This window comes from Nonomuraea sp. NPDC050328 (assembly GCF_044459405.1).
Lineage (GTDB): Bacteria > Actinomycetota > Actinomycetes > Streptosporangiales > Streptosporangiaceae > Nonomuraea.
The window spans coordinates 1-111830 of sequence record NZ_JBITIW010000017.1; the positions used below are offsets into that span (position 1 = coordinate 1).

Genomic DNA, 111830 nt, shown 5'->3' on the forward strand with positions numbered 1-111830 from the left:
TCGGGGTGCCACCCCCCCCCCCCCCCCCCCTCGCGGGGCCCCAAACACTACTCAAATCAAACCCCCCCCCCCCCGGCCCCGCCCGGGGGGGGGGGGGGGGGGGGGGGGCCCCCCCCCCCCCCCGACCCGCACAAAAACCTACCGACTGATTGGTAGTAGGGCGATGAGCGGGTTATCCTGCCGACTGACAGGGAGTTCTGACCGAAAGGGTCCCCATGCCAGACCGCGTCCTCGCCCGGCTCACCCTCGCCGAACGTGCCTCGCTCACCTCGGGCCAGTCGCTCTGGCTGACCCAGGCGATCGACCGCGCCGGTGTGCCCTCGATCACCCTGAGCGACGGCCCGCACGGCGTGCGCCGCCAGCCCGCCGGGGGCGACCACCTGGGCGTCGAGCACAGCCTGCCGGCCACCTGCTTCCCGCCCGCGGTCGCGCTCGGCTCCTCCTGGGACGCCGATCTCGTCCGCCGCGTGGGCGAGGCGCTCGGCCGCGAGGCCAGGGCCATGGACGTGCAGGTGTTACTCGGGCCGGGGGTGAACATCAAGCGTTCGCCGCTGTGCGGGCGCAACTTCGAGTACTTCTCGGAGGACCCGCACCTGTCCGGAGTGCTCGGCGCCGCGCTCGTCTCGGGCGTCCAGTCCCAGGGCGTCGGCGCCTGCGTCAAGCACTTCGCCGCCAACAACCAGGAGACCGACCGGCTGCGGATCAGCGCCGAGATCGACGAGCGGACCCTGCACGAGATCTACCTCCCCGCCTTCCACCACGTGGTGACCACGGCCCGGCCATGGCTGGTGATGAGCGCCTACAACCGGCTGAACGGCGTCTACGCCTCCGAGCACCCGTGGCTGCTGACCGAGCTGCTGCGCGAGCAGTGGGGCTTCCGCGGCGTGGTCGTCTCCGACTGGGGCGCGGTCGACGACCGGGTGGCGGCGTTGCGCGCCGGGCTCGACCTGGAGATGCCGAGCTCCGGCGGCGGCACCGACGCCTCGCTGGTGGCCGCGGTCGAGTCCGGCCGGCTGGACCCCGAGGTGCTCGACGTCGCCGCCGGCCGCGTGCTGGACCTGGTGGAACGCGCCACCCGCCACGCCGCCGAGCCGGCCCCCACCGGCTGGGACGCCGGCGGCCACCACCGGCTGGCCCGCGAGGCCGCCGCGCAGTGCGCGGTGCTGCTGAAGAACGACGGCGTCCTGCCGCTGCGGCCCGCCGATCGGGTCGCGATCGTGGGCGAGTTCGCCCGGACCCCGCGCTACCAGGGGGCGGGCAGCTCGCACATCGTGCCCACCCGGCTGGACGACCTGCTCACCGAGATGCGCGCGCTGGCCGGGCGGGAGCCGGCGTTCGCCCCCGGCTACCGGCCGGCCGAGACCGGGCGCTGCCCGGAACTGGAGGAGGAGGCCGTCCGGGTCGCGGGCGGGGCGGAGGTGACCGTGGTGTGCCTGGGCCTGCCGGCCGCCGACGAGTCGGAGGGCTACGACCGCACCCACCTGGAGCTGCCGGCCAACCAGCTCGCCCTCCTGGAGCGGGTGGCCGCGACCGGGACCCGCGTCGTGGTCGTGCTGTCCAACGGCGGCGTGGTACGGCTGGCGGGCTGGGACCACCTGGCCGCCGCCGTCCTGGAGGGGTGGCTGCTCGGCCAGGCCGGCGGCGGCGCGCTCGCCGACCTGCTCTACGGCGTGGCCAACCCCTGCGGCCGGCTGGCCGAGACGATCCCGCTCCGGCTGGAGGACACCCCCTCCTACCTGACCTTCCCCGGCGAGCTCGGCGCCGTGCGCTACGGCGAGGGCGTCTTCGTCGGCTACCGGCACCACGACGCCGTGGGCGGCCAGGTCGGCTACCCCTTCGGCCACGGCCTGTCCTACACCCGCTTCGGCTACGCCGACCTTGAGCTCGACCAGCAGGGCACCGAGGAGGACCTGGTGGTGCGGGTCTCGGCCCGGATCACCAACCTCGGCGAGCGGACCGGCCGCGAGGTCGTCCAGGTCTACGTCGGCGCGCCCAGCACCCAGGTGCGCCGCCCCGAGCGAGAGCTGCGGGCCTTCGGCAAGGTGGAGCTGGCACCGGGCGAGAGCGCCGTCGTGCGCTTCACCCTCACCGCCCGCGACTTCTCCTTCTACCACCCGCTGCGCCGGCGCTGGACGCTGGAGCCAGGCACCGCCGTGGTGCACGTCGGGGCCTCCTCCCGCGACCTGCGCCTCAGCGGCGAGGTGACGTTGACCGCCGAACCGCCCCGCGTGGTGCTGACGCCGGAGTCCCCGCTGGCCGACTGGGCCGCGGTGCCCGGCGGGCTGGAGGTGCTGCGCCGCGAGATGCGGCCGCCGGCCGAGACCGGCCAGCCGCACTCCCGCTTCCTCAGCGACTCCGGCCTGCGCATGGCCGGCTCGGTGCCGCTGCGCCGGCTGGCCCGCTTCCCCGGCGCCTACCTCGACCCCGACAAGCTGGAGCGGCTGGCCGCCGAGGTCAACGCGTTGCTCAGCCGGTGATGGAGTCGAGGTAGGACTCGAGCGCGGCCAGCAGGTCGAAGTCCGGCTCGATGAGCCACTGGATCTGCAGGCCGTCCAGCACCGCGACCAGCGCGGGGCCGGCGACCGGGCGGGTGACCTCGCCGGCCTCCCGCGCCTTGGTCACGGCCTCGTCGAACAGCTCCCGGCTGGTGCGGTAGCGCTTGACGAAGAAGTCGTGGGCCGGGTGCGCGGGGTCGGTGGCCTCGGCCGAGAGCGTGGTGAACAGCCGCATCACCCCCGGCTCGGCCATGTTGCGCACCATCAGCTCGCGCAACGCCAGGCGGAAGCTGCCCAACTCCTCCCAGGTGGCGTAGAACCACGGCACGTCGACGTCGGTGCGGTGCTGGAGGACCTCGGCCAGCAGGTCCTCCTTGGTCGGGAAGTAGTGCAGGACCCCGGCCAGCGTCAGCTCGACCTCGGCCGCCACGTCCCGCATCGACGCGCCGCGGTACCCGCGGACGCTGAACAGCTCCCGGGCCGCGCGCAGGATCTGCTCGCGGCGGGCGATGCCGATGGCGTACGGCTTTCGCGAAGGCATGCGATCACCCTAACAACCCACCGATCAGTCGGTGGCTTTGTCCACCCGAACCGAGACCGGAACCGAGACCGGAGCCGGAAGGCCGGCCGGGACCCGGAACCGTCCACCGGTGCCGCCCTGACCCCACCTCGAACGGCTCGGCACCCGGCAGGTGCACCAGCGCGCTGGTGTTCGGCGGCACCACGGCCGTCACCTCCAGCCCACCGTCCAGCTCACCGGCCTGCTCGCCGTCCAGCCGCCAGGCCGCCTCGGCCGGGCCGTACGGCGTGCGGAGCGCGGCCCGCGCCCGGGTGAGCCCGCCACCGGGCCGGGGCCGGATCAGGAGCCTGCGGTAGCCGGGCGCGGCGGGCGCCAGCCCGGCCACGCAGCGGTGCAGCCAGTCGGCGACCGCCCCGAGCGCGTAGTGGTTGAAGGAGGTCATCTCGCCCAGGTTGACCGTCCCGTCGGGCCGCAGGCTGTCCCAGCGTTCCCAGATCGTGGTGCCCCCCATGGTCACCGCGTACAGCCACGAGGGGCACTCGCGCTGCAGCAGCAGCCGGTAGGCGGTCGCCACCTGCCCGGCCTCGGTCAGCGCGTCGCACACCAGCGGGGTGCCGAGGAAGCCGGTGGCGATGCGGTGGCCGCCCTCGGCGATCACCTCGGCCAGCCGCCGGCCGGCGAACTCGCGCTGGCCGGGTTCCGGCAGGAGGCCGAAGGTGAGGGCGAGCGCGTACCCGGTGGCCGAGTCGCCGAGCACGGTGCCCTCCGGCCGGACGTAGGCGGCGGCGAACGCCTCGCCGACCGCGGCGGCCAGGGCCTGGTAGCGCTCGCGTTCGGCGTCGCGGCCCAGGACCTCGGCGGCCCGGGCGAGCACCCCGGCCGAGTGGGCGAGGTAGGCCGTGGCGACGACCTCCTTCGGGGTGCGCCCGGCGCCCGGCCGGTCGGGCGGGGCGGCCGGGTCCAGCCAGTCCCCGAACTGGTAACCCTCGGTCCACAGCCGCGACGGCCCGGCCAGCTCGGCGACGTGGTCGACGTAGCGGCACATCGCGGGGAAGCACCGCTCCAGCAGGCCGGCGTCGCCGTAGCGCCGGTAGAGCGTCCAGGGGACCAGCACGATGGCGTCGCCCCACCCGGCGGCGGCGAAGGCCGAGCGTTCGCCCAGCACGTTCGGCACCGCCACCGGGACCGCGCCGGAGGGCGCCTGCTCGGCGGCCACGTCGGCCAGCCACGACTCCAGCAGGCCCGCGCAGTCGTACAGGAAGGCCGCGGTCGGGGCGAAGACCTGGAGGTCGCCGGTCCAGCCGAGGCGCTCGTCGCGTTGCGGGCAGTCGGTCGGCAGGTCGAGGAAGTTGCCGCGCATGCTCCACACGGCGTTCTCGTGCAGCCGCTCGACCAGCGGGTCGGAGCACTCGAAGCGGCCGGTGCGCGGCATGTCGGTGTGGCAGACGACGGCTCTCACCAGGCCGGGGTCGGCGGGTCCTTCGACGCTGGCGTAGCGGAAGCCGTGGAAGGTGAAGCGCGGTTCCCAGACCTCGGGGCCGCCACCGCGCAGGACGTAGACGTCGGTGGCGGCGGCGGTGCGCAGCAGCCGGGTGGCCGGCTCGCCTTCCTCCAGCACCTCCGCGTGGCGCAGCACGACGCGCTCGCCCGCCGCGCCCTCGGCGGTGATGCGCAGCCGGCCGACGAGGTTCTGGCCGAAGTCGAGCACGGTCCGGCCGGAGGGCGAGGTCAGCACCTCGACCGGGGCCAGTTCCCCGGTGCGGCGCACCGGCGGGCCGGTGGGCGCGACGAGGGTGGCGAGGTCGTGCTCCACCACCTCGACCGGCCGCCAGGTCGCGGGGTCGGGCGGCGGCGCCGGGGACGACCAGCCGGGCACCTCCAGGCGGGCGTCGTGGGTCTCGCCGTCGTAGATGCTCGCGGCGATGAGCGGCCCGGCGGCGCATCTCCAGCCGGGGCCGGTGCCGAAGGTCCGGGTGCCGCCGTCGGCGAAGGTGAGCTCCAGTTGGGCCAGCAGGGCGAGCCGGTCGCCGTAGATGCCGGTGGCCCCGCCCTCGAACCCGAGCCGGCCGCGGTACCAGCCGTCGGCGAGGACCGCGCCCAGGGTGTTAGGGCCGGGCCGGATCAGGCCGGTGACGTCGAAGGTCTGGTAGCGCAGGCGGTGATGGTAGCTGGTCCAGCCGGGGGCCAGGACGTGGTCGCCGACCCGGACGCCGTTGAGCTCGGCCTCGTAGACGCCCAGGGCGGTGACGTGCAGCCGGGCGGCGGTGACGGCCTGCCGTACGGTGAAGTCGCCGCGCAGGAGGTGCTCGTCGGCGGGCGGGGAGACGAAGCGCGCCGACCAGTCGGCGGGGTGCAGGAGCCCGGCCTCGAAGGCGGCGGGCGGGCTCCAGCCCGACCAGTCGCCCTCGGCCGAGCGCACCCGCACCCGGACCTGGACGCGCTGGCGCGAGGTCAGCGGGGCGAAGGGCCACGGGACCAGCACGGATTCGGCCGATTCCGCGGTGAAGCGCTCGGTGCCGGCCTCGATCTCGTAGGCGCTCTGCCGCCAGCCCGGCCGGTCGGTGGCGGTGGTCCAGGACAGCCGCGGGCGGCTCTCGCCGAGCCCGAGCGGGTCGGTGCGGTGCTCGGCGCGGGGTGCAGTGACGTGCACGGCGGGCACCCGGCCTCAGCGGCGGACGGCCGCGGCGACCGCGTCCACCACGAGGGAGCGCCACTCCCGTGCCGACGGCAGCAGCCCGGTGAGCAGATGGGAGCCGTGCACGTGCCCCTCGAACTCGCGGAAGGTGACCGGCACGCCGGCCGCGGCCAGGCGGGCGGCGTAACGCCTGGCGTCACCGGCGACCGGGTCGCACTCGGCCGAGACGATCAGCGCGGGCGGCAGCCCGGTCAGGTCGGGGGCGTGCAGGGGCGAGGCGATCGGGTGCGTGGGGTCCTGGCCGTCGAGGTAGGTGTCGATCACCCACACCAGTTCCGCCTTGGTCAGCACGTGGCCGACGGCGTAGGTCTCCACGGTGGAGGAGGCGCGGGTGAGGTCGAGGGCGGGGATCTCCAGCACCTGGAGCACCGGCATCGGGCCGCCGCGTTCCTTGGCCAGCAGGCACACCGCGGCGCTGAGGTTGCCTCCGGCGCTCTCCCCGCCGACGGCGATGCGCTCGGGGTCGTAGCCGAAGCGGCCGGCCTGCTCGGCCACCCATTCCAGGGCGCGGTAGCAGTCCTCGGCCGGGATCGGGAAGGGGTGCTCGGGGGCGAGGCGGTAGTCCACGTTGACCACCACGACCCCGGCGCCCGCCGCCACCGCGCGGGACCTGCGGTCGGCGTCGTCGAGGGTGCCCATCACCCAGCCGCCGCCGTGCAACTGGACCATCGCGCCGGCGGGCGGGCCGTCCGGGCGGTACACCCGGACGGTGATCTCCCCGTCGGGGCCGCTCACCTTGATCTTCTCCTCGACGATCTCGGCGACCTCGGGCTCCTCCTGGACGTAGTCGGCGTAGGCGGTCTCGCCCGCGGCCTTGCGCGCGGCGTTCAGGCGGCGGCGCCGGACGGCGTCCTGCGGCGCGGGGGGCGCGGCGTGGATCATCGCGACCAGCGGGGCGATCTTCGGGTCGACAGGCATGTGAACTCCAGGGATCGGCGACGTCAACGAAAGCCTACCAATTGATAGGTAGTTTTTGTTAGCCTCGCCGCATCCCGAACCCGAGGAGGTTCCGATGCCGAGCTCTCGCGTGGCCGCCGCCACCCTCGCCCTCGTTCTCACCGCCACCGCCTGCTCCTCCGGCGCCTCCGGCCCGGCCGGCACGGCGGAGCCGACCCTCACCCTGGCCGTCGCGGCCGACGTGTCGACCTGGGACCCCGCCGTGGGCGCCGGCGGCAACTCGCTCGGCTACCTCCAGGCCGTCTACTCCTCGCTGACCACGCTCAACCCCGACTTCTCCGTCTCGCCCGGCCTCGCCACCAGGTGGGCCTACGACGCGGCCAAGACCACCCTGACCCTGACGCTGCGCGAGGGCGTCACCTTCTCCGACGGCACCCCGCTCGACGCCGAGGCGGTGCGCGCCAACCTGCGGCGCGGGCTGGACACGCCCGGCGCGACCCAGTCGGCGCTGGCCGGCATCGCCGGTGTCCAGGCCACCGGGCCCGCCGAGGTCACCATCACCCTGAAGAAGCCCGATCCGGGGCTGCTCTACCAGCTCTCCATGGTGCCGGGCATGATCGCCAGCCCGAAGGCGTTCGCCACGCTCAAGACCCACCCCGTGGGCAGCGGGCCGTACGTCCTGGACCTTACGGCCAGCACCCGCGGCACCTCCTACACCTTCGTGCGCAACCCCCGGTACTCGCTGCCCACGCCCTACGGCTTCGGCAAGGTGGTCATGAAGGCGCTCCCGGACACCAACGCGATGGCCAACGCCGCGCTCAGCGGCCAGGTCGACGCCGGCGGCGTGCCCATGGCCACGCTCCCCCAGGTCGAGGCGGGCGGCCTGGCCCACCGCACGATGCCCGGGCTGATCATGGGCATGTGGATCGTCGACCGCGCAGGCAAGCTCGCGCCCCCGCTGGCCAAGCAGAAGGTACGGCAGGCGATCAACCACGGCCTCGACGCCGAGGGCATCCTCAAGGCCGTCGACAAGGGCCATGGCAGCCGCCGCACCCAGATGTTCGCCGCCGGCACCCCCGCCTACGACGAGACGCTCAACACCCGCTACCCCTACGACCCGGACAAGGCCAAGCGGCTGCTGGCCGAGGCGGGCTACCCGGACGGCTTCGAGCTCACCCTGCCGAGCGAGAACACCTACGTCCCGGCGCTCTACCCGATCGTCGCCCAGCAGCTCGGCCGGATCGGCATCAAGGTGACCTACAAGCCGGTCACCAGCAACCTCATCACCCAGCAGTACCTCGCCGGCACCTACCCGGCGTTCATGTACACCTATACGGCCACCGAGAACTGGCTGGACGCCTCGCTGTTCCTGGCCAAGGGCGGCGTGTTCAACCCCTTCCACACCGAGGACGCCAAGGTCGAGGGGCTGCTGGACGAGATCTCGGTCGCCGACGACGCCGCGCGCGGGCCGCTGCTGCGCGAGCTCAACGCCTACGTGGTGGAGCAGGCGTGGTTCGCCCCGCTGTACGCCTCGCGAAACCTGCTGGTCTGGAAGAAGGACAAGGTCAAGGTGGAGGCCGCGGCCGACCAGCTCTTCGTCTTCCTGCGCGACTACCGGCCGGTGAGCTCGTCATGATCAAGCAGTTGTCCCGGCGGCTGCTCGGCGCGGCCGTGCTGCTGCTGGCGATCACCGCGATCACCTCGCTGCTCACCGCCCTGGTGCCCGATCCCACGCACAACCTGCTCGGCCCGACCGCGACCGCCGAGCAGATCCTCGCCAAGCAGCACGAGCTGGGACTCGACCGGCCGGCGGGCGAGCGCTACCTGGGCTGGCTGGCCGGCGCGGTCCGCGGCGACCTGGGCGTGTCGTGGTTCACCGGGCTGCCGGTGGCCGAGACGATCGCCGCGCGGCTGCCGGTGACCGCCTCGCTCGCGGTGGCCGCCACGCTGGTCTCGGCCGTGCTCGGCATCGCCTTCGGCCTGGCGGCGGCGGTCCGGCGCGGCGCGCTGGACCGCCTGCTGCAGGCCGTGGCGGTGCTCGGCTTCGCCGTGCCCGGCCTGTGGGTGGCCCTGCTGCTGATCATCGTCTTCGCGGTGCAACTGCGCTGGCTGCCCGCCACGGGGTACGTGGCCTTCGCCGAGAGCCCGGCGGGCTGGGCGCGCTCGCTGGTCCTGCCGGTCGCGGCGATCGCCGCCGGATCGGTGGCGGCGGTGGCGGCGCAGACCCGCAACGCGGTGGCGGCCGTGCTCGCCCGGGACTACGTCAGGACGCTGCGCGGGCGCGGGCTGCCCCGGTGGCGGCTGCTGCTGCGGCACGTGCTGCGCAACGCCGCCCCGACCGCGCTGACCGTGGTGAGCCTGCAGTTCATCGGCCTGCTCGGCGGGGCGGTCGTGGTGGAGCAGATCTTCGCCGTCAACGGCCTGGGCAGCCTGGCCGCCGCCTCCGCCAGCCGCGCCGACATCCCGGTCGTGCTCGGCGTGGTCGTCGTCGGGGTGCTGATCGTGCTGACCGTCAACCTGATCGTGGACCTGCTGGTGAGCTGGCTCGACCCCAAGGTGCGCACCCGATGAGGACAGCTCTGCTGCGGCCGGCTGCGCTCCTGCCCGCCGCCTTCCTGCTGCTCGTGGCCGTCGCCGCGGTCGCCGGCCCCTGGCTGGCGCCGTACGGGGCCGATCATGTGGACCTGACCGCCGCGCTCGCCGGGCCGGGCGGCGCCCACCCGCTCGGCGGCGACGGCTCCGGCCGCGACGTGCTCAGCCGGCTGCTGCACGGCACCGGCGCCACGGTCGCCGGGGCGCTGCTGGCCACCGCGGTCGCGCTGCTCCTGGGCGTGACGGCCGGCACGCTGGCCGGATACTTCGGCCGCTGGGCCGACGCCGTGGCGAGCTGGGTGTTCAACCTGCTCATGGCATTGCCGGCGTTCATCGTCGTGCTGGCCTTCGTCGCGGTCCGCGGGCCCGGGCTGGTCGGCACCATGGCCTTCGTCGGCTTCCTGTCCTCGCCGTCGATCTACCGGCTGGTCCGCACCGCGACCCAGCGCGTGCGCGGCGAGTTCTACATCGACGCCGCCCGCGTCTGCGGCCTGTCCGACCCGCGCATCGTCGGCCGGCACGTGCTCCCGGTGGTCCGCTCGGCGATCCTCGTGCAGGCGCCGCTGCTGTTCGGCGCCGCGCTGCTCATCCAGGCGGGCATCGACTTCCTCGGGCTGGGCGAGCCCGGCGCGGCGAGCTGGGGCTCCATGCTCAACGACGCGGCGGCCAACGTCTTCCGCGCGCCCTGGCTGTCGCTCTGGCCCGGGCTGGCCATCGCCGGCACGGTCCTGGCCGTCACCCTGCTCGGCAACGCGCTCGGCGACTCCCCCGCCGGCGCCTCGGCCGATGCCCCGGCCCGGCGGCCCGCCGTCCGAACCGCTGCTCCCCGGCCCGGGTCCGTCGCGCCGCCCGAGGACGCGCTGCTGGCCATCGGCCAGCTGACCGTCACCCACCGCGCCCCCGGCGGCGAGGTCACCGTCGTGGACGGCGTCGATCTCCACGTACGGCCCGGCGAGGTGGTCGGCCTGGTGGGCGAGTCCGGATCGGGCAAGACCCAGACCGTGCTGGCCGCCCTGGGCCTGCTGCCGCCCAGCGGCCGGATCGCCGCCGGCGAGGTGCGCTTCGGCGGCACGGACCTGGCGGCCCTGGACGAGCGGGGCCTCACCCGGGTCCGCGGCGCGCGCATCGGCTACGTCTCCCAGGAGCCGATGTCCAACCTCGACCCGAGCTTCCGCATCGGCAGCCAGCTCACCGAGCCGCTGCGGGTGCACCTCGGGCTGTCGCGGCGGGCGGCCCGGCGGCGGGCCCTGGAACTGCTGGCCCGGGTGGGCGTCGCCGACCCGGAACGCATCTGCCGCGCCTACCCGCACGAGATCTCCGGCGGCACCGCCCAGCGGGTGCTCATCGCCGGAGCCATCTCGTGCGACCCCGAGCTGCTGGTGGCCGACGAGCCGACGACCGCGCTCGACGTGACCGTGCAGGCCGAGGTGCTCGACCTGCTGCGCTCGCTGCAGCAGGAGCGGCGGATGGCCGTGCTGCTGGTCACGCACGACCTGGGGGTGGTGGCGGACATGTGCGACCGGGTGGCGGTGATGCGGGGCGGGCGCGTGATCGAGGAGGCCGGGACGCGCGAGCTGTTCGCCCGGCCTGCTCAGCCGTACACGCGGGCGTTGCTGGCGGCCAACCCGCACCACGCCGAGCCGCGCGAGCGGGAGGCCGTGCCGAGGCCGCCGCTGCTGGAGATCGACCGGCTGCGGGTGTCCTACCCCGGGCGGGGGCTGGGCCGGCCGCCGCTGCCGGTGCTCAGGGGCGTCAGCCTCACCGTCGCCGCGGGCGAGACGCTCGGCCTGGTCGGCGAGTCCGGCTCGGGCAAGACGACGCTCGGCCGCGCGGTGCTCGGCCTCGCGCCGGTCTCCGGCGGCGGCATCCGGTACGGCGGGCATCCCCTGCCCGGCCGCCGCGAGCGGGCCCGGCTCATCCAGGCGGTCTTCCAGGACCCCTACAGTTCCCTCAACCCGGCCATGAGCATCGCCGACATCCTCGCCGAACCGCTGCTCACCCAGGGCGGGCTCGGACCGGCCGAGGCGTCGGCCCGGGTCGCCGCGCTCCTGGACCGCGTCGGCCTGCCCGCCGGCACCGGCGCCCGGCACGCCCGCGAGCTGTCCGGCGGCCAGCGCCAGCGGGTGGCCATCGCGCGCGCCCTCGCGCCAGGACCGCGCCTGATCATCTGCGACGAGCCCGTGTCCGCGCTCGACGTCTCCACCCAGGCGCAGGTGCTCGCCCTGCTCGCGGAGATCCAGCGCGACAGCGGGGTGAGCTACCTGTTCATCTCGCACGACCTGGCCGTGGTGCGCTCCCTCTGCGACCGGGTGGCGGTGATGGCCGGCGGCGTCCTCGTCGAGACCGGTCCCGCCGCCGAGGTCACCTCGGCCCCGCGCGATCCGTACACCCGCCGGTTGCTGCTGTCGGCTCTGGTCCCCGACCCTGAGGAGCAGGCGCGCCGCCGGGCCGTCCGGCTGAGCATGGGTCCGGGCCGGGATTCAACACTTTCGCGGGCGGCCGCGTCTAGGGAGGGGCAGACCGAGGAAAGGTGACAGGTCATTGGACGACGACTCCCGTTTCGCGGACTTCGTCGCCGAGCGGGCGGACGCGCTGTTGCGGTACGGGTACGTGCTCAGCGGCAACGCCCACGACGCGGCCGATCTGACGCAGGAGGCCCTGGTCAGGCTGCACCGGGCGTGGTCGCGGGTACGGCACAAGGGCGACCCGGAGAGCTACACCCGGGTGATCATGGCCAGGCTGCACGTGAGCGTCTGGCGGCTCCGGCGGCGCGAGCGGCTGGAATGGGAGCTCCCTGAACAACCGCACGTGGACGTGCTGCCCTCCGACGTGGAGCGGCGGCTGTGGCACGCGCTCGAGGACCTGCCCAGGAAGCAGCGGCCGGTGCTGGTGCTCCGGTACTACGAGGAGTTGCCCGACGCGGAGATCGCCCGGGTGCTGGGCGTCTCGCGCGGGACGGTGCGCAGCCATGCCTCGCTGGGCCTGAGCAAGCTCCGGCTCACCGTGGCCGACCTCATGACGAGCAACGGGAGCGCAGGATGACCGGGAAGTGGGAAGACGACCTCCGCGACGCCCTCGTCCACGCCGCCGAGGCCGCCCCGCGGGCGCCGCGGGAGCTGCCGGCGCTCGTCGCGTCCCGGTCCAGGCGGCGCAGGGCGCGGAGGCAGGCCCTGCTCGCGGCGGCCATGGTGGCCGTGATCGCGGGCGGGGTGGCGGTCGCGGTCCGGGAGAGCGCCGGCCCGGCCGTGGAGCACGCGGTGCAACCGGCCCGGCCCGAGGAGAGCCGGTCGGCGACCGACGAGACGTCGCGGTCGGTCCCGCGCCGGCCCGTGATCACGGCCGCGGACCCGGTCGGCGAGGTCTGGCCGGGCGCGGTGTGGAAGATCCCGGCCAAGCTGCCCGGCGGGCAGAAGCTGCGGCCCCTGCTCTTCCTCGACGACCGCACCCTGCTGGCACAGACGTGGGAGAGCTTCGAGAAGGCCGACGCCATCCACGCCTACGACCTGGAGACCGGCGACAGCCGGAAGATCGCCGACATCCGCACCCCGAAGGGTGTCCACGCCTCGGAGTTCGCCGTGGGCTCGGGGCGGATCGTCTGGCAGACGATCAAGGTGGCCGGGCGGCGCGGCACCTCGGAGTTCTGGTCGGTGCCGGTCACCGGCGGCACACCGGAGGCGATCGCCACCGGCCGCCCCGTCAAGGGTCGCGGCGACGCCCTCGCCGTGGTGGGCGACCGGCTGGTCTTCTCGCTGCTGGAGGGCGGCGTCCACACCGTGCCGCTGGCGGGCGGCGAGGTGAGCGCGGTCGCCGGAGCCGAAGGCCACCACCTGCTGAGCTGGCCGTGGGTCGGGACGCCCGGCGAGTACACCCCGGACAACGAGCCGAGCTTCGCGAAGCTGCGCAACGCCGAGACCGGCGAGACGAGCGAGGCGGTCGTCCACCCGGGTGAGAAGTTCGTCCGGTGCGGCGTGCTGACCTGCACCGGCGTGCGGCCGGACCAGACGCCGTTCCAGCGGCGGCGTGACGGGTCCGGGGAGCGCGTGCTGCCCGAGGAGGCGCCGCACGGCCTCGCCGCCGACCGGTTCATGACCGTCCATCTGCCGAAGGGCGGTCAGGTCCTGCACGACCTGGTCACCGGGAGGTCGGGCGATCTGGGACTGCGGCCCGACAAGCTCGGCCGGTCGGTCAGCGTCCAGCCCGCGCTGGGTGACGGCAGGCTGGTGCAGTACCCGCTGGGGAAGGAACTCGTGGTCATCGACCTGGCCAGGATCGAGTGACCCTGCTGGAGCCGATTCCGCCGGACGGAACATCGCCGGTTCCGTGAGGCGGAACTCGGCATTGGGCTGCGGCCGCACCAGCCGCCACGCTAAGCCGCAGCCCAGCACCCCCAGCCAGAAAGGTCGCGATGCGCCACCTTCTCCGCAACGCCCTGGTCACCTCAGGCGCGCTCGGCCTCCTGCTCACCTCCGGCACCGCTGTCTCCGGCGCCGCCGTACGGACCGACGGGAGCGACGAGAACATCCCGTCGGTCTGCGGCGACCGCCGCCCGGACGACCCCGGTCCCGGCACGTACGGCATGCAGCTCGACGGCAGCTTCCGCCACCCCGACCTCACCCCCGCCGGCGAGGAGCGCTTCTCCTTCCCCGGCGGCGCCAAGGACCTGTTCCCCAAGACCAAGGGCTACGACCCGGGCTCCTACACGGAGGGCCCGATCAAGGTCGAGGCCGCCTACCGGGGCCCGCAGTTCACCCCCGACTACTTCCACACCTGGCAGAACATCGTCGACTTCGACGGCCGCCGCTACCTCTTCCAGTACGACCGCAGCGCGGGCCGCGTCTACGACGTCACCGACGTGCGCAAGGTCAAGATCGTCGAGAGCCTCAGCCGGGACGACGTCAAGGTCGAGTACGGCGAGAACGTCGAGCTGCACAAGAGCAAGGACTGGGACGCCTACGACTACTGGGGCGCCTCGACCATCCAGTGGAGCCCGTCGCTCAAGGCGTACGTGATGGTGCAGTCGTTCGAGCAGAAGCGCCAGGTCGGCGAGCTCGGCGACAGCGTGGAGCACTCCAAGTTCCACAATGCGGACGGCGTGAAGAAGCTGCGCGAGCAGACGAGCTTCAAGGGCTTCAAGGTCTACCGGCTCGACGGGCCGCGCAAGAAGGACTGGAAGCTGCTGTCCACCGTCACCACGGACGCCAGCTACGCCGACCCGCTGAACGCCGCGCCCGGCGCGCACCAGGGGTCCGGCTCGCTGGACGTGCCGTACTGGACCGGCGGCAAGTACATGTTCATCGCCGCCGCGCCGCTGGACACCTGGAGCAACACCGAGGCGCCGACCTACCTGTACTCGGCGGGCTACCAGGCCTACGACATGTCCGACCCGGCCAAGCCCCGCAAGGTCGGCGAGTGGCACCGGAAGGGGCAGCTCGCCTCGGAGTCGGCCGCCTACGCCAAGAACCCGCGGTGCGGCAACCAGACCTCGTGGATGGGCGCGCGGATGCCGCTGTTCATCCCGAAGCCGGTCGAGGAGGGCGGCAAGTACGCCTTCGCCGCGCTGGGCGGGTTCGGGCTGTCGGTCCTGGACATCTCCAACCCGGCGGACATGAAGGAGATCGCGCACCTCGAACTGCCGATGTCGGTCGGCGGCACCGAGGCCGACAACGTGGACGTCTCGCAGTACGAGAAGACCGGCATGGTCTACGTCTCCGGCTACCCGCTGGGCGAGGACTGCCACGAGCCGTACAAGGACGTCTTCCAGATCGACGCCCGCGACCCGCGCGCTCCGCGCATCGTCGGCGCCCTGCCCAGGCCGAAGCCGGTCGCCGGGGCGAAGTTCGCCGACTACTGCCAGCGGGGCGGCAGCTTCGGGCCCAAGCGGTCGGGCGCCTACACCTCGCCCGGCGACCCCGCGCAGGGGCTGCTGCCGTACGCCTTCTACAACGCGGGCGTGCAGTTCTTCGACACCACCGACCCGCGCAAGCCGAAGATCGCCGCGCAGTTCGTGCCGTCCGGGTTCAGCAAGGACGTGCCGGACTACGCGCTGGGCAACCAGACCCACGCCATCTACGTGGAGTGGGACCGGAAGCTGGTGTGGGTCTTCACCAACGACGGCATCTACGCCGTCTCCAGCAAGAAGCTGCTCGGCGCCCCGACCCTGACCGGGCCGGCCGCGCCGTTCCGCAACAGCGCCCGCTAGGCGGGCCTGCCGGAGGCCGGGCCCGACAGCGGCGCCCGGCCTCCGGATTGCGCGTCACTGCGCGTCCTTCACCTCTTTGACCAGGTTGTCGAGCGTCGCGACCGGGTCGCCGATGAAGCTGGCGGTGCGGTCCTCGCCCTCCTTGACGACGCCGGCCACGGCGACCTGGTCGCCGGACTTGATCGCGTCGAGGTTCTGGTCGCCCATGCCGACCTGTGTCTCGTCGTTCACCACCCAGGTCCAGGAGGTGCCGTCCGCGCTCTCCACGGTGAGCGAGGTGTCGGAGACGCTGTCCACCTTGCCCCACTGGGTGCCGACCTTGACGGTCTTGCCCTCGGTGCCGCGGATGGTGGTCTCGCTGTACAGCGCGCCGACTTCGTTGAGCGCGCCCGGCTGGCCGGTGGACGTGTCCGTGCCGGTGTCCGTGGGACTCGGCGACGGCGACATATCCGTGGCGCCCTCCGAGGGCGCCATATCCGTGGGGCTGGGCGACGGCGACATGATCGATGCGGTGCCGGCCATCGCGGGTGTGGCGAACAGAGTACCCGCGACAGCGCCCACGGTCAGGACGGTGACGAACTTGCTGCTCACGTGATCTCCCACTTTGAGGAAACGGACAAATGACATTCAATGCCACGAACCGTCAGGGCAGTGCGATGGCGGTGTCGGCGTTGGGCAAGGGAACGGCCTGGAAATCGGCTGGTAGGTAAGCCGGGGTTCGGGCGTCTTGCCCGCTCTGTCCGGGAGGGCTAGCCTGATCGCCGTTCCGAGCGGGGCGGGCGAGCTATTCCTGGGGGGCGCAGCATGGGCGCGGAAGAGGATTTCCAGCAGGTCGGGGCCGAACTGGCCGACCTGGGGGTGCGGGCCTCCAGGATGATGGGACGGCCCGCGTTGAAGGACCAGGCCGGCAAGGTCTTCGCCAGCCTGCAGCGCGACGGCGCGATGGTCTTCCGGCTGGTCCGCGACACCCCCGAGCACACCGCCGCGCTCGAACTGGCCGGGGCCCACCTCTTCGACCCGACCGGGCAGGGCAGGACGGTCAAGGACTGGGTGGTCGTCCCGCACACCTTCGCCGAGCAGTGGACCGACCTGGCCGAAGCCGCCCTCAGCCGCCCCCGCTGACCTCTTTCGTCGGCCCGGATCGGGACCCGGGCGGAGCGCCTGATCAGCGAGCGCGCGACCCGATCATCGACGGCAACCGCACTCTGTGCCCCTGACAGGCTCTTGGTTCGACGCCCATCTAAATATCGACGACCACCTTCCCCAGCCCCGGCCGGCTGCCGGGACGAGGGGGGGACGGTCAGGGGCGGGGGCCCGCGCCGTGGAGCAAGGTGTCGATGATGCGGGCCGCGAGGGTGTCCGGGTCGGCGTCACGGTCGGCGCCGCCGTGCAGGGACTCGCCGATCAGGGCGTAGTAGACCCGGCGCACCCAGTCGAGGTCGGCCGCCTCGTCGATGAGCTTGCCCTCCTGGGCTCGCCGCAGGACGGCGATGCAGCGGAGGGCGACCTCCTGCTGCAGCTCGGCGGCCTCGCTGCCGGGTTCGGCGGGCAGGGACAAAGCGAACGCCCAGGCGCTCTTGACCTGGAGCACGTTGGCCGTGATGCGGTGCATCGCCACCAGGGGCGGCGCGGTGTCCGGACGGCCGTCGTCCACCGCCTGGGCGAGCTGGCGGGCCGCCGAGGAGGCCAGCGCATCGGTCAGGGCCTGCCGGTTGGCGAAGCGCCGGTGGATGGTGGTGCGCGCGACGCCCGCGGCGGCGGCGATCTGTTCCATGGACGCGCCCGGGTCGGCGGCCAGGACCTGCTCGGCCGCCTCCAGGATCGCCCGCACACTCCGTTCCGCGTCCGCGCGTAGCGCTCGAGTGGTCGTGTCACCCATAGGGCCTCCTGTTATCTCACTTCTCGCGTCAGACGATACATGCTCGATGCGACCGAAGCTCTAACTGCATCATCACTGTTGCAGCTTTGTGGATTACTGGTACGGTCTCATCTCAGTTGCTCCACCGACTGAAGGAGAAGACCATGAACAGCACCGCTTTGATCACCGGCGCCTCGTCCGGGCTCGGCGCCGAGTTCGCCGCCCAGCTCGCCGCCCAGGGACACGACGTGATCCTGCTGGCCCGCTCCGGCGACAAGCTGGCGGCTCTCGGCGACCGGCTGGCCGCCGAGCACGGCGTGCGCGCCCACGTGCTGGTCCAGGACCTCGCCGAGCCGGACGCGGGCCGCCGCGTCGCCCGGGAGCTGGCGGCCCGGGGGCTGAGCGTCGACGTGCTGGTCAACAACGCCGGGTTCGGCACCTGCGGCCGGTTCGAGGAGATCTCCACCGCGCGCGACCACGACCAGCTCATGGTCAACGTGGTCGCGCTCGTCGATCTGACCCACGAGCTGCTGCCCGCCATGCTGGAGCGCGGCCGCGGCTCGGTGATCAACGTCGCGTCCAACGCGGGCTTCCAGCCCTCGCCGTACTTCGCGGTCTACGGCGCGTCCAAGTCCTTCGTGCTGAACTTCGGCCTCGCGCTGCGCCAGGAGTACCGCCGCCGGGGCATCCGCGTGCTCACCCTGTGCCCCGGGCCGGTCGAGACCAACTTCTTCGACACCATCGGCACCCGCCGGGCCGCCGTCACCGGCTCCATGACCACCGCAGAGCCGGTCGTCCGCGCCACCCTGAAGGCGCTGGAGCGCGACCGCGGCTACGTCGTGCCGGGCTTCGGCAACGCCCTGGGCGCGCATCTGACCCCGCGCCGGCCCCGCAAGCTGGTCGCCGCCATCGCCGAGCGCGTCACCCGCAAGGTCCTGTCCCCCGCCATCACCTCGTCCAAGACGCCGGAGCACGCCGCATGAGAACCTCGGCCGCCCCCCTCGCCGCCGCCTCGGCCATGCTGCTCGTCGGCACCTCGACCGCGGTCTCCGCGATCATCGCCGGCTACCCGGTCTTCACCGGGCAGGCCCTGCGCTACGCGATCCTGCTGGCCGTGGTCCGCTTCCAGCGGCTGCCGCGCGTCCGGCTGACCCTGCGGGACCTTCTGCTCCTGCTCGCGCTGGCCGCCACCGGCCTGGCCGGGTTCAACCTCTTCCTCGTCGAGGCCACCCGGCACGCCGGCCCGGCCATGATCGGCACCGTGATCGGCGCCGTCCCCCTCGTCCTGGCGCTCGTCGGGCCCCTGATCGAACGCCGTCGGCCCGCCGCCCGCACCGTCGGCGCCGCGCTCGTGGTGGCGCTCGGGACGGCGGTCGCCGCCGGGCTCGGCTCGGGCAGCCTGAAGGGCCTGTTGCTGTCGCTGGGTGCGCTGGCCGGCGAGGTGGCCTTCTCGCTGCTGGCCGTACCTCTGCTGCCCAAGCTCGGCCCGCTGCGCGTGGCCGCCTACCCGGCGGCACTCTCCGTGCCGATGTTGCTGGCCGCCGGTCTCGTCCTGGACGGTACGGCGGCGCTGCGCCTGCCCACGCCGGGCGAGGCGGCGGCGTTCGGCTACCTCGGCGCGATCGTCACCGCCGGGGCCTTCTTCCTCTGGTACGACGCGCTGCGGCGGCTCGGTGCCGACCGCGCGGGGCTGTTCGCCGGGCTCGTCCCGGTCGGCGCGCTGCTCACCACCTTCGTGCTCGGCCTCGGCCGGCCGGGTCCCGCCGACCTCATCGGCGCCCTGCTCGTCACCGCGGGCGTCGTTGCCGGGATGCGCCGGCCGGCACCCGAACAACCGGCGGCGGCCGGTGAGCGCCGAGGCGCTCGTGCGCTCGTGAGCGCGACGCGCCGCTAAGGGAGCGGCGTGCCCGGCGCCTGGGCGTGCCGCAACTGCACGCAGCAGTCGCCGGGGCGAGGGGCGAGCACCGCCTCCACCGCCGTGGCCCGCAGCCCCTCCACGTATCCGCTCAGGAAGGCGTGGTTCATGCCGCAGACCAGGTCGGGGGCCTGGGCGGCGAGCGGGTGGAAGGGGCAGTTGCGCAGCCGTACCCGATCGGGAGCTTCGCGGGCGGGCTCGAAGCCGTGCTCGTCCAGCATCTGCTCGCACAGGGTCAGCCCGCGCTCCGCGCCGAGCCGGCCGGGGCGCAGCCGCTCGCGGTCCCGGTCGCCGAGCTCGCGCCCGTGCTGCCCGGCGGTCCGTACGGCGGCGCCCGGCGCGCTCTCCCCCGCGCCCGCGCCCAGCACGGCCCGCAGGAGCAGCGCCGCCAGCAGTTCGTGGCGGCGCTCGGGGATGCTGATCTGGAGCGTGCCGTCCGCCGGCTCGTAGACCTTGGGCTGCCGGCCGACCTTCCGCAGCCCGTCCGGCGCCGGGTACCGCGTGCCGAGCAGGCCCGCGTCGACCAGCTTGTCCAGGTGGAAGGCGGCCAGCTTGCGGGAGATGCGGACCTCCTCCGCCACTTCCTCCCGGGTGACGGGCCGGTGGGCGCGGCGGACGAAGGCGAAGATCTGCCGCCTGGTGCCCTCGCCGAGCACGCTGAGGGATTCGAGCTTGGCGTCCGCCGGGCTCATGTCGGAGGTCACACCCCCACGATAGCGCCAGCCCCTGTTGCCGGACAGCTCGTCACGACCATTTCACCAGTTCTGCTTGACCATCCGCCTTAATAAGACCAAAATCCGTTGGTGAAAAGGAGGTGGCTGTGACGACTGTGTCCCCCATCCGGCAGGCGCCCGACCTGGCCGCCGCCGAGGAGGCCGCCCGGACGTTCCTCGCGGCCCTCGGCATCAGCACCGAGTCCGAGAGCCTGCGCGGCACCCCCGGCCGGATGGCCCGCGCCTACGCCGAGCTGTTCAGCCCGCGCCCCTTCAACCTGACCACCTTCCCCAACGACGAGCAGTACGACGAGCTGGTCCTGGCCCGCAGCATCCCGTTGCGGTCGGTCTGCGAGCACCACCTGCTGCCATTCGTCGGCACCGCGCACATCGGCTACCTGCCGGGGCAGCGGATCCTGGGGCTGTCGAAGCTCGCCCGCGTCCTGGAGCACTTCGCCTGCCGCCCCCAGGTGCAGGAACGGCTCACCAAGCAGGTCGCCGACTGGCTCCAGGACCAGCTCGACCCCAAGGGCGTCGGCGTCGTCATCCAGGCCGAGCACACCTGCATGACGCTGCGCGGGGTGCAGGCCACGGGGACGACCACCATGACCTCCACCCTGCTCGGCACGCTGCGCACCGACGCCCGTTCCCGCAGCGAGTTCCTCGCCCTGACCGGCCTGTGCTGAGGCTTGCCCTCAGCCCCGGTCGCCGGGGCGGTCGACGATCGTCGAGGCCACCAGGGCCGTGCTCCACACCGAGCCCTTGGGCAGGGCGGGCACGTCCTTCCGCCCGAGGAACTCGTCCCGCAGCCAGACGGTCCGGGTGCCCCAGTAGCGGTAGGTGACCGGGTCGAGGACGGTGTAGCGGCGGCTGGGCCGGTCCTCGTCCGTCTCCAGCCAGACGCCCAGGCCGGCGCGGCCCGCGGCGTCGCGCACGCCCTGCTCGATCCGGACGCCGGGGATCAGCGCCAGGGCACGGAACATCGCCGATTCCAGCCGGGGCGGCATCGAGCCGTACCGGCTGAGGTAGAGCATGATCACGTGGTAGCCGCGGATCGCGGCGGGGGGCACCCGGTGGGGCACGCCCTTCTCGCGGGCTCCCCTGATCCAGTGCGGGTCGGCGGTGATCTTGGCCAGCAGCTTCACCGGATCGGTCGGCAGCGCGCGCAGCTTGGCGTCGTACTGCTGCGGGGACAGGTCGTCGTCGCCCGGGTCGCGGGGGTCGCCTTCCGGGCCGACGGACAGGTCGCCGTTCTCGTCGTAACTGGCGGCCTGGCGGCCGTCGTAACGCAGCCACTGCTCGACGGTCTTCGTGGTGTCGGCGTTCGGCTGCTTGTCCAGCGTCCTGGTGTAGTGCCACTGCGTGGGCAGCGGCACCTGGGCGCTCTCCCGGCCGCCCGCCACCTCGGCGGCCCGCGCCAGCACCACGCCGGAGTCGAGGCGCACGATCGGCGCCGTGCTCACCACGCCCGGGACCTCCGCCTGCGGTTGCGGCCGCAGCACGACCACGGCGAGCGCGGCGGCGGTCCCCAGCGCCCCGACGACGAGCAGGCGGCGGCCCAGCGTCCGCCGGCGCTCCCGCATCCGGGTCAGCAGCCGCCGCCGCTCCGGGACGACCCATTCCGGGCCCGGTTCGGGGACCTCGGCGCGCCAGGCGCGCAAGGTGCGCAGGTCATCCATCGAGGGACTCCTCTCGGGTCGTCACGGGGTTGGAGCCGCCGAGGGCCAGGCGGGTCCTGGCCCTGGCCCGGTGCAGGCGGGAGCGGACCGTGCCGAGCGGGATGCCCAGCGCGCGGGCCACGTCCTCGTAGGTCATGTCGGCCCAGGCCACCATCAGCAGGACCTCCCGGTCGCCCGCCGACAGCCCGGCCAGGGCCGCCGCCAGCCCGGCCTGCTCCGCGGCAACCCGGTCGTCGACCCGCTCGGCGTACGGCTCGGCGATCTCGTCCACCCCGGTGCGGACCAGCGCCCGGTAGAAGCGGATCTCTACCCGCCGGTGCCGGCTGATCAGCCGGGCGGCGATGCCGTACAGCCAGGGCCGCGCGTCCGGGTGGCCGCTGTCGTAGCGGCCGCGCCGCCGGAAGGCGGTCAGGAAGGTGTCGGAGACGACGTCGTCGGCCAGGGAGGGCCCCAGCCGCCTGGCCACGTAGCGCCGCATCGCGGGTGCGTGCCGGTCGAAGAGGCCGGCGAAGGCCTCCGGGTCTCGCTGCGAGCGCCGGATCAGTTCGGCGTCGTCGATGCTGCCGAGATCTTCGGCGATCACATGGTGCTCCCGTCCCTGCGCGTCGGTTCGTTCGACGGCTTTCGCCCGCTGGGGCGGCCAGGGTTCGCGGACGGGGACGTGACGTGCGTCACAGCGAGGGTTCGGGGGCGTCGGCCGCCGCCAGCGCGGCCGGGGTCGCGGTCCTGAGGAACGGCACGACGGTGGCCAGGGCGGCGACGGCGAACAGGGCGAAGGCGGTGCGGATGCCGAGCCACTGGGCCAGCACGCCGACCAGGCCCGCGCCCAGCGGCATCGCGCCCCAGCTGAACAGGCGGGCGGCGGCGTTGTAGCGGCCGAGCAGGCCCGGGTCGACGAGGCGCTGGCTGATGGTGCGGGAGTTCACCGTCCACAGGATGCCGCCCATGCCGCCGAGGAAGGCGCCCGCGCCCACGATCCACAGGTTGGTGGTGAACACCGGCGCGGCCACCATGGCGGCGGTGCCGACCAGGTCGGCGAGCATCGACCAGCGGCGGCCCAGCAGGCGGTTGACGGTGGTGACGGTGAGCGCGCCGACCAGGCCGCCCGCGCCGAGCGCGCTGAGCAGGAGGCCGTACTCGCGCGGGTCGAGGTGCATGAGCTGGGTGGCGACGAGCGGGATGAGAGCGAGCCAGGCGCCCCAGCAGGCGCTCAGCACGGTGAGGGCGAGCGCCATCAGACGCAGCAGCGGCTGCTGCCACAGGGTGCGGAGCCCTTCGGCGATGCGCTGGTTGACCGTGCCGGACGAGGTGGACTTCTGCGGCTTGAAGCGGCCGGCGAGCAGGATCAGGATCAGCGTGCCGAGCAGGTAGCCGAGGCCGGTCCAGCCGAGGGCGACACCGGCGCCGGCGGCGATGAGCAGGCCGCCGACGAAGGGGCCGCAGAACTCGTTGCAGACCGTCTCGGCTCCGGCCAGCCAGGCGTTGGCCCGCTCGCGCCGCGCCGGGGCGACGGCGGTGGGGACGAGCGTGGCCGCCGAGGTCAGGGCGATCACCTCGGCGACGCCGAGCGTCAGGCCGGCGAGGTAGAGGGCGGGCAGGGTGACGCCGTCGCCCACGGTCAGGGCGATCAGGCCGGCGACGACCAGCAGGCGGGCGCCGTCGGCCAGCCACAGCAGCAGGCGCCGGTCGAACCGGTCCACCAGGACGCCCACGTGCAGGGCGATGAGGAGCCACGGCAGCGTGAGGGTGAGCCCGACCCCGGCCACCTGGGCCGGGGAGCCGGTCAGCCGGGTGGCCATCAGCGGCAGCACGACCTTGGTCACGCCGTCGGCCAGGTTGGTGATCGCGGTGAACCCGACCAGCACGACGGTGTTGCGCCCGCTGCGGTCCGCCGGCGCCGATCCGGCGTCCGGCTCCAGCACGCTCGTCATCACTAACCTCCTAAAGGCGTTTGGTGGTCAGTATGCGCACACTTCCGCCGTGAGCGCCACCAGGTGGGATAACTGGTAAAGTGCTTTCGCAGGTTGATCTGTTGCGGAAGGTGGCACGAGATGATCGAGCCTTCACCGGCCGCGCGCCTGATCGAGGCGTTCGTCAACACCGTCGACCTCGAGAACGGTGAGGACGACGTCGCGACCCCGGACGAGCTGGCCCGCTGGCTGGCCGGCCAGCAGGTGGCCGACGGCTCGCTCCGGCTCACCGCCGGGCAGCACCGCGCCTTCCTCGACCTCCGTGCCGGATTCCGCGAGGCCCTCGACCCGGAGCATCCCGTCTCGCCGGACCACCTGGCTCCGGCCGAGGCGATCCTGGCCGGGGTCCCGCTGCTGGCCGCGCTGGGCCGGGAACCGCTCGTCCCCTCCCCCGCGCTGCCCCCGGCCGAGACCGCGCTGGCCCGGCTGGCCGTCGCCTGGGCCACCCTCGTCCTCACCGGCCAGATCCACCGGCTCAAGCGCTGCGCCGAGCACACCTGCCGCGGCGCCTTCTGGGACTCCTCCAAGAACCACAGCCGCCGCTGGTGCTCGATGCGCCTGTGCGGCAACCGCACCAAGGCCCGCCGCTACGCCGCGCGCCAGCGCCGGTAGCGCCGGTCAGCGCTCGCCTTCGCCGAGGTGCGGAGCGCCCGCCCAGCGCCGGCAGATCGTCAGGATTTGCGGCTCGGTAGGCTGCTCGACCAGGGGCGCGTTCCCCGGCCAGGCCCGGAGCCCGTCGAGGGCGATCTGCAGGTAACGGCGGTAGAGACCGGGGTGGACCTGGACGGAGTGCTGCGCCAGGTCGGTGACCAGCCAGAAGATCATCATGATGTCCTGGCCGACGACCCCGTCCCGCAGGTCGCCCTCGGCGCGGGCGCGGTCGAGCAGGCGCCCCATGACCTCGGCGACCACCTCGACGGCGGTCCCGCCCAGGCGCCAGCCGCCACCACCGAGCGCCACGTCCCGCAGGCCGAGGTTGTCCACCAGGAGTTCGGTGATGCGCTCCAGGAGGAGGGTGAGGCCGTCCCAGGCGCGCTCGGCCTCGCCGGCGCGCTGCGCGACCTGCGTCAGCTCGCTCAGCGGCTGTTCGAGGGCCGCGTGGATGAGCTCTTCCTTGTCGGCGAAGCGCCGGTACACCGTGCCGACGCCGACGCCGGCGTGGTGGGCGACCTCGTTGAAGCCGACGGCCAGGCCGCGCACGGCGAAGAGCTCCTGGGCGGCGCGCACGATGCGGTCCCGGTTGCGTTCCGCGTCCCGGCGCAGGGAGCCGCGCTGGGCCGGCTCCTGGGTGGCAGGGGGTCGCGGCGTCACCGTCCCAGGGTACCGACTGGCGGCCGGATGGGATCAACATCACAGAGCAAACGGATGAGTGCTATCCACTTCTGATTAGACTGCAGATCCGGATATGTCATATCCGCTTGCGGCCCCCGAACCAGAAAGCGAGCCCTCACCATGGCCGAACTGCTCTACCGGCTGGGCCGGTTCTCCGCCCGGCGGGCCTGGTGGGTGATCACCGCCTGGGTCGTGGTTCTGGCCGTCGCCGTGGGGTCGTTCCTGGCGTTCGGCGGCGCGATGAGCACGACGATGACCATCCCCGGCACGCCCACGGCGCAGGTGACCGACCGCCTCAAGACCGAACTGCCGGTGGCCAGCGGCGGCACCGGGCAGATCGTGCTGCGCGCCGGGACGGAGTTCACCGCCGCCCAGCGCGAGGGCATCACCGCCGCGCTGCGCAGGGTCGCCGACCTGCCCGGGGTCGACCAGGTCGCCGATCCCTTCGTCTCCGACGCCACCCGCGCCGAGCAGGCGAAGAAGATCACCGACGGCCTGGCGAAGGTCGAGGGCGGCCGCGCCCGGCTCACCAAGGGCCAGGAGCAGCTCGACCAGGCCCGGGCCCAGACCGAGGCCGGCCTGCAGCAGGCCGCCGACGACCCCCGCCTCAAGGCGACCCTCGCCCAGCTCGACACCAAGCAGGCCGAGCTCGACCAGCAGAGCGAGGTCCTGGAGCGGTCCGAGCGGCAGTTGCAGGCCGGCCGCGACCTGCTGAGCATGGCCGAGGGCATCCGCACGGTCTCCGCCGACGGCTCGACCGCGGCCGCCACGGTCATCTTCGACCTGCCGCAGCAGGAGATCACCCCCGAGACCAAGGAAGCCGTCACTGAGACGGTCGCCGCGGCCCTGCCGGGCGGCGTCAGCGCCGACTACTCCGTGGAGATCGCCCAGGGCGAGGTGCAGATCGGCGGCGTCGGCGAGGCGGTCGGCCTGGTCGTCGCGGCGATCGTGCTCATCGTCATGACCGGCACCCTCGTGGCCGCCGGGCTGCCGATCCTCAACGCGCTGCTCGGCGTGGGCGTGGCCGTCGCCGGTGCCATGGCGCTGTCCGGCACGATCGAGATGACGTCGGTGACGCCCATCCTGGGCGCCATGCTCGGCCTGGCCGTCGGCATCGACTACTCGCTGTTCATCCTCCACCGCCACCGCCGCCAGTTGAAGGCGGGCATGACGGTCAGCGAGTCCGTCGGGCTGGCCAACGGCACCAGCGGCAACGCCGTCGTCTTCGCCGGCAGCACCGTCCTCATCGCGCTGCTGGCCCTCAACGTCACCGGGATCCCGTTCCTCGCGCTGATGGGCACCGTCGGCGCGGTCGCCATCGCGGTCGCGGTGATCCTCACCGTGACCCTGACCCCGGCGGTGCTCGGCCTGCTCGGGCACCGGCTGCTCCCGCGCCGCGAGCGCAGGGCCGTCGCGGCGAAGGCCGCTCCCGCGGCGGCGCCGAAGCACGTGCTGCCGACCACAAACGGCCGGGCCGTGCTGCGCATCCTGGTCGGCGTCAGCGCGCTGGCGCTCATCGCCATCCCCGCCGCGTCCATGCGGCTCGCCCTGCCGACCGGCGCGTCCGAGGCCGCCGACTCCACGCAGTACCGCGCCTACACCGCCATCACCGAGAAGTTCGGGGCCGGCGCCAACGGGCCGCTGGTCGTGGTCGCCGACCTCGTGCACGGGCAGACGGGCGACGACCTCGTGGCGGCGCAGGCCGCGCTCGGCAAGCAGCTCATGGACGTCGACGGGGTGAACGCGGTCGCGCCCGTCGGGGCCAACGCCAAGGGCACCGTGCTGGTCTTCCAGGTCGTCCCGACCGGCGGGCCGACCTCGGAGTCGACCGCCGATCTCGTGCACGATCTGCGGGGCCGTACGTTGGAGCTGGGGTCCGACGGCGTCACCCTGGCGGTCGCGGGCAGCTCCAGCGCCAACATCGACATCTCCGAGAAGCTCGCCGACGCGCTGCCGACCTACCTGGCGGTCGTCGTCGGCCTGTCGCTGCTGATCCTGATCATCGTGTTCCGCTCGCTGCTGGTGCCGCTGATCGCCACCGGCGGCTTCGTCCTGTCGCTGTTCGCGGCGCTCGGCGGCGTCACCGCGGTCTACCAGTGGGGCTGGCTCGGCGCCCTGTTCGGGGTCACCGACCCGGCGCCGATCCTCAACTTCCTGCCGACGCTGCTGGTGGGCATCCTGTTCGGGCTCGCCATGGACTACCAGCTCTTCCTGGCCTCAGGGATGCGGGAGGCCTACGCGCACGGCGTGCCCGCCCGGCAGGCGGTCACCGAGGGCCTGCGGGCCGGCCGGGCCGTCGTCACCGCCGCCGCGGTCATCATGATCTCGGTGTTCGGCGGGTTCATGTTCTCCCACATGACGATGATCCGGCCGATCGGCTTCGCGCTGGCCTTCGGCGTGCTGGTGGACGCCTTCGTCGTGCGCATGCTGATCGTCCCCGCGGTCATGCACCTGGCGGGCGACAAGGCGTGGTGGCTGCCGCGCTGGCTCGACCGGCTCCTGCCGGACGTGGACGTGGAGGGCGCCAAGCTGGAGCGGAACCACCAGCCGGCGCTCGCCCGAGAGCACGAGCCCGCAGGCCGCTGACCTGCGGGGGCCCGCCCGGTCAGGGGATGCCCAGGCGGGCTCGCGCCTGGTCGATCAGCGGGGCGTGGTGGAAGTCGATCGCCCGCGCGACGCGGTCCTCGATCGTGCCCTCGTCGGGGCCTCCGGCGAGGGCCGCGAGCCGGGCCAGGTCGTCGGGCGTGTGCCGCTCGGCGGCCTGCCGGGCCGCCTCCACCTCCAGCCCGCCGTACGGTCGCCATTTCGAGCACCCCGGCCCGCACGTAGGTCCCGTCGCCGTGCCTTACCTCCAGCCGGCCGCCCCGAGTACGGCTCCGCGGAACGCGTGCTCGGCAGGCGCTGGCCGGGATGCGGCGCGCGTCGGTCGGGATCTTCACCAGGGTGTGCCTGCCGACCGGCACCGGCCCCGACGACAAGGGCCTGTCGCGCAAGCCCATCACCGACAGCGCAATCTCCGCATGGACGACATCGACCTCTCCCAGGCGCACCGCTTCGATGAGGAGACGCCGCTGGAGGAGACGATGGCCGCGTTCGCGGATCTGGTACGGCAGAGCAAGGTGCTCCACCTCGGCGTCTCCGAAGGGCGGGCCGACCAGATCGAGGCCGCCACCGCCCTCCCGGGCAGGCCGACCCGCAAATACCGGCCCGAGCAGCAGCAGCCGCCCGCCGAGAGCCGCGCCACCAGTTCCCTCGGCGGCGCCTTCGTAGGCCGCCGCGACCTAGCCGAGCACGACAGCGGCAAGGTCGCGGCCCCGTTCGACGTGATCCCGGCCTGGACGGCCTGAGCGTTCTGCCCTCGCCTCCGAACCGGTCATGACCGGACAGACACACCACCGAGGTTGCGATCCGGTGACCGCTGCTGCACGTAGAGTCACCCTATGGATGAGGAGCGGATCATCGCGGTCGCGACCAGGCTGTTCGCGGAACTCGGGTACGACGAGTCGACCCTCAGCCTCATCGCCGGGGCGGCGAACGTGCAGCCGGCCGACATCGTCGCGCTCTTCGGCGGCAAGCAGGGGCTGTACCAGGCGGTGATGCGCCGGGTCGACGCGGTGGAGCGGGACGCGCTGCGCACGGCGCTGGCGGGCTTCTCGCCCAGCGCCGAGTCGAGCAAGCGGCTGGCCGACGCCTACCTCGACCTCATGGCGAGCAACCCGCACATCCCGCTGCTGTGGATGCACCGCTGGATGGGAGACGCGTCCGACTCGCCGGAGATGGAGGAGGGCTACACCCGCCCGCTCGTCGACGACATCGTCGCGGAGATCGAGCCGCTCATGCCGCCCGGCGTCGATGCCCGCTACTTCGTGTGGACGATCGTCTGGTGCGTCTTCGGGTTCCTGACCGGCGGCGTGCTCGACCGGCCCCGCGTGGACCGTGAGGTACGGCCGGCGGAGCTGGCCAGGTTCCGGGCCCACCTGCACCAGATGATGGACCGGATGCTGATGACCTAGCCCGCCTGCGCCGGGCGGTCCGGCTCGGAGAGGTCGCCCAGCGGGCCGAAGAAGCCGACGATCCGGGTCAGCCGGCCGTCCGCGCCGACCTCCGCGAAGTCCAGCCCGTCCGGCAGCGCCGTACCGTCCGGGAAGATCAGCCGCCAGGCGAACCGGGCCAGCCCGTGATGGTCGTCCACCCGGCTGACCCGCACGACCCGCGTCCCGGGACGGGCGCTCAGCACCCCGTCGATGTGGGCGAGCAACCCGTCCAGCCCGGCGGCGTGCACGGTCGGGTCGGTGTAGGTCGCCCCGTCCGCCCAGACCTCGGACAGCAGCGCGCGCCGCCGGTCGGGGTCAGGCTCGCTCCAGGCGGCGCAGTACGTGTCGATGAGAGCAGTGAGGTCGGCCATTTCGCCATTCTCCCGGCTCATCGGCCTCCGTGGGTGATGAACGGCTCGGTGAGGTGCGGCGTCGCCAGGTGCAGCGTGGTGCCGGCCGCGTGGTCGAGTAGGCGCTTCCTGGAGCGTCCGGCCGCCTCGGCGTCGACCTCGTGCGCGTAGACGAGGTCGGGGTTGAGCAGTTGCAGCGCGTGCACCAGGAGGTCGCCGGTGACGAGCACCTGCTCCCGTCCGCCGGTGACCAGCACGCTCTGGTGGCCGGGTGTGTGACCGGGGGTGGCGATCGCCCGGCCGGTGCGCAGGGGCGTGTCCCCGTCGAGGAGCCGGAGCCGGCCGGCCGCCGCGAGCGGGTCGGTGAGGGCCTCGCGCAGCACCGGGTTGAGCGCGTCGATGGCGTCGTACTCGGCCCGCTGGAGCAGGTACTCGGCGTTCGGGAAGTAGGGACGGCGGCCGTCCGCCTCGTCGGTCACGACCGCCCAGCCGACGTGGTCGGTGTGCAGGTGGGTGAGCACCACGGTGTCGACGTCGGCCGGGTCGATGCCCGCCGCGGCGAGCGACGCCGGGAGGACGCCTGGCACGGGCGCCCAGGCGCGGGCCGGGCTGTCCGCCGGTCCGATCCCGGCGTCCACGAGCGTGAGTCCCTGGTCGTTGCGGATCGCGTAGGCCCGGAACTGCAGCCACCAACGGCCCTCGGCGTCGACCGAGCCGGGGTCGAAGCGGTCCGCCTCGGCCCACTGGGCGTCCGTGGCCTCGGGAAAGGCCTCGGCGCGCGGGGCGAAGAAGGGGCCCTCGGCGTCGGGGAGGGCGATGATCTCGGTCGAGCCGATCCGGAGGCGGGCCACACTGTGGGACATGGCCGCGATCCTGCCATCCCCGCCACGCCCGTCGTCACCCGCCCCGGCCGGTCAGTCCCGGGACGGGAGGGGGCCGAGGTCGCGGGCGACCTGGGCCAGGGATCGGATCGTCTCGTTCTCGGTCTCGGTGCGCCAGACCATGGCGTACGGCAGTGGCCCCAGGTCGGTGACGGGGAGGTAGGTGATGTCCGGCCGTCGGTGTCCTGCACCAGCGGGCCGCGCTCGATCAGGCGGCCGCGGCCGGTCTCGCGCGGGATGACGGCTTCGTACCAGTAGCCGGGCCGGGTGTCGGACTGCGGGTGCTGGAAGCCGGCGGCCATCTCCAGCGACACCGACGACCGGCCGCCGACGTCGCCACCCAGGCCCTGGACGGCCTCGCCCAGGGACAGCCCGAGACCCTCGCCGACGACCTCACCCGCCAGATTCGCCGCAGCCTGTCCCAGGGCCCGCGGCCCGGCCCGCCTCGGCTGACCTGTCCATGATCGCAGGCCGACGGTACGGTGACCGGGAGGTACTCCCCTCGCGCGACACCCAGCCATGCACCGGAAACCGCCGGATTGGTCCTCCATCACCCCGCGATTTTGGACCTCAGGCCGGGTACCGATTCCTGTCAGGCTGAAAGCATGACAACCACAGCAACCCGCTTCGACGGGCAGGTCCTCACTCCCGCCGACCCCGGGTACGACGCCGCTCGCACTGTCTGGAACGCCATGGTCGACCGGCGGCCGCGCATGATCGTCCGTGCTGCGGGCGTGGATGACGTGGTCGCCGCCGTACGGCTGGCGCGCGAGCTCGGGCTGGAGATCGGGGTGCGGTGCGGCGGGCACAACGCGGCCGGCTTCGCCGTACCCGAGGACGGGCTCATGATCGACCTGACGCCGATGGGCGGGGTCCGGGTCGACCCGGTCCGGCGGCTGGCCCGGGTTCAGGGCGGCGCGCTGCTCGGGGCGCTGGATCGGGCGGCGCAGGCGTACGGGCTGGCCACCACGGCGGGCAACGTGTCGCACACCGGCGTCGGCGGGCTGACTCTGGGCGGCGGGATGGGGTGGCTGGCCCGGCAGTACGGGCTGGCCTGCGACAACGTCGTGTCGTACACGGTGGTCACCGCCGACGGGGAGGTGGTGACGGCGAGCCGCGGCGAGAACCCGGAGCTGTTCTGGGGGCTGCGCGGCGGGGGCGGGAACTTCGGGATCGTGACCGAGTTCGAGTTCCGGTTGCACCACACGGGCACCCGGACGCTGGTGGCCGAGTTCGACTTCCGCGCCGAGGACGCCGTGCCGGTTCTCGAGGGCTGGCGGGATCTGAACGCGGTCGCGCCCCGGCAGGCGACGTTCACCGCGGATGTCGGCAGTGGTCCCGGCGGGCCGATCGCGACCGTGGGGTTCGTGTGGGTGGGCGATCCGGAGGAGGGGCGCCGGTTGCTGCCCGCGATGCGGGCGCTCGGGCGGCCGATCGGGGCGCGGGTGACGACGCCGTCCTACCTGGAGCTGCAGACGCGGAACGACACCACGGGCGGGCACGCCTACCGCCGGTACTCCAAGGGGCTCTACCTGCGGCGGTTCCCGGTCGAGGCGATCGAGGCGTTCCTGTTGCGCGGCGGGTCCGATCTGAGCGACGACCCCTTCCTGCCCGCGTCCGGGTTGCAGGCGCACGGTGGGGCGATCGACGACGTGCCGGATGCGGACGCGGCGTTCAGTCATCGGGGCACGATGGTGGAGTTCGGTGCCGGGTCCCGGTGGAGTGACGCGGCCGAGGACGAGGCCCGGATGGGTGCCGCGCGTGCGGCCGGGGCGGTGCTGGAGCCGTACGCGAGCGGGGTCTACGTCAACTCGCTGACCGCCGACGAGCTGGCCGACGGGCGACGCGGTGTGCGGCGGGCGTACTCGGCCGAGAAGCTGGCCAGGCTGACCGCGCTGAAGACCGCCTACGACCCGGCGAACGTGTTCCATCTGAACCAGAACATCCGCCCGTCCCAGTGACGTGGAAGGGTGACGTGGAGGACAGGTGGCGCCGGCCGGGAAGGCGTGCCGTCTCCCGCCCGAAGTGGAAGGTGGAGCCGGGTGGGAAGGCCGTGGCGCGGGGTCAGGTGTCTCGGAGCTCTCGGATGGCCGCGGCCAGCAGGGTGACGCCCTCGGTGATGGCGGTCTCGCCGAGGATGGCGTAGCCGAAGATCAACCCCCCGGGCCCGGGGGCGAGGCGGAAGGCGCCGACACCCTGGAGGCCGAGCCCGCGCCGGGCGGCAGCCGCCACCACCGCCGCCTCGTCGAGGCCGGGCGGCAGCCAGGCCACCACGTGCTGCCCGGCGGCGATCCCGGCCGGCCGCAGCTCCGGCAGGTGGGCACGCAACGCCCCCAGCAGCACGTCACGACGACGCCGGTACACCGGCCGCATCCGGCGGAGGTGCCGGTCGAACTCGCCCCGGCCCAGGAAGTCGGCGAAGGTGAGCTGGTCGATGACCGACGAGCCGCGGTCGGCCAGCAGTTTGGCCTCGGCGACGTCGGCCACCAGGTGGCCGGGCAGCACCATCCAGCCGAGCCGCAGCCCCGGCGCGAGCGTCTTGCTGGCCGTACCGCAGTAGACGACGTGATCGGGCGCGAGACCCTGCATGGCGCCGACCGGCGCGCGGTCGTAGCGGTACTCGGCGTCGTAGTCGTCCTCGATGACGAGCGCGCCACGCGCCCGCGCCCAGCGGATCACCTCGGCCCTGGCCGCCGCCGACAGCACCCCGCCGGTCGGCCATTGGTGCGAGGGCGTGAGGATCAGGGCGTCGGCCTCGCCGAGGGCGTCGACCAGGATGCCGTCCGGGCCGACCGGGATGCCGATCACGTCCAGCCCGGCCGCCCCGGCCAGCACGCGGGCGTCGTCGACGGACGACGGGTCCTCCACGGCGATCCGCCGGGCCCCGCGCCGCGCGAGCACCTGGATCAGCAGCGAGACGCCCTGCCCGTAGCCGTTGCAGATGACCACGTCGTCGGGTACGGCCAGCGTGCCGCGCACCCGGTTGAGGTAGTCGCACAGGGCCTGCCGCAGCTCGGGCACGCCACGCCCGTCGAGGTAGGCGAACCGGTCGTTGGGCGTGGTGGTGAGCACGGCCCGCACCGAGCGCAGCCAGGCGGCCCGCGGGAACTGCGACACGTCGGTGCGCCCGTATCCGAAGTCGACCTTGAACCCGGCGGCGGGAACGGCCCGCCGCGCGACAGGGGGCTTGGCGGCGGGCGGCGGCGCGGCGACCTGGGTGTAGCCGCCCGACCGGCTGGCCAGGTAGCCCTCGGCCACGAGCTGCTGGTAGGCCTCCACGATCACGCCGCGCGAGACGCCGAGCCCGGCCGCGAGGGTGCGGGTGGGCGGCAGCGACGCACCGGCCCGCAACCGCCCGTCCCGGATGCCCGCGCGGATGGCCGCCTCGATCTGCCGGTGCAGCGGCACCCCGGCGTCGCGGTCCAGCTCGATGAGCAAGTCCTCGGCCGGGCCGGAATTGGTCCCCGAACGCCCCACGGGGCCGACCTTACCGGCGGGGACCAATTCCCGCCACGGATCAGCCGTCCGAGGCGTCCAGCGCGACCGCCTGGCCGACGTAGCCGAGCAGGGCCTGGTGGTGGGCGGCCAGGTCCTCGGCCTTCTTGAGCTTGACGTGCCTGGTCTTCTTGCCGACGCCGGTGAGCAGGCCGGCGGCGTCCTCGAACTCGGCGCCACGCTCGAAGGCGAAGGTCACGTGGGTCTTGCTCACGCTGATGACGGCCAGGATCTTGTTACCCCGCCAGGCCGGCGAGCCGTACGTGAGCACCTCGCGCGCCTCGGGCGCGCCTTCCGCCATCAGCGCGCGGATCCCGCGCACGAGGTCCTTGTGCTGGTCCGGCACCTTGTTCTCGATGAAGTCGTCCACGTCGGGGTTGCTCATCCCGGGCTCCTCATGATCGGTGGCAGGTGGCGACCATAACGCGCACGACGCCGCGAAGGGTACCGTTTCGGCGTCAGGCGGCCCTGCCCCGGGCGAGGTAGAGGCTCATCGCGGTGAAGTCGACGGTGACGGCGTACGGCTTCCAGAAGCAGTGCGAGAACCAGCCCATGGTGTCGAACCCGGTCCCGTACGGCCAGGGCACGTTGACCTGCTGGTTGGGGTTGGAGTAGCAGTAGACCCCGCGGGCGGCGGCGTGGCCGAGGCGGATCTCCTCCGGATAGCAGGGATGGACGACGGCCGGGTGGCTCTGCGCGAAGGTCCCGATCTGCCGGTCGCGGTCGGTGCGGATGCCGAGCTGCTCGGCGGTCTTGCCGCGCAGGCCCGCGGCGATCTCGCTGCCGCCGCCCAGGTTCACGCCGACCACGCCGGTGCGGGACCCGGCGGCGCCGGTGAAGCTGCCCGTGCTGTGCAGGTACTGCTCGCGGGCCAGCCACAGCGGGAGCCGTTCGGCGCCCGCCCGGGCCTTGGCCGCCGCTTCCGGGGTACGGCGGCGCAGGATCAGCTGCCGGCCGGCGTAGTCGAAGGTGGTCAGCAGGTGGTAGAAGACCCACGTGCCGATCAGCCCGTCGCTGTCGGCGTCGTCGAGGTCCTCCCCCGACTCGGTCGCCGACCAGCCCACCGGGATGTTACGCAGTTCGAGGCCGCCCAGCCTGAAGGAGTCCAGGATCCCGTAGTGCGCCCAGAAGGGGCCGTTCCCGAAGTCGACCTTCTGGCTGCTGACGGGCTTCACCCCGGCTTCCCTGGCCACCGAGGCGCGCAGCCCCAGGTTCGGTGCGCCGGTGTAGAAGGTGAAGCGCTTGGCCGGTCCGCCGTTGACCGAGGCCTCCACCAGCGGGATCGGGTCCACCTGCGTCCACGGCACCCGGGCGCTCTCGCCGTGGATCTGGTACGCCTCGCCGCGGACAGCCGCGAACCACGCGGCGTAGCCGTCCTCACCGGCGGCCTTCCAGTGCGGCGCGGACGGGCCCAACTTGTCCTGCCGGAGGTAGCAGTCGGCCAGCAGGTGGTTGGCGTGCCTGTCGCCGGGAGCCAGACTCAGGGCCAGCTTGAGGTACTTCTCGGCGTCGGCGAACCGGTTGCCCAGCAACGCCACGTAGCCGCGCTGGCGGGCGGCGTGCAGGTTCTTCGGGTCCTTCTTCAGGAGCTCCTCGTACGCGCGGCCGGCCTGCTCGAACCGGCCGGAGGTGAACAACGCGTCGGCATCGCCACCCGCCGACGCCGCGGTCGTCTCACCCAGCAGCGGCACCGTCGCGGCGCCCGCCAGTACGGCGGCGCCCCTGAGCACCGAACGCCGATCCCACCTGTGGCCCTCGGCCATGGCTTCTCCTTCGTCGCAACGTCTCGTCACGGCGGCTCCGGGACTCGCCCACCGTCCGACCCGTCCACTGTCGGGCGGCGGCGTCCTCGCCTCGTCCCGGTCGTGTCATGGTTGCGTCACGACAAGATCGGCCCGGCGCTCAGGGGCGGGACGGCAGGCGCAGGGTGAAGGTGGTGCGGACGCCCGGGACGCTGACGGCCGAGGCGGTGCCGCCGTGCGCCTCGGCCAGGTCGCGGACGATGGCCAGGCCGAGGCCGCTGCCGCCGGTGAGCCGGTTGCGGGACTTGTCCGCCCGCCAGAACCGGTCGAAGACGTGCGGCAGGTCGTCGGCGTCGATGCCGCTCCCCGTGTCGGTCACCTCGACGAGCACGTGGTCGCCGTCCTGGCGGGCGCTCAGCGTGATCCGCCCGCCGGCCGGCGTGTGCCGCAGGGAGTTGGCCACCAGGTTGCCGACCGCCTGGCGGAGCCGTACCGGGGCGGCGGTCAGGCCGGGCGCGCCGGTGACCTCGGTGGTCAGGGTGAGCCCGGCGGCCTCGGCCCGGCTGCGGTGGGCGGTGGCGACCTGGTCGAGCAGGTCGCCGAGGTGGACCGGTTCGAGGTGCAGGCGGAGCTTGCCCGCGTCGGCGAGGGCGAGGTCCTGGAGGTCGTCGACGATGTGCTGCAGGAGCAGGATCTCCTCGACCAGCGAGGCGATCAGCGCCGGGTCGAGCTCGGCGACGCCGTCCTGGGCCGCCTCCATCCAGCCCCTGAGGTTGCTCAGCGGGGTGCGCAGCTCGTGCGAGACGTCGCTGACCATGGCCTTGCGCTGCTGCTCCATGCGTTCCAGGTGGGCGGACATCTCGTTGAAGGCGGTGGCCAGCTCGCTGATCTCGCCGGTGGTCCTCACCTGGACGCGGGCGGAGGTGTCGCCGTCGCGCATCCGCCGGGTGGCGTGGGTGAGCGCGTTCACCGGCCCGACCAGACGCCTGGCCGCCATGACGCTCACGCCGACGGTCAGGATCAGCACGAGCAGGGCGGCTCCGGCGATCGAGGGCAGCGGGATGCGCTGGCCGGTGGCCTCGGCGGGCGAGCCTATGTACAGGTAGGCGGCCGGGGCGACGTACGGGTCGAGCTGCTGCTTGCGGGCGGAGACGACGCACGCGGAGATCGCCTGGTCGGGTTCGCCCGCGGGCCGGCTCCGCTCCGGGACCCAGGTGAAGTCGAGGCCGACCGAGCCGCCCTCGACGCCGGTGCCCTTCAGACACCGGCCGACCAGCGTGTTGAGCTGCTTCAGCGCGGCCTTCTCGGTGCGCGTCGGCGTGGTGAAGGTGGTGGCGTCGCAGGGACCGGTGACCTCCGGGGCCGGGGCCGGGCTCGCCTCGGCCGGTTTCGCCTCGGCCGGGACGCCGCCCTCGCCGGTGGTCGTCACGAAGGTCCGGCCCGTGGCGGAGACGGTCGTCTGGACGGTCTGCCCGGTGCGCCGCAGGCAGGTGGCGTAGGCGGCGGCGGCCTTCGTCAGCCGGGCGCGGTCGCGCTCGGGCAGCAGGAACGGCCCCACCGCGCGGGGATCGATGCGGTCCTTGGCCGCTCCGGGCACCAGGGTCACGTCCACGGTCAGCGGGTCGACCACGGCCGACACCCGGGACGGCAGCGGGGTGTCGGCGGCGGCCGAGTCCGCGATGACCGTGCCCTGCTCGGTGGTCAGCGCGACGCGGCGGCTGTGCCGGGCGGCCAGGTCGCGGACGGTGGCGGCGACGCCCGACCAGTCCGGATGGCGGGCGGCGTAGCCGAGCAGCGCGTTGTTGATCTGCGCGTCGCTGGCCAGCGTCTGGCCCTGCTCCCGCTCGATCGCGCCGGAGGTGCTGCTGGCGGCCAGCCAGGCCGTCGCCGAGATCGAGCAGACCGCCACGACCGCCGAGCTGGTGAGCAGCCGGACGAACAGCGACCTCATGCCTGGATCAGCTTGTAGCCGACGCCGTACACGGTCAGCAGCCGGACCGGGCGGCGCGGGTCGGGCTCGATCTTCCTGCGCAGGTTCATCACGTGCGCGTCGACGGTGCGTTCGGTGACGTACCCGTCGAAGCCGTGGATGCGCTCCAGCAGTTGCTTCCTGGTGAACACCCGCTCCGGCTCGGCGGCCAGCGTCTCGATGATCCTGAACTCGGCGAGCGTGCAGTCCACCGGCGTGCCCGCCGCGGTGACCGTGTGCCGGACCGGGTCCACGACCAGGTCGCCCGCCCGCAGCAGCCGCCCGCTCTCCCGTGCCTTCCCGGTACGGCGCAGCAGCGTCCGCACGCGGGCCATCAGCTCGCGCGGGCTGTACGGCTTGGTCACGTAGTCGTCGGCGCCCAGGTCGAGGCCGAGCAGCAGGTCGTCCTCGGTGGAGCGGGCGGTCAGCATCAGGATCGGCAGGTCCGACTCGGCGCGCAGCACCCGGCAGACGTCCAGCCCGTCCACCTTCGGCATCATCACGTCGAGCAGCACCAGGTCGGGCTCGCCCTGCCGGGCCCCGTCGATCGCCGAGCGGCCGTCGTGCACGACCAGGACCTCGTGGCCCTCCCGCTCCAGGTAGCGGCTGAGCAGCTCTGCCTGCTTGGGGTCGTCCTCGGCGACCAGCACGTACGCGCACATGGCCCCGAGACTATGCCCAGGCCAGGGGTGCAAACGGGATCCGCATGACAGGCGAACAGGATCCTCACATTCTGCTGCCAGGCTGCGCCGCGTGAGAACCAACCGGACCCCGCTCCGCACGGCCGCCGTGACGGCACTCGCCTTCCTGCTGACCGGCTGCGCGGGGAGCGCAGGCGGCGCGGACGGCGCGGGCGGCGCTCGGACGGCGGCCCACGCCGTACGGCAGGCCCCGCCGAGCGGCGTCACCGCTTCGAAGATCGCGAGCGTCAAGGGGGCACGGATCGCGATCCACCAGGCCAAGGACGGCCCGGTCCAGCGGACGATCAAGAGTCCCAACGGCTACGGCGCGACCCGCGTCTTCCTGGTGGAACGGGACGAGGGCGCCTGGCTCCAGGTGCTGCTGCCGATCCGGCCCAACGGCAGCAAGGGCTGGATCAAGGCGGCCGACGTCACCCTCACCGAGACCACCCACCGCGTCGAGATCGACCGCGGGGCGTTCAGCTTCACGGTCTTCGACGGCGACCGGGTCGTCAGGACGGGCAAGGTCGCGACCGGCGAGGCGGGCACTCCCACTCCCCCGGGCCGCTACTACTTCACCGAACTGGTCAAACCCGCCGGCGCGGGCGGGGCCTACGGGGCTTACGCCTTCGGGCTGAGCGGCTTCTCGCCGGTGCTCAAGACCTTCGCCGGCGGGCCCGGCCAGCTGGCCGTCCACGGGACCGACGACGCCTCGGCCATCGGCACGCGGGCCAGTCACGGCTGCGTCCGGGTCAGCAACGCCGACATCACCTGGATGGCGAAGAACCTGGCGATCGGCACCCCGGTCGTCGTCAAGGGCTGAGGCCCTAACTCCTGAAGAAACAGAGGAACCCGTTATGAAGATCAAGGCCACGCTCCTCGGCGCCTGCGCCGCCCTGGCCCTCGCGGCAGGCTTCACCGGCCTGTCCGGCCCGGCCGCGGCCAACCCCTCGAAGCCCGCCCCCGTCTCCGCCACCGACCCCGCCCCGGCCCCGGCCGAGAAGCCGGCGGTGGTCTCCACCGACGAGCCCGCCCCGGCTCCCGCCGAGAGCCGTCCCTCCGCCGCCCCGGGTGAGCCGGTCGTCGCCAACCCGTCCTACACCGGCTGACCCACCCCTCATCCGCCGCGGCGTCCTGCTCCGGCCCGCCGGTCGCCCACCGCGACCTGGCCATCGCGGGCCGGAGCAGGACCGCGGCCACGTTCGCCCTCCGCCCGTCCCCGTATCTACTTGCGAAGCCGGGTCGCCACGAGGAGCACCACCTCCCCGGCGAGCACCGCGAGGGCCGCCCACGCCCACCCCTTGGCCGCACCGAAGTCCGCCGGAGGCGTCCCCGACCTGGTGCTGAGCGCCTTCTCCAGCTCGCCCCACCACAGCAGCAGGGCGACAAGGAGGCAGAACACCGGCGCGACGGCCATGAGGCACCCCGAACCACAGCCAGATCTCATAGAGCGGGATTATTCGCGACGAAACCGCCCGCGTCAGGAGCTCGGTGAGCCGCACGCAGGGCCGGTACGATTGTGTGCGCTGCATACATCGGAAGGAGCGGCCCGTGTCCCACCCCGGCACCTCGTACCACCACGGCGACCTGCGGGCCGCCTGCCTGCGGGCCGCGCGGGAGCTCCTCGAGGAGGACGGCGGCGCCGGGCTGTCGCTGCGGGCGGTGGCGCGCCGGGCGGGGGTGTCGCCGACGGCGCCCTACCGGCACTTCGCCGACCGCGACGCGCTCATCTCGGCGGTCGCCGCGGAGGGGTACCGCGACCTCACCGAGCACCTGGCCGCGGCCCACCCCGCGCCGCCCCGCACGCCCGACGACCTGGCCGACATCGCGGTGGCCTACGTGCGGTTCGCCCTCGACCGGCCGGCGATGTTCAAGGTGATGTTCGCCGAGCCCTGCGACCCGTCCAGCGAGGAACGGGCCGCCGCGATCGCGGCCATCTCCGCCTACCTCCACGCCCTGGTGCGCGGCGCCTTCCCGGGCCGCGACCCCGAGCCGCTGGCGACCGCGGTCTGGGCGCTGGTGCACGGGCTGGCCTTCCTGCATCTGGACGGGAAGTTCGACACCTCCACGCCGGAGCAGGCCGCCGACCGGGTCCGCTCCGCCGTACACGCGCTGTTTCCGGCGGGAGCGACCGCCTAGGTCAGCCGGGCCGGCGGAGGGTCCGGCGGACGGCGAGGCCGCCGAGGGCGGCCGACAGGAGCACCAGGATCCCCGCGTCGGTCCACTGGAACCGCCAGAACCGGGACGGCGGGTGGTAGTACACCGCGAACCGGTACCCCTCGGCGAACAGGCACGCCTGCCAGGCCTCGGTGTTGCGTCCGCTCTGCCCGACGTCCACCCGGCGCGCGCAGCCGCTGCCGGCCGGCTCGGCGACCTCCCTGCCGGACGGCTCCACCCAGGCCGCCCGCACCAGCCGCGCGTCGGGATCGTCCAGCACCACGGTGCCGGTCAGCTCGGTCCGCGCCGGCTCGGCGTAGTGGTCGCTCACCTGGAACAACACGAACATCGTCACCGTCACCCCGGCCACGACCAGCGCCATCGCGGGCAGCGTGCGGCGGAACAGCGCGCCGGCCAGGGTGCCGAGCGCGAAGGCGTACAGCCACCACGCCGCCGGAGCCACCCCGACCATGTTGAACACCCCGAGGTTGCCGAAGGTGGAGTCGACGCCCTCGCGGAACACCGGCCGCCACAGGCTCACCATGATCGACAGCAGCAGCCCGCCGGCGACGACCGCGCCGCCCAGGACCGCCAGCTTGACCGCCAGCCACCGCCACACCGGCACGGCCTGGGTCCAGGCCAGGCGGTGGGTGCCGCGCTCGTACTCCCGGCCGAGCAGGGGCGCGCCCCAGAACGCCCCGATCAGCGCCGGTGCCACCAGCGGCATCCAGCCGAACACCGAGTAGACCGCGTCGTAGCGCCGCGCGAGCGCCACGGCCACCTCGTCGCAGGTCGCGGCCGGTCCGGTGCAGCCGGACGGGGCCCGCTCGGCCACGTACGAGCTCGCCTCCAGGGCCGACCCGAGCAGCAGCGCCCCGAGCAATGCCAGGAGGCCCGCCGTGACGAGGATCTGCGCCCGGTGCTGTCGCCACGTCACCCAGATCACGCGCCCACCCCCGTCAGGTACGGCAGCGCCGCCGACTCGGGGCTGCGCAGGTAGCCCATGACGAGCTCGTCCAGCCCGGGGTGCCGCACCCGCCAGCGCGGATCGGGCGGCGGCCCGCCCCTGACCAGCAGGGTGACCTGCCGGCCGGTACGGCTCGCGGCCACCACCTGGAGTCCCGCCGCCGACGCCTCCTCCGGCCCGGTGAGCACCAGGTGCCCGGTCAGCAGGTCCTCGATGTCGCCGCTGACCTGCAGCCGGCCCCCGTTCAGCACGATCAGCCAGTCGCAGGTGTCCTCGAGGTCGGACACGACGTGCGAGGAGAGCAGCACGGTCAGCTCGCGCCCGGCGACCTCCGCCATGATCGAGCGCATCACGTCGTGCCGGGCGAGCGGGTCGAGGTTGGCCAGCGGCTCGTCCAGCACGAGCAGGTCGGGGCGGGTGGCGAGCGCCAGCGTGACCGCGACCTGCGCCTGCTGGCCGCCGGACAGCCGGCCCACCTTGCGCCGGAGCGGGATGCCGAGCCCGGCCAGGCGATCGGCGGCGGCTTCGCCGTCCCAGCGGGTGTTCATGCGGCGGCCGAAGGCGAGCATCTCGGCGACGGTGAAGGTGTCGTACAGCGGCTTGTCCTGCGCCACGAAGGCCGCCTCGCCGGTCACGCGGACGCTGCCCAGCGCGGGCCGGAGCAGGCCGACGGCCGCGTGCATGAGCGTGGTCTTGCCCGCGCCGTTGGGCCCGACGAGCGCCGCCACGCGCCCGGCGGGCACGGCCAGCGAGCAGTCGCGCAGCACCCAGGTACGGCGGTAGCGGACCCCCAGGCCGGTCACCTCCAGGGCGGGGCTCATGCGACCTCCTCCTTCGCGGCCTCGGCCAGCACCACGGCGAACAGCGCCCGCAGGTCCTCGTGGTCGAGCCCCGCCGAACGGGCCTCGCGCACCCACCCCTCCAGGCCGCGCCGCAGCCGGGTGTGCTCGGCGAGCGTCGCCCCCGCGATGCCCTGCCGGACGAAGGTGCCCATCCCCGGCCGGCCCTCGACCAGCCCGTCGCGCTCCAGCTCCCGGTAGGCCTTGAGCACGGTGTTGGGGTTGATGGCCAGGCTCTCGACCACCTCGCGGGCGGTCGGCAACTGGTCGCCGGGCCGGAGCGTGCCCAGCCGGAGCGCCTGTTTGACCTGGTGGACGAGCTGCAGGTACGTGGAGACGCCCGAGCCCCGGTCCAGGTTGAACTCGATCAACCGAAACACCCTTTCACTATTCGAATAGTGAAAGGGTGTTGGATCAAGCCGCCGCTTGTCAACCGGCGACCGGCCTCGGGTCAGACGAAGCGCCGCACGAAGGCCAGGGCGGTGTCGCAGACCTCGCGCCAGCCGCTGTCCACCGTCAGGGAGTGGCCGCGGCCGGGCATCTCGACGATCTCGGTGACGTGGTGCTCGTTGCGGGCCTGCTTCTTGTAGGAGGCGTTGGCGATGGCCCAGGGCACGGTGTGGTCCTTCTCCCCCGAGATGATCAGCAGCGGGCCGCGGTCGCCGGCGGTGCTGTCGACCTTGGTCTCGCTCCACGGGTTGAAGTTGGCCACCGCCGCCTGGAACAGCGGCGCGCCCGGAGCCGGGACCGCGAACGTCTCGTACAGCTCCCGGGCCTCCTGCTCGCTGACCGCGTTGGCGAAGGAGTAGCGGAACTGCTCGTAGGTCAGCGGCACCGCCCGGTGGATGTTGGCCGGGTTGCCCAGCACCGCCGAGGCCGCCCGCAGCGAGGAGAACGGCAGCGGCAGCACACCCTGGAAGGGGGCCGGGTCGATGGCCACGCTCGCGCAGGCCAGGCCGCGACCGGCGAGGATCTGGGCCAGCAGGCCGCCGAAGGAGTGCCCGACGACGACGGGCTTGCGCTCCAGCTTGCCGATGAGGTCGGCGAAGTGGTCGGCGACCTGGCCGACGGTCTTGTGCGCGAAGACCTCGGGGTGGGCGTTGGCCTCGGCGACCGTCTCGGGGTCGTCCGGCCAGCCGGGCAGGACCGGGGCGAACCCGGCCTCGGCGAAGACCCGGGCCCAGCGGTCCCAGCTCGTGGGCAGCAGCCACAGGCCGTGCACGAAGACGGCCGGGATGCGCCCGTCGGCGTTGGCGCGCTCGATCTGCGCGAGGTCGCGGGCGTAGGAGGCGTCGGATGCGGGAGATGACATGGTCACAGTCCTCAGGGGTTCAGGGCGCGGCGGAGGGTGTCCACGGCCAGGCTGATCGCCGATTCGGCCGCGCTCGTCTCGCGCAGCGCGTTGAGCATGACGAAGTCGTGGATGATGCCGAGGTAGCGCACGGCGGTGACCGGGACGCCGGCGGCGCGCAGCTTGCCGGCGTAGGCCTCGCCCTCGTCGCGCAGGACGTCGGCCTCGGCGGTGATGACCAGCGCGGGCGGCAGCCCGGTCAGGTCCTCGGTGGTGGCGCGGAGCGGGGAGGCGGTGAGCTCGGCCCGCTGGGCCGGGTCGGTGGTGTACTGGTCCCAGAACCACTGCATGGCGTCGCGGCGCAGGAAGTAGCCTTCGGCGAACTGGTGGTAGGAGCCGGTGTCGAAGGCGGCGTCGGTGACCGGGTAGAACAGCACCTGCTGGCGCAGGCTCACCCCGCCGCGCCGCTTGGCCATCAGGGTGAGGGCGGCGCTCATGTTGCCGCCGACCGAGTCGCCGGCCACCGCGACCCTGGCCGGGTCGAGTCCCCTGGCCGGGCCTTCGGCGACGATCCACTGGGCGACCGTCCAGTTCTGCTCGATCGCCACCGGGTAGCGGTGCTCGGGCGACAGGTCGTAGTCGGGGAAGACCACCGCGGCGCCCGCGCCGACCGCGAGTTCGCGCACCAGCCGGTCGTGGGTGTGGGCGTTGCCGAACACCCACCCGGCCCCGTGGATGTAGTGGATGACCGGCAGCACGCCCCCGAGCCCTGCCGGGCGGACGATCCGGACGCGCACCTCGCCGGTGGGCCCGCCGGGCACGGTCACCCACTCCTCGTCCACGTCCGGTCTGGCCACCGGCCCGGACTGCACCTCGTCAACGATCTTCCGGCCCTCCTCCGGCGGGAGCTGGAAGAGGTAGGGCGGCTGCGCGGTCGCCTCGGCGAATGCTCGCGCCGCGGGCTCCAGAACTGGTTCGACAGTGTTCACACCAGAAACGGTGCCAGCGCGCCGGGCCGGGCTCCAGGCAGGAAACCGGCAGGAAACCGCTCAGCCGCCGAGCTTGGCGCGCAGCTTGGCGGCGTCGGCGTGGTCGAGCGGGACGAGCAGGCCGAGCGCCTGCCGCCACGCCGCGGCGGCGGCCTCCGCCTCGCCCAGGGCGTGGTGGGCGTCGCCGAGGTGATCGAGCACCTCGGCCTCCAGCTTGGGGCGGCCCGTGTGCCGGTACAGCTCCAGGGAACGCCCGAAGCTCGTGACGGCCCGCCCGTGCTCGCCCTGGTGGTGCTGGATGTAGCCCAGGGTGTCCCACGCGGAGGCCTCGGCCGCGGTCATGTTCTGTACGGCCAGCAGCTCGATGGCCTGCTCGCAGGAGGCCAGCGCCTCGTCGTAGCGGCCGAGCAGCGCGGCGTACCAGGCGACCGAGGCGAGTTCCCGGGCCTCCCCCGGCAGGTTGCCCGCCTCCCGGTAGCGGTCGAGCGCCTGGCAGGCGTGGCCCAGGGCCGCGTCGTGCTCGCCGAGCTGGCCGTGCAGCCAGCCCAGGTCGTGGTGGACGCGGGCCTGGTCCAGGGCGGGGCCGGCGGGGTCGAGCAGGTCCAGGAGCCGGGCCTTGGCCTGGTCGGAGCGGCCCATCTGCTGTTCCTGGACCGCCACCCAGTTCACCACCGCCGCCGCGTGCCGTACCCCGGCCGGGTCGCGGCGCACCGCCTCGGCGGCGCGGGTGAGGAAGGCCAGCGACTCCCGGCCGAGCGACCACACGTGGCCGGAGAAGGCGTCCACGGTGGTCCAGGCCAGTTGCCACAGGTGGGTGTCGAACCCGCCCAGCACGGCGGCCTGCCGTTGCGCGGCCCAGACGACCGGCAGCTCGCGGGCCGCCCAGGCCGCGGCCTCCTCGCGGTCGGCGAAGGTGTCGGCCACCGTGCCCGGCTGGGCCGCCACCGGCTCGATGGGGGTGCTGACGACGGGGTTGATCACCTGGTCGGCGGCGTGCGCGCTGTGCAGCAGGTGGTCCAGGAGGCGGTGGAAGGCCTGGCGGCACCCGGCGGGGCCGTCGTGCTCGTCGGCCAGCTCGGCGGCGTACGCGCGGAGCAGGTCGTGCAGCCGCCAGCGGCCCGGCGCGTGCTCGACGACCAGGTGGGCGGCGGTGCACTCCAGCAGCAGCGACCGGACCTGCCTGGCGGGCAGCCCGGCGAGGGAGGCGGCGGCCGCCAGCGTGACGTCGGGCCCCGGATGCACGCCCAGCAGGCGGAACAGCCGGGCGGCCTCCGGGGTCAGCGCCCGGTAGGACCAGGAGAACGCCGTGCGCGGGTCGGCGGCGTCGGCGGCCTGGAAGGCGTCCAGCGTGCCGTCGGCCGCGCCCAGCTCGGCGGCGATGTCGGCGAGCGCGAAGGCCGGCCGGGCCGCGGCCCGCGCGCCGACGACCGCCACCGCGAGCGGCAGGTAGCCGCACAGCTCCAGGATGCGCGCGACCGCCTTCGGTTCGGCCGCCACGCGTGGCGCGCCGAGCCGCAGGGCCAGGGCCTGCTCGGCCTCGGCGGGCGTCCAGACGTCCAGGGGCAGGCTGCGGGCGCCGTGGGCGGCCAGGCCGTGGAGCTGGTTGCGGCTGGTCACGATGGTCAGGCAGCCGGCCGCGGCGGGCAGCAGGGGGCGGACCTGCTCGCTGTCGCGGGCGTTGTCCAGGACCAGCAGGATCTGGCGGCCGGCCAGCTTGCTGCGGAACAGCGCGGCCCGCTCGTCCGTCCCGGCCGGGACCCGGCTCTCGGTCACGCCGAGCGCGCGCAGGAACCCGCCGAGCACCTGCCCGGGGTCGGCGACCTGCCCGCCGCGGTCGAACCCGCGCAGATCCACCCAGAGCTGCCCGTCGGGGTAGCGGTCGGCGACCCGGTGCGCCCAGTGCAGGGCGAGCGTGCTCTTGCCCACGCCGGCCATCCCGACGATCGTCCAGACCTCGGCGGTCCGCGGCCGCCGCTCGCCGAGCGCCTGGCCCAGTTCGGCCTCGCGGCCGGTGAAGGCCGCCAGGTCGGCCGGGAGCTGGGCCAGCGCACCGGCCCGTGGCCGGGACTTGACCGCGGCCAGGAAGGCGGTCCGCTCGGGCTCGGCGAGCCGTAATCCGTCGGCCAGCGCCTCGGCGGTGCGGCGCTGCGGCGAGGCGACCTTGCCGCGCTCCATGTCGCCGATCGCCCGGACGCTGACGCCGGAGGCCTCCGACAGTTCCTCCACCGTCAGCCGCGCGTCCGTGCGCGCCTGGCGCAGCAGGGAACCGAACTCCCGTCCAGTCACTGGCCACCCTCACCTGTGCCGATCCGTCAAGCCCCGATCATCACATGCCGGCGTCCCGGCCGCCCAGCCGGTCTCAGCTCCTGGGATCCGTGCTCAGTCGAGGCGGGCTCGCCGCGCCCGGCGGGAGCCGTCGTAGGCCGCGCGGCGAAGGCGCTGGAGCACTCCGGCGGGTGGCATCGCGGGGGCGCTGTTGACGACCGGGTCGAACGCGACGTCCGGGCCGGCGAGCACGTCGCGCAGCTCCAGCGTGGCCAGCGGGCGGGCGAACTCGTGGCCCGGCACGCCGTACAGGCGGAAGACCAGCGGCCCCCGCTTCAGCGCCGGCTCCAGGAGCGCCGGGTCGGCGGGCACGCTCAGGCCGTGATCCGGTACGGCCAGCAGCCGGAACAGCCCCGACCGGTGCCGGTAGGAGGCGAGGCTGGAGTAGGGCCCGGCGGTGAAGCCGGCCCGCGGCCAGGGCAGCCACGCCACGGCCCCGCACGTGGACAGCAGCAGGTCCACGTGCCGCCCGCCGGTGTCGGGCAGGCGTACGGCCAGCCCGAGCACGTCGGGCAGCCGCCCCGGCAGCCCGGTCCCCTTGGACAGCCGGACGACCACCTCGGTGCGGCCCGGCCGGTCGAACACCTCCAGCCCCAGGGGACGGCCGGGCGCCGCCGCGACCACGAGCGTCGCCGACAGCAGCACGCCGCGGTTGTGCAGCGCCCGCCCGGAACGGACCCGTCCGGCCAGGTGTCCGAGCATGCGCACAAGCGCTTCAGGTGACGACATGCCGGAATCCTGCCCAGCTTCCGGAGAAGTATTTCTAGCAGCGCTAGACATCGTGTCACTGACACCGCTAGAGTCGCTAGCGCACCTAGCGCTGCTAGCGACATTGAAGGAGACCGCCATGACGCTCAACCACTTGCCCGACGTCCTCAAGGGACGTGTGATCCTGCCCGGTGACGACGGCTTCGACCAGGCCACCATCGCCTGGAACCTGACCGTCAGGCAGCCCGTGGCAGCCGTGGTGGAGGCCGCCGACGCCGAGGACGTGGCCGCGCTCGTGCGCCACGCACGGCGGGCGGGCCTGACGGTGACCGCGCAGCCGAGCGGGCACGGCGCCTCGGGAGACGTCGAAGGCCTGATCCTGCTGCGCACCGGCCTGCTGAACGACGTGGAAGTGCGCCCGGAGGAGCGCGTGGTCCGGGTGGGCGCAGGCGCGACGTGGGGGCAGGTGCTCGCGGCGGCCGGCCCGTTCGGGCTGACCGGCCTGGCCGGCAGCGCGCCGGGGATCAGCGTGACCGGCTACACCCTGGGCGGGGGCGTCGGCTGGTTCAGCCGCAAGCACGGCCTGGCCTCCAGCGGCGTGCGGGCGATCGACATCGTGGACGCCGACGGCGAGCCGGGGCGGGTGACCGCCGAGTCCGACCCCGACCTGTTCTGGGCGCTGCGCGGCGGCGGCGGGGACTTCGCGATGGTGACCGCCCTCGAACTCGACCTGTACCCCGCGCCCGCGCTGTACGGCGGGCGGGTGATCTGGCCGGAGCACCGGGCCGGGCAGGTGTACGACGCCTTCCTGGAGATCACCGCTGAGGCGCCGCGCGAGCTCAGCGTGTGGATCAACCGCCTCCAGCCGCCCGGCGCGCCGCCCATGGTGACCCTGGACCTGGCCTACCTGGGCGAGGAGGCGCAGGCGAAGGAGCTGCTGGCACGCCTCGACCGGATCGCGGACGCGATCTCCGACAGCCGCGGCCTCATGCCGGTCGCCGACCTGGGCGCCATCGCGGCCGAGCCCACCCAGCCCGCCCCGTCCATCGCGCGGGCGGAGCTGCTCACCGGCCTGGACGCCGGCGCGGTGGAGATCCTGCTGGCCAAGCCGGTGGCGCCGCTCATCAATGTGCAGATCAGGCACCTGGGCGGGGCGCTCGCCGAGCCGGGTGACGGGGCGGGCGCCGCCGGGGCGGTGGCCGAGCCGTACCTGCTCGGCCTGGTCGGGCTCGGCCTGCCGCACGCGGCCGAGGCGACGCGCGCCAAGCAGGCCGAGGTCGTGGCCGACCTGGCGGCCCACGTCAGCGGCCGCAAGCCGTACACCGTGCTGTCCCCCGGCGAGACGGCGGCGGCGGCCTTCTCCGGCAGCACGCTGGCGCGGCTGCGGGAGATCAAGCGGGCCCGCGACCCGCACCGGGTGTTCCGCGCCAACTACCCGGTGCTCGGCTAGGCGTCGAGGGCCTGGTCAGCGGCTGAAGGTGACCTCCACGCGGCGGTTCTTGGCGCGTCCCTTCGGGTTGTCGCCGCCGTCGGGCAGGGCGTTGGGCGCCACCGGGTCGGCCTCGCCGTGCCCGGCGACCTCGAAGGTGACGCCGGGCACCAGCCGCGCCAGCTCCTTGCGCACGGCTTCCGCCCGGCGGCGGGACAGCTCCAGGTTGTAGGTGTCGGAGCCGTGCGCGTCGGTGTAGCCGTCGATGCGCGCCCGGTCGACCCCGGCCTCCTTGAGCAGGCCGGCCGCCTGGGTGAGCCGGGAGCGGGCCTTGCCGGTCAGCTTGGCCTGGTCGAAGGCGAACAGCACGTCGGCGGCGAAGGTGAGCTTGCGCTCGCCGCCCCGGCTCTGGTCGGTCAGCGACTCGTCCAGGTTGGAGATGCGGTCGCCGATGTCGAGCACCTTGCCGGTGATGTCCACGACGGCCCCTTGGATCGGCCGCACGCCGGAGTCCGGGACCGGCGTGGGGGTCGGCGGGCTCACCAGCAGCAGCGCCGCGGCGAGGCTAGCTGAGCGGAACATCGGACAGGGTCCCGACCAGGGGGATGTGCACGGTCATGGCGGTGATGTCCGGCGGCGGGGCGGTGAAGGTGGCCGACAGGGTGATGGTGTCGCCGGTCCGGAGGTAGACGGCCCGGGTGGAGCTGCACACGCAGCGGCCCTCGCTGTCGACGGCCGTCAGGTGCTTCTTGGCGTTCTTGGTGTCGATGAGGTAGACGCCGTCGATGGTCGGCTGGTCGTTCGGGACGGCGGAGAAGTTGTTGTGCACCGACCAACCGATCGCCCCGCTGCCGTGGATGGCGGTGAGGCGGAAGCTGAGCTGCACGAACCGGTCACGCCGCCGGAACTGGACCACCTCCGCCTTGATCTCGCTCTCCTCGATGGTGAACTTCCGCTCGACGATGACCCGATCCGGCTCGACCGACGCAACGGCCGTCGCGGGCGCGGGCGTGGTCGCGGCGGCGCTGGACTGCGCGGTGGTGCTCGGCGTGGGAGCCGCCTGGCACCCCGCCAGCAGCGCACCGATCACGACTAATGGAGCTAAATATCCCCGTTTCATAAGATCGGGATCCTAATGGAGCACATGTCGGCTCTCTGAGTCTTTTCCTCTACGGCGCGGGGATACTGAGGATCATGACTGTGGAGAGCGTTGTCCTCACCGGTGCCGCAGGGCAGGTCGGGTCCGTGGTGCGCGAGCCGCTGCGGCGGCGGGTTGGCCGGCTCCTGTCCGTCGATCGGGTCCCGCTCACCGCCCAGGGCCCAGGGGAAGAAATCCGGCAGGTCGAGGTGACCGGGATCGACGAGGCGATGGCGATCGTCGAAGGCGTCGACGCGGTGGTGCACCTGGCCGGGGTGCCGGACGAGGCGCCGCTCGCCGACCTCCTGACCGGCAACGTGCTGGGCACCCAGCACGTGCTGGAGGCGGCGCGGCGCACCGGGGTGAAGCGGGTGGTGCTGGCCAGCAGCAACCGGCTGACCGGCTGCTACCCGGCGGCGCGGACGGTCACGGCCCAGAAGCCGCCTCGCCCGGACGGGCTGTACGGCGTCAGCAAGGTGGCCGTGGAGGCGCTGGGCCGGCTGTACGCCGACAAGTTCGGCCTGGAGGTGGTGTGCCTGCGCATCGGCAGCCTCGAAGCCGAGCCGAGCGAGCCGAGGCACCTGGCCACCTGGCTGAGCCCGCGGGACTGCGCCGGCTTCGTGTGGGCCGCCCTGAGCAAGCCGGACGTCACCTTCACCGCCGCGTACGCGGTCTCGGCCAACACCCGCCGTTACTGGGAGCTCGACGACCAGCTCGGCTACACCCCGCTCGACGACGCCGAGGCCTACGCCGGCCGCATCCCAGGCGTCGCGGAGTACTTCGCCGGCGACCCGCTGCAGGGCGGCGACTTCGCCACCCCCGGCTACACCCTGCGCCACGGCCTCGGCGAATGGCATCCTAGAATGTAAGGCATGCAAGCCACCGCTGACCCTTACACCCTGCGCGCGACCCTCCCCTCCCCCGAGACCTACATCCGCCTCCGCACCACCGCCGGGCTCAGCGCGAAATCCGTCGAGGCCGCCGAGCTCGGCCTCCCCCAGAGCTGGTACTGCGTCGTGCTCTTCCACGGCGACGAGCCCGTCGGCATGGGCCGGGTCATCGGCGACGGCGGCTGCTTCTTCCAGGTCGTCGACATCTGCGTCGCCCCGGAGCACCAAGGACGCGGCCTGGGCAAGCGGATCATGGGCAACCTGGTCGAGGAGCTCGAACGCCGCGCCCCCGCCGGCGCGTACGTCTCGCTGATCGCCGACGGGGACGCCCAGTACCTCTACGAGAAGTTCGGCTTCCGGCACACCGCCCCGAAGTCGGTCGGCATGGCCCGCACCGTCTGAGCTGGGCGGGTCAGGCCGAGGTCGCCGCCCGGTCGGAGGCGCTGCGCAGGACGCAGAACTCGTTCCCCTCCGGGTCGGCGAGCACGGCCCAGCCGGTGCCGTCCGGGTCGCGCCGGTCGGCGACGAGGGTGGCGCCCAGGCCGAGCAGCCGGTCGACCTCGGCGTCGCGGGAGGTCTCCGGGCGCAGGCACAGGTGCACCCGGTTCTTGACCACCTTCGGCTCCGGCACCTGGTTGAAGTAGAGCACCAGGCCGCTCGGGAGGGTGACCTCGGTCTCCGCGTCCCCGGGCCGGTCCTCCGGATGGCGGGTGCCGCCGGTCGCCGCGCACCAGAATCCGGCCAGCTCATAGGCGTCGGCACAGTCGATCGCCACGTTCTGCACTGTCGAGACCATGCGCAGGAGCTTGTCCGAACGAGACCCCCGGCCGCAACTTCCCCCCGCGTCACAGGCCGAGCAGCCGCACCCCCTCCTCGCGCATCTCGACCTTGCGGATCTTGCCGGTGACCGTCATCGGGAACCCGTCCACGACGTGCACGTAGCGGGGGATCTTGTAGTGCGCGAGCTTGCCCGCGCAGAACGCCCGCACGGCCTCGGCGGTCAGCGGCGCGGCGCCCTCGCGCAGGACGATCCAGGCCATGAGCTCCTCGCCGTACTTCTCGTCCGGCACGCCGACCACCTGGACGTCGGCGATGTCGGGGTGGCGGTGCAGGAACTCCTCGACCTCGCGCGGGTAGACGTTCTCGCCGCCCCGGATGACCATGTCCTTGATCCGGCCGACCACGTTGACGTAGCCGTCGGCGTCCATGGTGGCCAGGTCGCCGGTGTGCATCCAGCGGGCGGCGTCGATGGCCTCGGCGGTCTTGGCCGGCTCGTCCCAGTAGCCGAGCATCACCGAGTAGCCGCGGGTGCACAGCTCGCCGGGCTCGCCGCGCGGCACGGTCAGCCCGGTCTCCGGGTGCACGATCTTGACCTCGACGTGCGGCATGACCCGCCCGACGGTCTCGGTGCGGCGCTCCAGGCTGTCGTCGGAGCGGGTCATGGTCGAGACGGGCGAGGTCTCGGTCATGCCGTAGCAGATGGCGACCTCGGCCATGTTCATCTCGGTGACCACGCGCTTCATCACCTCGACCGGGCACGGCGAGCCCGCCATGATGCCGGTGCGCAGGCTGGACAGGTCGTACTGCCCGGCCAGGGCGAGCTCGGCGATGAACATGGTCGGCACGCCGTACAGGGAGGTGCATCTTTCCTGCTGTACGGCCAGCAGCGTGGCGGCAGGGTCGAAGCCCGGCGCGGGGATGACCACGCACGCGCCGTGCGAGGTGGCTCCGAGGTTGCCCATCACCATGCCGAAGCAGTGGTAGAACGGCACCGGCAGGCAGACCCGGTCGTGCTCGGTGTAGCCGAGCCCCTCCCCCACGAAGAAGCCGTTGTTGAGGATGTTGTGGTGCGAGAGCGTCGCGCCCTTGGGGAAGCCGGTCGTGCCGGAGGTGTACTGGATGTTGATCGGGTCGTCGGCGCTCAGCGACGCCATCCGCTCGCGCAGCCGCTCCTCCGGGGCGGTCCTGGCCAGCAACCGGTCCCAGCCCGGATCGTCCAGGTAGACGACGTCGGCGAAGCCGATCTCCTCGACCATGGCCCGGTAGTCGCTGCCCTTGTGGGTGAGCGCGCTGATCAGCAGGCGCAGGCCAGACTGCTTGACCACGTAGTCGAGCTCGTGGGCGCGGTAGGCCGGGTTGACGTTGACCAGAATCGCGCCGATCTTCGCGGTGGCGTACTGCACGATCACCCATTCGGCCCGGTTGGGCGCCCAGATGCCGATCCGGTCGCCCTTGGCGATGCCGGTGGCCAGCAGCGCGAGGGCCAGCCGGTTCACCTCGGCGTCGAGCTCGGCGTAGCTCCAGCGGCGGCCGGTGGGCACGTCCACGAGCGCCTCGCGCTCGCCGAAGCGGCGCACGGCCCGCTCGAAGTTGGCGCCGATGGTCTCGCCCAGCAGCGGGGTCGAGGCGGCCGCGCTCGAGTAGGACTCCATGTCAGAACCTCCAGAGATGATCGAGTGGCCAGCCCGGGTCGCCGGTGCGGGCGAAGCGCACCCAGGCGGCGTGCATCGCGTCGGCCAGGGCCTGCGGCGCGGCCGGCCCGGCGGTGCGCCCGACGCCGGGCGCGTCGAGCAGGTCGAAGACGAAGGGCAGGTCGAGGTTGTGCACCGCGCCCACGCGCCCGCCGCCGACCGGGCTCTCGACGGGCGACTCCCACCGGAACTCATAAGCGTAGGCGGGCCTGGCCTCGCGGATCCAGCGGGCCTCGCGGGTGAACAGGTGCTCGGTGAAGGCGCGGCCGACGCGTTCGGCGGGCGTGAGGCCGGGCTCGTCCACCTGGACGCCGAGGTGGTCGAGCAGCGCCTGGGCTCCGGCCGCGTCCACGTCGGCGGCGAAGCGGCGGACGAACACGTCGGCCTCCTGGGTGGTGCACCCGACCAGGAGCGGGATGTGCGCGCTCGAGCCCAGGGCGGCCAGCGGGACGGCCGGGACGAGGTCGCCGTCGACGACCGGCTTGATCGGCACCGACGCGCTCAGCCCGCCGGGACCGCCGGACAGCGGCGGCGGCTGCTCGGCGACCAGCGCCGCGGGCGACAGCCGGGCGAAGGCGGACCGGGTCGGGTCGATCCCCAGCCGGGCGGCGAGCGCCTTGGCGTGGTCGCGGGCCTCCTGCTCGGTGGCGGCCAGGGTGGCCGAGCCGCTCATCACGACCGCCCGGTGGAAGAGCCCGGCGGCGCGCGGCATGCTGAGCAGGGTCGCGACCGCCGCGCCGCCGGCCGACTGCCCGGCGATCGTCACGTTGCCGGGGTCGCCGCCGAAGGCCGCGATGTTGTCGCGCACCCAGGCGAGCGCGGCCAGCCAGTCGAGCACGCCCCGGTTGAGCGGCGCGTCCTCCAGGGCCAGGAAGCCCTCGAAGCCGAGCCGGTAGTTGATCGCGACGCAGACCACGCCGTCGCGGGCGAAGCGGTGGCCCTGGTGCCAGGCCGCGCCGTTGCCGCCGATGGCGAACGCGCCGCCGTGGATCCAGACCAGGACCGGCAGCCCGGCCGGGCCGATCATGGGGGTGCGGATGTCGAGGTTGAGGCAGTCCGCCCCGGCCTCGAAGACGTCGGGCGCGTACAGCCCGATGTCCTCGCCGGGCGCCTGCGGGGCGGCCGGGCCGTGGGTGAGGGCCGGCCGTACCCCGTCCCAGGAGACCGGGACGGGCGCGGCGAAGCGGTGCTCGCCGAAGGGCGGGGCGGCGTACGGCACGCCGAGGAAGGCGAGCACCCCCGCCTCGGCCTTGCCCCGCACCAGCCCGGAGGTGGTGCGCACGATCAGCTCCGGCGCCATCCGGCGGTCCCTTCCACGATGCGGACGGCCGCCCGGGTGAGCGGCTCCAGGCCGGCCTCGTGCACCTTGTCGAGGGTGTCGGCCGAGTCGAACAGGTACATGGGCGCCGACAGGAAGTGCACCAGCGGCACCCCTTCCGGATGGAAGAAGGCGCCGTCGGTGGGCGGCATCGGGGAGAACACGTCGGGCGGCAGCACGAACGAGCGGCGCAGGTCCTCGGCGACGAGCGCCCGCGCCACGAGGTCCTCCAGGCCGGGCGAGGTGAACCACCAGCCGGGTTCGGGGTCGTCGGTGGGCACGAGCCGGCCGTCCACGACCTCGCACCGGCGGGCGGCGTGCTCCAGGTGGAGCTGGAGCACGACGTCGCCGAGCAGGTCGCGGTGCTCCTCGATGAAGGCCCTGGTGCCCGCCGCGTGCGCCATGTGGCCCGCGGTGAGCAGGAAGAGCAGGTTGTGCGGCCGTTCCTCCTGCGGCACGCCCGCCCAGTGCCGGGCGGCGGCCAGCACCAGCGCGATCCCGGTGGCGTCCTCGACCGCCGAGGCCCAGGGCGCGTCGTGGTGCGAGCCGATGATCACCCACTGGTCGGAGGCGCCGGGCAGCGTGCCGAGCACGTTGTGCGAGAGCGCCGGGCCGGTCTCGGCCTCGACGGTGAGCGTGCCGGTGCAGGGCCCCTCGTCCACCAGGGCCAGCACCCGCCGCGCGTCGCCGCCGGACAGCCAGACGGCCGGCAGGTCGCGGTGCACCGCGTCGTAGGGCACGTAGTAGTCGCGCGTTTCCCATGGCACCCCGGTCAGCCCGCCGGCGAAGCCGGCCGCGCCGCCGTCGATCGCGCCCTGGATGACGTCGAGGTAGTCGAGCTGGAACGGCAGCGTCTGGACCAGCCCGTCGAAGACGCCCTCCGGGTCGTGCACGGCCTTGGCCAGGTCGCGGACGTAGAACTGCGGCAGTTCGGTGAAGGCGTACTCGGGCACCACGATCGCCCCCGGCACCACCTCGCGGGTGACCGGCGCGGTCACGACCGCCTTCGGCCGGCTGTACGGCAGGGCGAACGCCGCCACCCGGACCGCCTGGGCCGGGGCGGCGTCGAGGCGCACCTCCAGCGACGCCGTCACCGGCCGCCACGCCGGCAGCTCGACCGGCGCCAGCCGTACGTCCTGGAGACCGAACTCGGTGAAGCGCTCGGCGGCCCACGCGGCGGTCCAGTCGTCGGCCGGGTAGCCGGGACGCCGGATGCCTCGCGAGACCACCGTCTCGATCCAGTCCATCATCATGGCTCTCATCGCTTCAGCCCTCCGAAGGTGAGCCCGGCCACGTAGTAGCGCTGCAGCGCCACCATCAGGATGAACGGTGGCACCGCCGTGACCAGTGCCGCGGTGGTGGTCAGGTGGTAGGTGAGGCCGACCTCGCTCTGGAAGTTGGCCAGCCCGACCGGCAACGGCCACAGCTCCTGGTCGTTGGCCACGATGAGCGGCCACAGCAGGTTGTCCCACTGGGCCAGGAAGTGCACCAGGAACAGGGTGATCAGCGCCGGCTTCAGCAGCGGGACGGCGATGCGCGCGAAGATGCGGAACTCCCCCGCGCCGTCCACCCGCGCGGCCAGCAGCAGCTCCTTGGGGATGCCGAGGGCGAACTGCCGCACCAGGAAGACGCCGAACGCGCTGATCATGCCGGGCACGATCATGCCCTGGAAGGTGTTGACCCAGCCGAGTTCCTTGACGATGAGGAAGACCGGGATGACCAGGACCATCGGGGTGAGCGCGAGCGTGCCGATCACCAGCGGGAACAGGACGCGGCGGCCGGGGAAGGCGAGGTGGGCCATCGCGTAGCCGGCGGCGGCGGAGAAGATCACGTCCAGCAGGCCGGTGCCGAGGCACAGGATGAGGCTGTTGCGCAGGTAGGTGGGCAGGTTGCCCTCGCCGAACAGCGTCCTGAGGTTCTCCGGCAGGTGGAAGCCGTTGAAGACCAGCCCGCTCAGGTCGGTGTCGTCGGGCGCCGAGGCGACGACGACCATGACGTAGACGGGCAGCAGCATGAACCCGACCGCGACGATCAGCCAGGCGCTCCGCAGCACGGTCATTCGTCGTCTCCCTTCAGGAACCCGAACTGCAGCGCCGAGACGATCACCATGGCGGCGAGCAGCACCATGCCCATCGCGGCGGCGTAGCCCATGTGCTCGTAGGGGAAGGCGTTGGCCCAGATGTAGTACGGCAGCACCTGGGTGGCGTCGGCGGGCCCGCCGCCGGTGAGCAGGAAGGCGGGCACGAACGCCTGCATCGAGCCGGCCACCGAGATGACCAGCACGAACAGCAGGGTCCGGCGCAGCAGCGGCAGGGTGATGCGGGTGAAGGTGGTCACCGGGCCGGAGCCGTCGAGGGCGGCGGCCTCGTAGACCTCGCCGGGCAGCGCCTGCAGCCCGGCGGTCAGGATGATCACGAACAGGCCGAGGCTCTTCCACACGACCATCACGACCAGGGCCCAGATGGCCAGGTCGGAGCTGGTCAGCCAGGACTGCGGCGCGATCCCCGCCAGGCCGAGCAGCGTGTTGGCCAGGCCGCCGTCGGAGTAGATGATCACCCAGACCATGGACGTGGCCGCGAGCGGCATCACGGCGGGGATCATGACGAGCGCCCGGAGCCAGCGGTTGAGCCGGCCAGGCCTGCTCAACGGCACGGCCACCAGCAGGGCCAGCACGATCGTGGGCACGACCGTGCAGACGGTGTAGACGACGGTGATCCAGGCCGAGTTGAGGAAGCCGGGGTCGGCGAACATGCGCTCGTAGTTGGCCAGGCCGATCCAGGTGGGCGTGCCGGCCATCTCGTAGTCGGTGAAGCTGAGGTAGACGGCGGCCAGGAACGGGACGAGCCAGAACACCACGAAGAACACGGCCACCGGCAGGGTCAGCGCGACCCCGGCGGTGGCCTGCGGGCGAGCGTTCACCGGATCTGCCGGACCGCGGCGTCGAAGGTGGCCGCGGCCTCGGCCGGGGTCGCCTTGCCGTGCGCGACGGAGTCCACGGCGCCGGCGGCGGCCTTCGCCAGTTCGACGGTTCCGGGGATGATCGGGCCGAAGTCGACGTGCGGGAGGCTGTCGGCGACGAGCTTCATGATCTCGGACTTGCCGCGCGGCCCGGCCTCGCGCCAGCCCTTGGTGGGGATGATGATGCCGTTGTCGAGGTTGGCCGCCACCGACCGGGCGCCCTGGAGGTAGTTGACCAGGTGCCAGGCGGTGTACTGGTTGGGCGAGTCCTTGGCCACGCCCCAGCCCCAGGTGTAGGCGGGCACGACGGACCGGCCGCCGTCCCAGGCGGGCATGGGGGCCACGCCGTACTGCCTGCCGAAGGTGAGCGTGTTCTTGCCGAGCTTCTCCAGCGCGGGGCCGAGGAAGGCGCCGCTGACGACCATGGCGGCCTCGCCGGAGTAGAACAGGCCGAGCGCGCCCAGCGGGTTGGACAGCTTCGGGTTGCCGAGGCCCTTCATGTAGGTCAGGGCCTCGACGAGCGCCGGGTTGCCGCCGAGTTCGCCGCCCTTGCCCTTGATCAGCGCGGTGAGCATCATGAGCGCCCACTGCGGGTCGCCGTAGAGCCACTGCAGGCCGACGCGCCTGCGGTCGGCGGAGGTGAGCCTGGCGCTGTAGTCGGCGACCTCCTCCCAGGTCGCCGGGGGCCGGTCGGGGTCGAGCCCGGCCTGCTCGAACCGGTCCTTGCGGTAGTAGAGCAGGCAGGGGTTGAAGTCGATGGGCACGCCGTAGGGCACGTCCTGGTAGGTGAGCGGGGTGGTCGTGCCCGGCTCGTAGGCCTGGAGCGGGAGCGCCTTGGTGTCGATCGGCGCCAGCCGGTTCTTCTTGGCGTGCGCCGGGAAGCTCCAGTGGCCGATCTTGAACACGTCGGGCGGCGTGCCGCCGGTGAAGGCGGTGAGCAGCTTGGCGTCGAGCTGGCCCACGGGCAGGTAGAGCAGCCGCACGTCCACCCGGAACTCGGCGATGTAGTCGTGCACGAGCGCCTGGAACTGCTCGCCGGTCTCCTGCGAGCCGTGCAGCCAGACATTGACCTCGCCCTGCGGCTTGCCGGCGGCGACCTGCTGCCGGGGCTGGTCGTCGCCGCACCCGGCGAGCAGGGTGAGCGCGCCCGCCGCTAACAGCCCACGCCGCGTCAGTTCCGCCATGGTGGTTCTCCTAGGTGAGGTTCTTGAGGGCCTGGTTCTGCCAGGCGGTGTTGGTGGGCAGTTCGGGGGCGGGGCCGGCGAAGGCGGCGCGGGCCTGGGCGTCGGCCATGAGGCGGTAGCGCAGCCAGGCGGTCACGTAGCCGAGGAAGGCGCCGCCGCTGTTCTGGACGTCGTTGTGGCCGGCGCCCTTGAGCAGGGCCTTGCCCGCGCCGGCGGTGGCCTGGTCGTAGTAGCCCTGCAGGGTGGCCGCGGAGGAGATCAGCCAGTCGTTGGCGCCGCTGAGGAAGAGCACCGGGACGGTCAGGTCGGCGACGGAGAACTCGTCCCCGGGACTGGCCATCCAGGCCGCGGGCGTGGCGATCGGCACGACGGTCCTGATCAGCCCGGCGGAGTCGTTGGCCGCGTTGATGGATCCGCCCGCGCCCTGGGAGTGGCCGACCGCGGCGACCTGGGCGGTGTCGAGCTTGCCGTGGAAGGCGCTGGCGGGATCGCCGTTCAGGGCGACGAGGTGCTGGGCGGCGGCGAGGATCTCCGCGCCGGTGCCCGTGGTGGTGTCGGTGGAGGCGATCACCGCGAAGCCCCAGGAGGCCAGGTGGGTGAGCAGGCCGGGGTAGTTGTCGGGGGTGGCCCAGGAGCCGTTGCCCCAGGTGACGATCGGGTGCGTGACGCCGCCCGAGCCGAGGGTCGCGGGGTGGTACAGCCGGTGGCCGCCCGAGGTGCCGGTGGCGACCGGCCACGGGCCGGGGGCCTTGTAGACCGTCTCGATCGCCGAGGCGGCGTGCGCCTCGGTGGTGGTCAGCGACAGGAATCCGGCCGAGGCGAGGCCGAGGGCGCCGGCGCGCAACGCCTGCCGGCGGGTGATGTTCTGCATGGTCACCTTCGTAAGCTATTTGGAGACGTGAACGTCTCCTAAGGAAGGGAAGTACGATCGACCAGCGATGTCAAGACATGACCAGAAGGAAGTTCCGGGAGCGCAGCCGCTCCCCCGGGGACGGCACGGGCTGTCTCCCGACACGGTCCGAACCTCCCAGCGCGACCGCCTCGTGGAGGCCATGCTGAGGCTCGTCGCCAGGCGCGGGTACGCCGCCACGAGCGTGCCGGACGTGATCGCCGCCGCGCGGGTCTCGCGCAACGCCTTCTACGCCCAGTTCGCCGACAAGGAGGCGTGCTTCCTCGCGGTCTGCGAGCGCGACCTGCCCGAGATGGTCGACACGATCTACACCGCCGCGGCCGAGGCGGGCGAGGACTGGCGCGAGGGGCTCTGGCTCGGCCTGCACGCCTACCTGCGGTGGTGGCAGGAGCGGCCGGAGTACGCGCAGGCCTACTTCGTGGAGCTGCCGAGGGCCGGCGAGCGGGCGGTCGGGCAGCGCGACGCCGCCTACCGGCCCTTCCTCGACATGCTCGCCGCGCTGGGCGCGCGGGCCAGGCTGGAGGACCCCTCGCTGCCGCCGCTGGCCGCCTCGGTGCCCCGCCTGATCGTCTACGGGAGCACCGAGTTCATCGCCGCGGAGGTGCGCGCGGGGCGCGCCGCCGACCTGGTCTCGGCCGCCGCCGACCTCTACCGGTACGCGGTCACCCTGCTCACGGCATCGCGGCCACCCCTTCCGCCTGGACCCGCCAGCCCTCCGGGAAGCACCGGGTAGCCGCCAGGTGGGCCACGGCGGCGAGCAGGCCGCCGTTGCCCGGCAGGTAGAGCGGCAGCAGCCCGGGCCACTGCTGGTTGTGGCCGTCCGGCAGGTAGGTGTTCTTGGGCGTCTCCAGCAGCAGCGCGTCCACGGCGGTCTCCGGCTCGCCGAGCCGGGCCGCGCACAGCGCCAGCAGCGGGTAGTCCCAGCCCCAGGTGCTCTCCAGATCCCAGGCGGCCAGCACGTCGTGCAGGGTGGCCCGCATGATCTCGGGGTCGATCAGCGGCGTGGGCGGCACGAACCCGAGCGCCCCGACCATCGAGGGATGGTCGGTCCTGATCGTGTACGGCTCGACGCCGATGGCCGCGTACACGCCGTCGCGCACCAGCGGCCGGGCCAGGCCGTCCATGACCCGCGCCCACTCCGGCTCCGGGTCGAGGCCGAGCAGCCCGCGCCAGCGCTGGGCGGTCTCCAGCCCCCACCACCAGTAGGCCAGCTCGAAGGTGGGATCACGCACCGTCCGCCTGGACTCGTAGTACGACTCCTGCGCCGGGACCAGCGGCGGCCCGAGATGCCCGCCGGCGGCGAAGGAGGCCATGAACTCGGCCGTCTCGAACACCAGGTCCTGGTAGTCGGCCAGCGCCTCCGGCCGGGCCCGGCGCAGCAGCTCGGCGAAGTAGATCAGGTGCGGCTGCTGCCAGACGATGAAGGCGCCGATCTCGCTCGGGCTCTCCCGGCCCTCCGGCCCCACCTGCTTGGGCCAGCGCGCGCCGCGAAAGCCCTGCCGGGCGGCCGTCTCCCTGGCCTGCGGCAGGATCGAGCGGTACCACGGCAGGCTGCGCTCCAGCAGCTCGGGCCGGCCCCACAGGACGAAGTGGGCGGCGTGCCACCAGTGCATCTCCAGGTGGAACTTGCCACTCCAGGAGTTGACCACCAGCCCGGTCTCCTGCGGCGGGGTGGAGCCGGCGCAGTTGACCGCGGTGAGGTACTGCGACAGCACCACCCGGCGTTCGAGCTCGGGGGCCCGCGGGTCGGTGCTGCCCTCGAAGCTCACCGCGCCGCCCTCGCTCCAGAACCGCTCCCAGTGGGCGGCGGCAGCCGTACGGACCTGGGTGAAGGACGGCAGCGCGCCGACCGGCTCGCGGGCGAACCCGACGACGAGCTCCAGGTCCTGGCCGCGCAGCAGGTAGACGTGGCCGCCGGGCGCGCTGAGCCGCGCCGCTCCCGCCCACTCGGCGGCCACGTGGTAGCGGTCCGCGTCCAGGACGCGGGTGAAGTCGCAGCGCGAGCCGGACACCGTGTGCGTGGTGGTGTGCCGCTCCGGCCGGTCCCAGTCGGCGGTGGTGTGCCAGCCGTCGCTGGCGTAGGGGAAGGCGATCCTGATCCCCGCGGCTCCGCTGACCCGGACGGCCAGCAGGTCCCGCTCCGGGTGGCAGACCGTCTCCACCTCGTACGGCAGGCCGTCCAGCTCGAAGGAGCTGGACAGCAGGCCGGTCCACAGGTCGAGGGTCTGCGCCGAGCGGCCCAGCGCGGCGCCCTCCGGCACGTCGAGGCCGATCCGGCCCAGGTGCAGCCGGTGCGGGTTGACGTGCAGCCACCCGCCCGCCTCGGTGGCCGGGTACAGGTCCGGGTACGGCACGCCGTCGTAGTCGGTGCACGCGTCGGCCGGCTCGTGGCCCTTGGGGTTGGGCATCGTGTGCCAGCCCCACTGCGCCTGCGTGCCCAGCGGCGCGAAGGTCTGCAGCCCGGTCGCGTCGGCGGTGAAGGCGAACTCCCCGTTGCCGACGGTCAGCGGCCGGCCGGCGTCGACGACGGTGTGCCGGCGCACGAGCGCCTTCCGGTCGATGCTCACGCGCACCCCGGCGTGCCGGAGGCGCGCATCTGGCGCATGGAGGTCACATCCCCCGCGACGGCCGACTGGGCCATCGGCCCGAGGTCGAGCACGACGTCGGTGAAGGCGAGCGACGCCTTGCGCATCGCGGCCAGGTCGATCGCCTCGGCGCCGAACTGCGGCGAGAAGAGCGTCTTGGGCGCGGCGATGGGCGCGATGACCGGCAGCAGGTGCTGGTTGTACGGCGTGCCCTCGCCGCCGAAGGAGCAGTGCCGCGGCACGGTGGCCAGGTCGGCCGCCGACAGGCCCTTGAGGATCGCGGTGCGGCGCACGTCCCAGTACTGGATGTGGCCCTTGACCAGCTCGCGCAGCGGCGTGCTCTCGCTGACCGGGACCAGCAGCAGCTCGGTGAGGCTGGAGCTGGCGACGAGCTGCTTGCCCGGCAGCCCGTTGGGCCGGGCGACCGCGTCGTAGCGGCGGGCGCCGAGGTGCTCCAGCACCACGACGGAGGAGACGCCGCCCTGGTCGTACTCGGCGTCGAGCTGGGCGGCGAGCTGGCCGGCGCCGCCCTCGCGCACGTCCGGGCCGGTGAGGTGCTGGTAGAGGTGGCCGGTCACGAAGGCGAACTGGACGGTGCGCGGGCGGCAGGCCACCGGCAGCGACGACAGGTACCGGGCCATCTCGATCATGGTGAGCGGGCCGTTGTCCCAGACCGGGCTCATGCCGTCGGTGTGGCTCTCCACGACGATCTTCTGGGCGCTCCCGCCGGGCAGCGTGGCGAGCAGGGTGCGGGTGGTGGTCGGCGTCCAGGCGGCGTTCACGGTCAGCGCGGCCTGGACCGGCTGTCCGGCGGCCAGCGCGTCCTTGATCTGCTTGCCCTGGTCGGCGCCGACGTAGGCGCCCGGCACGCCGTACGGCAGGCCCTCGTAGGGCGCGTACATGCCCTGGATCTGGGCGTGCGGGAGCTGGCTGACCTCGATCACGCCGAGCGCGCCCGCCGCGGCGGCGGCCTTGAGGTCGGTGTCGGCGGCGGCCGGGGCCTCCATCGACTCCGAGCCGAGCAGGTTGATGGTCAGGCCCGGGTCGTACATCGAGTAGCCGAGGGTGGGCGGATAGAAGAGCAGGTTCGGCACGTTGGTCCAGGGCAGGTCACGCATGACGATCTTCCCGGCGGCGTTGGCCGCGGTGATCGCGGTGCCCGCGGGCACGTGCACGAGCGGCGCGGTGACGCCGCCGGGGCCGGTGGAGGCGGAGAACGGCACCGGGGCGGCGACCTGCACCGCCGTACCGCCGACGGTCAGGCCGGTGGCGAGGCTGTCCCAGCGGTCGATCTCGTAGGGCAGCGAGGAGAACTGCAGGCCGGGGATCGCGGCCAGCTCGTCCTCCAGCCAGTCGACGTAGCCGGTGTGCGCGGCGGAGCCGGTCGGCCGGGGGCCGAAGGTCTCCTGCTGCTCGGCCAGGGCGCCGAGGCGGGCCTCGGAGGCGAACGCGGCCGGATCGACCCGGACCGGGCAGGTCACGGCCGTGTTCCCGGCGGAGGTCACGGTCTGGGCGGCGGCCGGTTGCGCGGGCGCGGCCAGCGGGAGCAGAAGGGCGAGCAGAGCTAGTCGTCGCACGTGGGGGTCCTTCCATCGAATCGTTTTAATCCAAGGCCCGCGGCAGTCCCCCGATGCGCGCGGCCGGTCTCAGGGGCGGGGCGGTCCCGTGGTCCCGCGGACGATCAGCGTCGGCGACACCGACGAGGTCACCGACCGGGTGCGCCCCTCGATGCGCTCGACGAGCAGGCGCGCGGCGGTCGCCCCGATGACCTGCCCGTCCTGGTCGACGCTGGTGAGCGAGATGCGCTTGAGCGAGGCGATGCCGATGTTGTCGTAACCGGCGACCGACAGGTCCTCCGGCACCGACAGACCGGCCTCGTCGGCGGCGCGCAGCACGCCGAGCGCCGCGATGTCGGCCCCGGCGAAGATCGCCGTGGGCCGGTCGGCGCGCGCGAGCAGCTCGCGCGCGCCCTCATAGCCGCCCTCCTCGGTGAAGGAGGTGGCCAGCACGTCGCCGGTGAGCCCGTGGGCGCGCATCGCCTGGCGGTAGCCTTCGGCGCGCACGGTGTGCGGCAGTCCCTGGGCGCGGGCCCGCTCCAGGTGGGTGATGTGCGCGATGCGGGTGTGCCCGAGGCCGGCCAGGTGGTCGACCACGAGCCTGGCGCCCATCACGTCGTCGTCCACGACCGAGTCGTAGGCCGAGGCGCCGCCGTGCCGGCCCACCACGACGACCGGGGTGGCCGCCGCGATGGCGGCCAGCTCGGCGTCCGTCATGACCGGCGAGATCAGGATGAGCCCGTCCATGCTCCGGTCGATCATGGCGTCGGTCATCCTGGCCTGCGTCCTGGGCTCGATCCCGCCGGGACCGAGGAGCACCTGGTACTCGGTGTCGCCGAGCTGGCCGGTGACGCCCTCGATGATGTCGGGGAAGAACGGGTTGCGGGTGTCGGAGAGCATGACGCCGAGGGTGTAGGTGCGGCCGCGCAGGGCGCGGGCCGCGGCGTGCGGGCGGTAGCCCAGCTCGTCGATGGCCTGCGACACTTTGGCCTGCATCTCGGCGCTCACCCCGTAGGCGCCCCGCACCACCTTGGACACGGCTGCCGTGGAGACCCCGGCCCGCCTGGCCACATCGGCGATCGTCACCCGTCCGCTCGTCACAAGCCATCCTTCGCGTAGAACGTTGTCCAGAGGAGAGGCTAGCTCGGCTGGGGTTCGCAGATCTACCCCTTGACATCTGCCGCATCTATGGAGAACGTTCTACACACATTTTCCTTCACAGAACAGGAGGACGGGCCGTGAGCGCACCAACCCGTCTACTCGGCGCGGCGATCGGCGCCGTCCTCGCCCTGTCCCTCTCCGGCTGCGGATCCTCCGCCCCGGAGGCGGCCGGCCAGGTCAAGCTGACCCTCTGGCACAACAGCGCGGACCCCGCGCCGCTGCTGGAGATGTACAAGAAGTTCGAGAAGCAGTCCGGCCACAAGATCGAGCTCGTCGCGATCCCGTCCGACGGTTTCGAGGACACCACCCAGACCAAGTGGGCCACCGGCGAGCGCCCGGACATCCTGGAGTACCACGCCACCGTCAGCGGCCTGCTGGCCCTCAACCCCGCCCAGAACCTGCGCGAGCTGACCGGCGAGGCCTACATCGCCAGGTCCGGCGACCTCTACCAGGCCGCCGGCGCGGTCAACGGCAAGGTCTACGCCGCGATCACCGGCTTCCCCCAGGTGTTCGGCCTCTACTACAACAAGAAGCTGCTGCCCGAGCCGCCGAAGACCTTCGCCGACCTGTCCACGGCGTGCGCCACGCTCAAGTCCTCGGGCGTGACGCCGGTCTTCGAGGCGGGCGGCTCGATCTGGCCCACGCAGATCCTGCCCATCCTCTACCTGGCCGGCGCCAACCAGGCCAACGCGTACGGCAAGGCCATCGCCGGCCACACCAGCACGCTGGCCGACCCCGGCTCCCCCTTCGTCGCCGGCCTGACCGCCTACGCCAAGCTCAAGGCCGACGGCTGCTTCAACAAGGACATCGTCACCGCCAAGTTCGAGGACTCCATGAAGGCCCTCGTCAGCGGCGAGGCGGCCATGGTCGCCCAGCACTCCGACATGCTCCCCGCCCTGCTCGCCGCGGCGGGCGGCGACCAGAAGAAGGTGGACGAGACGGTCGGCTTCGTCGGCCTGTCCAGCGACAAGCCGCTGGTCACCTACGCGCCCGGCCCGATCGGCACCTTCTACCTGCCCAAGACCGGCGACGCGGCCCGCGAGAAGGCGGCGCTCGACTTCGTGCGCTTCATGACCGGCCCGGCCTACGCCGAGTACATCACCGCGGCCAAGACCTTCCCGGTGTTCAAGGACGTGCCCGATCCCGAGGGCGTCTCCTCCGTGCTGCAGGACGTCAAGAAGGCCTACGACGGCGGCGCGGTCATCGCCTTCAACTCCGACATCCCCGGCATGGGCGGCCTCGCCCAGCTCATGTCCGAGCTGATCGCCGGGCAGAAGGACCCGCAGAAGGCGGCCGCCCAGCTCCAGGGCCAGGTCGAGCAGGCGGCCAAGGCGGCAGGGCTGCCCGGATGGTGATGCGGAACCGGGCGGGCTGGCTGGTGTGGGCGCTGCCCGCGATCGTGCTGGTCGCGGTCTTCTTCGTCGCCCCGTTCCTGCTCAACGTCCGCTTCGCCTTCTCCTCGTGGACCAGCTTCCGCGCCGAGATCACCTGGAACGGGCTGGAGAACGTCCGCACGCTGATCGACCAGGACCTGCTGGCCAACGCGGTCACCGTGACCGTGACCTACGCGATCCTGTGCATGGCGATCCAGAACACCGTCAGCCTCTCGCTGGCCCTGGCCCTGCAGCGGACCAGCCGGATCAACACTATCTTCCGCTCGGCGTTCTTCCTGCCGACGCTCATCTCGCCGCTGGCCGCCGGCTACATCTGGCGAGGGCTGCTGGCCCCCGACGGGGCGGTCAACTCCTTCCTCGGCCTCGACTGGGCCTGGCTCGGCGAACCGGCCACCGCGCTGGTGGTGGTCGCCTTCATCGACGCGTGGAAGTGGAGCGGGCTGATCACCCTGGTCTACATCGCCGGCCTCAACTCCATCCCCAAGTCGCTGCTGGAGTCGGCGACGGTGGACGGGGCCGGGCCGTGGACCCGGTTCCGCCGGGTGGTCTTCCCGATGCTCGCCCCCGCGCTGACCTTCAACGTCGCGGTCACGCTGGTCGGCGCGCTCAGCGCCTACGACGTCATCGCCGCCACCACCGGCGGCGGGCCCGGCGACCACACGCGGGCGCTGAACGTGGTGATGCGCCAGCAGTGGGGCCAGGGCTTCTTCGGCTCGGCCAGCGCGCTGGGCTTCACCGTGACCCTGCTGGTGATCGTCACCGCCGTGCCCCTGGTGTGGTGGCTGCGGCGCCGGGAGGTGGCCGGATGAGAACGGCCGTGAAGTACATCGCGCTGACGCTGTTCGCGATCCCGTGGGTGCTCGTGCCCGTCTGGCTCGTGGTCGTCAACTCCTTCAAGCCCGCGGGCGAGGCCGCGGAACTCGGGCTCGGCCTGCCCAGGACGTGGGCGATCGCCGAGAACTACGGCATCGTCCTGGACCGGGGCGGCTACCTGGTGGGGCTGCTCAACAGCCTCAAGGTGACCGTGCCGATCGTGCTGGCCGTGGTACTGCTCGGCGCGGCGGCGGCGTGGGCCTTCGGGCGCAGCCGCTCGCGCTGGCTCCAGGCGGCCTACTTCGTGATGGGCCTGTCCATCCTGCTGCCGCCGTCCATCATCCCGACCGTCTACCTGCTGCGCGCCCTGTCCCTGGACGGCGGCTCGCTCGGCTACGTGCTGACGATGACCGGCTGCCGCCTCGGCGTCGTGATCTTCCTGGCGACCGGGTTCGTCCGGGCCTTCCCGCGCGACCTGGAGGACGCCGCCGCCATCGACGGCGCCTCCCGCGCGCAGATCTTCGTCCGCGTCCTGCTGCCGCTGCTGCGGCCGGTGCTGTTCGTCGGCGGCGTCATCCTGATCATCAACGTCTGGAACGACTTCTTCTTCGCCCTCTTCCTGCTCCAGGGCAGCGCGAACGCCACGCTGCCGCTGAGCCTGTTCCAGTTCGCCTCCGGCACCCTGCAGAGCCTGAACTGGAACCTCGTCTTCGCCCACGTCCTGCTCACCACGCTGCCCCTGGTGGCGGTGTACGTCGTCGCGCAGAAGCGCGTCCTGGCCGGTCTCACGGAAGGTGCTCTCAAGGGATGACCACTCACCACATCGCGCTCGACTGGGTCAGGCGCGAGATCAAGGAGGGGCGGCTGCCGTGCGCGGTGTTCGGCGCCGCCACCTCCGGCGGGATCGAGGTGCTGGAGTCCTTCGGCACCCACGACGGCCGAGCGACCAGGGCCGACGACCACTTCGCGCTGTTCTCGGTGACCAAGCCGCTGACCGGGCTGCTGGCCCTGCGCCAGGTCGAGCGCGGGCTGCTGTCGCTGCGCCGCCCGCTGCGTGAGGTCCTGCCGCGCTTCCCCCGGCCCGACGTGACGCTCTGGCACCTGCTCACCCACACCAGCGGCATCGCCGAGCAGACGCTCACCCCCGACGACCTGGTGGAGCACCTGGTGACCGCGCCGTCGATGTTCGAGGCGGGCACCCTCAGCCAGTACTGCAACCTGGCCTTCGCCGGCATCGAGGAGATGCTCCGCGACGTCACCGGGCACAGCCTGGCCGAACTCATCGACTCCGACCTGAACACCCTGGTGCCGGGCGGCGGCCGGATCACCTTCGACCCGGCCTGCGACGCGGCCGAGGTGCACCACCTCGACCTGCTCGGGCCCGGCTTCGACTTCGCGAAGTTCGTCGGGCTCCGCCACCCGGCCGGGGCGCTGTTCTCCCGCGCCGAGGACCTGCTGGCCCTGGGCTCCGCGCTGCTGCGCGGCGACCGCGCGCTCGTCCACCCGACCACGCTGGCCGCCATGACCACGCCGCAGACCACCGGCCTGGTCAAGCTCCAGCCCGATCCGGTCAACGCCGGCCAGGACTGGGGGCTCACCTGGAACCTGCGCCACTCGGCGCCGGGGCTGCTGGAGCGGCGGCTGTACGGCCACGGCGGGGCCTCGGGCTGCCAGTGGTGGATGTACCCGGAGCAGGACGCGTGCTTCGTGCTGCTGATCAACGTCATGGCGCCGAGCGTGTTCGGCGTCGACCTCGACGGCCTGCACAACGCCTTCACCACCGGGCTCGATGCGTGAACCGGAACTCGGGGGTCCAGGTCTCGGGCGCGCAGACGCCCTACATCCGGCCGGCCGTACGGGCCTCGCGGGCCGGGCTGACGTGCGGGCTGGCGGATCCGGTCGGCGTGGACGAGCCGTCGCCCCGGCTGTCGTGGGACGGGCGGGTGGCCGAGGAGGCCGCCGTCACGGTGTCCGCGGACGGGCGTGCGGTGTGGCGGTCGGTCGTGCCGGCCGGGGCCTACGCGGTGGATGTGCCCGATGAGCTGCTGGAACCGCTGGTGCCGTACACCTGGGAGGTGGAGGGGCAGGCGAGCGGCGCGTTCACCACGGGGCTGCGCGGTGAGTGGGACGCGCCGTGGCTGGCGGGCGAGCCGCGGGCGGCGGTGAGCCTGCGCGGCTCCTTCACCCGGCCGGCCGGGCGCGCGTGGCTGGCCGCCACCGCACTGGGCGTCTACCGGGTGCTGCTCAACGGCGTACGGCTCGGCGAGGAGGAGCTGGCGCCGGGCTGGACCGACTACGGGCACCGGACGCGCTACCGGCTGCTGGAGCTCACCGACCTGCTCGCCCCCGGCGCGAACGAGCTGGAGCTGTGGCTGGCTCCCGGCTGGTACGCCGGGCACGTCGCCGGAGGCGGGCCGTTCCGCTACGGCGACCGGCCCGCCGTCAGCGCCCAGGTGCTCGTGCGCGACGACGGCGGCGTCCGGCGCGTGTACGCCACGGACCCGTCCTGGACCCGGCACGACCTCGGCCGCCCGCGCGCCGACCTGATCATGGGCGAGACCGTCCAGGTCCCGCCCCGCTCATCGACCGGCGAGACCGCCACGGAGGCGCCCGCTCCGCCCATCCTCGTGCAGGCCGACCCCGCTCCCCCGGTGCGGGTGATCGGCACAGTGCCGGCCGTCTCGGTGACCGAGCCCGTGCCGGGCGTCCAGGTCGCCGACTTCGGCCGCAACGTCGTCGGCCGCCTCCGCCTGCGCGTGCGGACGCCCGATCCTGTGCGGATCGTCGTCCGGCACGGCGAGGAACTGACCGCCGCCGGCCGGCTCTACACCGACAACCTGCGCTCGGCCGACCAGCGGGACGAGTTCGTGCTCGGCCCCGGCTCGCACGTCGTCGAGCCCGCCTTCACCCTGCACGGCTTCCGCTACGCCGAGCTCACCGGCTGGCCAGGCGCGCTGAATCCCGGCGACCTGGAGGCGGTGCTGCTGTCCTCCGCGCTGCCCGTCACCGGCTCGCTGACCGTGAGCGACCCGGCCGTGCGGCAGCTCGTCGCCAACATCGGCGCCTCCGCCGACGGCAACCTGGTGAGCGTGCCGACCGACTGCCCGCAACGCGACGAGCGCACCGGGTGGACCGCCGACATCTCCGTCTTCGGCTCCACGCTCAGCTTCCTGCGGCACACGCAGGCGTTCCTGTCCGGCTGGGTGACGACGCTGATCGACGGGCAGCGGGCCGACGGCGCCGTCCCGCACGTCGCGCCGGTCCTGCCCGAGTACGGCTACGACTCCCCCGTCTGGTCCGACGCGCTGGTCGAGGTGCCCTGGCTGCTGTGGCGGCGCTACGGCGACGACCGCACGCTGCGCCGCGCCTACGACCCGATGCGCCGGTGGGCCGGCTACTGCCTCGACCAGGCCGAGGACGGCCTGCGGCCGGGCCGGGCCCTGGGCGACTGGCTGGCCCCCGGCACCGTCGAGACGCCCAAAAGTCTCATCGCCACCGCCGCCCTCGCCCGCAGCCTCCGGCTGATCGCGCACGTGGCCGACGTGCTCGGCGAGCCGCACGCCCCCGAGTACGGCGAGGCGTTCACCCGGGTGTCGGGCGCGTTCCAGCGGGCCTTCCTCGCCGGGCCGCGGCTGCACACCGAGACGCAGACCGGCTACGCCGTCGCCCTCGCCTGGGACCTGATCCCGCCCGAGGACCGGGCCGCCTCGGCGCAGGCGCTGGCCGACCTGGTGCGCGCCGACGGGCACCGGCTCATGACCGGCTTCGTCGGCACGCCCCTGCTGCTGCCCGTGCTCTCCGAGACCGGCCACCACGACCTGGCCTGCCGGATCTTCAACCAGGAGGGCTACCCGTCCTGGCGCTACCAGCTCCGGGCCGGGGCGAGCACCATGTGGGAGCGCTGGGACGCCTGGCACCACCGCTACGGCCTGCAGACGCCGGCCATGAACTCCTTCAACCACTACGCCTACGGCTGCGTGGGCGACTGGCTGTTCCGGCACGTCGCGGGCCTGGGCGACGACCCGCGCGGGACCGGCGGCGGCTTCGGCGAGCTGCTCCTGCGCCCCGGCCCCGTCCCGCTCCTCCGCCACGCGCACGCCCGCTACGACAGCGCCTCTGGCCCGGTCGAATCGGGCTGGCGGGCCGGGCCCGACGGCGTGCAGTTCACCTTCTCCGTCCCCGAGGGCGTCAGCGCGCGGGCCGTCCTGCCGGTGCGGGGCGCGTGGGACGGGATGACCGTCAACGGCACCTTCCTGATGGGGCTCAACGAGCAGTTGCCCACCACCCGGCTCCCCGACGGCGGCTGCGCCCTCACCCTGCCGCCGGGCCGCTGGTCGTTCACCGCCCCGGCGGCGGCGACGGCCCACCTGCTCCAGGAGTGGGACGAACTGGGCCGGTGAGGGGCCCGGTGAGGGGCCCGGTGAGGGGCCCGGTCAGGGGCGCGGTGAGGCGCGGTGGGTGGATCCGCGGCGGACCGATTAGTTTGGGACGTCGCGCCGGTCTGCCCACCGACGCTTCCGCACCTGAAGGGACCTCGCCATGGCGAAGATCATATCCACCCTGTTCATCTCGGCCGACGGCGTGGCCGAGATCGACCCGGACTGGCACTTCCCCTACTTCGACGAGAACATGGGGCGGGCCGTCACCGAGGACTACGAGGCCGCCGACGTGCTGCTGCTCGGGCGCGAGACCTACGACAGCTTCGCCGGCGCGTGGCCCGACCGTGAGGCCGGGGGCGGAGAGGACGCGCCGTTCGCCAAGCAGCTCGGGGACATGCGCAAGGTGGTCGCCTCGCGGCAGCCGCTGGAGTTCACCTGGCGCAACTCCGAGCTGATCGACGGCGACCTGCTCGACGCGGCCGCCGCGCTCCGGGCCGACGCAGGGGTGAAGGGCGTGCTCATCCCCGGGTCCATCTCCGTGGTGCAGCAGCTCCTGGCCGCCGGGCTGGTCGACGAGCTCCGCCTGCTGGTGCACCCCGTGGCGGCCCGAAAGGGGCGCAGGCTCTTCGACGAGGGCGCGGAGCCGTACCACCTCAAGGTGACCGCCACCGAGGCCTTCCCGACCGGGGTGATCCGCGTGATCTACACCCCGGCCGCGCCGCCCGCACCGGCCGGCTACGACGAGGTCAAGGACCAGGTCCCGGGCGCCCACCAGGACTGACCCTGGACTCGGGCGGCCCCCACCCAGGGGCGCCGCCCGGACGCACCCACCTCAGGACGAGCCGGCCGCGCGGCGCTCACGTCCTGATGTGCCGGGGTCACCTCATGGCGTGCCGGCCGCGCAGGATCTCCACCCCGTCCCCCTCGAGCTCGTCGCAGTAGGCCATCCGCCCGGTCGTCGCCATGATCAGAGCCAGGGTGGTCCCGGACGCCAACGGCCCCGACCCCGTCGCGAACGGCCCGTCGGTGGCGGCCAGCCGCAGACCCGCGATCCGCCTCCGGGCCGCGACCACCTGATCCGACCCCTGGTAGTACTCGGCCACCAGCGTGAGCGTGCCGATCGGGGAGGCGTTCCGCAGCCCCAGCGGCCCCCGGATGTCCTCGGCGTGCACGACCGCCTCACCCAGCATCGCGATCACCGGCAGCAGCGGCTTCGTCGTGCTCTCAACCACCCGGGCGAACCGGGCGAGCGTCTCCGCCGGACTCGCCCCCAGTTGCTCGGCCAGCCGCATGGCCACCTGCTTGTCGAAGTCGAACCGGCACCGGATCACCCCCGCCAGCCACCGCAAGCTGGTCAGGCTCGCCCCCGCGGTCAGGTGAGCCAGCACCTCCCGCACGCTCAGCCCCTCACACCACGAGGGCGTCGCCCACTGCTCGTCGGTGAGGCCGGCCAGATCCGCGGCCAGGGCGGCCCGCTCGGCATGGACCAGCGGCCACAACTCCGCAGCCTGGGGGCCCTTTGCCGTCGAGCCGGTGGTGGTCAGTCTCTTGTCGGAGTTCACAGATTCCCTCATGGTGCGTCGGGGCGAGCTTGATGGAACAGGTCGGTGTGTTGTGCCCTCTTTGGGCTGGTCAGGTGAGAAGACTCCCATTGAGGGACAAACTCATCGGTGCGGTGTCAGGCGGTGACCCCCTGGGTGCGTCGCAGCGCGAACGGCACCAGCAGGAACGCCACCCCCGCCGCCAGAAACGCCCCGGACCCGACCGCGCCGACCGCCGCCGCGGCCAGCGCGGCCAGCGGTGGTACGGCAGGCTGAGCCAGCCCCCACGACGACCCCTGGAACGCGAACCACCGAGGCCGCTCCTCCTCCGGCGCCGCATCGGCCACCACCGACTGCCACCGCCCGAGCAGTACCCCGTTGACCGCCGTGCAGGCCAGGTAGGCGGCGATGGTGACCTCCGGGCTACTGGTCAGCCCCATGACCACCGCCAGCACGCCGAGTAGCACCGTGCCGCCACCGATGATCGCCCCGTGCGACCGCCCGACGAGGAACCGCCGGGCCACCCACAACGCGCCCGGCGCCACCACCGCCGCACCCGCCAACGTCAGCCCAGGCACCCACGCCGCCACCCCCCGCTCCAGCAGCGCCAGCGGCAGATACATCATCACCGCCAGATACCCCACCGCAAACGCCGTCCCCGCCACCGTCAGCCACACCAACACCCCCGGCGGCCGCCACCACGCACCCTGGCGCACCCCACCCGCGACCCGCCACCGGCCGCCCAGGCGAGCCCTCAGTGAGGGGCGCCACCGCAGCGACGGAGCCGCCGCGATCCCCGAGGCCCGCCCGCCGTCCCGCTGCGCCGCAGGTGAAGGGTGCTGGCGGGCGGCCGGCTCGGTTGACGGTGAGAATGCGCGTGAGGTCGACGGTGGAGGTGAAGGTGCTGGGCTGTTACCCGGCAGCGCGGAGGTCTCGAGGTGCCCCACGGCGGGCCGTTCGCGGGGCAGGCAGGCCAGGGCCACGACGGCGGCGGTCAGGCAGGTGAGGGCGTCGGCCACCACCAGCCAGCGCACCCCCAAGGGCAGCAGCACCGCGGCCAGCAGCCCCGCGACCGCTCCGGCCGCCGACAGCACCACGCCCATCACCGCGTACGTCGCGTGGCGCTGCTCCCCCGAGCTGGCCCGGGCCAGGAGCTCCTGGGTGGCCGGCTCGTAGATCTCGAAGGCCAGCCCGACCAGGGCGACCGCGACGAGCACCTGCGCCGGGCCCTGGGCCATGGCCAGGGTGGCCAGGGCGACGCCGGTCGCGGCGAGCCCGGCGGCCAGGACGGCGCGCGGGGCGAACCGGTCGAGCAGGAACGCTCCCGTCCAGCGTGAGATCAGGGCCATCACGCCGAACAGCACCAGCGCGGCCGGCGCCAGCTCAGGTCCGGCGAGGACCGCCAGGAACGACAGGGCGTAGGCGCCGAGCTGGTTGAGGATCCGCACCCACATCAACGTCCTGGCCGCCGTAGGCAGCGATCTGAGCACGAAGCCCCTTTCCTCGTCCACCGGCCGTCGTTCTGTCCGGCAAGGTGGACAGGCTCGCAGGTGGCACCGACAGTTTCCGAGGCTGGACGAGGTCGGTCGTGGTGGGCAACGCCGGGTGGGTGGTCGGTGGCCGAGCCGACCCGGCGGCCCGGCCACCTCGATCGCCGGGCCGACCGGGTGGCCGCGGCAACGCGGCGGGCGGGCTCCCGCGGTGGCGGCGGTTGACGGGGATCTCGTGGGGCTAGCGGCGACACCCACCTCAGGTGCACGCGGGTGGCGCCGCTGGCGTGCGGATGGCTTCGACCTGACCGCCCGACGGCCCCGCCCGGTTCGAACGGCAGTCGCGGCGGGTCCGCTCGACGGGCTCGAGAGGACCCTGCGGTGGCCGCACCGTGAGTCCGGGGGGCACCGAACAGCGGGGGCGCGGTGGATTCGGGGCCACCGAACAGCGGGCGCGCGGGGGTCGCACAGTGGGCTCGGGGGGTCACGCGAGGCCGGCTGCCGTCAGGGACTGGGCGAGGCGTCGGTGGGCCGAACCGGACGGTGTGCAAGGTCGTTTTGGGGGTGGGGCCGCCGGGTACGCAGGGCATGTTGGTGCAGCTCATCGCGGGGGTGTGAGCGGTGTTGGATTCGTGCTGCGGGCAGAGGCGCGGCTGCCGGACGGCGCGACGTCCGGGATGAGGAGCGCCGCACAGGGGATCGTGTGGATCGGCGTGTTCGTGGGCGTGTGCGTGGCGCCCCTGGCGTTCGCGCTGATCGGCGCGAGCCGTACCGGACAGGGCTTCTGGACCGACTTCTCCGTGGCCCTCGGGTTCGTGGGCCTGGCGCTGATGGGGTTGGAGTTCGCGCTGGTGGCGCGGGTGCGAGCGGTCGCGGAGCCGTTCGGCACGGATGCGGTGGTGCAGTTCCACCGGCAGATCGGCTACGTCGGGCTGAGTTTCGTCGTGGTGCATGTGGCGTTGTCGGGGCCGGGGGTGTTCGGCGCCTTCGGGCTCGCCGAGCTGCCGTGGCGGGCCCGCTTCGCGGTGCTGTCGGTGGTGGCGCTGCTGGTGCTGGCGGTGACGTCGGTGTGGCGGCGGCGGTTGCGGCTGTCGTACGAGGTCTGGCAGGTCGTGCACGCGGTGACGGCGGCGGTCGCGGTCGTCGCGGCGCTGGTGCACGTGCTGCTGGTCGACCACTACCTCGACAGCGCGTGGAAGAAGGCGCTGTGGACGCTGATGACCGCGGCCTTCGTGGGTCTCCTGCTCTGGATCAGGATCCTGCGCCCGTTGAGGCTGCGCCGGCGGCCGTGGTCGGTCGAGCGGGTGATCGCGGAGCGCGGGCGCATCACGGTCCTGGTCCTGCGGCCGCGCGGACACGACGGGCTGCGCTTCGAGCCGGGCCAGTTCGCCTGGATCACCGTGGGCGGCTCGCCGTTCGCGGTGACCGCGCACCCCTTCTCGCTGGCCTCCAGCGCCGAGGAGCACGGCACGCTGAGCGTGGCGGTCAAGGCGCTGGGCGACTTCACCACCGCGGTCGCCGCGACGAAGCCGGGCACGACCGTCTACGTCGACGGCCCGCACGGCGTCTTCTCGATCGACCAGTACGAGGGCCCCGGCTTCTGCCTGATCGCCGGCGGCGTCGGCCTCGTGCCCGCGCTGAGCATGCTCCGCACCATGGCCGACCGCGGCGACCTGCGGCCGGTGGTGCTGCTGTCGGCCCACCCCGACTGGGACAGCATCCCGTTCCGCGAGGAGCTCGACGAGCTGGCCACCCGGTTGAACCTGACCCTCGTGCACGTCCTGGAGCAGCCGCCGCCCGGCTGGAGCGGCGAACGCGGCTACGTCACCGCCGAGACGCTCCGCCGCCACCTGCCCGCGGCCGGCCCGCGCCTGCAGTACTTCGTCTGCGGCCCGAACGCCATGCTCGACGCCATGGAGGCCACGCTGCCGCAGGTGGGCGTGCCGCTCGACCGCATTCACACCGAACGCTTCACCTGGGTCTGAGCCCGGAGGGGAACCATGCGCCACACCTACATGACCCGGATCACGGTCGCCGTCGCGCTGCTGCTCGTCCTCGCCTGCCTGGCCTTCGCCGCGATCCAGAACTGACCGCACCACCGACCGAGCCGAGGAGCACCCATGGCAAAGCCGTCCTACCTGAGCATCGAGATCCTGGACCGTCCGGCCGTCGAGGACCTGATCGGCAAGGTCGGCGACGTCGCCGGCCGGCCCGGCGCGGCCGAGCGGGTCGAGGAGTGGCGTGCCGCGCACGGCGCCGAGCACGCGACCCCGCAGGCCAGCTCGTTCGTCGTCGTCGGCGAGACGCTGATGTTCCTGCACCCGTGCCCGGACGGCGTCGTCCTGCCGTTCGCGGCCTACCCGGACGGCACGGTGAAGGTCTACACCGACCCCGAGCATGCCGGCCTGAGCTTCTACCCCGACGACGAGCCCGCCTAGGGTTCAGAGGGCGTCGCGGAGCTGGGCGCGGGAGACGACGCCCAGCTTGCGGAAGGCGTTGTGCAGGTGGGTGCCGACGGTGCGGTGGGACAGGTAGAGCTGCTCGCCGATCTCGCGGTTGGACAGGCCGGTGGCGGCCAGCTTGGCGATGTGCAGCTCCTGCGGGGTGAGCCGCTCGGCGGTGCTGGGCACGCGCAGGTGGCTGCCCTCGCCGGTGGCGCGCAGTTCCGCGCGGGCCTTCTCGCCCCAGGCCAGCAGGCCGAGCTTGTCGCAGGCGTCACGGGCCGTACGCAGCGGCTCCCTGGCCTCGACGGTCCGGCGCCGGCGGCGCAGCCAGACGCCGTGGGCGAGCGACAGCCGCGCCGCGGCGGTGGGCCAGCCCGACAGGTCCGCGTCGTACGCGGCTCTGAACAGGGCTTCGGCGTCGGCGTCGTCGGCCAGGACGGCTCTGGCGTGCCGCAGGCCGACGTGCAGGTACGGGGAGGGCGTCTGGGCGCCCATCTCCTCCAGCGCGGCGAGAGCCGTGCGGGCCAGGTCCCGGTGCTCGGCCGGCACGGCGGCCTCGGCCAGCTCGCTGATCATCCAGGAGCCCCAGATGGGGTGGTAGGCCGCGTCGCCGGGGTCGAACACCCGCCACAGGTGCGCGAAGGCGGTCGCGTGCTGCCCGCCGCACAACGCGATGACCCCTCGGGCGTACTGGACCTGGGCGAGGTTGGAGGCGATCATGACGCTGCCCAGCACCCGCTCGCTCCGCTCGGCCAGCTCCAGTCCCTGGGCGACGTCCCCGCGCAGCCCGGCGAGGATGGCCAGCACGGACAGGGCCGCCGACTGCCAGCGCGGCTGCTGGGTCTCCCTGGTCAGCCGCTCGCACTCCTCGGCCACCAGCATGGCGCTCGGCCAGTCGCCGCCCAGGACGCGGTTGAGCATCTGCGAGGTCAGCGACTGCGCCAGCACGCCCAGCCGGCCCTGGGCGCGCAGCTCGCCGATCGAGTCCTCGAGGAAGGCGGCCGACAGCTCGTGCGCGCCGATCGTGCTGGCGGCCACGCCCAGCAGCCTGGCCATGGCGCCGTCCAGCCGGGTCTCGCGCAGCCTGGTCAGCCGGCCGATCAGCTCCCCGGCCCGTTCCACCGGCGCCGCGGCGGCCAGCGCCACCAGCAGCTCGGGGTCGTCCTCGTGCCTGGCCAGCCGTTCGGCCAGCGCGATGACCCGGTGGCGGAGCTCGGTGCCCGGGTCGCGCCACCAGCAGCGCAGCGCGGCGGCACGGACGAAGTTGCGCGCCAGGTCCTGTTCCGGCGTGTGCGCCAGCGTCTCGGCGATCGCGATGAGCCGGCGCACCCGTGGCGGGCCCTCGTCGCGGCCCTCCTCGCGCATCTCGTTCAGCCACGCCAGCCGGGCCCGTTCGAGGTCGCCGAGCTGGGCCGGGTCGGTCAGGGCGAGCAGCTCGGCGATCAGCTCGCCGCGGCCCAGCTCGAAGGCGAGCTCGGCGGCGCGCAGCAGGCGGACGGCCCGGTCGGCCGGATGCTCGCTGAGCTCCGCCGCGCGGCGCAGCGCGGTGATGGCCACGGTGAGCGCGCCGCGCCCCCGCGCCCGCAGTGCCACCTGCTCCAGGTCGGCGGCGACGCTCTCGTCGGGCCGGTCGAGCGCGGCGGCCCGATGCCAGGCCCGGCGGTCGGGGTCGGGGGCGTGCACGTCGGCCAGCGACAGGTGGATGACCTGCCGGGCCAGCGGGCCGGCCTTCTGGTAGATCGCCGAGCGCACCAGCGGGTGGCGGAAGCGGATGGCGCGATCGTGCAGCGTCACCAGGCCGAGCTCGATCGCCGGGGCCAGGTCGGCCAGGGAGAGGTCGGCGCGGGCGACCGTACCAGCGGCGGCCAGGGCCTCGCGCAGGTCGTGACCGTCGTTGGCGGCGCAGGCCAGCAGCAACGTCCTGGTACGGCGGGGCAGCTCGGCCAGCCGGGTGGCGAAGGAGCGCTCCAGCCGGGTGGTGAGCGGCAGGAACTCCCCGGAGGGCGGCCCCGGCTCCCGCCCGAGGGCGATCGGCAGCTCCACCAGGGCCAGCGGGTTGCCGGCCGCCTCGGCCAGCACCCGCCAGCGCACCCCGGCGGGCAGCTCGGCCGCCTGGCTGTCCAGCAGCGCCTCCGCCGCCGCCGGGTCGAGCGTGCCCAGGGTCAGCTCGGGCAGGCCGATGTCGTCGAACGTGGTCGCGTGTCCCTCGCGTACGGCCAGGAGCATGCCGATCGGCTCCGACCGCAGCCGCCGGGCGACGAAGGCGAGCACCTCGGTGGTGGGCCGGTCCAGCCACTGCAGGTCCTCCACCACGACCAGCAGGGGCGTGGCCGCCGCGGCCTCGCCGAGCAGGTTCAGTACGGCCAGCGCCACCAGGAAGGGCTGCGGCGCCTGGCCGTCGCCCATGCCGAAGGCGTTGCGAAGCGCGTCGCGCTGGGCGGCGGGCAGTTCGGTGACGGTGGGCAGCATGGGCTGGACCAGGTGGTGCAGCCCGGCGAAGGGCAGGTGCGTCTCGCTCTGCACGCCCGCGACCACGGCGGTCGCGAAGCCGTGGTCGCGAGCGCGCTCCAGTGCCAGGGCGAGCAGCGCCGACTTGCCGATCCCGGCCTCGCCCCGGACCACCAGCGCGTCGCCGTGCTCGGGCAGCGCCGCCACCAGGCGTTCGACCTGGGTGATCTCCCGTTCACGTCCCAGCAGGTCCAACGGCGTCCTTCCTTCGGCCGCGCGAAGGCCGGCCGGACGGGTCGGCCATCGGTCCTCCTCGAAACGCCCTCGGTCATCGGGGTACCGCAGAAGCGAATCTATCGGGCGCCCCGCCGCTGTGGATCACCGCGGGCCGCCCGGAGTCAGGCGTCGCGGCGGCTGATCGCCAGGGTGGCTGCGAGGAGGGCGGCGACGCCGTACCCCGCCAGGATGAGCGCGGCGGTCACGGGCCCGAAGGCGCCCGCGTCGGGGACGGCGGCCAGTTGCCGCGCCAGCGCCGGAATGGTCAGCGAGGCGATCCAGTCGTTCCACGGAGCCGGCAGGAACCGGCCGAGCACGAGCGGCCCGAGCGGGAGCGCGACCAGCACGAGCAGCGCCCCCGGCGTCGAGCGCAGCACCGTCGCCAGGGTCAGGCCCAGCACCGCGGCGACGGCGGCCCCCGCCCCGGTGGTCAGCACCTCGGCCAGGGCGCCGGGTTCGGCGAGCGAGGCGCCGATCGGCCGCCCGGCGACGACGGCCTGCGCGGTGAAGTAGGTGGCGAACGCCAGCGCCTGGCCCGCGACGGCGGCGACGGCGGCCACCACGGCGGCCTTGGCCAGCAGCAGCATCCACCGGCTCCGGACCGTGGTGAGGGTGAGCCGGATCATGCCGGTGGCGTACTCGCCGGAGATGGCGAAGACGCCCAGCAGGCCGAACAGCACCGGCGGCAGGTCGGCGCCGAGGCTCAGGCCCGTGCCGACCGGTTCGCCGCCCCAGCCGCGGCTGTCGTAGTAGCGGGAGATCGAGTAGGCCGAGAACGCCGTGAGCGCGAGGGCCGAGAGCGTGGCGGCCAGGACGTAGGAGGTGGCCCGGAGCGACCGCAGCTTCAGCCACTCCGAGGCGACGAGGTCGATCATCGAGTCAGCTCCATGAAGACGTCTTCCAGGCTCGGTCATCGGGTCAGCTCCATGAACGCCTCTTCCAGGGAGGTGCCGCGGGTCACGAGTTCGTGCACCGCGCACCCGGCGGCCAGGGCGAGGTCGCCGATCGTGGCCGCGCTCAGCCCGCTCACCAGCAGCCCGTCCCCGGCTTCCGGGTCCGGGCGGAGGGTCGCGCCGGCCGCTTCGAGCGCTTGGGCCAGGCGGCCGGCCTGCGGCGAGCGCACCAGCACGCCGCCCTGGTGGCGGGCCAGCAGGGCGGCCGTCGAGGTGTCCTCGATCAGCCGGCCCCGGCCGATGATGACCAGGTGATCGGCGGTGAGCGACATCTCGGTCATCAGGTGGCTCGACAGCAGGACCGTGCGCCCCTCGGCGGCGAGGGACCTGAGCAGGGTCCTGAGCCAGCGGATGCCGTCGGGGTCGAGGCCGTTCACCGGCTCGTCGAGGATGAGCACGCCCGGGTCGCCGAGCAGGGCCGCCGCGATGCCGAGGCGCTGGCGCATGCCCTGGGAGAAGCCGGCGATGCGCCGGCCCGCGACCGCGGTCAGGCCGACCTCCTCCAGCACCGTCTCGACGCGGCGGCGTCCCAGGCCGCCGGCGTACGCCAGCGCGTGCAGGTGGGCGAAGGCGGTGCGCCCGCCCTGCACCTCTGTCGCGTCGAGCATGGCGCCGACCTGGTGCATGGGGTCGCGCAGGTCGCGCTTGCGGACGCCGTTGATCAGCGCCCGGCCGGACGTGGGCGTCTGGAGGCCGAGGATCATGCGCATGGTGGTGGTCTTGCCGGCGCCGTTGTGGCCGAGGAAGCCGGTGACCTGTCCGGGTTCGGCGCGGAAGGTCAGGCCGGACACCACCTGGGCGGAGCCGTACACCTTGGTCAGGTCGAGGACCTCGATCATGTTCCCACCTTCCGGATGGCTTCGCCCGGGCAGCGGGTGCCCGGGGCGGGCAGCGCGCCCGTGGTCAGGTAGGCGTGGACGTGCCGGCGCAGGCAGGTGTTCCGTGCCCAGGCCGCGTGCCCGTCGCCGTGCCACAGGACGCGCGCGGCCGGGAGCCGGCCGGCGACGTGCGCCTGGCCGCGGTGATTGGTGTTGTTGTCGAGCTCGCCGATCACGAACAGCAGCGGCGGCAGGTCGCGGGCGGGCAGCGGGCGCGGCGCCCAGGCCGCGCCCCCGCTCCGTCCCCAGCACCGGCCGAGCTGGAAGCGGCCTTCGAGCCAGCCGACCCGCGGCGCGAGCTGCCGGAGCCGGGACTCGATGCCCTGGAACTGCTCGTAGGTCGGGAGCTCGGGCATGAAGTCGTTGCACAGCGAGTCCTGGCTCACCGATCCGCCGCCCTCGTCGGGGCGCAGTTCGTCGAGGAAGTCGCCGGCGTCGCCGTCGAGGGCCTTGCGGATGGCGGTGGCCAGCTCGGGCCACCGGGCCGGGTTCAGGCCCTTGATCGCGCCGGCGTGGAGCTGTCCTTCGTGGACCGTACGGCCGGCCGAGGCGGGCAGGGGCGCGCGGCGCGCCCGCGCGACGAGCTCGTCCCACGCCCGGCCCGCGTCCGTGCCGCGCAGGTCGCAGCCGGTACGGCCGGCGCACCAGTCGCGGAAGCGGGTGAGCTGGCGTTCCTGGGTGAGCGCGGCGTCACGCACCCACGACTCGAACTCCGGGCGGGTGTGGTCGGCGGTGCCGTCGAAGGACATCCGGCCCACCCGCCGCGGGAACAGCTCCAGGTAGGCCTGCGCGTACACGGTGCCGTAGGAGTTGCCCGCGTAGACGAGCTTGTCCTGGGCGAGCGCGGCGCGCAGGGCGTCGAGGTCGTGGGCGACGTTCCACGCCGTCAGCCCGCGCCAGGCCGATCCGGCGCTCGCGCGGCAGCTCGCCTGGTGGGCGGCGTTCCTGGCGGCGTGCGCGTCCCAGTCCTGCTTCGTCCGGGCCACCAGCAGGCCGTAGACGGAGGCGTCGGGTTCGGCGCAGCTCACCTGCTTGCCGCCGCCGGGCTCGGACAGGCCGCGCGGGTCGAGGGCGACGACGTCGAAGTCGCGCCGCAGCTCGGCGAGCAGGCCCGGCAGTTCCGGCTGGGCGTCGGCGTGGGTCTTGCGCCTGAGCAGGGCGGTGCTGGTGCCCGGGCCGCCGAAGTTGACGACCAGCGGGCCGCGGCTCTTGCCCGTCGCGGGCAGTTTGGCCACGTGCACCGCGGTCCTGGGGCCGGCGGGGTCGGCCCAGTCGACCGGGACGACCAGCTCGGCGCACCGCAGGCCGTCGCCGCAGTCCTTCCACACCAGGCCGGACGGCTGCCGCGCCGAGGCCAGCGCGATCCCGCCGAGCGGTACGGCGAGGCAGGCCGCCACGCCCAGGGCGATGAGTCTGGGTCGGTTCATACCGCCAACGATCCGCGACCGGGCCGCCGGGCACATCGGAGCCGGATCCGATCTCCGGCCTCGGACCACGGTCGTACGGCAGGCGCCCCCGAGCCAGGTCTACGACCCTGGTCCGACGGCCCGCGCGCCGATCCCTCCCGGGCGGTTCCTCGCTAACGTCGAGATGTGAACCTGCTCGCCCGGCGGCCTCCCGCGTGGCTGCTCATCCTGGCCGACGCCGTGCTCGCGGTGCTGCTCGTGGTGGTGTCCACGACCGGCTCGGCGGAGCCGGACCTGAGCCCCACGGCGACCGTGCTCTGCTGGCTGCTCGCGCTGAGCGTGGCGGTGCGCCGGATCTGGCCGGAGCCCGCCTACTACGGCGCGCTCCTGATCGGCCTGGCCGTCCTCGCGCTGGAGGCCAACCGGCTGCTGCCGACCGCGGCCCTCGCGCTGGCCGTCTACCCGGTCGCGACCGGCCGTCCGGTGCGGCGCTCGGCCATCGCCCTGGCGGCCGGCCTGCTCGGCAACGGCGGCGCCCTGCTGCTCTCCACGGCCGGCCGGACCACGACCTCGAACGGCTGGCCCGACCCGGTGTTCGTCCTGGCCACGAGCTGGCTGATCCTCGGCGCGAGCTGGAGCCTCGGTACGGCGGCGCGGACCCGCAGGGAGTTCGCCGCCCGCGAGGCCCGGCGGCAGGCCGAGCAGGCGGCGGCCGACGAACGCCTGCGGATCGCCCGCGAGCTGCACGACGTCGTCGCCCACTCGCTGAGCCTGATCACCGTCAAGGCCGGGGTGGCCGTCAAGGTCCTGGACAAGCACCCGGACGAAGGGCGCAAGGCGCTGGTGGCCATCGAGGAGATCGGGCGCGGCTCGCTCACCGAGATGCGGCAGTTCCTCGGCGCGCTGCGCGCACCCGGGAGTGAGGTCGAGACGATGCCGCTCCCCCGGCTGGCCGACCTGCCGTCGCTGGCCGAGCGGGCGGCCGAGGCTGGGGTGCGGGTGGAGCTGTCCGTGGACGGCGGCGTGCCCGAGAGCATGGGCCCGGCGGTCTACCGCATCGTGCAGGAGGCGATCACCAACGTCGTCAAGCACGCCGCCCCCGCGCGGTGCCAGGTCGGGGTGTCGGCCGACAATGGACGGGTGCGGATCTCCATCGTCGACGACGGCGCCCGCCGGCGGACGCGGCCCGGTCCGACGGGCGGGCATGGGCTGGCGGGCATGCGCGAGCGCGCCCTGCAGTACGGCGGCGACTTCGAGGCCGGGCCGCTCCCCGGCGGCCGCGGCTTCGCCGTACACACCTCCTGGGACCTGCCATGACCGACCACCCCGCCTGCTGGGAGTTGCCGTGATCCGGGTGCTGATCGCCGACGACCAGGCCCTCCTGCGCGGCACCTTCCGCCTGCTCATCGACTCCGAGGACGACCTCACCGTGGTCGGCGAGGCGAGCGACGGACGCGAGGCGGTCGAGCTCACCCGCACCGAGTCCCCCGACGTGGTCCTCATGGACGTCCGCATGCCCGAGATGGACGGCATCGCCGCCACCAGGGAGATCGCCGCCGACACCCGGGTGCTCATCCTGACCACCTTCGACCTCGACGAGTACGTCTACTCCGCGCTAAGGGCCGGCGCCAGCGGCTTCCTGCTCAAGGACACCCCGCCGGACGACCTCCTGCACGGCATCCGGGTGGTGGCCTCGGGCGAGACGCTGCTCGCGCCGGCCGTCACCACCCGGCTCATCGCCGAGTTCGTCCGGCGCCCGGCCCAGCAGCCGGTCCGCGGGCTCGACACCCTGACCGACCGGGAGCGCGAGGTGCTCACCCTCATCGCGCACGGCCTGTCCAACGCCGAGCTCAGCGAGCACCTCCAGGTGAGCGCGGGGACGGTGAAGACGCACATCGGCCACCTGCTGGCCAAGCTCAACGCCCGCGACCGCGCCCAGCTCGTCATCGCCGCCTACGAGGGGCGGCTGGTCACCCCGCGTTAGCGGGGCGTCCGACGTGGTCGAGGACGGCCTCGGCGAGCAGGCCGTCGAGACAGGCCGGCAGGGTGTGGCCCATGCCGTCGACCATGACCAGCGTGGCGCCGGGGAGGGCGTCAGCGACGGCCCGGCCGTGCTCGGGCGGGAACATCGGGTCCTCGCTCCCGTGGATCACCAACGCAGGCGGCCGATCACCCGCCCCGCCGCCGGCCCCGCCCATCGCGTCGAAGCCGGCCGCCCCCGCGAGCGAATGGTTCACCGCCGCCGACAGGTCGCGGGCACGCGCGTGCACCCTGGCCTCCAGCCTGCCGTACTCCTCCTCGGGAAAGGGCAGCACGCCCCCGTGCAGGACCCGCCAGAGCGGCCGGCGGGCGGCGAGGTAGTCGGCGGCGCTCGCGCCGGCCGGCGGCAGCGAGGCGGCGAGCGCGGACAGGACCGCGAGGCTGGGCGGCGGCAGCATCCCGGGCAGCGGCTCCAGCCCGGCGAGCGCACGCTCGACCGCGGCCCCGGTGTCGGCGCCGAGCGGCGTGGAGGAGATGACGGTCTGGGTGCGCACCCGGTGCGGGTGGGTGCGGGCCAGGTGCTGGACCAGCAGGCCGCCCAGGGAGACGCCGACGAGGTGGGCGCGCTCGACGGCGAAGGCGTCCAGGACGGCGAGCGCGTCGGAGGCCACGTCGGCGACAGTGTACGGGCTGGTGGCGAAGTCGACCGTGGAGGAGCGGCCGGTGTCGCGGTGGTCGTAGCGGATCACGTGGTGCCCGGCGGCGGCCAGCCGGGCGATGAGCCCGTCGTTCCACTGCACGCCCTGGGCGCCCGCGCCCATCACCAGGAGGATGGCGGGGTCGCGCGGGTCGCCGAAGCCTTCGGCCCAGAGCGTGAGGTCGCCGGCGGGCACGAGCCGCTCGACGCCGGAGAGGTAGTCATTTTCCTGCATGGTCGTTCAAGATAATGACGACCTGACCGACCGGCCACCGGTTTTCCGAGTTGGAGGTCGCCGCCCGCACCGGGCACCCTGGTTCCCATGGCCGGAGTCAAGGGGCAGGTGCAGAAGCGCGGCGTGGAGCGGCGGCGCGCCATGGTCGACGCGGCGATCGAGCTGTTCGCCCGGCAGGGCGTGCGCGGCACGGGCGTGGCCGCGGTCGCCGAGCGCGCCGGGGTGACCCCCTCGGCGCTGATCCATCACTTCGGCAGCAAGGACGGGCTGGTCCAGGCCGTTCTGGAGGAGGCCGACCGGCGCGCGCTCGACCGGCTGGAGGCCTGGCCGGGGGCCGAGCCGACGCTGGAGCAGGCGGTCGAGTGGTTCGTCCGCGACGCGGCCCACACCGCCGCCGAGGCGCGCGACCTGGCCGCCCTGCACGCCGGCCTCCTGGCCGAGAACCTGGAGCCAGGCGGGTCGCTGCACACCTGGTTCCGGGAGCGCGGGCGGGTGCTGCGCGACCGGCTCACCGCGCTGTTCGAGCGGGCCTCGGCCGAGGACGCCGCGACGCTGGCGACGGAGACCGCCGCCTTCCTGGAGGGCGTCCACCTGCTGTGGCTGCTGGATCCGGAGCGGGTGGACCTGGTCGCCGTCCACCGCGGGTACTTCGCCGGCCTCGAACTCCGGCTGGCCGGTCAGCGCCGGTAGAAGGTCTCGATGGGCAGGCGCGCCTCCTCGAACAGCGCCGGGCCCTCCTGCTCCACCGTCGGCCAGCTCGACCCCGGGTTGAGCTCGACGAGCTGCTCGGTCGAGAGCGCGTACACGACCCGCCCGAGCCCGGAGCGGACGATGCCGCCGGTGCACATGCCGCAGGGCTGGCAACTGGTGTACATCGTGGTCTGCGCGGCGACGTCCGGGTCGAGCTCGCGGGCGGCCCAGCGGGCGAGCTTGAGCTCGGGGTGCGCGCTGATGTCGTCGTCCCGCCGTACCGTGTTGTGCTCCTCGGCCAGGATCTCGCCGTCCGGCCCGGCCAGGAGCGAGCCGTAGGGCGCGTCGCCCAGGGTGACGGCGTGCGCCGCGATCTCGATGGCGCGGCGCAGCAGCCGCTCGTCGGCGGGTGTGATCATCAGCGGGTCCTCCAAAGGTGAGCCGGCGCTCGCCATCGTAGAGATCGACCGCTCCCGGGCCACCACCGGGCTGGACCAGACCGGGATCAGACGACGGCGACGGCGTCGAGCTCGACGAGGAAGCCCGGCCCGAGGCCGGCCACGGAGTGGACGGTGATCGCGGGCGGCGGGTCGTTGCGGTTCCAGACCTCCTGGAAGGCGGCCACCCCCTCGTCGAAGGTGTGCCCCGCCACCACGGCGATGCGCCAGTGCACGATGTTCGCCAGGGTCGCACCCTCGCTCTCCAGCAGCGTGGCGAGGTTGCGGAAGATCTGCCGGGCCTGCTCGCCGACGGTGGGCCCGACGACCTTGCCGTCGGCGTCGACGCCGTTCTGCCCGCCGATGTAGATCGTCTTGGCCGGCTGCTCCACGACGACCGCCTGGCTGAAGGCGGGGCTGCGGTGGAGTCCTTCGGGGTTGATGTGCCGGACGCCCATGCGTTCCTCCTCGAATCATGAAACCGGTTCAACTGGTTTCGCTTCCGACACCAGTTATAGTGGTGTCATGCGAGGAAACGCAACCGGACGGGTCCTGCACGACCCCAGGGGCGGCTCGTTCCGGTTCGACGCCGGAGCGGTCTGCCTGGACTTCGCCCACACCGGCGGCGAGGGCGACTACGCGGTCTTCGAGACCCTGCACGAGCCCGCCGACCTGGTCCGCTGGCTCGCGGAGCCGCCGCTCTCCGTGGTGCTGACGGCTCCCGTGACCGCCGCCGACCTCGCCGAGGCCAAGACACTGCGCCAGGCGATCTGGGAGGCCGCCCACGCCCGCGCCGACCAGCGCCCCCTGCCCGGCGCGGCGGTCGCCGCCCTCAACCGGGCCGCCGCCGGCCCGCCCCTGGTCCCCCAACTCGCCGCCGACGGCGTCACGGCCCGCTGGGCCGACCCGGTCCGCCCGGCCCAGGTGCTGTCGGCCCTGGCCAGGGAGATGATCGACCTGCTGTCCGGGCCGCTCTCCGGACGCATCCGCGAGTGCGCGAGCGACACCTGCCCGCTGGTCTTCGTCGACACCTCCCGGCCGGGCGCCCGCCGCTGGTGCGCGATGGAACGCTGCGGAAACCGCCACAAACTCCGCGCCCACCGCGCTCGCCAGAGCGCGGACCCGTGCTAAGGTCATCGCGAAAAGACGAGAGAAGAAGGAGGTGGCAGTCGCATGTTCGCCCAGATTTCGCGCTCCCACCTCGTCACCGTCTGACGGGGAGCGCTCCTTCCTTCAGGAGACACCGTGTTGTTCCGTTCACTCGCCTCATCTGATGAATTCCCCCTTTTCGACACCTTCGCCCTGCCCGCCTCCGGCGTCGGCGCGCGGATGAAGCCCTTCGCCCAGCTCGCCGCCGAAGGCGACTACCGGCCGGAATGGCTGTGGCTCGCGCTCGACGGTGACCGGCCGGCCGCCCGTGCCGCCTTCTGGGGGCCGGCCGACGCCGCCCACCCGATGAGCGTCGACTTCTTCGACTTCGACGACGTCGACACCGGCGCCGCGCTGCTCCGGGCCGCCTACGAGGCGCTGGTCCCGGCCGGCTACCACCACCCGCTCGGCAACGAGCGGCCCGACTACCACCTGTTCCTGCCCGCCGACTGGCGCGAGCGGCCGGACGCGCTGCGGGACGCCCGTCAGCGGATGGACGCCGCGGAGAAGGCCGGGCTGCACTTCCACGTCGAGCGGCTCAACCTGCGCTGGGAGGCGGAGTACGGCCTGCCCGCCCGCACCGGCCGGCTCACGCTGGAGCCCGTCACCGACGACGAGGTGCTGCTCGCCCTGCTGGAGGAGATCATCACCGGCAGCCTCGACGCCTGGGACCAGGAGTCGCTCACCAAGATGTCGCTGCGTGAGGCCGCGAACGAGGCCCTCACCGGCATCGCGGGCATGCCCGGCGGCCGCGACCGCTGGCGGCTGGGCTACAACGAGGCGGGCGAACTGGTGGGCATGGTGATGCCGACCAAGAACGTCCACTTCGCCACGCACGGCTACATCGGCGTCGCCGGCCCCCACCGGGGCCGGGGCTATGCCTACGACCTGCTGGTGGAGTCGATGCACCGCTTCGCCGCGGAGGGCGAGCAGGTGATCACCGACAACACCGACGTGGGCAACCACCCGATGGCCGCGACCTTCGACCGGGCCGGTTTCCGGATCGCGGGCCGCCGGGTCATCTTCAAGTAACCCCCGGCCGCTGCCTCCGCCTCCCAGGGCGGGGGCGGCGGCTTTCTCACACCTTCTGGACGTGCGTGGTGCCGGCGTCGAGGGGCGTGCCGTCGGCGGCGGCCGGGGTGAGGTCGGGCACCCGCACCGAGTGCTCGTCGACCAGGATCGAGTACGGCTCGCCCGGCTCGAAGGCGTGCCGCTCCCCCCACTGGCGCAGGGTGAGGAGCACCGGGAACAGGTCACGGCCCCGGTCGGTGAGCACGTACTCCAGCCGGCGGCCCGAGGAGGCGGCCCGCTGGGCGAGGATCCCGTGCGCGCCGAGCCTCCGGAGCCGATCGCTGAGGATGTTGCGCGCGATGCCGGTCCGCCGCTGGAACTCGGTGAAGGTCCGCGCCCCGTCCATCGCGTCCCGGACGACCAGCAGGCTCCAGCGGTCGCCAACGAGGTCGAGGGTGCGGGCGACCGGGCACTCGGGGTCGGTCCAGGCGGGATCCGGTACGCGCGGCATGACGCCTCCCGATGAGTTGCGAAGTGAAACCATCATGCCCTACGGTCCGATTGGTTGCATTTTGAAACTCATCTAATTGGAGGCGCGATGGACGGCCGGCGAAGGTGGTTGCTCGCGATCGTGTGCGGGGTGGCGGTGGCCGGCGTGTACGCCGCCCAGCCGGTGCTGATCCCGATGGGAGCCGCCCTCGGCGTGCCGGCGCAGCATCTGGGGTGGATCGTCTCGGTGGGCCAGGTCGGCTACCTGGCCGGGCTGGTGCTGCTGGTGCCGCTCGGGGACGTGGTGGCCAGCAGGCGCCGGCTCATCGCGGTCCACCTGGCGATCACCGCGGCGGGCCTCGGGCTGACCGCCGCGGCGTCCGCCGCGTGGATGGCCTTCGCGGGGCTGGCGCTGGCCGGGATGTTCGCGGTCGTGGTGCAGACGACGGTGGCCTACGCGGCGTCGACCTCGCCCCCTGCCGAACGCGGGCGGACCATCGGCGTGGTGACCTCGGGCGTGGTGGCCGGCATCCTGGGCGCGCGGGTGGTCACCGGGGTGCTCGCCGAGCAGTTCGGCTGGCGCAGTGTCTACGCCCTGCTCGGGGTGGTGTCGCTCGGGCTCGCCGCCCTCGTCGTGCGGGCTCTGCCGGACGAGAGGCGCGCCCGTACGGCGGGGCGTCGGCAGGCCGTGGCGGCGCTCGGGAACCGGCTCTTCCTCACGCGCGGCCTCATCGCGTTCTTCCTGTTCGCCTCGTTCGGGACCCTGTGGAGCGGGCTGTCCCTGCCGCTGGCCGGCGAGCCGTGGCGGCTGAGCGAGAGCCAGATCGGCCTGTTCGGCCTCGCCGGCCTGGTCGGCGCGCTGGGCGCGGCGCGGGCGGGGCGGTGGGCGGACGCGGGCCGGGCAGGGCCGGTGAGCGGGCTCGCGCTGGCGCTGCTCATCGCCTCGTGGGCCGCGACCGCCCAGCTCTCCTGGTCGCTTGGGCTGCTCGTCGCAGGCGTCGTGCTGCTCGACTTCGCGGTCCAGGTCGTGCACGTGAGCAACCAGCACGCGCTGACCGCCGCCTGGCCCGAGCGCGCCGGCGGGGTCATCGGCGGGTACATGGTCTTCTACTCCCTCGGCTCCGCTCTCGGCGCGGTCGCCACCACCTCCGTCTTCGCCGCCCACGGGTGGACCGGGTCCAGCCTGCTCGGCGCCGGGTTCGCGGCCTGCGCGCTGCTCGTCTGGGCCGGCGACCGGCGGCGCCCCGCGGCCTTCGCCCCTGCCGGGCGGGACAGGGCGGCAAGGCGCGAACGATGATCCTTGCGAGCTTCCCAGCGATCGTTCAGCGTAGGCTGTTCGCTGTCATAACGCTGCTCCTGGACTAGCAAGGTGTTCATGTCGTCGGTGTCGTTCACATGCTCGCGCGAGGCTGAGGTCACGGTCCTGGCCGTCACCGGCGAGGTCGACGCGACCAACGTCGGACAACTCACCGAAGCCCTGCAGGACTGCCCGGAGGGCAAGCCGCTCATCCTGGACCTCAGCGGTCTGGACTTCATGGACAGTTCGGGGCTGAACGCCCTGGTCATCGCGCGCCGGACGATCGAGGACCAGGCGGGCGGCCACCTGTTCTTCACCGGGTTGCAGGGCGCGCCGTACCGGCTGTTCACGATCACCGGGCTGATGAAGCACGTCCGCGTGTACGACAGCGTCGAGGCGGCCCGGCAGGCGTACGAGCGCGGGGTGGCGTGACCCGCCGGGACCGACTCGGAGCAACCTCGGCCGGTGCCCTTCCAAAGTGGGCGATGGCGGCTTACCTTCCGCTCAGTGCCCTATCGGAGGTCTGTCCGCCGTCACCCTGTTCGCCGGGCCGTCCTCCGCCTCACCCCCCACGGAGGATGGTTCATGAAAGCCAGGCTCCTCGCAGCACTCGCGGCCCTGACCCTGGCCGCGCCGCTCGTCCACGCGGCCCCGGCGGCAGCGGTCCGGCTCGCCCCGCCGAACATCTCGCTGGCCAATGTCAAGGCCCACCTGACGCAGTTCCAGACGATCGCCACCAGCAACGGCGGCAACCGGGCGCACGGCCGCCCCGGCTACCTGGCCTCGGCCAACTACGTGAAGGCGCAGCTCGACGCCGTCGGGTTCCAGACGGTCCTGCAGTCGTTCACCTACAACGGCGCGACCGGGTACAACGTGCTCGCCGACTGGCCCGGCGGCAATCCCGACGACATCCTCATGGTCGGCGCGCACCTCGACAGCGTGAGCGCGGGACCGGGCATCAACGACAACGGCTCCGGCAGCGCCGCGATCCTGGAGACCGCGCTCGAAGTCGCCCGGCAGTCGCTCCAGCCTGCCAAGCACCTGCGTTTCGCCTGGTGGGGCGCGGAGGAGCTGGGCCTGCGCGGCTCGCAGTACTACGTCACCAACCTGGCCGCCACCGAGCGGGCCAAGATCAAGGGCTACCTGAACTTCGACATGGTCGGCTCGCCGAACGCCGGCTACTTCGTCTACGACGGCGACAACTCCGACGGCGTCGGCTCCGGCCCCGGCCCGGCCGGCTCTGCGCAGCTCGAACAGGTCCTGCAGAGCTACTTCACCTCGATCGGCGTGCCCACCCGCGGCACCGACTTCGACGGCCGCTCCGACTACGGCCCGTTCATCTCCCGCGGCATCCCGGCCGGCGGCACCTTCACCGGCGCCGAGGGGATCAAGTCCAGCGCCCAGGCCCAGCTCTGGGGCGGTACGGCGGGGCAGGCCTTCGACGTCTGCTACCACCGCGCCTGCGACACCACCGCCAACATCAACGACACCGCTCTCGACCGCAACGCCGACGCCATCGCGCACGCCGTCTGGACGATCAGCACCGCCGTACCGCCGGTGACCGTCTGGTCCGATGACTTCGAGTCGGCCACCGGCTGGACCACCAACCCGGCCGGCACCGACACCGCCACCACCGGGCAGTGGGAGCGCGGCGACCCCGCGGCCACCACCTCCAGCGGCGCCAAGCAGCTCGGCACCACGGTCAGCGGCGTCAACGACCTGGTGACCGGCCGGCTGGCCGGGGCCGCCGCGGGCGACCACGACCTGGACGGCGGCGTCAGCTCCGTACAGTCACCGCCGATCACCCTGCCGTCCGGGGCCGCCCTGACCCTGTCGCTGTCGTGGTACCTGGCGCACGGCTCCAACTCCTCCAGCGCCGACTTCCTGCGCGTGAAGGTCAACGGGACGACCGTCTTCGAGCAGCTCGGCGCGGCCTCCGACCGGGACGGGGCCTGGAGTACGGCAAGCGCCAACCTGTCCGCCTACGCCGGGCAGACCGTCACGATCCTGATCGAGGCGGCCGACGCCTCAGGCGCCAGCCTGGTCGAGGCGGGCGTCGACGACGTGAAGATCACGCGCTGACCCGAGGGGGCGGCAGCTCAGGCACCCGATCGAATCGGATCGCGGCGGTCGGGTGCCGGTGCCGCCCCGTCCGGCAAGGTTGACCTGGAAACAGGGAGGCCTCGTGATCTCAGCGCTCAACCGGCTCGTCGACCTCGTCGAAGCACAGCTCGCCGACCCCTTCGGCGAGCTCGACGTGGAGGGCCTGGCCACAGAGCTCGGCACGACCGGATACCACCTGCGGCGGATGTTCTCCTCGCTGGCCGGTCTGCCGCTGACGCAGTACGCGCGCCGCCGCCGGATGACGGTCGCCGCGGCCGACGTCGTCCGGGGCGACGACGATCTGCTGAGCATCGCCGTCCGGTACGGTTACGGCTCGACCGAGGCGTTCGGCCGCGCGTTCCGCGCCGTGCACGGCGCGGGACCCGGCGAGGTGCGCCGCGACGGAGGCCCCCTGCGCAGTCAACCCCAGCTCAGGTTCCGCCTGACCGTCGAAGGGAACATCCCCATGGACACCCGCCTCACCGAGCGCCCCGCGTTCCGGCTGATCGGCCACGCGGCCCGCGTCCCGCTCATCCACCAGGGCGTCAACCCGCACATCCAGCAGCACATCGCGGCCCTCCCGCAGGAGGAGCACCTGCGGCTCAAGGCCTTGTCGGCCACCGAGCCCGCCGGGCTGCTGCAGGTCAGCGACGACCTCGACGGCCCCGACGCCGCCGAGGGCAGCGAACTCACCTACCTGCACGGCGTCGCCGTTCCCTCGGACGCCCCGGTGCCCGACGACCTGGACGCCATCGAGGTGGCCGCAGGCCGGTGGGCGATCTTCCGTACGGCCGGGCCGTACCCGGAGGCACTCCAGACGGCCTGGGCCGCGACGGCCACCGACTGGTTCCCCTCCAACCCGTGGCGGCTGCGGCCGGGCCCCTCGATCGTCGCCGTGCTCGACCGCGCGGCCGACTTCAGCACGGCGACCTGCGAGCTCTGGCTCCCCGTCGAACCGGCCTGACCTCGCACCGGATCCCCGGCGGCTCGCCGGGGATCCGGTCCCGCTGTGCGGACACGCCCGTTGTCCACGGTCGGCGAAAGGCGACAGGATGGTCCGCGGAACCGACCGAGCGGGGAGAGCAGAACAGCCGTGAGCACGAACGAAGAGCAGGACCGCCTCAAGGTCTCCCCGCCCAAGACCTGGGCCGCGGGCCTGCCGGGGGTCGCGCACGCGCTGGAGTACGCGCTCGGCCAGACCTCGGTCCGGCGCACGGCGCTGACGCTGCTGAGCACCAACCAGCCGGCCGGGCTCGACTGCCCGGGATGCGCCTGGCCGGAGCCGGAGCGCCGGCACCGCAACGAGTACTGCGAGAACGGCGCCAAGCACGTCAGTGACGAGGCGACCTCGGCCCGGGTGACCCGTGACTTCTTCCGCGAGCACCCGGTCGAGGAACTGGCCGGCCGTACCGACCGGTGGCTCAACCAGCAGGGCCGCCTCACCGAGCCCATGGTGAAGCGGCCGGGCGCCACCCACTACGAGCCGATCGGCTGGGACGAGGCGCTCGGCCTCATCGCCGCCGAGCTGCGGGCGCTGGACGACCCGGACGAGGCGCTGTTCTACACCTCGGGCCGGCTCGGCAACGAGGCCGCCTTCCTGCTGCAACTGTTCGCGCGGGCCCTGGGCACCAACAACCTGCCGGACTGCTCCAACATGTGTCACGAGTCGAGCGGCGTCGCGCTGAACCAGACGCTCGGGATCGGCAAGGGCAGCGTCAGCCTCGACGACCTGCACCAGGCCGACCTGGTCTTCGTGGTCGGCCAGAACCCGGGCACCAACCATCCGCGGATGTTGTCGGCGCTGGAGGTGACCAAGCGCAACGGCGGCCAGGTGATCGCGGTCAACCCGCTGCCCGAGGCCGGGCTGATGCGGTTCAAGCACCCGCAGAAGCTGCGCGGGCTGGTCGGCCGGGGCACCGAGCTGGCGGACGTGTTCCTGCAGATCCGGCCGGGCGGGGACCTGGCGCTGTTCCAGATGCTCAACCTGCTGCTGCTCCAGGCGGAGGACGAGGCGCCCGGCACGGTCCTGGACCGCGCGTTCATCGACGAGCACACCACCGGCTTCGACGCCTTCGCCGCGCACGCCCGCACCGTCACCTGGCCGCGGGTGCTGGAGGCGACCGGGCTCACCCGCGAGCAGATCGAGGACGTGCACGCCCGGGTCCTGGCCAGCGAGAAGATCATCGTCTGCTGGGCGATGGGACTCACCCAGCACAAGCACGGCGTCCCGACGATCCGGGAGATCGTCGACTTCCTGCTGCTGCGCGGCAACGTCGGCCGCCCCGGCGCCGGCGTCTGCCCGGTGCGCGGCCACAGCAACGTGCAGGGCGACCGGACCATGGGCATCTGGGAGCGTCCGCCACGCGCCTTCCTCGACGCGCTGGAGAAGGAGTTCGGCTTCACCCCGCCGGCCGAGCACGGCCTGGACACCGTCGAGGCCGTCCGGGCGATGCGCGACGGCCGGGCGAAGGTCTTCCTCGGCGTGGGCGGCAACTTCGTCCGTGCCACGCCCGACAGCGACGTGACCGAGCGGGCGATGCGCTCGTGCCGGCTGACCGCGCACATCTCGACCAAGCTCAACCGCTCGCACGCGGTGTGCGGCGAGACCGCGCTGATCCTGCCCACGCTGGGCCGCAGCGACCGCGACGTGCAGGCGGGCGGCGAGCAGTTCGTCACGGTCGAGGACTCGATGAGCCAGGTCCACGCCTCACGCGGCCGGCTCGCCCCCGCCTCGCCCGATCTGCTGAGCGAGGTCGCCATCATCAGCCGGCTCGCCCGGCTCACCCTCGGCGGGCGGCCGGGGCTGCCGGAGCTGCCGTGGGCGGAGTTCGAGGCCGACTACGACACCATCCGCGACCGCATCTCCCGGGTCGTGCCGGGCTTCGCGGACTTCAACGCCCGCGTGCGCGAGCCCGGCGGCTTCACCCTGCCCAACCCGGTCAACCGGCGCGTCTTCGCCACCGCCTCCGGCAAGGCCGTCTTCACCGCCAACGACTTCACCAGCCTGACCGCGCCGCCCGGCCACCTGATCCTGCAGACGCTGCGCTCGCACGACCAGTGGAACACCATCCCCTACACCGACGACGACCGCTACCGCGGCATCCGCGGCTCGCGCCGGATCGTCATGGTCAACCCGGCCGACCTGGCGGAGCTGGGCGTCGCCGACGGCGACCGGGTCGACCTGGTGGGCGTCTGGACCGACGGCTCGGAGCGCAGGGCGCGCTCCTTCACCGTCGTCGCCTATCCCACCGTGCCGGGCTCGGCCGCCGCCTACTACCCCGAGACCAACGTCCTCGTGCCGCTGGACAGCGTGGCCGACTTCAGCAACACGCCGACCTCGAAGGCGATCGTGGTCCGGCTGGAGCCCGCCTAGACCGCCTCGGCGCCGATCGTGGTCTCGTCGCCGTGCCCGGTGCGCACCACCGTCTCCGGCGGCAGGGTGAGCAGCCGGGTCCTGATCGACTCGACGATCGTGTCGTAGGAGGAGTACGACCGGCCGGTCGCGCCCGGGCCGCCCTTGAACAGCGTGTCGCCGGTGAAGACGACCCCTTCGCCGGCCGCGTACAGGCACACCGCGCCGGGCGAGTGCCCCGGCGTGTGCAGGACCTCCAGCTCGATCCCGCCGGCCGTGATCCGCTCGCCGTCGGCCAGCGGCTCGTACGGCAGGCCGTCGGGGTACTGCTGACGCCACAGCACGTCGTCGGCCGGGTGGAGCCGGATGGGCGCCCCCAGCCCGGCGGCGGCGTTGATGTGGTCGTTGTGCGCGTGCGTGCACACCACGGCCTTGATCCGCCGCTCGCCGACCGCCTCCAGGATGGCCGTGGCGTCGTGCGCGGCGTCGATGACGATCACCTCGGTGTCGTCGCCGACGATCCACACGTTGTTGTCCACCTCCCAGGTGCCCCCGTCGAGCGAGAAGGTCCCCGAGGTGATCACGCGCTCGATCACAGGACCACCACCGAACGCAGGACCTCGCCGCGGTGCATCTTGGCGAAGGCCTCCTCGACCTGGTCGAGCGCGATCGTCTCGGTGACGAAGCGGTCGAGGTCGAGCCGGCCCTGCAGGTGCAGGTCGATCAGCATGGGGAAGTCCCGGCTGGGCAGGCAGTCGCCGTACCAGGAGGACTTCAGCGCGCCGCCCCGCCCGAAGACGTCGAGCAGCGGCAGCTCCAGCGTCATCTCCGGCGTCGGCACGCCCACCAGGACGACGGTGCCGGCCAGGTCGCGGGCGTAGAAGGCCTGCTTGTAGGTCTCGGGCCGGCCGACCGCCTCGATGACCACGTCCGCGCCGAAGCCGCCGGTCAGCTCGCGGATGGCCTCGACCGGGTCGGCCGAGCGCGAGTCGACGGTGTGGGTGGCGCCGAAGGAGCGGGCCCACTCCAGCTTCCGGTCGTCCACGTCCACCGCGATGATCTTCGACGCGCCGGCGAGCGAGGCGCCCAGGACCGCGGCGCTGCCCACTCCCCCGCAGCCGATGACGGCCACGGTGTCGCCCCGGCCGACGTTGCCGGTGTTGAGCGCGGCGCCGATGCCCGCCATGACGCCGCAGCCGAGCAGGCCGGCCACCGCGGGCGCGGCGGCCGGGTCCACCTTGGTGCACTGCCCGGCGGCGACCAGGGTCTTCTCGGCGAAGGCGCCGATGCCGAGCGCCGGGCTGAGCGGCGTGCCGTCGGCGAGCGTCATCCGCTGCGTGGCGTTGTGGGTGTTGAAGCAGTACCACGGCCGCCCCCGGCGGCAGGCGCGGCAGTCGCCGCACACCGCGCGCCAGTTGAGGATGACGTAGTCGCCGGGCGCCACGTCGGTGACGCCGGGCCCGACCGCCTCGACCACGCCCGCGGCCTCGTGGCCGAGCAGGAAGGGGAACTCGTCGTTGATGCCGCCCTCGCGGTAGTGCAGGTCGGTGTGGCACACCCCGCACGCCTGGACGTTCACCACGGCCTCGCCCGGTCCCGGGTCGGGGACCAGGACGGTCTCCAGCGTCACGGCCGCGCCCTTGCCACGCGCGACCACACCGCGGACTTCGTAAGCCATCGGTTCCACCTTTCAACGGATGGTGCTTCAGCGAGCCGGGAGGCCCGGGGTCCATCCTGGTATAGGTCGGGCGCTAATCGGCATTGGCGTCCGGCGGGTGTTCTCCGGCACGATCGTTTGAACAGGCGGAACACACGAGGAAGATCGCCATGGAAACGACGCCGATGAGCCTCCGGCAGGAGACCGACCGGGCCTTCAACGTGCGGGCCACCGTACCCGTGCCGGTCTTCGAGGAGTGCATGCGGCGCTACCGGGCCTGGTCGGAGGCCGCGGTGGACGGGCTGCGCGGCCACCCGGGACTGGTCCACGACCCCGCCAGCGGGGAGCGGCTGGACGTCTGGGGCGTCGGTGAGCGACCCCGGCCGGTCTTCGTGTTCGTGCACGGGGGCTACTGGCGGGCCCTGTCGCGGGCCGACTCGGCGTTCATGGCCGGGATGCTGGCCGAGCAGGGCATCGCGACCGTGGCGGTCGACTACACGCTCGCGCCGCACGCGACGCTGGAGGAGATCGTCCGCCAGGTCCGCGCGGCCGTGGCCTTCGTGCACCGGGAGGGCCGCGCACTCGGGCTGGACCCCGACCGCATCGTCGTCGGCGGCAGCTCGGCCGGCGGGCACCTGACCGGCATGCTCATGCTCGACGGCTGGCAGGAGCCGCTCGGCCTGCCCCGGGACGTCGTCAAGGCGGCCCTGCCGATCAGCGGGCTGTTCGACCTCAGGCCGCTGGTGCACAGCTTCGCCAACGACTGGCTCGGGCTCGACGCCGAGCGGGCCGCCGCGCTCAGCCCAGCGCTGCACCTGCCGGCGAGACGGCCTCGCGCGGTGATCGCCGTCGCCGAGCACGACGGCTCCGGCTTCCTCGACCAGAGCGTCCGCTTCCACCGGGACTGGGGCCCAGACGCCGAGCTGCTCATCGTGCCGGACGTCCACCACTACGACGTCGTGCTCGGCCTCGCCCGGCGGGACTCGGCGCTCGGCCGCGCCCTGCTCGGCCTGTTCGCCTCCCTCTAGGAGCCCGCGAGGGCCGCCGCCCGCTCCCTCAGCAGGTCCAGCAGGAGCGTCGCCGGCGGCGCGAGCGCCCGGCCCTGCGGCAGCGTCACACCGACCGGCCGGCGGATCCGGTCCAGGGGCACGGCCAGCGGCGCGAGGTCGCGGTCGCCGGCGACGATCGGCTCCGGCAGCACGGCGATCATGTCGGTCTGCCGGAGCAACGCGCGCACGGTCAGGATCGAGGTGCACTCCACCAGGTCGGCGGGCAGTTCCAGGCCCTCGTCGGCGAAGACCTGCTCGACCTCGCGCCGCAGCGCGGTCTGCTGCAGCGGCAGGATCCACGGGTAGGCCAGCAGACCGGCGAGAGCCGGCGCGTCCTGTGCCAGCGCGGGATGCCCGCGCCGGACCACCAGCCGCATCGGCTCGTTGCAGAGCTTGATCTGGCGCAGCCCGCCGAGCCTGGTGATCGGGTTGAGCCGCCCGACGATCAGGTCGAGCTCGCCGGCCAGCAGCCGGGGCGCGTGCGTGTCGAACGTCGCCTCGTTGACGGCCACGGTAACCCCGGGGTGGGTGCGCTTGAGGCCGGCGATCGCCTGCGGCAGCAGGACGCTGGAACCGGCCAGTAACGTGCCCACCCGGACCGTGCCCATCGCGCCCCTGGCCAGCCCGGACACGCGCTCGCCCGCCCGGCGCAGCTCGGCGAGCGCGGCGCGGGCGTGCTCCAGGAACGCCTCGCCCGACGGGGTCGGCGTCACCCCGCGCGGCCCGCGGACGAACAACTGCACGCCGAGGATCTGCTCCAGCTCGCGCAGGCACCGGGTGACGGCGGGCTGGGCCAGCCGGAGCCGGTCGGCGGCGCGCAGCACGCTGCCCTGGTCGGCGACGGCGACGACCACGACGAGGTGACGGAGCTTCAGGCGGCCGTGGAGCAGGTCGATGTCCGCCTCCCTCGCCGGCCCGAAGATATGATCCAAAGGTGGATACAGAAGACAGGTCGCGGGCGGGGGACGCCGTGCCGCTGGTGCACGAGGAGCTGAGAGAGCTCATCCTCGCCGGGCACCTGCTGCCCGGGCAGCGGCTCACGCAGCGGGAGCTGTCGGACCGCCTGAACGCGGGCCGCACGCCGGTGCGCGAGGCGCTCCGGATGCTGGAGGCCGAGGGCTTCGTCGTCTCCCGGGCCAACCACGGCATCACCGTCGCCCCGCTCGACCTGGACGAGGCCGAGGAGTTGTTCGCCGCGCTGCTCCTGCTGCAGCCGCCGCTGCTGGCCCGGGCTGCCAGGGAGGTCTCGGCCGAGGCGCTGGCGCGGATGGCGGAGCTGTCCCTGGCGATGCGGACCGTGCCGCAGGAGCCGCGCGACTTCCACCGCGACCACTTCGAGTTCCACCGCACGCTGCAGGCCACCTTCGGCCCCACGCTGGACAAGGTCGTCAACGACCTCTACCTGCGGTTGTCGCGGCTGCAGCGCTTCTACTACCGGGGCCGGCGGATCCCCGCCTTCGCCCAGGAGCTCGACCTGGCCTTCCTGGAGGCGATGCGGGCCAGGGACGGCGTCCGGGCCAGGCGGGTGCAGGAGCTGCACATGCTCAACTCGGCGGTCGGCCTCATCACCGACGTCGACCCCTGGCACCGGTTCGGGCCGCTGATCGACGCCGCCGCCGGGGTGGGCATCCATCTGCCGGTGGGCGCCGAGGGCAGGCTGGCTCCGCCGGTCCGTGCCACCTGGGCGACGGCGTTGCCCGGCTACCGGCCGGTGGCAGGCGGCTGGGTGGTGGACGCGACCGCTGAACATGCCCACCCCCCGGGACGCTGATTGGATCCAATTTAGGATACCTTTCTGCCGGGAGTCGTCTAATACCAAAGCGGGCGTCCGCTATACCCGCTCCGGCATACCTCGGGGATTCAGACCCGGCGGTAGATGATCGGCTGGGCGGCGATGCCGTTGGCCTTGAAGTTGGCCAGCACGAACCGGCGGAAGGTGGGCCGGAACAGCAGGCTGGGCAGGAAGGTCCGCCACGTCGGCCAGCTCGCGTGGTTGATCAGCCCGAAGTCGGCCGGCTCCCCCGCCACCGGCCGCATCAGCGCGGAGTCGGGCAGCGCGGTCTTGGCCTGGAACCACCCGGCGGTGTACTCCCACACCTGGAGCAGGACGTCGCGGTCGTCGGCGTAGAAGTAGTTGAACAGGAAGCGATGGTCGCGGCTGTGGTCCACGTCGCCGAGCCGGCCGGCGTTGTCGGCGACGATCTCGTGCGTACGGCGGGCCGCGCCGCCGAGCGTCTTGGCGAGTTCCTGGTAGGCGGGGCTCTCGCGCAGGTCCATGGCCGCCTGCACGGATTCGGTGCGGAACAGGACGACGAGGTCGAAGCGCGCCGGCCGCAGCCCCCGGGCGGCCAGCACCTCGTCCCCCTCGCCGGGCGGGCGGAGCGCGGCGCGGAAGACGGTGGCCTCGCGCGCCTCGACGCCCGCGGCCAGCGCCTTGAGCCGGGCCGCGAGCTGGACGGGGGCGGACGCGAACGGCCCGCGCCAGGTGCCGGTCTCGCCGGCCAGCAGCAGGAAGCCGTCACCGGTCGTGGGCAGGACGCGGGCCCGGACGGCCAGGTGATCGTTGATCAGTTTCATGCCGGCGACGCTAGCCGGGGGCATCCGGGGGCCGCTTCCGTCAACCTACTGAAGTTCACCGGTCGACGACCATGCTGATGCTGAGCGCCTTCCTTCCGCCGGCCCCAGCCGGACTCGGCCACCGGCGCGGCACCGGCACCCGTAACGGGATCACCGACCCCTCGTCACCGGCCCGCACCTGCGGCTCGTGCGGCCGGGTGACGAGGACCCGCAGCTCAGCGGGCTCACGCCCGGCGCAACCCGGCCGGGACCGGAAGGCACACCACCAGCAACACCGCCGCGGCGGCGAGCCTGATCACTGCATGGTCAGGACGCTACGGGGCACGCGGGCCCGGCCGCCTCTGTCACGTGACTGTCACCTGGCGGAGGCGAGCGACCGCACGCCCTCCCTGGCGTCCCGGCCATGACCCAACGAGTCGAAGGGCAGCCGGTCAGTCCTCGCCCAGGGTGAGCCTCGCCAGCTCGGCGCGGGAGGAGACGCCGAGCTTCGGAAAGGCCTTGTACAGGTGGGAGGCGACGGTGCGCGGGCTCAGGAACATCCGCGTGCCGATCTCCCGGTTGGAGGCGCCCGTGGCGGCCAGCCGTACCACCTGGAGCTCCTGCGGGGTGAGGTCGGCCACCGTGTCGGTACGGCGAGCCGGCGTGGCCCCGGTGGCGCGCAGCTCGGCGGCGGCACGGGCCGACCACGGGACCGCGCCGAGCTGGTCGAAGGCTTCCAGAGCGGCCTGGAGGTGGACGCGCGCCTCGGCCCGCCGCTTGGTGCGGCGCAGCCACTCGCCGTAGACCAGGCGGGTCCGGGCCTCGTCGAAGGGCTGCCGGTCCTGCGCGTGCAGCGACAACGCCCGCTCGTACAGCGCCCCGGCCTCGGCGTCGGGAGCCAGCAGCGCCCGGGAGCGGTGGAGCAGGGCGAGCGGAGCGGTCCGGCCGGTGGCCTCGGCCGAGCCGGCCAGGCTGCCGATCAGGTTCCGCGCCCGCTGCGGCTCACCGATGCGGACGGCGGCCTCGATGTAGTCGGGCCAGGAGTAACGCCACAGGAAGGCGTGCCTGGTCGGGCCGGTCATCGCCCGGTCCACCCGGTCGAGCAGCGCCTCGTGGCGGCCCTGCCCGAAGTCGAGGATCGCGCGGGCACACTCGACCCAGCCGATGCCCGGCAGCCACCTGCGCTGGTCGGCGTCGCGCAGCGCCTGCTGGGCCATCGCCTCGCACTCGGCCTCCGCGCCGGCGACCGCCGCCAGCCAGGCGGCCACCCCGGCCAGGTAGCCGCGCCACATCGGCTGCCCGACGTCGGAGGCCAGCGCCAGGCCGGCGCTCACCGTGGTCCGCGCGGAGGGGTGCCTGCCGCCGAGGAGCTGGGCGATGGCCAGGATCACCATGGTCTGCGGCAGCCGTCCCAGCCGCCCCTCCGACCGGCACTCCTCGACCAGCCGGTTCGCGCGCTCCAGCATGCCGGCGATGTCGTCGCGGACGATGCCCTGGAAGACGTGCAGGCAGCGCAGCTCGTACGGGAGCGGGTCGTCACGGAGCGCCGTCCCGGTCAGCGTCGTGGTGGCGTCGTCCCCCTCCAGGACGTGGCGGAAGGCGTGGTTCATGGTGCGCACCACGGCGACCTGCCCTTCGCCGTCCGGGGACAGCTCCTCGGTACGGCGGGCGAGCGCGAGCTGGTCGGGGTGGGCGGCGCTGGCCCAGGTGTAGTAGCCCGCCATCGCCAGCAGCGACAGCTTGGTGGACAGGTCGCCGGTCGCCTCGACCCCCTCGTGCAGCAGCCGCACCCCGTCCAGCGGCCGGCCCGCCTCGACCTCCAGCTTGGCGCGTACGTAGGCGAGGTCCGCCCGGGCGGACCCGGTGAGTGTGACCGTCTCGGCCTGCCGGCGAGCCTTGGTGACGAGCTCGTCGGCGCGCTGCCACAGCCCCGCCTCGATCGCGGCCTGGGCCGCGGCGGTCCACCGCGGCACGGCCAGCCAGGGATCGGCGGACAGCTCGGCCGAGCGCGCGTAGGCCGCAGATACTGCGGTCTGCCCGCCGCGGCGCAGGGCCCGCAACGCCAGGCGCTCCAGCTCACCGGCCACGTCCTCGTCGGGCAGCAGGGTGATCGCGGCCAGGTGCCAGGCGCGCCGGTCGTCGTCGGCGGTCTCGGCCAGCGCCCGGTGACCGGCCATCCGGTCGGCGATGTCGCAGGCCAGCAGGACGGCGGCGCGCACCAGCGGATGGTGGAAGGCGACGCCTTCGGGCCCGACCCTGACCAGGCCGGCGCGTTCGGCGTCGGCGAGGTCGAGCAGGGAGGCGCCGAGCCGGTCGGCCGCGCGGGCCAGCACGTCGAGCCCGCCGTCGTGGTTCAGCGCGGCGACCAGCAGGCAGGAGCGGGTGGCCGGGGGCAGCGCCGCGACGCGGTCGCGAAAGCCCATCAGCACCCGGTCGGTCACCGGCCGCGCCGTACCGGCGGAGTACGACAGCGGGGCGAGGGCGCCCTTGCGCTGCTCCGGGGTGAGCATGCCGGGCAGCTCCATCAGCGCGAGCGGGTTCCCCTCGGCCTCGACCACGAGCTGGTCGCGCACGATGGGCGGCAGGTCGCCCGCCCGCTCGGCGAGGAGCAGGCGGGCGGCCGCGGTGTCCAGTTTGGGCAGCCGCAGCTCCGGCAGTCCCCTGGTGGTGAACCCGCCGTCGCGGGCGGCGAACACCACGGCGACGGGCTCGGCGTGCAGGCGGCGCGCGGCGAACAGCAGCGCGTCGGCGGACTCGCCGTCCAGCCACTGCGCGTCGTCGACCAGGCAGACCACCGGGCTCTCGGTGGACAGCTCCACCAGCAGGTTGAGCGTGGCCAGCCCGACCAGGAAGCGGTCGCCCGGCGTGGCGGCGCCCAGGCCCAGCGCGCCGCGCAACGCCTCCGCCTGCTGGCGGGGCAAGGCGTCGGCGTGACCGAGGACGGGGCGGAGCAGCAGGTGCAGGGCGGCGAACGGCAGGTCGGCCTCGGACTCGACGCCGGTCACCCGTAACACCTGCGCCTGCGCTCCGGAGGCGGCGCTCTCCAGCAGGGCCGACTTGCCGATGCCGGCCTCGCCGCGCACCACCAGCACGCCCGAGCGGGCTTCCAGCAGGTCGGTGAGGGCGGAGAGCTCCGCCTGACGCCCATACATCATCTGCGGCCATTTCCGGAGCAATCGGCTGACTTCCGGTAGGCACTCTAGCGAAGGAGCTGACCGCAGGTAAGGGGCTGCCGAGCGTCTCACGCTCATCTCATAAACGAAGATAGCGAGACTTCATTATGAGACGAGCGGCTCCTCCGCCGGCCGGAGCAGCGCCCGCGCGGCGGCCCACACCCGCGCCATCCCGAACTCGGCCACCCCGCGCAGCAGATCGCGCAGGGTCTCGTCGGTGACCCCGGCCGACCTGGCCAGGTCGGCGTGCAGGCGCAGCGACGGGCCGAGGGTCTGGTAGAACACGTCCACGACCAGGCAGGCCAGCGCCCGCTCCCGGACGCTGAGGTGCGGACGGGCCCAGCGCTGGGCGAGCTGGTCCTCGGTGAAGGTGGACAGGCCCGGGTCCAGGTCCTCCAGCACGCGTACGGCTCGCGCCAGCGGCCCGGCGGGCGGGACGGGCTCGACCGGCTTGTCGTCGTGGGCCGGCGGGAAGCCGAGCTCGACCAGCCGCTGGAAGGCGGTGACCACGATCGGGTAGCCGACGTAGGGCGCCAGGTGCCGGTAGAGCTCGCGGACCGACTCGGGATCGACCCCGTTGCTCAGCGCCATCTGCACGTGCATGGCCAGCGGCTGTCCGAGGTGGGGGTGGCACAGGTCGGCGGTCAGGCAGACGAAGGCCTTCTCGCGGGCGGTCAGGTGTTTCAGGCCCCACAGGTTGTGCCCCGCGCCCACGGCGAGCTGGGCGAAGACGGGGTCGAGGGCGACTAGGGCTTCAGCTCCGGCGAGCTGGGTCAAGGCGGGCTCCTGTCAGGACAGGCCGAGCGCACGCAGGCGCAGGCGGTCGAGGGTGTACTGCGGGAGGAGACGGCCGAGGGTGCTCATCAGCCGGGACTTCTTCCCGACCGGGTAGCGGGAGCGCGGCCTGCTCGCGGTGAGGGCGTGCAGCACCGCCCGGGCGACCACCTCCGGGCTCGACCCGGAGCGCTCCTCCTTCAGCCCGGCGGTGGTCATGGTGCGGTAGGCCCGGCCGTACAGCCGCCGCCCCTCCTCGCCGAGCGAGGCCAGGCGGGGCTCGACCTCGTCTTCGAGCTTGTCGACGGCGTCGGTGTGGATGGAACCGGGTTCGATGAGGACGGCGGCCACGCCGTACGGCTTGAGTTCCATGCGCAGCGCGTCGTTCAGCGAGCGGATGGCGTGCTTGGAGGAGCACAACGGCCCGCCGAACGGCAGGGTGATCCAGCTCCCGACCGACCCGACGGTCACCACCCGGCCGCGCGAGGCGCGCAGCTTGGGCAGCATGGCCTGGGTGACGGCGACCTGCCCGAACACGTTCACCTCGTACTGCAGGCGCAACGCGTCCAGCGGGACGAACTCCAGCGGCCCGGTCACGCCGATGCCGGCGTTGTTGACCAGCGCGTCGAGCTCGCCGATCCGCTCGGCCGCCTCGGCGATCCCCGCGGCGTCGGTGACGTCGAGGATGATCGGGGTGACCGACGGGCCGAGCGCCAGGCCGTCGGCCTCCTTGCGCACTCCGGCGTGGACGGTGAAGCCCTCGCGGGCCAGCAGCAGGGCGGTGGCGCGGCCGATCCCGGTGGACGCTCCCGTCACCAGCACGGTCTTGGACATGCGGGCTCTCCTTCCAGGTCAGTAGTAGTCGCGCATCAGCTCGGTGGCCCACTCGGGCTGCACCGTCTCGCCCTGCGGGCCGAACTCGGCCAGGTACGGCTTGATGTCCAGCACCGGCGTGCCGTCGACCGCGTCCAGCCCGCTCACCTGCAGGTCCAGGCCGTCCACGGCGAGCAGGCGGCAGCGGGAGACGCCCAGCAGGTTCGGCCGGTTCCTCCCGCGCTGGGCGAAGATGCCGACCTTCGGCCAGCCGGTGTTGCCCCGGGGGTGCCGGGCCGTGGTGGTGATCGAGGACGGGTCCACGAGGTGGAAGTGGAACACCACCTCCAGGTGCGAGAAGGCCTCCAGCCCGGCCACCGCTTCCGGGGCGAACCGCCTCGCGTCCAGCCGGATCACCGCCTTCTCGGCGTTCCAGTCGTCGTCGGTCGTCTCCATGCGCCCGCCGACGACTGTCGCGACGGGTTCCAGCACGATGCTCTGCACAGGGGTCCTCCCGGGGGTCGGTGTCCATGACCTTAGGGAGCAGGTGCTCGCGGCCGAATCAGTCATGACGACTGAAGCCCCGGACCGCTTCCGCCTCCCGGTTAGGTAGGCACGCGCCGGCAGTTGTTGCGGTAGTAGTGTTGTTGCGCATAGGTTGCAATAACGAAGCATGAGGGGATCCACAGATGGGCCAGTACTCGCTGCCTGACATGCCCTACGACTACGCCGCCCTGGAGCCCGCCATCACCGGCGAGATCCTGGAGCTGCACCACGCCAAGCACCACGCCGCCTACGTCAAGGGCGCCAACGACACGCTGGAGCAGCTGGCCGAGGCCCGCGACAAGGCGCAGTTCGGTGGGCTGGTCGGGCTGGAGAAGACGTTCGCCTTCCACCTGTCCGGCCACGTCCTGCACACGCAGTTCTGGCAGAACCTCTCCCCCGACGGCGGCGACCGCCCCGACGGTGAGCTGGCCGACGCCATCACCGAGCACTTCGGCTCCTTCGAGGCGTTCCAGAAGCAGCTCACCGCCGCGACCGTCGGCGTCCAGGGCTCCGGCTGGGGCGTGCTGGCCTGGGAGCCGCTCGGCCGCCGCCTGATCGTCGAGCAGGTCTACGACCACCACGGCAACGTCGGCATGAACACCACCCCGCTGCTGGTGTTCGACGCCTGGGAGCACGCCTACTACCTGCAGTACCGCAACGTGCGCCCGGACTACGTCACCAAGCTCTGGGACCTGATCAACTGGAACGACGTCATCAGCCGCTACACCGCGGCCAAGGGCGTCTGACCCCACGACCTCGGCGCCCGCCCGCCGGCAATCCTTTCCGATTGGTCCAACCGTCCGGGCGGGCGCCGACACCCGCTCCTACCCTCGGCCACCCGCCCGGGCCTGCAGCGCGTCCAGCACCTCGACGTACTCGCCCGGCACCGCCACCTCCAGCACCAGCCCGCCGTCGGCGATCGCCAGCGTGAAGGCGAAGAACGAACAGCACCCGCTCTCCCGCGCGGCCAGCTCCGCCGCCCGGGCGGCGTTGCCCGGACTGAACCCGAGCTCCAGCCGCAGCCGGGTGGGCTCCACCCGCTCCACTCCCTGCACCGCCTCGGCGAACAACCCGTCGAACTCGGCCACCCGCAACGGCTGCTCGGCCGTGGGCAGCGTGCAGGCCGAAGGCACCCAGCCCAAGCCCAGGTCTCGTGTCATACCTCGACGGTAGACCTGTACATAGGTACCGAAGGCGAGGGCAGAGAAGATGACTCCACAGACCGACCGTGTCGACCACGAACTGATCCAGGCGGCGGCGCACGTCGCGGCCACCCGCTGCCGCGGCGACAACCACACCATGGCCGCCGCGGCCCGCGCCCGGGACGGCCGGATCCTCACCGCGGTGAACGCCTACCACTTCACCGGAGGCCCCTGCGCGGAACTGGTCCTGATCGGCGCCGCCGCCGCCCAGGGCGCCTACGACCTGGACACCATCGTCGCCGTGGGTGACCGTGACCGCGGCGTCGTGCCCCCGTGCGGCCGCTGCCGCCAGGTCCTTCTGGACTACTTCCCCACCCTTGAGGTCATCGTCGCGACGAAGGACGGCCTCCGGACGGTGCCCGTCGCCTCCCTCCTCCCCGAGAACTACGTCTGGGCGGACCACCAGCTCGACGCCGAGGGCGACGCACCCGCCGCAGGGTGAGCGGGTGGTGATGACCAGGTACGGCACAGCACTCGTCCTGGTGGCGCCGCTCACCGGCCCCGCCTTGGCCGCCCCGACCTGACCGCGGGTGGGTCAGGAGGTGGGGCGGAAGTGGTCGGCGTGTTCGCGGGCCCACTGGGCGAAGGTGCGCGCGGGCCGGCCGGTGACCTCCTCGACGGTGGGGTGGACCACGTCGCTGACGCCGGGCGGGCTCATGGCCAGCCGGATGCCGAACTCCACGTAGTCCTCGTCGTACCCGAAGCCGCGCAGCCGGGCGCGTTCCTGCTCCTCGTTCAGGTGCACGAAGGTGAGGTCCTGCCCGATGGCCTCGGCGATGATCTGGGTGCGTTCCGCCGGGGTGAGGGCTTGGGGGCCGGTGATCAGGTAGGTCCGGCCCTCGTGCCCGTCCTGGGTGAGCGCGGCGACGGCCACGGCGGCGATGTCGGCCTCGTGCACCACCACGCTGCGGAAGGTGGCGAGCGTGGACACGGTGCCGTGGGAACGGATCTCGTCGGCCCATTCCAGGGCATTGCCCATGAACTCCGCCAGTTGCAGGAAGGTCCAGCGGATCGCGCTGGACTCCAGGGCGCTCTCGACGCTGGTCGGCGACCAGCCGCACAGGACCGTGGCCCGGGTGATGCCGTGCCGGGCGACGAGGTCGACGATCTCGGGGCCGTTGGTGAGGTCGGCGTCGCCGCCGAAGGTGATCAGGTGGATCGCGTCGACGCCTTCGAGGGCCGGCCCGAGCGTGGAGATGTCGGTGAGGTCGCCCGCCACCACCTCGACCCCGGCCGGGAGACCGGCCTTGGCGGGGTTGCGGGAGAGGGCGCGGACCTCGTGGCCGGCGGCGTGGAGCTGGGCGACGATGTGCCGCCCGACGTTGCCGGTCGCTCCGGTGACGAGAATACGCATGATCTTGGGTCCTTTCGCAGGGGTGTGGTCAGTCGGTGCTGGCGCGCAGGGCGCGCAGCCCGAGGACGAAGCCGAGGACGGCGGTCGCGGCGGCGGCGAGGAATCCGTAGCCGACGTCGGGGGTGAGGATCTGCCCGGCGAACAGGTCGCGTTCGGCCTCGACGACGTGGGTGAGCGGGTTGAACTGCGCGAGGACGCGCATCCACCCCGGCCCCTCGTCGAGGGGGAGCAACATCCCGGACAGGATCATCAGCGGGAACAGGACCGTCTGGTGCACGGTCCAGAACATCCAGTCCTGCTCGCGTACGGCGATGGCCAGGGCGTAGCTGAGCGAGCCGATCCCGACGCCGAGGACGCCCAGGAGCACCAGCCCCAGGACCCCGCCGCCGGCGTCGGGCCGGAACCCGAACGGGATCATGACCACGACGACCACGACGGCCTGGACGACGAGCGGCACGAACTCCTTGACCGCGCGCCCGATGAACAGTGCCGACCGGGCCAGCGGCGTGACCAGGAGCCGTTCGTGCGAGCCGTCCTGAAGGTCGTACTGGAGGTTCGACCCGGTCCCGGCCGTCCCGAACAGCGAGGTCATCACGAGGATCCCCGGGACGAACCACGCCCACGGCGACTGGCCGGCGCCAGCGATCAGCGGGCCGAAGAGAAGCAGGAAGAACAGCGGCTGGATCAGCCCGACGACCAGGGAGAACGGGTCACCGGTCACCGGGCGCAGCTCGCGGGACATCACGATGAGGATGTCGCTCACGACGTTGCGGCGGCGGGTCGGGGTGAGGGTGCTCATGCGGCCTTCTCCGTGGTCAGCTCACTGGCGTCGGCGTCGGCGTCGGCGTCGGTGGCGGGTCGTCCGCCGTCGTCGCGCAGGCTTCGGCCGGTGAGTTCGAGGAACACGTCGTCGAGCGTGGGCAGCCGGGTGTCGGCCGCGACCACGGTGATCCCCTGGTCGAGGGCGGCGGCGATGGCGTTCGGCAGTGCCGCGCGGCCGTCGGTGACCTGGCCGGTGACCACGGTGTCCTGGCGGGTCACCGTACCGACTCCGTCCATGGCGGCGAGGAGCGCGCGCAGGCGCTCGGCGGCTGCGGGGTCGGTGGTCTCCAGGGTCAGCCGGTCGCCGACATGACGCTGTTTGAGCTGGGTCGGCGTGCCCTCGGCGAGGATGCGCCCGTGGTCGATGACGACGATGCGGTCCGCCTCCTGGTCGGCCTCCTCCAGGTAGTGGGTGCTGAAGACGACGGTCAGGTCGCCGCGGCTGCGCATCCCGGTGATGTGGTCCCAGAGGTTGTTGCGGTTCTGAGGGTCGAGGCCGGTCGTCGGCTCGTCCAGGAACATCAGCGCCGGCAGGTGCACCAGCCCGATCGCCAGGTCGAGCCGCCGCCGCTGGCCGCCGCTCATCGCCTGCGTCCTGCGGCGAGCCAGGTGTTCCAGGCCGAGCGCCGAGAGCAGTTCGGCGGCCCGGGCGCGGGCCGCGGCCCGGTCGAGGCCGTAGATGCGGCCCTGGGTGACGACCTCGTCCAGGGCGCGCTGGGTGTGCCCGGAGCTGTTGCCCTGGCCGACGTAGCCGATGCGCTCGCGCACCAGCGCGGCCTGGGTCCGGACGTCGTAGCCGGCGACGCGGGCGGTGCCGCCCGTGGGCGGGAGCAGCGTGGAGAGCATCCGCATGAGCGTGCTCTTGCCCGCGCCGTTGGGGCCGAGGACGGCGACCATCTCCCCTTGCGCCACGGAGAGGTCGATGCCCCGGACGGCCTGGACCTCCTCGCCGTCGGGCGCCCGGAAGGTCCGGGACAGACTGACAGTGTTGATCATGGGTCGGCGTACGCTCCGTTTCCGCTTCGGTGGCTGAACCCATCCTCGCCGGGCTTGTGGCCGGTATATGTCCACAAGTGGCCCTAGGGTGAGGTCATGTCGACCGGTACCCGTGCCCTCGAACTCCTCGGGCTGCTGCAGAACCGCCGCCACTGGCCCAGCCACGAACTCGCGCGCCGCCTCGGCGTCAGCCAGCGCACGCTCCGCCGCGACATCGACAGCCTTCAGGAGCTCGGGTACCCGATCACCGCCACCCGCGGCACCGGCGGCGGCTACCAGCTCAGCCCCGGCGCCTCGCTCCCGCCTCTGGTGCTCAGCGAGGACGAGGCCGCCGCGATCGTCATGGGGCTCCAGGAGATCACCTCCGGCCCGTCCCCGACGTCGGCCGAGGCCGCGCTGAGCGCCATGGCCAAGATCGTCCAGGTGCTTCCGGTGCGGATCCGGCGCCGCATCGACAGCCTGCGGGCCGTCGCCGTCCCGGCGCGGGACCCCGAGGCGCGGGCGGGCCTCACCGACATCGCCTCGCTGACGACC

At 73.3% G+C, this 111830-nt stretch carries 107 protein-coding genes (1 of these 107 running past the window's edge); 46 read left to right on the forward strand and 61 right to left on the reverse strand.

What is annotated here, in order from left to right; genetic code table 11:
- The first annotated feature begins 215 nt into the window (after positions 1-215).
- Positions 216-2477 (forward strand): glycoside hydrolase family 3 C-terminal domain-containing protein, encoded by a 2262-nt coding sequence (locus ACIBG7_RS40970; protein ID WP_397339757.1) that lies wholly within the window; start codon positions 216-218, stop codon positions 2475-2477.
- Here the strand turns inward: ACIBG7_RS40970 and ACIBG7_RS40975 are convergent.
- The 3 genes from ACIBG7_RS40975 to ACIBG7_RS40985 are packed head-to-tail and all read right to left on the reverse strand — an operon-like array spanning position 2467 to position 6628.
- On the reverse strand, positions 2467-3036 hold the full coding sequence (locus tag ACIBG7_RS40975) for a helix-turn-helix domain-containing protein (RefSeq protein ID WP_357925037.1): 570 nt from the start codon (positions 3034-3036) through the stop codon (positions 2467-2469). The two genes, ACIBG7_RS40970 and ACIBG7_RS40975, sit on opposite strands and share 11 nt — an antisense overlap.
- Positions 3037-3040: 4 nt before the next feature.
- Positions 3041-5665 carry a family 78 glycoside hydrolase catalytic domain gene (locus tag ACIBG7_RS40980; protein ID WP_397339758.1) on the reverse strand — a complete coding sequence of 875 codons (2625 nt, stop codon included), beginning with the start codon at positions 5663-5665 and terminating at the stop codon, positions 3041-3043.
- Between the two features lie 15 nt (positions 5666-5680).
- The gene (locus tag ACIBG7_RS40985; protein ID WP_397339759.1) at positions 5681-6628 is read right to left on the reverse strand and encodes an alpha/beta hydrolase; all 948 of its coding nucleotides are present in this window, start codon (positions 6626-6628) and stop codon (positions 5681-5683) included.
- 94 nt (positions 6629-6722) lie between these two features.
- Here ACIBG7_RS40985 and ACIBG7_RS40990 point away from each other — a divergent pair, with 94 nt between their 5' ends.
- From ACIBG7_RS40990 to ACIBG7_RS41015, 6 genes are all read left to right on the forward strand, one after another.
- On the forward strand, positions 6723-8243 hold the full coding sequence (locus tag ACIBG7_RS40990) for an ABC transporter substrate-binding protein (protein WP_397339760.1): 1521 nt from the start codon (positions 6723-6725) through the stop codon (positions 8241-8243).
- Positions 8240-9178, forward strand: coding sequence for an ABC transporter permease (locus tag ACIBG7_RS40995; protein WP_357925027.1), 939 nt, complete (start codon positions 8240-8242; stop codon positions 9176-9178). Before ACIBG7_RS40990 ends, ACIBG7_RS40995 begins: the two co-directional genes overlap by 4 nt.
- Positions 9175-11733 (forward strand): dipeptide ABC transporter ATP-binding protein, encoded by a 2559-nt coding sequence (locus tag ACIBG7_RS41000; RefSeq protein ID WP_397339761.1) that lies wholly within the window; start codon positions 9175-9177, stop codon positions 11731-11733. The genes ACIBG7_RS40995 and ACIBG7_RS41000 overlap by 4 nt, the downstream gene beginning before the upstream one ends.
- A 7-nt stretch (positions 11734-11740) precedes the next feature.
- A complete protein-coding gene (locus ACIBG7_RS41005; RefSeq protein ID WP_397339762.1) occupies positions 11741-12241 on the forward strand; it encodes a SigE family RNA polymerase sigma factor in 501 nt (166 codons plus the stop codon).
- Positions 12238-13476 (forward strand): hypothetical protein, encoded by a 1239-nt coding sequence (locus ACIBG7_RS41010; RefSeq protein ID WP_397339763.1) that lies wholly within the window; start codon positions 12238-12240, stop codon positions 13474-13476. Before ACIBG7_RS41005 ends, ACIBG7_RS41010 begins: the two co-directional genes overlap by 4 nt.
- A 128-nt stretch (positions 13477-13604) precedes the next feature.
- Positions 13605-15398 carry a hypothetical protein gene (locus ACIBG7_RS41015; RefSeq protein ID WP_397339764.1) on the forward strand — a complete coding sequence of 598 codons (1794 nt, stop codon included), beginning with the start codon at positions 13605-13607 and terminating at the stop codon, positions 15396-15398.
- A 54-nt stretch (positions 15399-15452) separates the two neighbouring features.
- On the opposite strand, the gene ACIBG7_RS41020 is transcribed toward ACIBG7_RS41015, so the two are convergent.
- Entirely contained in the window at positions 15453-15989 is a 537-nt protein-coding gene (locus ACIBG7_RS41020; protein ID WP_397339765.1) for a hypothetical protein, read from the reverse strand.
- 213 nt (positions 15990-16202) lie between these two features.
- On the opposite strand from ACIBG7_RS41020, the gene ACIBG7_RS41025 reads away from it, so the two are divergent.
- Positions 16203-16520 carry a hypothetical protein gene (locus tag ACIBG7_RS41025; protein ID WP_397339766.1) on the forward strand — a complete coding sequence of 106 codons (318 nt, stop codon included), beginning with the start codon at positions 16203-16205 and terminating at the stop codon, positions 16518-16520.
- 178 nt (positions 16521-16698) lie between these two features.
- Here the strand turns inward: ACIBG7_RS41025 and ACIBG7_RS41030 are convergent, their stop codons facing one another.
- Positions 16699-17277, reverse strand: coding sequence for a TetR/AcrR family transcriptional regulator (locus ACIBG7_RS41030; protein ID WP_397339767.1), 579 nt, complete (start codon positions 17275-17277; stop codon positions 16699-16701).
- Positions 17278-17420: 143 nt separating this feature from the next.
- On the opposite strand from ACIBG7_RS41030, the gene ACIBG7_RS41035 reads away from it, so the two are divergent.
- Entirely contained in the window at positions 17421-18239 is an 819-nt protein-coding gene (locus ACIBG7_RS41035; RefSeq protein ID WP_357925007.1) for an SDR family oxidoreductase, read from the forward strand.
- Positions 18236-19150, forward strand: coding sequence for a DMT family transporter (locus ACIBG7_RS41040; RefSeq protein WP_397339768.1), 915 nt, complete (start codon positions 18236-18238; stop codon positions 19148-19150). Before ACIBG7_RS41035 ends, ACIBG7_RS41040 begins: the two co-directional genes overlap by 4 nt.
- Here the strand turns inward: ACIBG7_RS41040 and ACIBG7_RS41045 are convergent.
- On the reverse strand, positions 19147-19875 hold the full coding sequence (locus ACIBG7_RS41045) for a helix-turn-helix transcriptional regulator (protein ID WP_397339769.1): 729 nt from the start codon (positions 19873-19875) through the stop codon (positions 19147-19149). The genes ACIBG7_RS41040 and ACIBG7_RS41045 overlap by 4 nt on opposite strands.
- Positions 19876-20000: 125 nt before the next feature.
- On the opposite strand from ACIBG7_RS41045, the gene folE reads away from it, so the two are divergent.
- A complete protein-coding gene (folE, locus tag ACIBG7_RS41050) occupies positions 20001-20570 on the forward strand; it encodes a GTP cyclohydrolase I FolE (RefSeq protein ID WP_397339899.1) in 570 nt (189 codons plus the stop codon).
- A gap of 9 nt (positions 20571-20579) precedes the next feature.
- Here folE and ACIBG7_RS41055 read toward each other — a convergent pair whose 3' ends face one another.
- From ACIBG7_RS41055 to ACIBG7_RS41065, 3 genes are all read right to left on the reverse strand, one after another.
- Complete coding sequence (locus ACIBG7_RS41055) at positions 20580-21563, reverse strand: CU044_5270 family protein (RefSeq protein WP_397339770.1); 984 nt, start codon at positions 21561-21563, stop codon at positions 20580-20582.
- On the reverse strand, positions 21556-22146 hold the full coding sequence (locus tag ACIBG7_RS41060; RefSeq protein ID WP_397339771.1) for an RNA polymerase sigma factor: 591 nt from the start codon (positions 22144-22146) through the stop codon (positions 21556-21558). Before ACIBG7_RS41060 ends, ACIBG7_RS41055 begins: the two co-directional genes overlap by 8 nt.
- A gap of 88 nt (positions 22147-22234) precedes the next feature.
- A complete protein-coding gene (locus ACIBG7_RS41065; RefSeq protein WP_397339772.1) occupies positions 22235-23494 on the reverse strand; it encodes an MFS transporter in 1260 nt (419 codons plus the stop codon).
- Between the two features lie 120 nt (positions 23495-23614).
- On the opposite strand from ACIBG7_RS41065, the gene ACIBG7_RS41070 reads away from it, so the two are divergent.
- Positions 23615-24145 carry a CGNR zinc finger domain-containing protein gene (locus ACIBG7_RS41070; RefSeq protein WP_357924989.1) on the forward strand — a complete coding sequence of 177 codons (531 nt, stop codon included), beginning with the start codon at positions 23615-23617 and terminating at the stop codon, positions 24143-24145.
- Between the two features lie 6 nt (positions 24146-24151).
- Here the strand turns inward: ACIBG7_RS41070 and ACIBG7_RS41075 are convergent, their stop codons facing one another.
- Positions 24152-24844 (reverse strand): TetR/AcrR family transcriptional regulator, encoded by a 693-nt coding sequence (locus ACIBG7_RS41075; RefSeq protein WP_357924985.1) that lies wholly within the window; start codon positions 24842-24844, stop codon positions 24152-24154.
- Between the two features lie 141 nt (positions 24845-24985).
- Between ACIBG7_RS41075 and ACIBG7_RS41080 the strand changes: the two genes are divergently transcribed.
- The gene (locus ACIBG7_RS41080; RefSeq protein WP_397339774.1) at positions 24986-27451 is read left to right on the forward strand and encodes an MMPL family transporter; all 2466 of its coding nucleotides are present in this window, start codon (positions 24986-24988) and stop codon (positions 27449-27451) included.
- 19 nt (positions 27452-27470) lie between these two features.
- On the opposite strand, the gene ACIBG7_RS41085 is transcribed toward ACIBG7_RS41080, so the two are convergent.
- Complete coding sequence (locus ACIBG7_RS41085; RefSeq protein ID WP_397339775.1) at positions 27471-27644, reverse strand: hypothetical protein; 174 nt, start codon at positions 27642-27644, stop codon at positions 27471-27473.
- 241 nt (positions 27645-27885) lie between these two features.
- On the opposite strand from ACIBG7_RS41085, the gene ACIBG7_RS41090 reads away from it, so the two are divergent.
- A complete protein-coding gene (locus tag ACIBG7_RS41090; RefSeq protein ID WP_397339776.1) occupies positions 27886-28212 on the forward strand; it encodes an aldo/keto reductase in 327 nt (108 codons plus the stop codon).
- Between the two features lie 93 nt (positions 28213-28305).
- Positions 28306-28878: a TetR/AcrR family transcriptional regulator gene (locus tag ACIBG7_RS41095; protein ID WP_357924977.1), complete on the forward strand. Its 573-nt coding sequence runs from the start codon at positions 28306-28308 to the stop codon at positions 28876-28878.
- Here the strand turns inward: ACIBG7_RS41095 and ACIBG7_RS41100 are convergent.
- A complete protein-coding gene (locus ACIBG7_RS41100; RefSeq protein ID WP_397339777.1) occupies positions 28875-29270 on the reverse strand; it encodes a nuclear transport factor 2 family protein in 396 nt (131 codons plus the stop codon). The genes ACIBG7_RS41095 and ACIBG7_RS41100 overlap by 4 nt on opposite strands.
- Positions 29271-29287: 17 nt before the next feature.
- A complete protein-coding gene (locus ACIBG7_RS41105) occupies positions 29288-30112 on the reverse strand; it encodes an MBL fold metallo-hydrolase (RefSeq protein WP_357924971.1) in 825 nt (274 codons plus the stop codon).
- Between the two features lie 623 nt (positions 30113-30735).
- On the opposite strand from ACIBG7_RS41105, the gene ACIBG7_RS41110 reads away from it, so the two are divergent.
- Complete coding sequence (locus ACIBG7_RS41110; protein WP_397339778.1) at positions 30736-32091, forward strand: FAD-binding oxidoreductase; 1356 nt, start codon at positions 30736-30738, stop codon at positions 32089-32091.
- Positions 32092-32194: 103 nt separating this feature from the next.
- Here ACIBG7_RS41110 and ACIBG7_RS41115 read toward each other — a convergent pair whose 3' ends face one another.
- The 5 genes from ACIBG7_RS41115 to ACIBG7_RS41135 all read right to left on the reverse strand — a co-directional run bounded on the left by ACIBG7_RS41115 (position 32195) and on the right by ACIBG7_RS41135 (position 37998).
- Positions 32195-33607: a PLP-dependent aminotransferase family protein gene (locus tag ACIBG7_RS41115; RefSeq protein ID WP_397339779.1), complete on the reverse strand. Its 1413-nt coding sequence runs from the start codon at positions 33605-33607 to the stop codon at positions 32195-32197.
- 40 nt (positions 33608-33647) lie between these two features.
- Positions 33648-34010, reverse strand: a complete 363-nt coding sequence (locus ACIBG7_RS41120) for a DUF1801 domain-containing protein (RefSeq protein WP_357924963.1) — start codon at positions 34008-34010, stop codon at positions 33648-33650.
- Between the two features lie 73 nt (positions 34011-34083).
- The gene (locus ACIBG7_RS41125; protein ID WP_397339780.1) at positions 34084-35388 is read right to left on the reverse strand and encodes an aspartyl protease family protein; all 1305 of its coding nucleotides are present in this window, start codon (positions 35386-35388) and stop codon (positions 34084-34086) included.
- 139 nt (positions 35389-35527) lie between these two features.
- Complete coding sequence (locus ACIBG7_RS41130) at positions 35528-37318, reverse strand: sensor histidine kinase (protein WP_397339781.1); 1791 nt, start codon at positions 37316-37318, stop codon at positions 35528-35530.
- Positions 37315-37998 carry a response regulator transcription factor gene (locus ACIBG7_RS41135; RefSeq protein WP_357924955.1) on the reverse strand — a complete coding sequence of 228 codons (684 nt, stop codon included), beginning with the start codon at positions 37996-37998 and terminating at the stop codon, positions 37315-37317. The genes ACIBG7_RS41130 and ACIBG7_RS41135 overlap by 4 nt, the downstream gene beginning before the upstream one ends.
- A gap of 91 nt (positions 37999-38089) precedes the next feature.
- Between ACIBG7_RS41135 and ACIBG7_RS41140 the strand changes: the two genes are divergently transcribed.
- Positions 38090-38839: a L,D-transpeptidase gene (locus ACIBG7_RS41140; protein ID WP_357924952.1), complete on the forward strand. Its 750-nt coding sequence runs from the start codon at positions 38090-38092 to the stop codon at positions 38837-38839.
- Between the two features lie 34 nt (positions 38840-38873).
- Positions 38874-39125: a hypothetical protein gene (locus tag ACIBG7_RS41145; protein WP_357924950.1), complete on the forward strand. Its 252-nt coding sequence runs from the start codon at positions 38874-38876 to the stop codon at positions 39123-39125.
- Between the two features lie 116 nt (positions 39126-39241).
- Here ACIBG7_RS41145 and ACIBG7_RS41150 read toward each other — a convergent pair whose 3' ends face one another.
- Positions 39242-39433 (reverse strand): hypothetical protein, encoded by a 192-nt coding sequence (locus tag ACIBG7_RS41150; protein ID WP_357924948.1) that lies wholly within the window; start codon positions 39431-39433, stop codon positions 39242-39244.
- Positions 39434-39567: 134 nt separating this feature from the next.
- Here ACIBG7_RS41150 and ACIBG7_RS41155 point away from each other — a divergent pair, with 134 nt between their 5' ends.
- Complete coding sequence (locus ACIBG7_RS41155) at positions 39568-40155, forward strand: TetR/AcrR family transcriptional regulator (protein ID WP_357924945.1); 588 nt, start codon at positions 39568-39570, stop codon at positions 40153-40155.
- A 1-nt stretch (position 40156) separates the two neighbouring features.
- On the opposite strand, the gene ACIBG7_RS41160 is transcribed toward ACIBG7_RS41155, so the two are convergent.
- The 7 genes from ACIBG7_RS41160 to ACIBG7_RS41190 all read right to left on the reverse strand — a co-directional run bounded on the left by ACIBG7_RS41160 (position 40157) and on the right by ACIBG7_RS41190 (position 47313).
- Positions 40157-41119 carry a hypothetical protein gene (locus ACIBG7_RS41160; RefSeq protein ID WP_357924942.1) on the reverse strand — a complete coding sequence of 321 codons (963 nt, stop codon included), beginning with the start codon at positions 41117-41119 and terminating at the stop codon, positions 40157-40159.
- Positions 41116-41961, reverse strand: a complete 846-nt coding sequence (locus ACIBG7_RS41165) for an ABC transporter ATP-binding protein (protein WP_397339782.1) — start codon at positions 41959-41961, stop codon at positions 41116-41118. Before ACIBG7_RS41165 ends, ACIBG7_RS41160 begins: the two co-directional genes overlap by 4 nt.
- Entirely contained in the window at positions 41958-42350 is a 393-nt protein-coding gene (locus ACIBG7_RS41170; RefSeq protein ID WP_397339783.1) for a GntR family transcriptional regulator, read from the reverse strand. Before ACIBG7_RS41170 ends, ACIBG7_RS41165 begins: the two co-directional genes overlap by 4 nt.
- Positions 42351-42430: 80 nt before the next feature.
- Positions 42431-43291 (reverse strand): alpha/beta hydrolase, encoded by an 861-nt coding sequence (locus ACIBG7_RS41175; RefSeq protein WP_397339784.1) that lies wholly within the window; start codon positions 43289-43291, stop codon positions 42431-42433.
- 11 nt (positions 43292-43302) lie between these two features.
- Positions 43303-44259 carry an alpha/beta hydrolase gene (locus ACIBG7_RS41180; protein ID WP_397339785.1) on the reverse strand — a complete coding sequence of 319 codons (957 nt, stop codon included), beginning with the start codon at positions 44257-44259 and terminating at the stop codon, positions 43303-43305.
- Positions 44260-44319: 60 nt separating this feature from the next.
- Entirely contained in the window at positions 44320-46545 is a 2226-nt protein-coding gene (locus tag ACIBG7_RS41185) for an ATP-binding protein (protein ID WP_397339786.1), read from the reverse strand.
- 93 nt (positions 46546-46638) lie between these two features.
- Positions 46639-47313 (reverse strand): hypothetical protein, encoded by a 675-nt coding sequence (locus tag ACIBG7_RS41190; protein WP_397339787.1) that lies wholly within the window; start codon positions 47311-47313, stop codon positions 46639-46641.
- 118 nt (positions 47314-47431) lie between these two features.
- On the opposite strand from ACIBG7_RS41190, the gene ACIBG7_RS41195 reads away from it, so the two are divergent.
- Positions 47432-48742, forward strand: coding sequence for an FAD-binding oxidoreductase (locus ACIBG7_RS41195; RefSeq protein WP_397339788.1), 1311 nt, complete (start codon positions 47432-47434; stop codon positions 48740-48742).
- 15 nt (positions 48743-48757) lie between these two features.
- Here the strand turns inward: ACIBG7_RS41195 and ACIBG7_RS41200 are convergent, their stop codons facing one another.
- A complete protein-coding gene (locus ACIBG7_RS41200; protein ID WP_357924923.1) occupies positions 48758-49303 on the reverse strand; it encodes an OmpA family protein in 546 nt (181 codons plus the stop codon).
- Positions 49287-49811, reverse strand: coding sequence for a hypothetical protein (locus tag ACIBG7_RS41205; RefSeq protein WP_397339789.1), 525 nt, complete (start codon positions 49809-49811; stop codon positions 49287-49289). The genes ACIBG7_RS41200 and ACIBG7_RS41205 overlap by 17 nt, the downstream gene beginning before the upstream one ends.
- 104 nt (positions 49812-49915) lie before the next feature.
- Here ACIBG7_RS41205 and ACIBG7_RS41210 point away from each other — a divergent pair, with 104 nt between their 5' ends.
- On the forward strand, positions 49916-50728 hold the full coding sequence (locus ACIBG7_RS41210; RefSeq protein ID WP_397339790.1) for an NAD-dependent epimerase/dehydratase family protein: 813 nt from the start codon (positions 49916-49918) through the stop codon (positions 50726-50728).
- 3 nt (positions 50729-50731) lie between these two features.
- A complete protein-coding gene (locus ACIBG7_RS41215) occupies positions 50732-51151 on the forward strand; it encodes a GNAT family N-acetyltransferase (RefSeq protein WP_397339791.1) in 420 nt (139 codons plus the stop codon).
- A 10-nt stretch (positions 51152-51161) separates the two neighbouring features.
- Here the strand turns inward: ACIBG7_RS41215 and ACIBG7_RS41220 are convergent, their stop codons facing one another.
- Genes ACIBG7_RS41220 through ACIBG7_RS41255 form a run of 8 tightly spaced genes read right to left on the reverse strand, consistent with a single transcriptional unit; the run spans position 51162 to position 59551 of the window.
- Positions 51162-51545 carry a VOC family protein gene (locus ACIBG7_RS41220; protein WP_357924914.1) on the reverse strand — a complete coding sequence of 128 codons (384 nt, stop codon included), beginning with the start codon at positions 51543-51545 and terminating at the stop codon, positions 51162-51164.
- A 49-nt stretch (positions 51546-51594) separates the two neighbouring features.
- Complete coding sequence (locus ACIBG7_RS41225; RefSeq protein ID WP_397339792.1) at positions 51595-53181, reverse strand: AMP-binding protein; 1587 nt, start codon at positions 53179-53181, stop codon at positions 51595-51597.
- 1 nt (position 53182) lies between these two features.
- On the reverse strand, positions 53183-54520 hold the full coding sequence (locus ACIBG7_RS41230) for a carboxylesterase/lipase family protein (protein WP_397339793.1): 1338 nt from the start codon (positions 54518-54520) through the stop codon (positions 53183-53185).
- Complete coding sequence (locus ACIBG7_RS41235; RefSeq protein WP_397339794.1) at positions 54505-55800, reverse strand: M28 family metallopeptidase; 1296 nt, start codon at positions 55798-55800, stop codon at positions 54505-54507. The genes ACIBG7_RS41230 and ACIBG7_RS41235 overlap by 16 nt, the downstream gene beginning before the upstream one ends.
- The gene (locus ACIBG7_RS41240) at positions 55797-56597 is read right to left on the reverse strand and encodes a carbohydrate ABC transporter permease (RefSeq protein WP_397339795.1); all 801 of its coding nucleotides are present in this window, start codon (positions 56595-56597) and stop codon (positions 55797-55799) included. Before ACIBG7_RS41240 ends, ACIBG7_RS41235 begins: the two co-directional genes overlap by 4 nt.
- Positions 56594-57457, reverse strand: a complete 864-nt coding sequence (locus ACIBG7_RS41245) for a carbohydrate ABC transporter permease (RefSeq protein ID WP_397339797.1) — start codon at positions 57455-57457, stop codon at positions 56594-56596. Before ACIBG7_RS41245 ends, ACIBG7_RS41240 begins: the two co-directional genes overlap by 4 nt.
- On the reverse strand, positions 57454-58680 hold the full coding sequence (locus ACIBG7_RS41250) for an extracellular solute-binding protein (RefSeq protein WP_397339798.1): 1227 nt from the start codon (positions 58678-58680) through the stop codon (positions 57454-57456). Before ACIBG7_RS41250 ends, ACIBG7_RS41245 begins: the two co-directional genes overlap by 4 nt.
- 10 nt (positions 58681-58690) lie before the next feature.
- Positions 58691-59551: an alpha/beta hydrolase gene (locus tag ACIBG7_RS41255; protein ID WP_357925634.1), complete on the reverse strand. Its 861-nt coding sequence runs from the start codon at positions 59549-59551 to the stop codon at positions 58691-58693.
- 181 nt (positions 59552-59732) lie between these two features.
- Here ACIBG7_RS41255 and ACIBG7_RS41260 point away from each other — a divergent pair, with 181 nt between their 5' ends.
- Positions 59733-60323, forward strand: a complete 591-nt coding sequence (locus tag ACIBG7_RS41260) for a TetR/AcrR family transcriptional regulator (protein WP_397339799.1) — start codon at positions 59733-59735, stop codon at positions 60321-60323.
- Here ACIBG7_RS41260 and ACIBG7_RS41265 read toward each other — a convergent pair.
- The 3 genes from ACIBG7_RS41265 to ACIBG7_RS41275 form a co-directional block, all read right to left on the reverse strand.
- A complete protein-coding gene (locus tag ACIBG7_RS41265; protein WP_397339800.1) occupies positions 60262-62157 on the reverse strand; it encodes a hypothetical protein in 1896 nt (631 codons plus the stop codon). The genes ACIBG7_RS41260 and ACIBG7_RS41265 overlap by 62 nt on opposite strands.
- Positions 62154-63752 carry a hypothetical protein gene (locus tag ACIBG7_RS41270; protein ID WP_397339801.1) on the reverse strand — a complete coding sequence of 533 codons (1599 nt, stop codon included), beginning with the start codon at positions 63750-63752 and terminating at the stop codon, positions 62154-62156. Before ACIBG7_RS41270 ends, ACIBG7_RS41265 begins: the two co-directional genes overlap by 4 nt.
- 69 nt (positions 63753-63821) lie before the next feature.
- Positions 63822-64832, reverse strand: a complete 1011-nt coding sequence (locus tag ACIBG7_RS41275; RefSeq protein WP_397339802.1) for a LacI family DNA-binding transcriptional regulator — start codon at positions 64830-64832, stop codon at positions 63822-63824.
- 137 nt (positions 64833-64969) lie between these two features.
- On the opposite strand from ACIBG7_RS41275, the gene ACIBG7_RS41280 reads away from it, so the two are divergent.
- From ACIBG7_RS41280 to ACIBG7_RS41305, 6 genes are all read left to right on the forward strand, one after another.
- Entirely contained in the window at positions 64970-66247 is a 1278-nt protein-coding gene (locus ACIBG7_RS41280; RefSeq protein WP_397339803.1) for an ABC transporter substrate-binding protein, read from the forward strand.
- A complete protein-coding gene (locus ACIBG7_RS41285; protein ID WP_357935827.1) occupies positions 66241-67095 on the forward strand; it encodes a sugar ABC transporter permease in 855 nt (284 codons plus the stop codon). Before ACIBG7_RS41280 ends, ACIBG7_RS41285 begins: the two co-directional genes overlap by 7 nt.
- Positions 67092-67910, forward strand: coding sequence for a carbohydrate ABC transporter permease (locus ACIBG7_RS41290; protein WP_357935824.1), 819 nt, complete (start codon positions 67092-67094; stop codon positions 67908-67910). Before ACIBG7_RS41285 ends, ACIBG7_RS41290 begins: the two co-directional genes overlap by 4 nt.
- The gene (locus ACIBG7_RS41295) at positions 67907-68896 is read left to right on the forward strand and encodes a serine hydrolase domain-containing protein (protein WP_397339804.1); all 990 of its coding nucleotides are present in this window, start codon (positions 67907-67909) and stop codon (positions 68894-68896) included. The genes ACIBG7_RS41290 and ACIBG7_RS41295 overlap by 4 nt, the downstream gene beginning before the upstream one ends.
- Positions 68893-71499, forward strand: a complete 2607-nt coding sequence (locus ACIBG7_RS41300; protein WP_397339805.1) for a family 78 glycoside hydrolase catalytic domain — start codon at positions 68893-68895, stop codon at positions 71497-71499. Before ACIBG7_RS41295 ends, ACIBG7_RS41300 begins: the two co-directional genes overlap by 4 nt.
- 139 nt (positions 71500-71638) lie before the next feature.
- Positions 71639-72259: a dihydrofolate reductase family protein gene (locus ACIBG7_RS41305; RefSeq protein WP_357935815.1), complete on the forward strand. Its 621-nt coding sequence runs from the start codon at positions 71639-71641 to the stop codon at positions 72257-72259.
- Between the two features lie 97 nt (positions 72260-72356).
- On the opposite strand, the gene ACIBG7_RS41310 is transcribed toward ACIBG7_RS41305, so the two are convergent.
- Both ACIBG7_RS41310 and ACIBG7_RS41315 read right to left on the reverse strand, forming a co-directional pair.
- Positions 72357-73040 (reverse strand): maleylpyruvate isomerase family mycothiol-dependent enzyme, encoded by a 684-nt coding sequence (locus ACIBG7_RS41310; protein ID WP_397339806.1) that lies wholly within the window; start codon positions 73038-73040, stop codon positions 72357-72359.
- A 116-nt stretch (positions 73041-73156) separates the two neighbouring features.
- Positions 73157-74509 (reverse strand): MFS transporter, encoded by a 1353-nt coding sequence (locus ACIBG7_RS41315; protein WP_397339807.1) that lies wholly within the window; start codon positions 74507-74509, stop codon positions 73157-73159.
- A 614-nt stretch (positions 74510-75123) separates the two neighbouring features.
- Here ACIBG7_RS41315 and ACIBG7_RS41320 point away from each other — a divergent pair.
- Together ACIBG7_RS41320 and ACIBG7_RS41325 are read left to right on the forward strand one after the other, a co-directional pair.
- A complete protein-coding gene (locus tag ACIBG7_RS41320) occupies positions 75124-76494 on the forward strand; it encodes a ferric reductase-like transmembrane domain-containing protein (RefSeq protein ID WP_397339808.1) in 1371 nt (456 codons plus the stop codon).
- A gap of 135 nt (positions 76495-76629) precedes the next feature.
- Entirely contained in the window at positions 76630-76947 is a 318-nt protein-coding gene (locus ACIBG7_RS41325) for a hypothetical protein (RefSeq protein WP_397339809.1), read from the forward strand.
- Between the two features lie 3 nt (positions 76948-76950).
- Here ACIBG7_RS41325 and ACIBG7_RS41330 read toward each other — a convergent pair whose 3' ends face one another.
- The 4 genes from ACIBG7_RS41330 to ACIBG7_RS41345 form a co-directional block, all read right to left on the reverse strand.
- Entirely contained in the window at positions 76951-79656 is a 2706-nt protein-coding gene (locus tag ACIBG7_RS41330) for an ATP-binding protein (protein ID WP_397339810.1), read from the reverse strand.
- Positions 79657-79799: 143 nt separating this feature from the next.
- Positions 79800-80552, reverse strand: coding sequence for an ABC transporter permease (locus ACIBG7_RS41335; protein WP_397339811.1), 753 nt, complete (start codon positions 80550-80552; stop codon positions 79800-79802).
- A 35-nt stretch (positions 80553-80587) separates the two neighbouring features.
- Positions 80588-81469: an ABC transporter ATP-binding protein gene (locus ACIBG7_RS41340; protein ID WP_397339812.1), complete on the reverse strand. Its 882-nt coding sequence runs from the start codon at positions 81467-81469 to the stop codon at positions 80588-80590.
- Positions 81466-82935 (reverse strand): alpha/beta fold hydrolase, encoded by a 1470-nt coding sequence (locus tag ACIBG7_RS41345; protein WP_397339813.1) that lies wholly within the window; start codon positions 82933-82935, stop codon positions 81466-81468. The genes ACIBG7_RS41340 and ACIBG7_RS41345 overlap by 4 nt, the downstream gene beginning before the upstream one ends.
- A 165-nt stretch (positions 82936-83100) precedes the next feature.
- Here ACIBG7_RS41345 and ACIBG7_RS41350 point away from each other — a divergent pair, with 165 nt between their 5' ends.
- Both ACIBG7_RS41350 and ACIBG7_RS41355 read left to right on the forward strand, forming a co-directional pair.
- Positions 83101-84231 (forward strand): sensor histidine kinase, encoded by a 1131-nt coding sequence (locus ACIBG7_RS41350; RefSeq protein WP_397339814.1) that lies wholly within the window; start codon positions 83101-83103, stop codon positions 84229-84231.
- A gap of 28 nt (positions 84232-84259) precedes the next feature.
- Positions 84260-84898, forward strand: a complete 639-nt coding sequence (locus ACIBG7_RS41355) for a response regulator (RefSeq protein ID WP_397339815.1) — start codon at positions 84260-84262, stop codon at positions 84896-84898.
- Here ACIBG7_RS41355 and ACIBG7_RS41360 read toward each other — a convergent pair.
- Positions 84885-85826, reverse strand: coding sequence for an alpha/beta fold hydrolase (locus ACIBG7_RS41360; RefSeq protein WP_397339816.1), 942 nt, complete (start codon positions 85824-85826; stop codon positions 84885-84887). The two genes, ACIBG7_RS41355 and ACIBG7_RS41360, sit on opposite strands and share 14 nt — an antisense overlap.
- Positions 85827-85913: 87 nt before the next feature.
- Between ACIBG7_RS41360 and ACIBG7_RS41365 the strand changes: the two genes are divergently transcribed.
- On the forward strand, positions 85914-86516 hold the full coding sequence (locus tag ACIBG7_RS41365) for a helix-turn-helix domain-containing protein (protein ID WP_357935783.1): 603 nt from the start codon (positions 85914-85916) through the stop codon (positions 86514-86516).
- Here ACIBG7_RS41365 and ACIBG7_RS41370 read toward each other — a convergent pair.
- Both ACIBG7_RS41370 and ACIBG7_RS41375 read right to left on the reverse strand, forming a co-directional pair.
- A complete protein-coding gene (locus tag ACIBG7_RS41370) occupies positions 86504-86935 on the reverse strand; it encodes a nucleoside deaminase (protein ID WP_397339817.1) in 432 nt (143 codons plus the stop codon). The two genes, ACIBG7_RS41365 and ACIBG7_RS41370, sit on opposite strands and share 13 nt — an antisense overlap.
- An 86-nt stretch (positions 86936-87021) precedes the next feature.
- The gene (locus ACIBG7_RS41375) at positions 87022-87411 is read right to left on the reverse strand and encodes a RidA family protein (RefSeq protein ID WP_397339818.1); all 390 of its coding nucleotides are present in this window, start codon (positions 87409-87411) and stop codon (positions 87022-87024) included.
- Positions 87412-87478: 67 nt separating this feature from the next.
- On the opposite strand from ACIBG7_RS41375, the gene ACIBG7_RS41380 reads away from it, so the two are divergent.
- Together ACIBG7_RS41380 and ACIBG7_RS41385 are read left to right on the forward strand one after the other, a co-directional pair.
- Positions 87479-88084, forward strand: a complete 606-nt coding sequence (locus ACIBG7_RS41380) for an ABATE domain-containing protein (RefSeq protein WP_357935776.1) — start codon at positions 87479-87481, stop codon at positions 88082-88084.
- 114 nt (positions 88085-88198) lie between these two features.
- On the forward strand, positions 88199-89134 hold the full coding sequence (locus ACIBG7_RS41385; protein WP_397339819.1) for a GNAT family N-acetyltransferase: 936 nt from the start codon (positions 88199-88201) through the stop codon (positions 89132-89134).
- Positions 89135-89180: 46 nt separating this feature from the next.
- On the opposite strand, the gene ACIBG7_RS41390 is transcribed toward ACIBG7_RS41385, so the two are convergent.
- Positions 89181-89624, reverse strand: a complete 444-nt coding sequence (locus ACIBG7_RS41390) for a helix-turn-helix domain-containing protein (RefSeq protein WP_357935770.1) — start codon at positions 89622-89624, stop codon at positions 89181-89183.
- Positions 89625-89711: 87 nt separating this feature from the next.
- Here ACIBG7_RS41390 and ACIBG7_RS41395 point away from each other — a divergent pair, with 87 nt between their 5' ends.
- The 5 genes from ACIBG7_RS41395 (at position 89712) to ACIBG7_RS41415 (ending at position 96375) form a co-directional block, all read left to right on the forward strand.
- A complete protein-coding gene (locus tag ACIBG7_RS41395; RefSeq protein ID WP_357935767.1) occupies positions 89712-90899 on the forward strand; it encodes an MFS transporter in 1188 nt (395 codons plus the stop codon).
- Positions 90900-90986: 87 nt separating this feature from the next.
- Positions 90987-91331, forward strand: coding sequence for an STAS domain-containing protein (locus tag ACIBG7_RS41400; RefSeq protein ID WP_357935764.1), 345 nt, complete (start codon positions 90987-90989; stop codon positions 91329-91331).
- Between the two features lie 153 nt (positions 91332-91484).
- Positions 91485-92981, forward strand: a complete 1497-nt coding sequence (locus tag ACIBG7_RS41405) for a M28 family peptidase (protein WP_357935761.1) — start codon at positions 91485-91487, stop codon at positions 92979-92981.
- 103 nt (positions 92982-93084) lie between these two features.
- On the forward strand, positions 93085-93966 hold the full coding sequence (locus ACIBG7_RS41410; protein ID WP_397339820.1) for a GyrI-like domain-containing protein: 882 nt from the start codon (positions 93085-93087) through the stop codon (positions 93964-93966).
- A gap of 129 nt (positions 93967-94095) precedes the next feature.
- On the forward strand, positions 94096-96375 hold the full coding sequence (locus ACIBG7_RS41415) for an FdhF/YdeP family oxidoreductase (RefSeq protein WP_397339821.1): 2280 nt from the start codon (positions 94096-94098) through the stop codon (positions 96373-96375).
- On the opposite strand, the gene ACIBG7_RS41420 is transcribed toward ACIBG7_RS41415, so the two are convergent.
- Both ACIBG7_RS41420 and ACIBG7_RS41425 read right to left on the reverse strand, forming a co-directional pair.
- Entirely contained in the window at positions 96372-96950 is a 579-nt protein-coding gene (locus tag ACIBG7_RS41420) for an MBL fold metallo-hydrolase (protein WP_397339822.1), read from the reverse strand. The two genes, ACIBG7_RS41415 and ACIBG7_RS41420, sit on opposite strands and share 4 nt — an antisense overlap.
- Positions 96947-98032, reverse strand: a complete 1086-nt coding sequence (locus ACIBG7_RS41425) for an S-(hydroxymethyl)mycothiol dehydrogenase (protein WP_397339823.1) — start codon at positions 98030-98032, stop codon at positions 96947-96949. The genes ACIBG7_RS41420 and ACIBG7_RS41425 overlap by 4 nt, the downstream gene beginning before the upstream one ends.
- 149 nt (positions 98033-98181) lie before the next feature.
- Here ACIBG7_RS41425 and ACIBG7_RS41430 point away from each other — a divergent pair, with 149 nt between their 5' ends.
- Positions 98182-99039, forward strand: coding sequence for an alpha/beta hydrolase (locus ACIBG7_RS41430; protein ID WP_357935747.1), 858 nt, complete (start codon positions 98182-98184; stop codon positions 99037-99039).
- Here ACIBG7_RS41430 and ACIBG7_RS41435 read toward each other — a convergent pair.
- Positions 99036-99992: a LysR substrate-binding domain-containing protein gene (locus ACIBG7_RS41435; protein ID WP_397339824.1), complete on the reverse strand. Its 957-nt coding sequence runs from the start codon at positions 99990-99992 to the stop codon at positions 99036-99038. The genes ACIBG7_RS41430 and ACIBG7_RS41435 overlap by 4 nt on opposite strands.
- A 2-nt stretch (positions 99993-99994) precedes the next feature.
- On the opposite strand from ACIBG7_RS41435, the gene ACIBG7_RS41440 reads away from it, so the two are divergent.
- Positions 99995-100831 carry a GntR family transcriptional regulator gene (locus ACIBG7_RS41440; protein ID WP_397339825.1) on the forward strand — a complete coding sequence of 279 codons (837 nt, stop codon included), beginning with the start codon at positions 99995-99997 and terminating at the stop codon, positions 100829-100831.
- A gap of 89 nt (positions 100832-100920) precedes the next feature.
- Here the strand turns inward: ACIBG7_RS41440 and ACIBG7_RS41445 are convergent, their stop codons facing one another.
- The 5 genes from ACIBG7_RS41445 to ACIBG7_RS41465 form a co-directional block, all read right to left on the reverse strand.
- A complete protein-coding gene (locus tag ACIBG7_RS41445; protein WP_397339826.1) occupies positions 100921-101637 on the reverse strand; it encodes a hypothetical protein in 717 nt (238 codons plus the stop codon).
- A 431-nt stretch (positions 101638-102068) separates the two neighbouring features.
- Positions 102069-104771: an AAA family ATPase gene (locus tag ACIBG7_RS41450; RefSeq protein ID WP_397339827.1), complete on the reverse strand. Its 2703-nt coding sequence runs from the start codon at positions 104769-104771 to the stop codon at positions 102069-102071.
- Between the two features lie 123 nt (positions 104772-104894).
- On the reverse strand, positions 104895-105566 hold the full coding sequence (locus tag ACIBG7_RS41455; RefSeq protein ID WP_397339828.1) for a carboxymuconolactone decarboxylase family protein: 672 nt from the start codon (positions 105564-105566) through the stop codon (positions 104895-104897).
- A gap of 12 nt (positions 105567-105578) precedes the next feature.
- A complete protein-coding gene (locus ACIBG7_RS41460; protein ID WP_357935729.1) occupies positions 105579-106397 on the reverse strand; it encodes an SDR family oxidoreductase in 819 nt (272 codons plus the stop codon).
- Positions 106398-106415: 18 nt separating this feature from the next.
- Positions 106416-106880: an SAM-dependent methyltransferase gene (locus tag ACIBG7_RS41465; RefSeq protein WP_397339829.1), complete on the reverse strand. Its 465-nt coding sequence runs from the start codon at positions 106878-106880 to the stop codon at positions 106416-106418.
- A 185-nt stretch (positions 106881-107065) separates the two neighbouring features.
- On the opposite strand from ACIBG7_RS41465, the gene ACIBG7_RS41470 reads away from it, so the two are divergent.
- Complete coding sequence (locus tag ACIBG7_RS41470; protein ID WP_397339830.1) at positions 107066-107668, forward strand: superoxide dismutase; 603 nt, start codon at positions 107066-107068, stop codon at positions 107666-107668.
- Between the two features lie 78 nt (positions 107669-107746).
- Here ACIBG7_RS41470 and ACIBG7_RS41475 read toward each other — a convergent pair whose 3' ends face one another.
- On the reverse strand, positions 107747-108082 hold the full coding sequence (locus tag ACIBG7_RS41475) for a hypothetical protein (protein WP_357935721.1): 336 nt from the start codon (positions 108080-108082) through the stop codon (positions 107747-107749).
- A gap of 49 nt (positions 108083-108131) precedes the next feature.
- On the opposite strand from ACIBG7_RS41475, the gene ACIBG7_RS41480 reads away from it, so the two are divergent.
- The gene (locus ACIBG7_RS41480) at positions 108132-108566 is read left to right on the forward strand and encodes a cytidine deaminase (protein ID WP_397339831.1); all 435 of its coding nucleotides are present in this window, start codon (positions 108132-108134) and stop codon (positions 108564-108566) included.
- 93 nt (positions 108567-108659) lie between these two features.
- On the opposite strand, the gene ACIBG7_RS41485 is transcribed toward ACIBG7_RS41480, so the two are convergent.
- The 3 genes from ACIBG7_RS41485 to ACIBG7_RS41495 are packed head-to-tail and all read right to left on the reverse strand — an operon-like array spanning position 108660 to position 111296.
- Complete coding sequence (locus ACIBG7_RS41485) at positions 108660-109478, reverse strand: NAD(P)H-binding protein (protein WP_397339832.1); 819 nt, start codon at positions 109476-109478, stop codon at positions 108660-108662.
- 28 nt (positions 109479-109506) lie between these two features.
- A complete protein-coding gene (locus ACIBG7_RS41490) occupies positions 109507-110277 on the reverse strand; it encodes an ABC transporter permease (RefSeq protein ID WP_397339833.1) in 771 nt (256 codons plus the stop codon).
- Positions 110274-111296 (reverse strand): ATP-binding cassette domain-containing protein, encoded by a 1023-nt coding sequence (locus ACIBG7_RS41495; protein ID WP_397339834.1) that lies wholly within the window; start codon positions 111294-111296, stop codon positions 110274-110276. Before ACIBG7_RS41495 ends, ACIBG7_RS41490 begins: the two co-directional genes overlap by 4 nt.
- Positions 111297-111392: 96 nt before the next feature.
- Between ACIBG7_RS41495 and ACIBG7_RS41500 the strand changes: the two genes are divergently transcribed.
- A protein-coding gene (locus ACIBG7_RS41500; RefSeq protein WP_397339835.1) for a helix-turn-helix transcriptional regulator crosses the window boundary here: on the forward strand, positions 111393-111830 show its start. The gene runs 561 nt beyond the window's last position; 438 of the gene's 999 nt are visible here — the first part of the coding sequence; it begins with the start codon at positions 111393-111395; the stop codon falls past the right edge of the window.

Coding starts and splice junctions, on each gene's coding strand:
- ACIBG7_RS40970 (WP_397339757.1), top strand. CDS start 216: ATGCCAGACCGCGTCCTCGCCCGGCTCACCCTCGCCGAACGTGCCTCG.
- ACIBG7_RS40975 (WP_357925037.1), bottom strand. CDS start 3,036: ATGCCTTCGCGAAAGCCGTACGCCATCGGCATCGCCCGCCGCGAGCAG.
- ACIBG7_RS40985 (WP_397339759.1), bottom strand. CDS start 6,628: ATGCCTGTCGACCCGAAGATCGCCCCGCTGGTCGCGATGATCCACGCC.
- ACIBG7_RS40990 (WP_397339760.1), top strand. CDS start 6,723: ATGCCGAGCTCTCGCGTGGCCGCCGCCACCCTCGCCCTCGTTCTCACC.
- ACIBG7_RS40995 (WP_357925027.1), top strand. CDS start 8,240: ATGATCAAGCAGTTGTCCCGGCGGCTGCTCGGCGCGGCCGTGCTGCTG.
- ACIBG7_RS41000 (WP_397339761.1), top strand. CDS start 9,175: ATGAGGACAGCTCTGCTGCGGCCGGCTGCGCTCCTGCCCGCCGCCTTC.
- ACIBG7_RS41010 (WP_397339763.1), top strand. CDS start 12,238: ATGACCGGGAAGTGGGAAGACGACCTCCGCGACGCCCTCGTCCACGCC.
- ACIBG7_RS41015 (WP_397339764.1), top strand. CDS start 13,605: ATGCGCCACCTTCTCCGCAACGCCCTGGTCACCTCAGGCGCGCTCGGC.
- ACIBG7_RS41025 (WP_397339766.1), top strand. CDS start 16,203: ATGGGCGCGGAAGAGGATTTCCAGCAGGTCGGGGCCGAACTGGCCGAC.
- ACIBG7_RS41030 (WP_397339767.1), bottom strand. CDS start 17,277: ATGGGTGACACGACCACTCGAGCGCTACGCGCGGACGCGGAACGGAGT.
- ACIBG7_RS41035 (WP_357925007.1), top strand. CDS start 17,421: ATGAACAGCACCGCTTTGATCACCGGCGCCTCGTCCGGGCTCGGCGCC.
- ACIBG7_RS41040 (WP_397339768.1), top strand. CDS start 18,236: ATGAGAACCTCGGCCGCCCCCCTCGCCGCCGCCTCGGCCATGCTGCTC.
- ACIBG7_RS41055 (WP_397339770.1), bottom strand. CDS start 21,563: ATGGATGACCTGCGCACCTTGCGCGCCTGGCGCGCCGAGGTCCCCGAA.
- ACIBG7_RS41065 (WP_397339772.1), bottom strand. CDS start 23,494: ATGACGAGCGTGCTGGAGCCGGACGCCGGATCGGCGCCGGCGGACCGC.
- ACIBG7_RS41070 (WP_357924989.1), top strand. CDS start 23,615: ATGATCGAGCCTTCACCGGCCGCGCGCCTGATCGAGGCGTTCGTCAAC.
- ACIBG7_RS41080 (WP_397339774.1), top strand. CDS start 24,986: ATGGCCGAACTGCTCTACCGGCTGGGCCGGTTCTCCGCCCGGCGGGCC.
- ACIBG7_RS41090 (WP_397339776.1), top strand. CDS start 27,886: ATGGACGACATCGACCTCTCCCAGGCGCACCGCTTCGATGAGGAGACG.
- ACIBG7_RS41095 (WP_357924977.1), top strand. CDS start 28,306: ATGGATGAGGAGCGGATCATCGCGGTCGCGACCAGGCTGTTCGCGGAA.
- ACIBG7_RS41100 (WP_397339777.1), bottom strand. CDS start 29,270: ATGGCCGACCTCACTGCTCTCATCGACACGTACTGCGCCGCCTGGAGC.
- ACIBG7_RS41105 (WP_357924971.1), bottom strand. CDS start 30,112: ATGTCCCACAGTGTGGCCCGCCTCCGGATCGGCTCGACCGAGATCATC.
- ACIBG7_RS41110 (WP_397339778.1), top strand. CDS start 30,736: ATGACAACCACAGCAACCCGCTTCGACGGGCAGGTCCTCACTCCCGCC.
- ACIBG7_RS41120 (WP_357924963.1), bottom strand. CDS start 34,010: ATGAGCAACCCCGACGTGGACGACTTCATCGAGAACAAGGTGCCGGAC.
- ACIBG7_RS41125 (WP_397339780.1), bottom strand. CDS start 35,388: ATGGCCGAGGGCCACAGGTGGGATCGGCGTTCGGTGCTCAGGGGCGCC.
- ACIBG7_RS41130 (WP_397339781.1), bottom strand. CDS start 37,318: ATGAGGTCGCTGTTCGTCCGGCTGCTCACCAGCTCGGCGGTCGTGGCG.
- ACIBG7_RS41135 (WP_357924955.1), bottom strand. CDS start 37,998: ATGTGCGCGTACGTGCTGGTCGCCGAGGACGACCCCAAGCAGGCAGAG.
- ACIBG7_RS41145 (WP_357924950.1), top strand. CDS start 38,874: ATGAAGATCAAGGCCACGCTCCTCGGCGCCTGCGCCGCCCTGGCCCTC.
- ACIBG7_RS41150 (WP_357924948.1), bottom strand. CDS start 39,433: ATGGCCGTCGCGCCGGTGTTCTGCCTCCTTGTCGCCCTGCTGCTGTGG.
- ACIBG7_RS41165 (WP_397339782.1), bottom strand. CDS start 41,961: ATGAGCCCCGCCCTGGAGGTGACCGGCCTGGGGGTCCGCTACCGCCGT.
- ACIBG7_RS41175 (WP_397339784.1), bottom strand. CDS start 43,291: ATGTCATCTCCCGCATCCGACGCCTCCTACGCCCGCGACCTCGCGCAG.
- ACIBG7_RS41190 (WP_397339787.1), bottom strand. CDS start 47,313: ATGTCGTCACCTGAAGCGCTTGTGCGCATGCTCGGACACCTGGCCGGA.
- ACIBG7_RS41195 (WP_397339788.1), top strand. CDS start 47,432: ATGACGCTCAACCACTTGCCCGACGTCCTCAAGGGACGTGTGATCCTG.
- ACIBG7_RS41200 (WP_357924923.1), bottom strand. CDS start 49,303: ATGTTCCGCTCAGCTAGCCTCGCCGCGGCGCTGCTGCTGGTGAGCCCG.
- ACIBG7_RS41210 (WP_397339790.1), top strand. CDS start 49,916: ATGACTGTGGAGAGCGTTGTCCTCACCGGTGCCGCAGGGCAGGTCGGG.
- ACIBG7_RS41215 (WP_397339791.1), top strand. CDS start 50,732: ATGCAAGCCACCGCTGACCCTTACACCCTGCGCGCGACCCTCCCCTCC.
- ACIBG7_RS41220 (WP_357924914.1), bottom strand. CDS start 51,545: ATGGTCTCGACAGTGCAGAACGTGGCGATCGACTGTGCCGACGCCTAT.
- ACIBG7_RS41225 (WP_397339792.1), bottom strand. CDS start 53,181: ATGGAGTCCTACTCGAGCGCGGCCGCCTCGACCCCGCTGCTGGGCGAG.
- ACIBG7_RS41230 (WP_397339793.1), bottom strand. CDS start 54,520: ATGGCGCCGGAGCTGATCGTGCGCACCACCTCCGGGCTGGTGCGGGGC.
- ACIBG7_RS41235 (WP_397339794.1), bottom strand. CDS start 55,800: ATGAGAGCCATGATGATGGACTGGATCGAGACGGTGGTCTCGCGAGGC.
- ACIBG7_RS41240 (WP_397339795.1), bottom strand. CDS start 56,597: ATGACCGTGCTGCGGAGCGCCTGGCTGATCGTCGCGGTCGGGTTCATG.
- ACIBG7_RS41250 (WP_397339798.1), bottom strand. CDS start 58,680: ATGGCGGAACTGACGCGGCGTGGGCTGTTAGCGGCGGGCGCGCTCACC.
- ACIBG7_RS41255 (WP_357925634.1), bottom strand. CDS start 59,551: ATGCAGAACATCACCCGCCGGCAGGCGTTGCGCGCCGGCGCCCTCGGC.
- ACIBG7_RS41260 (WP_397339799.1), top strand. CDS start 59,733: ATGCTGAGGCTCGTCGCCAGGCGCGGGTACGCCGCCACGAGCGTGCCG.
- ACIBG7_RS41285 (WP_357935827.1), top strand. CDS start 66,241: ATGGTGATGCGGAACCGGGCGGGCTGGCTGGTGTGGGCGCTGCCCGCG.
- ACIBG7_RS41290 (WP_357935824.1), top strand. CDS start 67,092: ATGAGAACGGCCGTGAAGTACATCGCGCTGACGCTGTTCGCGATCCCG.
- ACIBG7_RS41295 (WP_397339804.1), top strand. CDS start 67,907: ATGACCACTCACCACATCGCGCTCGACTGGGTCAGGCGCGAGATCAAG.
- ACIBG7_RS41305 (WP_357935815.1), top strand. CDS start 71,639: ATGGCGAAGATCATATCCACCCTGTTCATCTCGGCCGACGGCGTGGCC.
- ACIBG7_RS41325 (WP_397339809.1), top strand. CDS start 76,630: ATGGCAAAGCCGTCCTACCTGAGCATCGAGATCCTGGACCGTCCGGCC.
- ACIBG7_RS41335 (WP_397339811.1), bottom strand. CDS start 80,552: ATGATCGACCTCGTCGCCTCGGAGTGGCTGAAGCTGCGGTCGCTCCGG.
- ACIBG7_RS41340 (WP_397339812.1), bottom strand. CDS start 81,469: ATGATCGAGGTCCTCGACCTGACCAAGGTGTACGGCTCCGCCCAGGTG.
- ACIBG7_RS41345 (WP_397339813.1), bottom strand. CDS start 82,935: ATGAACCGACCCAGACTCATCGCCCTGGGCGTGGCGGCCTGCCTCGCC.
- ACIBG7_RS41360 (WP_397339816.1), bottom strand. CDS start 85,826: ATGCAGGAAAATGACTACCTCTCCGGCGTCGAGCGGCTCGTGCCCGCC.
- ACIBG7_RS41365 (WP_357935783.1), top strand. CDS start 85,914: ATGGCCGGAGTCAAGGGGCAGGTGCAGAAGCGCGGCGTGGAGCGGCGG.
- ACIBG7_RS41370 (WP_397339817.1), bottom strand. CDS start 86,935: ATGATCACACCCGCCGACGAGCGGCTGCTGCGCCGCGCCATCGAGATC.
- ACIBG7_RS41375 (WP_397339818.1), bottom strand. CDS start 87,411: ATGGGCGTCCGGCACATCAACCCCGAAGGACTCCACCGCAGCCCCGCC.
- ACIBG7_RS41380 (WP_357935776.1), top strand. CDS start 87,479: ATGCGAGGAAACGCAACCGGACGGGTCCTGCACGACCCCAGGGGCGGC.
- ACIBG7_RS41390 (WP_357935770.1), bottom strand. CDS start 89,624: ATGCCGCGCGTACCGGATCCCGCCTGGACCGACCCCGAGTGCCCGGTC.
- ACIBG7_RS41395 (WP_357935767.1), top strand. CDS start 89,712: ATGGACGGCCGGCGAAGGTGGTTGCTCGCGATCGTGTGCGGGGTGGCG.
- ACIBG7_RS41405 (WP_357935761.1), top strand. CDS start 91,485: ATGAAAGCCAGGCTCCTCGCAGCACTCGCGGCCCTGACCCTGGCCGCG.
- ACIBG7_RS41425 (WP_397339823.1), bottom strand. CDS start 98,032: ATGGCTTACGAAGTCCGCGGTGTGGTCGCGCGTGGCAAGGGCGCGGCC.
- ACIBG7_RS41430 (WP_357935747.1), top strand. CDS start 98,182: ATGGAAACGACGCCGATGAGCCTCCGGCAGGAGACCGACCGGGCCTTC.
- ACIBG7_RS41445 (WP_397339826.1), bottom strand. CDS start 101,637: ATGAAACTGATCAACGATCACCTGGCCGTCCGGGCCCGCGTCCTGCCC.
- ACIBG7_RS41450 (WP_397339827.1), bottom strand. CDS start 104,771: ATGATGTATGGGCGTCAGGCGGAGCTCTCCGCCCTCACCGACCTGCTG.
- ACIBG7_RS41460 (WP_357935729.1), bottom strand. CDS start 106,397: ATGTCCAAGACCGTGCTGGTGACGGGAGCGTCCACCGGGATCGGCCGC.
- ACIBG7_RS41470 (WP_397339830.1), top strand. CDS start 107,066: ATGGGCCAGTACTCGCTGCCTGACATGCCCTACGACTACGCCGCCCTG.
- ACIBG7_RS41475 (WP_357935721.1), bottom strand. CDS start 108,082: ATGACACGAGACCTGGGCTTGGGCTGGGTGCCTTCGGCCTGCACGCTG.
- ACIBG7_RS41480 (WP_397339831.1), top strand. CDS start 108,132: ATGACTCCACAGACCGACCGTGTCGACCACGAACTGATCCAGGCGGCG.
- ACIBG7_RS41485 (WP_397339832.1), bottom strand. CDS start 109,478: ATGCGTATTCTCGTCACCGGAGCGACCGGCAACGTCGGGCGGCACATC.
- ACIBG7_RS41490 (WP_397339833.1), bottom strand. CDS start 110,277: ATGAGCACCCTCACCCCGACCCGCCGCCGCAACGTCGTGAGCGACATC.
- ACIBG7_RS41495 (WP_397339834.1), bottom strand. CDS start 111,296: ATGATCAACACTGTCAGTCTGTCCCGGACCTTCCGGGCGCCCGACGGC.